Below are 92,517 nucleotides of genomic sequence, written 5' to 3'. Positions count from 1 at the left end.
AACAACGGCATCAACTCCAACTACAACGGCGGCTTCTCGTTCGCCAGCCCGCAAACCAACGTCGCGCCCGTGACGCAAGTCGATGCATCGACGCACACGAACGTCGATCTGACCAACATCACGAAGTCGCTCGACGCGGTCGGCAGCGTGCTCGGCGGTGTGAAGCTCTAAGCCCTCGCACAAACATTCAGGTCATCCGGAGAGACATCATGTTGAAGATCGACAACCTCGCAGTCAGCAAAGAACTCGGCCGTAAAGAAATGCGCGCCATCGTCGGCGGTGCGAGCATCTTCCAGAACAACGGCATCAACGCCAACTCGATCACAGGCTTCGCATTCGCGAGCCCGCAAATCAACGTGGCGCCCGTGACGCAGGTCGATGCATCGCAGTACACCAATGTCGATCTGACGAACATCACGAAGTCGCTCGACGCCATCGGCAGCCTGCTGCACGGCGTGAAGGCGTGAAGACCTGAAGCAGCATCGCCGACAGGAGAAGGAACAATCACGCTTCCTTCTCCTCTCTCAACGCTTCGCGCGCATTACCTCGACGCCGACATCATTTGCAGCGCCACCAAATTCGAAACGTAGCGTCCCGCCTTGCCGTCGTTCGGAATCACGAGCCGGGCAACGCCGCGCCGTTCATCGAGTAAGCGACCATATCGGGCTGATTGCCGAAGGCCGGGCGAAAGACAATGCGTGTTAGCGACTAGCGCGCTATTGGTCAGTCGGAATGAAGGGCTTCGGTCCGCGCGCCGATTTCGCGCCACGGTTATGATCGGTTCCACCTTTCGTCCGAGCGTGAAGCCATGAGCACTCTTCCCTATCGCAGCGCCCTCATCATCGGTGCCGGGCCCGGCATCAGCGGCTCTCTCACCCGACGTTTGCGCGCCGAGAACATTCCGGTCGTTATCGCCGCGCGTAATGTCGAAAAGCTGGCGACGCTCGTCGATGAAACCGGCGCGATCGCGCTACCCGTCGATGCATCCGATGCCGGCGAAATGGAAACGCTCTTCGCCCAGACCGACGCGCGCATCGGCGCACCGGAAATCGTCATCTACAACGCGAGCGGACGCGTGCGCGGACCCATCGCCGAACTCGATGCGGCCGAGGTCGCGCAGGCTGTCGCCGTTTCAGCGCTCGGCGCGTTCCACGCCGTGCAGCAGGCGGCGCGGCGCATGATTCCCGCGGCCAAGGGCGCGATCCTGCTGACCGGCGCGACCGCGGGCGTCAAGGGCTTCGCGCTGTCCGCGCCCTTCGCGATGGGCAAGTTCGCGTTGCGCGGCTTGGCGCAGAGCGCCGCGCGCGAACTGGCCCCGAAGGGCATTCACGTCGCGCATTTCGTCATCGATGGCGGGGTGCGCGCCGAACATCGTGCCGATCCGCTCGACGCGCCGGACAGCACGCTCGATCCCGACGCCATCGCGCAAACCTATGTCGATGTGTTGCGCCAGCATCGCAGCGCGTGGACGTGGGAAATGGAGTTGCGGCCGTGGGTGGAGAAGTTCTGAAGCGGCACGCGTTCGCGGCGAACTTGCCGATTCGCTCGGCCATCGACGGAAACGGTTGAGTATTCCCGTTCGACCCATGCCGACGTCCGACGCGCTCGCATGGCGCGAATGACCCCAAAACTGTCATTTACGACAATAGCCGGAACGCTCCGACTTGCCTAAAGTCACCGACATTCGATCACCCTTCGCAATCGGAGCCGACATGAGCCGTCCGACCCACGCAGCACTCGACCGCCCGATCTGGGCCGCGCTGACCACGAGACAGGCGCATCTCGGCCAGGGCGACGCGCTCGCGCGGCGTTTTCATCCCGATGTCGCGCCGTTCGCGGCTATCGCGCCAGACGCGCCGGATGCGTGGCGCGCGCTGCACGCGCTCCTGCGGCCCGGCGAGCACGTCGCCATGCTGTCGGCCGATGCGCTCGCGGGCATCGACATCTTGCAGGCGAACCGCGTCGGCAACATCGATCAGATGATCGCGCCGCAACGCTTCACGCAAAGCATCGACGACAGCGACGTGATCGCCCTCGGCGAAGCCGATGTCGACGACATGCTCGCGCTCGTGCAACGAACGAAGCCCGGCCCGTTCGGAAAACGCACGCGCGAGACGGGCCGCTACATCGGGATTCGCGAGCGGGGCGAACTCATCGCGATGGCGGGCGAGCGCATGGCCATCGACGGGTATGTCGAGATCAGCGCCGTGTGTGTCGACGAACGCTTTCGCGGACGCGGTCTCGCCGGCCGCCTCATGAACATCCTGCGCAAGGAAATCGGGCAGCGCGGCGAAACGCCGTTCCTGCACGTGTTCAGTCACAACGAAGGCGCCATCGCCCTGTACGAACGGCTTGGTTTCGAGCCGCGCCACACCTTCGCGCTCATGCAGATCAGTCACGCAGAGCCCGGAAACGGGCACGCGTGACGCCGCGCCAGCCGGGTGCCTGCATTCCAGCGCAATGTCGAAATTCTTCTATCCGCGCGCGTTGGCTTTCGATGGAATACGGGACAGTCACGCGTTCCCGCAGCAACCCGCTTCTCTCTCACATGGGTACCATCATGTTCAATCGCGCAACCAGCACCGTTGAAAACGTCGATCCGGAACTCTGGGCGGCCATCACGGACGAAAACCGGCGTCAGGAAGATCACATCGAGCTGATCGCGTCGGAGAACTACACCAGCCCGGCCGTGATGGCCGCGCAGGGCTCGCAACTCACCAACAAGTACGCGGAAGGCTATCCCGGCAAGCGTTACTACGGCGGTTGCGAATATGTGGACGTGGTGGAACAGCTCGCGATCGATCGCGTGAAGCAGCTTTTCGGCGCGCAAGCCGCGAACGTGCAGCCGAACTCCGGTTCGCAGGCGAACCAAGGCGTGTTCTTCGCGATGCTCAAGCCCGGCGACACGATCATGGGCATGAGCCTTGCCGAAGGCGGCCACCTCACGCACGGCTCGCCCGTCAACATGTCGGGCAAGTGGTTCAACGTCGTGAGCTATGGTCTCAACGAAGCCGAGGACATCGACTACGAAGCGGCCGAACGACTCGCGAACGAGCACAAGCCGAAGCTCATCGTCGCGGGTGCGTCGGCGTTCGCGTTGAAGATCGACTTCGAGCGTCTTGCGAAGATCGCAAAGAACGTTGGCGCCTATCTGATGGTCGACATGGCGCACTATGCCGGCCTGATCGCGGCGGGCGTGTATCCGAATCCCGTGCCTCACGCGGATTTCGTCACCACGACGACGCACAAGAGCCTGCGCGGCCCGCGCGGCGGCGTCATCCTGATGAAGTCGGAATACGAGAAGCAGATCAACTCCGCGATCTTCCCGGGCATTCAGGGCGGACCGCCCATGCACGTGATCGCCGCGAAGGCCGTCGCGTTCAAGGAAGCGCTCTCGCCGGAGTTCAAGGAATATCAGCAGCGCGTGGCCGACAACGCGCGCGTGCTGGCTGAAACGCTGGTCAAGCGCGGCCTGCGCATCGTGTCGGGCCGCACCGAAAGCCACGTGATGCTCGTCGACTTGCGCGCGAAGAAAATCACCGGCAAGGCCGCGGAAGCCGCGCTCGGCGCCGCGCATATCACGGTGAACAAGAACGCCATTCCGAACGATCCCGAGAAGCCGTTCGTCACGAGCGGCGTGCGTCTCGGCTCGCCCGCGATGACCACGCGCGGCTTCGGCACGAAGGAAGCGGAGATCGTCGGCAACCTGATCGCCGATGTGCTCGAAAGCCCGGAAGACGCGGGCAACCTCGAACGCGTTCGTCAGCAGGTCGCGGAACTGACGAAGCGCTTTCCCGTGTACGGTTGATCTGAACCGGCCGTAGCCGTCATCGGCGGGCTCCGCTGTCCTCGGGCAGCGGAGCCCGCTTTCCCTTGACATCGCTATCCAGCTTATTGGAAACTACATCCACTATGCTAGATAACGTCAAGCACGCTTCCGAGCAAACGACCGAGAGCGACATCAACGAACGCATCGCCGGTCGCGTGCGCGAGTTGCGTGCCGCGCGCGGCTACACGCTCGACACGCTCGCGGCGCGCTGCGGCGTGAGCCGCTCCATGATCTCGATGATCGAGCGCGGTGCGGCCAGCCCGACGGCCGTCGTGCTCGACAAGCTCGCGGCGGGGCTCGGCGTGTCGCTCGCGAGTCTCTTCGGTGGCGAGCCGGAAGGCGCGCCGGCGCAACCGCTCGCGCGGCGCGGCCAGCAATTGAAATGGCGCGATCCCGAATCCGGCTATACGCGCCGAAACCTGTCTCCCGCGTGCTGGCCGTCGCCGTTTCAACTGGTCGAAGTGGTCTTTCCGGCCGGCGCGCGCGTCGCCTATGAAACGGGCGGACGCGAATCGAACCTGCACCAGCATGTCTGGGTGATGAGAGGACGCATCGACATCGTGATCGGCGACGAGCTTCACGCGCTCCAGCAAGGCGACTGCCTCGCGATGCGGCTGGACCGGCCGCTCATCTTCAGCAACCCGGCTTCGAAAGCGGCGCGCTACATTCTCGCCATCGGCGACGCGCCCGCGACCTGATTCATCTTCAGCCTGAACGGATACCGAATGAACACCACCGAACCGCGCGACTCCGTGCGCCTCATCGACTGCAACGAGGCCGAGCACGCGCCGGCCATCCTCGACATTCTGAACGAAGCCATCGTCAACTCGACCGCGCTGTACGACTACGTGCCGCGCCCCGCGCAAGCCATGGCGACGTGGTTCGCGGCGAAACGCGCGGGCGGCTTTCCGGTCGTCGGCGCAGTCGATGCCTCGGGAAAGCTGATGGGTTTCGCGAGCTGGGGCACGTTCCGCGCGTTTCCCGCATACAAGTACACGGTGGAGCACAGCGTCTACGTGCATCGCGATTGCCGCGGACTCGGCCTCGGCGAGCTTCTGCTGCGCGAACTGATCCGGCGCGCGCGGCAAGCGCAAGTGCATGTGCTCGTCGGTTGCGTCGACGCGACGAACGCGGGCAGCATCCGCCTGCATACGCGGCTGGGCTTCACGCACTCGGGCACGATCAGCGAAGCCGGGTTCAAGTTCGGCCGCTGGCTGGACGCGGCGTTCTATCAGCTCAAGCTCGAAACGCCCACGGCGCCGGTGGACGGCTGACGCATAACATGGAGTAATGGAACGCGGAAAATAAAGCGCGTTGACGGTGTTTTTGAGCGATCCAATTCTGCGCTCATCCTCAACGCACTCTTTGCGCGCCATGAACTCCATCGACAGAATTTTTGCTCCCGCCCTCGATCTCGACGATCGCCTCGCCGACGCCGCCACGTGGGAACACGGCGGCAAGCTCTGGCCGAGCGGCGTGCAAGAGACGCTGACGTGTTGCCGCGTCGTGGACGAGACGCACGACATCAAAAGCTTCGAATTCCGCACCGCAGACGGCTTGCCCGTGCGGTTCGAGCCGGGTCAGTTCATCACCGTGTCTTCGGACGTGCAGGGACGACCGGTCGAGCGGTGCTACACCATCTCCTCCGCGCCGACGCGCCCGTTTCTGCTGTCCATCACGGTCAAGCGCGTTCCGCGCGGAACGATGTCGAACTGGCTGCACGACAACATGAAGCCCGGCAGCCAGCTGCGCGCATACGGACCTTCCGGCGCTTTCACGCCGACTGTCGCGCCCGCGACGAAATCGCTGTACCTGTCCGCTGGCTCCGGCGTCACGCCGCTCATGTCGATGACGCGCGCGAGCATCGACCTCGGGCTGGATCGCGACATCGTTTTCATCCATAGCGCGCGCACGCCGGCCGATATCGTGTTCCGCGAGGAACTGGCGCTATTCGCGAAGCTCTCGCCGCGTCTGCGCGTGTTTTTCGTGTGCGAGGGCATCGGCGACGACACGCAGTGGCCCGGTCCGGTCGGACGTCTCAGCCTGCAATTGCTGTCGCGATGGGCGCCCGATTATCTGGAGCGCGAAGTCTTCACCTGCGGCCCGGCCGGATACATGAGCGCGGTGCGAACGCTGCTTCGGGAAGGCGGTCATGATCCGGCGCGCTACCATCAGGAAAGCTTCGACATCGGCGCGGGCGTCGCGCCCGAGCCCGCGCCGCAAGAAGCCGGCGCTGCCGAGGAAACCTTCACGGTCAAGCTCTCGCGCTCGTCGAAGTCATTCACGATGAACGCGTCGCAGACCGTGCTGTCGGCGGCGAAGAAAGCGGGCGTCGCGGTGCCGTCGTCGTGCAGCCAGGGCATTTGCGGAACGTGCAAGACCAGAGTGCTGGAAGGCACCGTCGACATGAAACACAACGGCGGCATTCGCGACAGGGAAGTCCAGAAGGGATTGCGCCTGTTGTGCTGCAGCCGTCCGACTTCGGACCTCGTACTGGAACTGTGAGGAGGCGCGCAAATGGCAAGCGAGCAGTTCATCGATGCAGCCGGCGTGAACGAATCGGAAAGCCACGCGCGGACGCTGCGCGACGTGAGGACATATCGGCTCGCGCGCGTGCTGGAGCAATTGAAGCAGCACGAATGTCCCGCGATCCTGCTGTACGACCCGGTCAATATCCGCTACGCGACGGACACGTCGAACATGCAGATCTGGACCGCGCGCAATCCGTCGCGCTACATCATGGTGTTCTCCGATGGCCGCATCGTCGCGTGGGAGTTTCATCGTTGCGAACACGTGTGGGACGGGATCGAACTGAGCGTCGACATGCGAAGCGCGGTGAGCTGGATTTACTTCAACGCGGGCAACGAGGCCGAGGCCCGCGCCGAAGTGTGGGCGAGCGAAATCGTCGATGTGTTCCGCGCCCACGCGCGCGGCGAGCGCAGGCTCGCGGTGGACCGGCTCGATCCGATCGGCGCGGCGCTGCTCGTGAAAAGCGGTCTCACGCTGCTCGACGGTCAGGCGATGATGGAAGACGCCCGCGCGATCAAATCGGCGGGCGAGCTCGTGCTGATCGGCGAATCGCTGCGCGCGTGCGAGATGGGCATCGAACGCATGCGTCGCGAGCTTCGTCCCGGCATGACCGAGCAGGAGCTATGGGCGCATCTTCACTTCGAGAATATTCGTCACGGCGGCGAGTGGATCGAGACGCGGCTGCTCGCGTCCGGCGAGCGCACCAATCCGTGGATGCACGAGTGTTCGTCGCGCGTGCTGCAAAAGGGCGAACTGCTTGCCTTCGACACCGACATGGTCGGCCCGCACGGTTATTGCTCTGACATCTCGCGCACATGGACCGTGGGCGACACGCGCCCGTCAGACGAACAGCGCAAGTTATACGAACTGGCCTATTCGCAAGTGCATTTCAACATGGACGTACTGCGTCCGGGCATGACGTTTCGCGAGTTCTCCGAGAAAGCCTGGACGATTCCCAAGCCGTATCTGAAGAACCGTTATAGCTGCGTGGCGCATGGCATCGGCATGGTCGATGAATATCCGGCCATCGCGCATGAGGTCGATTGGGACAGCGCGGGTTATGACGGCCGATTCGAAACCGGCATGACGCTGTGCGTGGAAAGTTATATCGGCGCGGAAGGCGGAAGTCAGGGCGTGAAGCTGGAACAGCAAGTGGTGCTCACGGAGCACGGCTGCGTGCCGCTCACGACATGCAGCTTCGAGACCGAATGGTTGTGATAAGGATCGCTTAATGAATCATCGTCCCGAGAATGTGACGGCTTTCATTGCCATTGCCGAGAAGCTGTTTCAAGCGGAGAAGCTGCCGGAAGCGGGCCGGCAAGTCGCCGCGCGCGTGTTCGAACGGCTGCGCACGCCATCCGACGACGGCGCGCGGCATCGCACGCGTTATCCCGCTTGCGAGTGGCTCGACGCGACGCTCGCGCCTTTCATCGACGACGACACCAGCTTCGGCGCCGCCGCGCGCGCGATCAAGGCGCTGGAACCCGATCTCGGATGGTCGCGCCGTTCGTCGGGCGTGAACGGCAGCGACGGCTACATCGAAGCGCACGTGCACGGCATGATCTGCGGTCCCGGCGGCGCGGAGAGCCGCTATGACGTGCAACTCGGCTTCTCGCTGATGTTGCCGCACACTCGCTATCCGGATCACAGCCATCCGCCCGAGGAGGCCTACGTGCTCTTCACGCCGGGGGCATTCCGGCAAAACGGCGGCGAATGGCGCGATCCGGGCATCGGCGGCGGCATTCATAACGTTCGAAACAATCCGCACGCGATGCGATCCGGCGACGTGCCGTTTCTGGCGATCTGGTGCTTGCTGACGAGGGAAGGCGACTAGCTCGCGCCTGACCGCATTTCGATGCGAATGCCGCGCCGCGCACGCCTGACTCATCGCGCCGCACTGGATGCCATGTGCGCGCCGTTCTGCCTGCGCCGGTAACTCGTATCACGCGACGCGAGCCAGTAATAAACCGGCGACGTCAGCAGCAACCCGACGATCCACGACAGATCCGCGCCGTCGAGATACTTCGGCACCGGGCCTGCGTACATCGGCGTGTTCATGAACGGAATCTGCACCGCGATGCCGATTGCATAAGCAATCAACGCTTGCGGATTGAAGCGCCCATAAATGCCGCCGTCCACCTGAAAGATCGACTGGATGTCGTACTTGCCTTTGTGAATCACATAGAAGTCGATGAGATTGATCGCGGTCCACGGCACCAGCACGACGAGCAATGCGAGCACGAGATCGACGAGATTCGCGACGAAGTTCGTCGATGCGCCGATCGCGCCATAGCAGCACGCGACGAGAATCACGACCGACAGCACCGCGCGCGCCTTCGCCGTCGGAATCCAGCGATACGCGAACGTCTGCAACGACGTGATCACCGCGAGCACCGCGCCGTACAAATTCAACGCGTTGTGGCTGATCACGCTCAAGAGGAACAGCACGAGCATTGGCAGGCCGAGCGGGCCGGTGGCGAGCTTCACGGCGTCCATCGCGTCGGCGCCGGGCGGCACCGCCAGCACCGCGACCGCGCCGAACGCGAAGGCGAGCGTGGAGCCGATCGTGCAGCCGAGATACGTGGCCCAGAACGTCGACGAGACGCACACACTCGCCGGCAAGTAACGCGAATAGTCGGACACGTAGGGCGCAAACGCGATTTGCCACAGCGCCGAGAGCGACACCGTCGCGAGCCAGCCGGCGAAGTTGAAGCCGCCGCGCGTGAGGAAATCGTCCGTCGAAACATGCGTGAGGATGTACCCGAAGCCCACGCAAATGCCGATGCCGAGCACCCACGTTCCGATCCGGTTCAGGATATGAATGAACCTGTATCCGATGATGCCGATCAAGCCCGACCCCACCGCGCCGATCACGATGCCCACCGGCACCGACACCGATGCCTCGACCCCATGCAGCGATTTCCCCGCGAGCACGATATTCGACGCGAAGAAGCCCACGTACATCACGCCCGCGATAACGGTCACGAGCAGCGCGCCCCACGAGCCGAACTGCGCGCGGCTCTGGATCATCTGCGGGATGCCCATTTGCGGTCCTTGCGCGGAGTGCAGCGCCATCAGCACGCCGCCGACCGCCTGCCCGACGATGATCGCGACGATGCCCCACAGCAGATTCAGATGAAAGATCTGCACGCCGAGCGCACCCGTCACGATGGGCAGCGGCGCGATGTTGCCGCCGAACCATAACGTGAACAGGTCGCGCACTTTGCCGTGACGATCCTCGGGCGGCACGTAGCCGATGGTGTGCTTCTCGATCAAGGGAGAAGCGTTTCGTTGCGCAGTGGTCAAGGTCGTCTCCGGTTTGTGCGCGGCAAAGCGATGCCCTGACGCGCGATGCGTCGGGCTCGCCTGCGGCGTTTGAGAAATCAGGCTGTTGTCGAGAGATGGTCCGCGAGGCGTATGAGCATCGCGTCGCAATCGTGGAGTTGTTCGAGCGTCACGAATTCGTCGGGCTTGTGTCCCTGATCCATGCTGCCGGGTCCGCATACGACAGTCGGGATGCCCGCCTGGTCGAAGAGTCCGCCTTCCGTGCCGAAAGCCACCGTGCCGAATTCCGACGATCCACTCAGGAGCGCGACGAGACGCGCCGCAACGCTCTCGGGCGATGTCGCGAGTCCCGGATATGCGGAGAGCGGTTCGAGGCGAATGTCGGTATCGGATTTCACGGCGCGCATCTTCGGCAGCAGTTCGGCTTGCGCGTATGTGTGCAGATCGTCGGCGACCGTGTTCGCGTCGAAGCCCGGAAGCGCGCGCACTTCGAAATCGAACTCGCATTCCGCCGGCACGATATTGAGCGCGCGCCCGCCTTTGATGACACCTGTTTGTACGGTCGAATAAGGCGGATCGAAACGCGCGTCGCGATGCTCGGGCTGCGCCAGTCGTTCGCCGATCTCGTCAAGACGATTGATGAGACGCGCAGCATATTGAATAGCGTTCACGCCATACGGCGCATACGCGGAATGGCAAGGCGCGCCCCTCACCCGACAGCGCATCGCGAGCTTGCCCTTGTGACCGAGCACCGGCTGCAACGACGTCGGCTCGCCTATCAGACACAGCACGGGCTTGTGTGCGCGCTTCTCAAGTTCCGCGAGCATCGGCCGCACGCCGAGGCATCCGACTTCCTCGTCGTATGAGAACGCCAGATGCACGGGCAATCTCAGTTCGCGCTTCAGCAACAACGGCACCGCCGCCAGCACCGACGCGAGAAAGCCCTTCATGTCGGCGGTGCCGCGGCCATACAACCGGCCATCCTTTTCAGTAAGACGAAAGGGATCGACGGTCCACGGCTGGCCATCGACTGGCACGACATCGGTATGACCCGACAGCACGACGCCGCCACGATCGCGCGGCCCGATCGTCGCGAACAGATTCGCCTTCGTGCGCTCCGCGTTGTAGAACAGCTCGCTTTCGACGTCGAATTGCGCGAGGTAATCGCGAATGAACTCGATCAGCGCGAGATTCGAATCGCGGCTGACTGTCGCGAAACCGATCAGGCGTTCGAGCAGATCGCGGCTCGTCATGTCACTCATCGCCCGGCACTCCGTAGCTCGGCGCGGCGGTCGGGTTCAAGGCGCGGGTCACGTAGTCCTGCATCTGCGGTCTGTATGCCTGCCAGAGAAGATCGAGTTTGCCGATAGGATTTTCATCGGCCCAGTCGACCCGCAAATCGACGAGCGGCCAGCTCTGTTCGCCCGCGATCTTGAGCGCCGCCGAATGCACCGGCCCCGCTTCGCCGCCCGCCGCGATCGCCGCGTGCATCGCTGCAAGAAGGCGATCCGCAAGCTGGCCCGGCGCGTTCTCGAAGGCGGGAATCATCGCTTCGATCACGTGCGCGCCCGCAAGCATGTTGCCCCCCGCGACGCATTGCCTGCCCGCCACCGCGTGATACGTGCCGAGCGCCTCTTTGCCGCTGAAGAATGCCGTGCGGCCTTGCGCATCGATCACCGTCACCTGCCGATACTCGCTCCATTCGTTCGCGCCCAATGCGCGATCGAGCGCGGCCGTGGGATCAAGCCGCGCGTTTTCCATGTGATCGAGAATCTGCGGACCGAGCGCGGGCAGCGTGATGTTTTGCGTCGCGACCACGCCGACGCCCGCGCGCACCCACGGACAGCGCGCGCCCACCGCGATGCTCGATGAACTGATCGCGATGCCGAGCTGGCCCGTCTCTTCACATCGTCCGACGATAGAGAAAGTCATTTGCAGTCCTTTAGATCTTTCATGCCTGAGGCGGTGTCCATCCCTCGGGGATGACGGCAATCACATCGATCTCCATCAGCCATTCGGGTTGACCGAGCGCGACGACCGTCAAGCCCGTCGAAATCGGAAACACGCCCTTCAGCCATTTGCCGACTTCGCGATACACCGGCTCGCGAAAGCGCACATCGGTGAGATAGGTCGTCGTCTTGACGACGTGCGAGAGATCGCTGCCCGCCTCTTCGAGCAACTGCTTCACGTTCTTCATGGCCTGCTCCGCCTGCGCGCGCGCATCGCCGAGACCGACGAGATTGCCGTCGAAATCCGTGCCGATCTGACCGCGTACATAAACGGTATTGCCCGCGCGCACGGCCTGACAAAGGTCGTTATCGAGCGTCTGATTCGGGTACGTATCCTTCGTGTTGAACATGCGGATACGGGTATGCGTAGGTTGACTCATCGAATGCACCTTGATGCTGGATAGGTTTGAAATCAGTTAATGCCCATCTCGCTGAGCTTATGGACGCGCGATTCGTCGGGCGCGCTCTCGCCGCCTTCGACACGCTTCTCTTCCACATGACGTTGTGGCTCGTCGTAGTACGCGAGGTATTTGCGCTGCGTGACGATGTGATCGGCGACATGTTTCGCGTCGTGCCACACGCCCCAGATGAACGCCGAGCCGCGGCGCGAGAGCCACGGCAAGCCGAGAAAATAAATGCCCGGCTCTTTCGCGACGCCGCGCTGATGCTTCGGCTTGCCCTTTTCGTCGAATGCATCGACCTGTAGCCAGGTGAAATCGACGGCATAACCTGTCGCCCAGACGATCGACGTGACGCCCGCCTTCGCGAGATCGAGTTCCAGAAGCGGATGCGTCATGCATTCCGGATCGGCCGGAATGATGCGCGCTTGCGGCTCTTCGGGAAGATCGAGGCCGTTGCGTTGCGCGTAGGCGTCGGCTGCGTCGAGTAATGACAAATAGTTCTCGTCGCCGCGCCGGATGTTATCCGCGAGATCGGCCTCGAACGTGACGACGGTATCGTCGAATGCTTTCGTCAGACCGACGAGCGTGATGCCCTGATGCGCGAGACGCCTGAAGTCCACCGTATGGCCGCCGCGCGCGCCGCTCACCGCGATGGTCACGTGCTCGCGGCCAGGCTTCATCACTTCCGCATCCCATTCGCCGAGCACGCCGAGCCACCAGCAGAAATCGCGGCCGCGATAGCCGCGCGGCGGACGATCGTGCGCGCCGACCGACAGATACACGCGACGGCCCGCGCGCTGCAATTCATCGGCGATCTGCACGCCCGACGATCCCGCGCCGACGACAAGCACGCCGCCTTCGGGCAATTGCTGCGGATTGCGATAGTCGGCGGAATGGATCTGCGTGAGATGCGCGGAAGTCGGTGCGATCGGCGGAATCACGGGACGCTGAAACGGTCCCGTCGCGACCACGACGCGATTCGCTTCGATGGTTCCTTCAGAGGTATCGACGGAAAAGCCGGGCCGTCCCGCATTGCGCACGACTTTCTTGACTTCGACGCCGGTGCGGATGGGCGCATCGAATTTTTTCGCGTATTCGACGAAGTATTGCGCGACCTGTTCCTTCGCCGCGAAGCCATTGGGGTCGAAATCCGCGAACTCCAGATTAGGAAAACGATCGTGCCAGGCGGGGCCGTTGGCGACGAGCGAATCCCATCGGCACGTGCGCCAGCGCTCGGCAATACGATCGCGTTCCAGCACGAGATGCGGCACGCCCAGCTTGCTCAGATGTTCGCTCATCGCGACGCCAGCCTGGCCGGCGCCGACTACGAGCGTGTCGATAGACGTTGTTTCCACTGTCATGGCTATGTCCTTCTGAAAGGCCGTTATATCCGTGATGTATTCGTGAAAATCTACGCGCCTCGATCCAATCCGAAAAATATATTTAAAAAATGCACAGCATCGGATTTGGCTATGCAATGATTTTTGAGCACTTCACAATGCCGCCGATCGAAGCCCGACTTCTGGAAATGTTATCGATGGAAACCCATCCCTTGCGCTATTCGCTGCGGCAGTTGCGCTATTTCGTGGTCGCCGCGGAAGCCTTGTCCTTTACCGGCGCCGCGAAGAAACTGCACATCTCGCAGCCGTCGATATCGACCGCGCTCGCCGATCTCGAAGCGTCGTTCGGCGTGCAACTGTTCATCCGGCATCACGCGAGCGGGCTATCGCTCACGCAGGCGGGCCGCGATCTGCTCGGGCAAGCGCGCAATCTTCTGAAGATCGCCGAAGAATTGCAGATGGCCGCGAAGGAAATGGATGGCGGCATGACCGGATCCATCGCGCTCGGCTGCCTCGTGTCGCTCGCGCCGCCGTTGATGCCGGGCCTCATCAGCCGCTTCACAGCCGGGCACGCGGGCATTTCGTTTCGCACGGTCGAGGCGCATCAGGACGGCTTGTTGCGCGGCCTGCATGACGGCTCGCTCGATATCGCCCTCACTTATAGCCTGGACCTGACCGAAGACATCGCGTTCACGCCGCTGCTTTCGTTGCCGCCTTATGTGATCTTGCCGAAGACGCATCGGCTTGCGAGGGCGCGCAAAGTGGCGCTCGCCGATTTGCAGTCGGAGCCTTATGTGATGCTGGACTTGCCGCATAGCCGCGAGTATTTCGCCGCGCTCTTCGACGCGGTCGGCAGCCGCCCGGTGCCCGCGTTCCGCTCATCGCAACCGGAAGTCGTGCGCGGCATGGTGGCCAACGGTCTCGGCTATAGCATCCTCAATTTTCCGCTCAAGTCGAATCGCACGGTGGACGGCGAAGACTTCGTGATTAAGCGCTTCAAGGATAACGTCAACGCGACGACGCTGGGCATCGCGCAATCGCGCACGATGCGTCCGCGCCAGGTAGTGCATCGCTTCGCGTCGTTCTGCGAAAACTATATCCGGCGCCTGCATATCGACACATGATGCGCGTGTCGCCTAATGCGAAGGTTATTCGCGCTGCATAGAGAAAAGCTTTGCTTTGTATCCGAAAACAATATTTTGGCTAGCAATTTGGCTTGATAGATTGATGTCCATGTCGAGCGCAACGCGGGCGAAACCCGCGGCAACGCGCTCTCACGCGGAAGAATCAAGGAGCGACTCATGGCCAGTCCGGCAAGCACGATCGCGGTGCAAACGCTCGTCGACCAGTTGCGGTCGAATTGCGAACGACCATTCAGCGATGCGCGCGCCATGCCGCCCGGTGTCTATACGTCGCCCGACTTCCTGTCTCTCGAAGAGCGCGAGATCTTCACGCGCGAATGGCAATGCGTCGGCCGCGCAAGCGTGTTGAAGGAACCCGGCGATTATCTGACGGCGCAGATCGGCGCGCAGCCGATCGTCGTATTGCGCGACGAGCACATGCAGCTCAAGGCAATGTCGAATGTGTGCCTGCATCGCATGTCGGTGCTGCTCGAAGGACGCGGCAACAAGCGTCGTATCGTATGTCCGTATCACGCGTGGAGTTATGGGCTCGACGGCGAATTGAAGGGCGCGCCGCTCATGGACCGGCAATCAGGGTTCTGCAAGGAAAGTTATAAGCTGCCCGCCGTGCGCTGCGAAGAATGGCAAGGCTGGATCTATGTGACGCTCAATGAAAACGCGGCGCCCGTCGAAAAGCAGCTTGCCGAACTGGGCGAACTTATCGGCGCGTACGGCATGACGGACTACACCGAGACTTTCTATGAAGAGCACGTGTGGGATACGAACTGGAAGATTCTCGCCGAGAACTTCATGGAAAGTTATCACCTGCCGATGCTGCACCGCGCAACGGTAGGGCCGCATTCTAAGCTAGAAGAAATGGAATGCCCGCCGGGTTATCCCGCGTTCAATTATCACTGGATCACGAAGGAAGCGAGCTTGCCCATAGGCAATGCGCATCCGGACAACACGCGTTTGTCGGGTCACTGGCGCAAGACGACCGCGCTGCTCGCTATCTATCCGACGCATCTCGTCACACTCACGCCCGGCTACTTCTGGTATCTCGTGTTGCAGCCGCGCGGCGTCGGGCAAGTGCATATCCGCTTCGGCGGCGGTCTCGCGCCTGAATTCATCGCCGATCCTGAAGCGAACGCGCATATGTCGGCATTGAAAAAACTGCTCGACGAAGTGAACGCGGAAGACAAGCGCGGTGTGGAAGCGGTGTTTCGCGGCGTGCACGCGCCGCTTGCGAAGCCCGGCAATCTGAGCCATCTCGAACGGCCCAATTTCGACTTCGCGCGCTATATCGCGGCGAAAGTCGCACAGCACTGAAAGACAGGACGCGATCACGATGTCAGAACCCTCCTTCATCTCCTTCTCGGGCGTGAGCAAATCGTATGACGGCGCGCACTACGTCGTGGAGGACCTGAACCTCGACGTGCGCAAGGGAGAGTTTCTTTCGCTGCTCGGGCCGTCGGGCTCGGGCAAGACGACCACGCTCATGATGCTCGCGGGCTTCGAAACGCCGACGCAAGGCGAGATCCGTCTCGATGGCAGGCGGCTCGACGACAAGCCGCCGCATCAGCGCGACATCGGCATGGTGTTTCAGAACTACGCGCTCTTTCCGCATCTGACGATTGCCGAGAACGTCGCGTTTCCGCTTTCTGTGCGGCGCGTGAGCCGCGCCGAGCAGAAGACGCGCGTGAAGCGCGCGCTGGAGATGATCGAGTTGCCGCATCTCGCGAACCGGCGTCCCTCGCAACTTTCCGGCGGCCAGCAACAGCGCGTCGCACTTGCGCGCGCACTCGTGTTCGAGCCGAGCGTCGTGCTGATGGACGAACCGCTCGGCGCACTCGACAAACGTCTGCGCGAAACGATGCAATACGAAATCATGCGCCTGCATCGCGAACTTTCGCTGACGATCGTTTATGTGACGCACGATCAGGCCGAAGCGCTCACGATGTCGGACCGCGTCGCCGTCTTTTCCGATGGCCGCATTCAGCAGGCCGCGACGCCGACCGAGCTTTACGAGAACGCGCAGAACGCATTCGTCGCGAACTTCGTCGGCGAGAACAACGGGCTCACGGGGCGTGTAGTTAGTGCGAACGACGAATGGGCGACGCTCGCGCTATCGGACGGCAGCGTGATTCGCGGACGCTGCGAGCACGGCCTGCGCGCCGGCGACGAAGCGATGCTCGCGCTGCGCCCCGAACGCGCGCACATTCCGGGCGCGCAAGACATGCAGCCCGACGAGCACAGCAACGTCGTGCGCGCCCGCGTCGATGAACTCGTGTATTGCGGCGATCATCATCGCGTGCATCTGAAGCTCGGCTCGCGCGATAGCCTCGTCGTCAAAGTGCCCAACACCCAGCGTCATGCACTGCCCGGCGCGGGCAGCACGATAGATATCGCATGGCGTCACGACGACTGCAAGATTCTCGCGATGATGGCGCCGAAGAACGCGCCCGCGATTTCCCCGACCACACCGCCCTCACCTTCTCTCATCTCGACCGCACCCGCAGGAGCCAACTGAAATGCGCACTCATATCAAATCACAATGCGCCGCACTCGCTGTATTTGCGTTTGCAACTATCTCGACACAGGCGGCGGAGACGTTGTCCGTCGTGACGTTCGGCGGCGCGTTTGAAGCCGCCGCGAAGAAAGCCTGGTTCGAACCGTTCACGCAGGCGACGGGCGTGAATTTCTCGACCGAATCGTACGACGGCGGCCTGGCCAAGCTCTCCGCGATGGAGCAGGCGAAGAACACGACGTGGGATCTGATCGACCTGGAAACCAACGACGCGATCACCGCCTGCGATGAAGGGCTGCTGCAGAAGTTCGACAAGAAAACGATCGGCAAGACGAGCGATTTCATCCCCGGCTCGATCAGCGATTGCGCGGTCGCGAGCATGGTGTGGTCCACGGTTTATGCCTACGACGCGAGCAAGCTGAAGACCGCGCCCGCCACCGTCAACGACTTCTTCGACCTGCAGAAATTCCCCGGCAAGCGCGGCCTGCGCAAGTCGCCGAAGGTATCGATGGAATGGGCGCTCATCGCCGACGGCGTCGATCCGAAAGATGTGTACAAGGTGCTCGGCACGCCCGCCGGCGTCGATCGCGCGTTCAAGAAACTCGACACGATCAAGAAGAACATCGTGTGGTGGGAATCGGGCGCGCAGGCGCCGCAGTTGCTCGCCGATGGCGCGGTCGTGATGGTGCAGGCCTACAACGGCCGTATCGACGACGCCGCGAAGAAGGACAACAAGCCCTTCAAGGCCGTGTGGGACGCGCAAGTCTACGACTTCGAGTGGTGGGCCATTCCCACAGGCGCGAAGCACGCCGATACGGCCGCGAAGTTCATCGTGTCGCAAGCGCAGCCGAAGGCGTCCGCGGATCTCTCGAAGTACATCGCGTATGCGCCGCCGCGCAAGGACGCGGTTGCGCTCGTCGATAAGCAGCGTCTCGCCGACATGCCGACCGCGCCGGATAACTTCAAGCGCGCCGTGCAGATCAACGCGAACTTCTGGGCCGACAATGCGGATCAGATCAACAAGCGCTTTCAGGTGTGGCTGACGCAATAACGCTCGTCAAGGACCAGAGGACCAGAGGAACGACATGCCTGCATCGATCCCCGCGCACGCCGCCGGTTCTCCGACGAGAGCCGATGGCCGCGCCTCGTATCAAAGAGCGCGCCGCCGCGCATCGGTGCAGGCGTTGTTGCTTGCATTGCCGCTGATCGTGTTTTTACTGTCGACGTTCATCGCGCCGATCGCGCTGCTGCTCGCGCGCAGTGTCGAGAACAAGGAAGTGCCGGACAGCATGCCGGCGCTCACACGCGCGCTCAATGCGTGGGACGGTCGCGGCGTGCCCGATGAACCTATGTTCGCGCTGCTCGCCGCCGGCCTCAAGGACGCGCAGCAGAGCGGACAACTCGGCACCGTCGCGCGCAGACTCAACTTCGCGCAACCCGAGTTTCGCAGTCTGCTGATGCGCACCGCGCGCAGCGTGCGCGACGAGACGCCGCCCGCGTGGAAACCCGCGTTGATCGAGATGGATGAACGCTGGAATTCGCCGGAAATCTGGCGTCTATTGAAACGCGCGGCCATGTCGCCGACGCCCGACTATCTGCTCGCCGCCGTCGACGCGCAAGTGACGCCGCAAGGCAACGTCGCATTCTTGCCGGATAACTCGTCGGTGTACGGCCGGGCTTTTTTGCGCACGATATCGATCAGCGCATCCGTCACGCTGCTGTGCCTCGTGCTCGGTTATCCGGTCGCTTGGCTGCTCGCCAATCTGCCGGCGCGAAGCAGCAACCGCCTGATGCTCTTCGTGATCGTGCCGTTCTGGACGTCGCTGCTCGTGCGCACGACCGCGTGGTACGTGCTGCTGCAACCGGGCGGCGTCATCAACGGTCTGTTGATGGGACTCGGGCTCGCGACGCATCCCGTGCCGCTCATTTTCAATCGCACGGGCGTGTTGATCGGCATGACGCACGTGCTCCTGCCGTACATGATTCTCGCGATCTATTCGGTAATGAAAGGCGTGTCGCCCGTCTACCTACGCGCGGCGCAATCGCTCGGCGCGCATCCGTTCACCGCGTTCGTGCGCGTGTATATACCGCAGACGCTGCCGGGCGTCGGCGCAGGCTGCTTTCTCGTCTTCGTGCTCGCGCTCGGCTACTACATCACGCCCGCGTTGCTCGGCGGCGCGGGCGATGAAATGATCAGCCAGCTCATCGCGCTGCAGACGAACACGCAGCTCAACTGGGGACTCGCGGGCGCGCTCTCGGCGTACCTCGTGATCTTCACCGCGATCTTCTATTTTCTGTTCAACCGCATCGTCGGCATCGACCGGTTGCGCTTCGGTTAAGGAGCATTTCTTCCATGACGGAACAACGCAACAAGGTGCTGACCGAACGCATCGCATCGCGATGGGTGCGCGTGCATACCGCGCTCGTGCTGTTCTTTCTCGTCGCGCCGATTCTCGCGATCATCCCGCTCTCGTTCAATTCCGGCTCGTATTTCTCGTACCCGTTGCAGGGTTTTTCGCTGCGCTGGTACGAGCAGGCGCTCACGAGCCCCGACTGGCAGCGCTCGCTCCTGAACAGCATCGGTATCGGCGCGGCGTCGACGTTGATCGCCACGTGTCTCGGCACGCTCGCGGCGCTCGGCCTCTCACGCTCGCAGTTTCCGCTACGCTCGGTGATCATGCCGGTCATCATCTCGCCGATGATCGTGCCGATCGTCGTTGTCGCGGCTGGCTTCTATCTGATCTTCGCGCCGCTCGGTCTCGTGAACTCGTATCCCGGCGTGATTCTCGCGCACGCGGCGCTCGGCACGCCCTTCGTCGTGATCACCGTGACGGCTTCGCTGCTGTCGTTCGATCAAAGTCTTCTGCGCGCCGCATCCGGTCTCGGCGCAAAACCGTGGACGGCGTTCCGGCGCGTGACCTTGCCGCTCATCACGCCCGCTGTGGCCACGGGCAGCGTGTTCGCGTTCGCGACCTCGTTCGATGAAGTTATCGTGATTCTCTTCATCGGCGGGCCGGATCAGCGCACGGTGCCGCGTCAGATGTGGAGCGGTATCCGCGATTCGATCGATCCGTCGATTCTCGCGGTCGCGACGATGCTGATCGTGTTCGCCGTGCTCCTCTTCGCGAGCATCAACTGGTTGCGCGGGCGGGCGGCTGCTGCCAGCCGCGCCCTCGTCTGATCGTGATACTTACGCGATCGCTTCGGCGTGACGGCGCGGCAGCATCCGGTCGAATTCGCGTTTGACGATGCCGTAGCACTCGCATGCGCGCTCTTCCAGTCCGGCGCGATCCAGGATCTTGATGCAGCCGCGGCTGTGATGAATCAGGCCCGCGTCGTGCAGCTTGCCGGCCGCTTCCGTCACACCTTCGCGGCGCACGCCCAGCATGTCGGCGATCATCTGCTGCGTCACGCGCAGTTGATCCGACGGCGTGCGGTCCGTTTGAATCAGCAGCCAGCGGCACAGTTGCTTCGACAGCGAATGATGACGATTGCATGCGGCCGTCTGCGCGACTTGCGTGAGCAGGGCTTGCATGTACAGCAACATCACGCGGCGCAGGAAGTCGGAGCGGCCGAAGCGCTCACGCAACGCACCCGCGCTCATGCGATAGGCAAAGCCCGCGCATTGCACTTGCACACGGGTCGGCATGGTGTCGCCGCCCGTCAGCACGGGAACGCCCGACATCCCTTCACGTCCAACCGCCGCGACTTCGACGGAGCCGCCGTCTTCCATCGTATGCAGCAGCGAGATGATCGCCGTGGTCGGGAAATACACGTGATGAATGCGTTGCCCGGAATCGCACAGCAGTTGTTCCGTGCGCAACTGGACGAGTTCGAGATGAGGTGCGATGGTCTGCCATTCCTGCGGCGGGAGCGCGCCCAACAGATGATTGCCGTGCAGGTCGGATTGAAGAGTCAACATTTTTCTTAGTCTCGTACGTTCGCGCTTCGCGCTTTCGATTTTTTCTGGCTCGCAACAGAATTCGTGCAGGCATCTGACGGCGTGCATCGAATCTGTTGCGACCAGCCCCGTAGTACGAAACCGCCGCTAGTACTTGTGTTTGATGTCGCGGCGGCTTCGTGCTTGGTCATACATTAGCGAGAGGTGTGCCAGCGAACGCCAATCCTTATACCAACAGGACTTTGCGCGATTCCCCACGCAACGCGCGGCGAACGTGCGCTCAAGTACGAAGAAAATTGATTCAAACGTGAACAGCGACCTTCATACGGATCGCGCGCGGATGCGGGATGACGCCAAACGTTTTCTTCTGGGGAATGTCTTGTCGGGCCGAGATCGGACGACGCATTCATCGGCCAGAACCAATGCTGTCGGGGGTCGGAAAGCCTTGTCGTAGCAGAAACAGGCCGTGCGTCAAAAACGTTGCAAAGGTGGTTAACGGCTGCGGACGCCGCTTTTGAAGTCCGATTGCCGAGATCGGCGGAAGCCTTATGCGGCGGGGGTCCGCTGGTTTTGTCGAGGCCGCGCGCCCGAAGCGCGCATAACCCAAAGCCGTTTCGAGACGCAACGAAAAACGTTGCATTGCCTAAACGGAAACGAAATTCGTCTTCTGCAAACACTTCAAAACAACGTTGCATGAATGTGACTCATGCAACGTTGAACAACCTTCGTTTGTGCGCAAGCATCGCTCGCGGCACCATGCGTGACATACCCACTTTGAACCGCATGGAGCGAAAAGATGAGCGACGTCATGGAGACCACCGCAAAGACCGCCGAGCAGGACATCGACCTCAAGGGCCGCGTGTCGATCTATCAGCCGGAGCAGGAAGGCCTGATCTTTCCCGAACTGCCGACGTTTGCGAGCCACGCCGAACATCGCCAGTATCTGAAGGAGCGCCTCGTCGCCGCATGCCGCGCATTTGCGTTGCAGGGCTTCGACTACGGTTTCGCGGGCCACCTCACCGTGCGCGACCCGGAGCATCCGTCGCGCTACTGGACCAACCCGATGGCCGTGCACTTCGCGCAGGTGAAGGTCTCGAACCTGATCTGCGCGGATCATCAGGGCAATGTGGTGGAAGGCACATACGCGCTCAATCGCGCGGGCTTCGTGCTGCACGCCGCCGTGCATGAGCAGCATCAGGACATCGTCGCGATGTGCCACGCACATACCGTGTACGGCACCGCGTTCGCGGCGCTGGGCAAGCCGCTTATTCCGATGTCGCAGGACGCGTGCGCGTTCTTCGAAGACCACGTCGTGATCGGCGATGAAGCCGGCAAGGTCGCCGTCGAAGTGAAGGGCGGCAACAAGGTCGCGAATGCCTTCAGCGGCGTGAAGGCCGCGATTCACCAGAACCACGGCCTGCTCACGGCGAGCCGTCACAGCATCGATTCGGCGGCGTTCTGGTTCATCGCGCTCGAGCGCTGCTGCCAGCAACAGTTGATGATCGAAGCGACGGGCATCACGCCGAAGCTCGTGTCCGAAGACCGCGCGCGCTACAGCCGCGAGCACGTGGGCAGCGACTATATCGGCTGGCTGCACTTCCAGACGATCTGGAACGATCTCGTGGCCACGCAGCCCGACATGTTCGAGTGATCCTTTCTATTTATCTTGCAGCACCTCGCCTTCGCAGAAAGGCGAGGCTATTCCATTTATAAGATTCGGAGACTTTCCCATGACTACGTCGAGACCAGCGTTCCCGGCGTCGCCCGAGTTTCGAAGCGCGGATACTTCTGAAGCCGCGCTCTATGCAAAAGTGACTTGGCGCCTCATTCCCCTGCTGTTCCTGTGCTATGTCGCGGCGTATCTGGACCGCGTGAACGTCGGCTTCGCCAAGTTGCAGATGCTGAAGGATCTCGGCTTCAGCGAAACCGTGTACGGGCTGGGCGCGGGCATCTTCTTTATCGGGTACTTTCTTTTCGAGGTGCCGAGCAACATCATCCTGCACAAGGTCGGCGCGCGGCTCTGGATCGCGCGCGTGATGATCACCTGGGCGATCATTTCCGCCGCGATGATGTTCGTGCAGACGCCCACGACGTTCTACGTCCTGCGCTTTCTGCTCGGTCTCGCCGAAGCGGGCTTGTTTCCCGGCGTCATTCTGTATCTGACGTACTGGTATCCGTCGGCGCGGCGCGGCAAGATCATCGCGCTCTTCATGACGGGCATTCCGATTTCGGGCGTGATCGGCGGCCCGTTGTCGGGCTGGATTCTTCACGCGATGAGCGGTGTGCATGGCTTCGCGGGCTGGCAATGGCTCTTCATGCTCGAAGCGATTCCGTCGCTCGTGCTGGGCTTCGTCATCATCTTCATGCTCGACAAGGGCATCGAGCAGGCGAAGTGGCTCACCGATGCCGAGAAGACGATTCTCCACGCCAACGTCGCGGCCGATGCGCACGGCGTCGAGTCGCACTCGTTCAAGGACGGCTTCACGAACCCGATGGTCTGGGCGCTGTCCGTGATCTATCTGTTCTTCATCATGGGCTTGTACGGCGTGGGCTTCTGGCTGCCGACGCTCATCAAGGGCTCGGGCGTGAAGGACCCGCTGACGATCGGCTTCCTCACCACGCTGCCGTATGCGGCTGCAGCGATCTCGATGATCCTCGTCGGACGCAGCTCGGATGCGCGCCGCGAGCGCCGCTGGCACGTCGCGGTGCCGGGTCTGATCGGCACGGTGGGCTGGATCATCGCGGTGATGGCGGGCAGCGGCAACGTCACGCTCGCGATGATCGGCCTCACCATTGCAACGATGGGCGTCATGACCACGCTGTGTCAGTTCTGGTGCCTGCCGACCGCGATTCTCGCCGGCGCGGCTGCGGCGACGGGCGTGGCGGTGGTGAATTCGTTCGGCAATCTGGCGGGCTTCGTGAGTCCGTATGTGATCGGCTGGATCATCGACAAGACGCATTCGACGGATCTCGGCGTGTATGCGCTCGCGGCGTGTCTCACGATCGGGGGATTGCTGGTGTTGTTGATGCCGAAGCGGCTGGTGAATCGGTGATTGGTTTGGCCGCCGTCGCCGACGAGTGACGCAACAAGCGATTTTTTTGAGGAAAGCCTCGCGGATGAACGCGGGGCTTTCGACGTGAATGCGCGGTCGGCGAACGTTGTGAGGTTGAACGCTCCGAGCGATTTCGGTGGCAATGCGGGTTGAATGTAGCGGGCGTCGTTGCGGTTGACGCCGGTCTGTATCACCGCGATCGTGATGCCCTGCCTGCACGTCGACGAGGAGGTTGTGCGTTGAATCGGTTCCCGCGCTGACTACAGGATTCGGTCGTGCCTTTCGACCTGAGCCCACAGCGCGGATCGAAGAAGAATCGACGATGACGCGAGATCGGTCGATTTGGTCGGCTGCGTGGAATCGCGCAAGAAGTGAATTGTGCCACTGCCGCGCCCCCCTCACGAGGTAGGAGGTCCCAACGCAGGCCCGTTCGTAAAACAACGAGAATGCCAGTGTGCACCGCAGGATTGGCGAGCGGCTTCGCCGTAGCTTCGGAAGGGCAGCAACCGTTCGGTGAGTGCCCATCGTTCATCATCGAGTGTCGACTTGGCCATGTCGTTCTCGTCGTCGAAATAAATGTACGCGCGGCCGTTCGTCGACGCCTCCATTTTTGAGATACATCCGCAAAGGCGAGGTTGCCTCCCGCTAGGATTAGCAGTCCTGTTAAAACGCGGAGGCCATGTGTCGTTTCCAGAATGGGGATATTCCTATAACGCACTCTACGTGCCATTGATGGAAGGCTGGCATTGCGCACTGATGCCCGCCCGCGAGGTGCAGGAGGTCGACCGCTCCTGGCTCTTGCCGTTCGAGGAGCGCAAGCAGAAGAGGAAGGAACAAAAAGAGCGGATCGAGCAAGACCGGCAGGACTTCGACCGGCTCTTCAGAGTACGGATTGACCGGCGGAGCGCACGCTCGCATTCCGACTTTCGCGCGTACGTCGATTTCATCGTCCGTATGCTACGGGTTTCGAGTTGGGACATGCCAGTTGATGGCGATGGCGTAGCTGGCGTTCTACGCCGCGCGGCCCGCGAGGGCCAGCTTGTTCCGGTGATCGCGCGCAATTGGCATGGCGGCCAGCGCGTTTTCAGACATTACGCGCCGCAGCGGTGGCCGACCACGGGCGGCGGTGCGCAAGCAACAAGCGAAGTTCTCACTTGGCGCGAATTCGCGGCACTCAGGAAGGCCAATGGCGAGACGGGTTTTGGCGTTCATCTACTGGATTCCGATGTCAGGGCCGTGAGCAATCTCGCGTCCGGCGCGAGCGGTGCTGGCGGCAGCGGCTTCGACTGGATGAGCGTGATTGAAGCGGCGGGAGGAGCGCTCGCCGGGACGGTGCTTGGGGGCGCCGACGCCAGCAGCAATTCGACGCTCAGGAACTTCGAAAATTCCGGCAACGCCGGGTCGTTGCTTGGCGACGCGCAGCCGTTCGAGTACGAACCCGACATGGTCGGTGAGGACACGTTCGATCTTGCGGGACTACCCTTCGACGGTGATCCGGGTTGGATTGAATCCGGTCCTAAGCAGAAGAAGCAGTGGCGAATGTATGGTGCCGATGGGACACCGGTAGTAGACATTGATTTTGACGATCATCATGGGCAACCAAATCCTCACGCGCACAATTGGGAAGGAAAAGGGGGCGACCACGGCTGGCCTGTTTCCATCTTTCCACGATAAGGCAATATATGAATGAGATTTCCAACCGGCTTTCCGCATATGGTCACTTCCATGACTGGTATCTGGAAACGATTGTTGTTCGGGGCATGATCAACCGTAGAATTCCGGACACGCTTGTTCTTGGGTTATTCGATTACGAACGCGAAGTGAGGCTCACATTCAACGGCGTCACCCGTCTCGGGATTGAATCGGGTGGCGCGCTGAACATCGTAAATGCGATTGAGATAGTCGACCCAGATAGCCAGGCGTTCCAGCAAGCTCAGAGTCTTCTAGCCAAGTCAGCGCACGACAAAAGAAGAGGGATTCACACGGCCTACCTTTATTCAACGGTCGGCGCAGAGATTGCAATCGAGTTCGACTCATTGACTATTGAGTCTGAGGGTTAGCGCAAATTGCTTAATCCCTGCAACGAAGCTCGCGGATTAGACGCGCGGCGGCATGAATGTCGAGGTTTCGCAAAATCTGCTCCACGGAAGACCTGTCGTATTCTGTACATCCCGGCACGATTCTTCGGGAAAATCCGGTTCTATCCGCTCAAAAGCCACTCCAGCAGAACCCACCACCCTTTTTTGTATCATGACGGACCCTCTCCCCCAACCCGTCAAGGACCATCACCATGACCGCCGCAACGCAATTCGATCAGGTTTCCGTCATCAAGCGCGCCAACGTCTACTTCGACGGCAAGTGCGTGTCGCACACCGTTCTCTTCGCCGACGGCACGAAGAAGACGCTCGGCGTGATCCTGCCGGGCACGCTCAACTTCGGCACCGACGCGCCCGAGCTCATGGAAGTGCAAGCGGGCCAGTGCCGCATCCGCCTCGACGGAAGCGACGAATGGAAAACCTACGGCGCGGGCGAGTCGTTCTCGGTGCCGGGCAAGAGCCGCTTCGATATCGACGTGACACAAACGCTCGACTACGTCTGCAGCTATCTCTAACGTCCCCTATGCGGAAAGCTTGCGCATCTCGGCGATAAGATCCGCCTTTCCTTCGAATCCGATGCCGGGCAGATCCGGCATCGTGATATGGCCGTTCTCGACCTTCACGCCATCCGGAAAGCCGCCATACGGCTGAAACAGATCCGGATACGATTCGTTTCCGCCAAGCCCGAGCCCCGCCGCGATATTCAACGACATCTGATGCCCTCCGTGCGGAATGCAGCGGCTAGCCGACCAGCCGTGCTGACGCAGCATGTCGAGCGTGCGCAGATATTCGACGAGTCCATAGCTCAGCGCGCAATCGAACTGTAGCCAATCGCGATCGGCGCGCATGCCGCCGTAGCGGATCAGATTGCGCGCGTCCTGCATCGAGAACAGGTTCTCGCCGGTGGCCATCGGCTTGTCGTAGTAATTGCGCAAGATTGCCTGCAACTCGAAGTCGAGCGGATCGCCCGCTTCCTCGTACCAGAAAAGATCGTATTGCGAGAGCGCCTTCGCATAGCGAATCGCGGTATCGAGATCGAAGCGGCCATTCGCATCGACCGCGAGCTTCTGGCCGTCGCCGAGCACGCTCAGAATCGAATCGATACGGCGCAGGTCTTCATCGAGCGACGCGCCGCCAATCTTCTTCTTCACCACCGTATAGCCGCGATCGAGATAGCCGCGCATCTCGTCTTTCAGCTTTTCGTGATCCTGTCCCGGATAGTAATAGCCGCCCGCCGCATACACGAACACCTTGCGATTCGGTTCGCCGTTACCGTAGCGATCGGCGAGTAACTGGAACAGCGGCTTGCCCGCGATTTTGGCGACCGCGTCCCACACGGCCATGTCGATCGTGCCGATCGCGACCGAACGTTCGCCATGTCCGCCCGGCTTTTCGTTAGTGAACATCGCCGCCCAGATCTTGTGCGGATCGAGGTTGTCGCCGTTTTCGTCGATAAGCGTATCGGGTTGCGCTTCGAGCACGCGCGGGATGAAGCGCTCGCGCATCAGCGTGCCTTGTCCGTATCGGCCATTCGAATTGAAGCCGTAGCCGACGACCGGCTTGCCGTCGCGGATGACGTCCGTCACCACGGCGACGAGGCTGATCGTCATCTTGCTGAAGTCGATATAAGCATTGCGGATGGGCGAGCTGATCGGAACGGTCTTCTCGCGGATTTCAACGATTCTCATGGCTTCGGTTCCTTTGTGTTGGCAAGGCTAGGATAGCCGCGCGAGGGAGCGTTAGAATTCACTGAATTTCATTTCATATTTCACTTAACGTGAATACCGACGCTTCCTCGGACTTCGACTTTTTCATTCTGCTCGCGAAGCTGAAAAGTCTTTCGGGCGCGGCGCGCGCGCTCGATCTCACGCCGCCGGCCGCGACCAAACGGCTCGGGCTCATCGAGCAGAGGCTCGGTGCGCGGCTCGTCAATCGCACGACGCGCAGCGTGAGTCTCACGCCCGAAGGCGAAACGTACTTGCGATACGCGCTCCAGATTTCGGGCCAGGTGCGTGAGATGGAGGAAGCGATATCCGGCGCGCGCACCGATCCGAAGGGTTTGCTGCGCGTGAACGCGACGCTCGGGTTCGGCCGCACGACCATCGCGCCGCTCGTGTCGGAGTTTGCGAAGCGCTTTCCCGCCGTCGAAGTCCAGTTCGAAGTGACGGACCGTCCGGTCGATCTCGTCGAAGGCGCGTTCGATCTCGCGATCCGTTTCGGCGAATTGCCCGACAGCCGGTTGAGCGCGCGACGCATCATGAGCAACCGGCGGTTTCTGTGCGCGTCGCCGAAATATCTGGAACGCTTCGGCACGCCCGAAAAAATCGAGGATCTCGCGCGGCATCGCTGCATCATTCATCGGCAGAACGACGACGCGCATGGCGTCTGGAAGTACATGCGCGGCGACAGCATCGAGGCGCTGAAGGTGAAAGGCATGCTGTCGAGCAACGACGGCGATATCGTGCTGCGCTGGGCGCTCGACGGCCACGGCATCCTGATCCGCTCGGAATGGGACCTCGCGAAATATGTGCAGAGCGGGCGGCTGCGGCTCGTGCTGCCGGAGACCGTGCTGCCGTCAGCGGATCTGTTTGTCTACTATCCGGGTCAGAGGAATTAGACGGCGCGGGCGCGCGCGTTCATCGATTTTCTGATCGATCGTTTCAAGGCTCCGTTCGTGCCGGTGGAGACGGGCGTGAAACGGGCATGAAACGGGCGGGACGAAAACAATGAGAGCCGAAAGAGACCGGATCGATGCGGCTCAGGCCCAACGCGCAACACTCATTTTGTCCAATTTTTTACGCTGTCCACGTTTCGTGTACACTGCACAAACCTGGACAATCAACCCGCCAATGCCACCCGCCGATCCGCACATCGAGCAAGTCGTCGAAGCAGCCGCAGCCGCCTTCAGCGACGCGACGGGCCTCGCCGCGCGTAACGTCAAACCGCCCGCGCGCGGCGGCTACGACGCAGCCATCGAATTCCGCATCGGCGGCGCGCGCTTCAAGCGTCCCGTCATCGTGCGGGAAAACATCGACCGGTTCGGCGCGTTGTCCGCGTTCAGCGCATCGGTCACGCACGACGGCCGCGCGAAACCCACGCTCGTCACCACGCATCTTTCCGCCGACATGATCCGCGCATGCCGCGATCTGGGCGTCGACGCGCTCGATCTCGCCGGCAACGCGAGTCTCATCGAAGGCGCTAGCGTCGTGATCGTGTCGGGCCGTCCGCGCGCCGCCCACAGCAAGGCGCGACGCGCCCCAACCTGGACGAAATCGACACTGCGCGTCACGCTCGCGCTGCTTATCACGCCCGCGCTACTGGAGCGCGGCTATCGCGAGATCGCGCAAAACGCGGGCGTCAGCCACGGCACGGTGCAGAACGCCGTGCGCGCGCTCATCGATCATCGCGACGTGTTCGAGCGGCCCGACGGCCGCGGCCTGCAATTCGCCGACAAGGAACGGCTCATCGACGAATGGGTCACGCTGTATCCGCGGCAATTGCGCGAATCGCTGCTGCTCGCGCGTTATCGCGCGGAGTCGAGCGACTGGTGGCGCGACGTGCCCGATCTGCCGGGCCGATGCCAGTTCGGCGGCGAGCCCGCAGCGGCGATCCTCACGCAATATCTGAAGCCCGCGACGGTCACGGTGTATTGCGCCGATGCCGTGCCGCGCGAGTGGATCAAAGAGGCGCGGCTGCGGCCCGACCCCGCCGGAAACGTCGAATTCCTGCGCGCGCCCATCGCGCTCGCGCCCGTCGATGGCCTTGCGCCGAACGTCGTCGCTCCGCTCATCGTCTATGCCGATCTCGTCGCGAGCGGCGATCCGCGCAATCTCGAAACCGCAAGGATGCTGCGTGAACGCTACCTCGCCGCTTGAACTGCTGCCGCATCGTCCGCTTGCCGGAATCTTTTCCGCGATGCTGCGCGAAGTCGTCGCCGCGTCGCACGCAACGAACATCGCGTGGTTCATCGGCGGCGCGAGCGCGCGCGACATCCTGCTCACGCACGTCCACGATATTCAGGCGACGCGCGCAACCGCCGACGTCGATATCGGTATCTCGATTCAAAGCTGGACCGGACATGAAGCGCTGCGGCGCGCGCTCGTCGCATCGGGTCATTTCACGGCGCCGAAAGGCTCGGCGCATCGGCTGAATTACAGCGCGCCGCCAACCAGCGAGCGCACGTGGCTCGATATCGTGCCCTTCGGCGGCGTGCAGGACGCGCACGGCGAAATCGCGTGGCCGCCGGACGGATCGGTGCGCATGAACGTCGCGGGTTTCAGGCAGGCGCTCGATGCGGCGCTCGACGTGCGTATCGCGCAAGATCTCGTCGTGCCGGTCGCATCGCTGCCCGCGCAGGCAATGCTCAAGATCGTCGCGTGGCAGGACCGGCACGCAGCCGACCGCAAGGACGCGATCGACCTGCTTTTTCTGATGGCGCACTATGCGCAGGCCGGCAATCTCGACCGCCTCTATTCCGATGCCTTCGATCTCGTCGAGCGCCACGGCCACGATCCGGATATCGCGGGCGCGGCGCTGCTCGGCCGCGACGCGGCGGCCATCGCAACCGGCGGCGATCTCCGCGCGCAGATTCTCGCGATCCTGCGCCCGGACGATCCCGCGCCGCCGCTTCTCACGCACATGCTCGGCGCGCGCATGCCGGTCTTCGAAGCGGATACGTCGGAGCGCGTCGCCGCGTTGTTCCACGCATTTCGCGAGGCGTTTTAGGCACTCATCCGTTTCGAAACAGATAGCTGTACGCGTTGAGCGCGGGCACGCCGCCGAGATGCGCGTAGAGCACCTTCGAGCCTTCGGGGAATTCGCCGTTGCGCACCATCTGGATCATGCCGTCCATCGACTTGCCTTCGTAGACGGGGTCGGTCAACACGCCTTCGAGCCGCGCGCAAAGACGAATTGCATCGAGCGTGCCCTGGTTCGGCAGGCCGTACTCGGGGCCGCCGAAACGCGTATCGAGAATCACGTCCTCGCGCGTGATGTCCTGGCCGAGGTCGACGAGTTCCGCCGTGTGCTTCGCGATGCGCAGGATCTGCTCGTGCGTCTGCTCCGGTTTCGCCGATGCATCGATGCCGATCACGCGCCGCGCGCGCCCGTCCGCCGCGAAGCCGACGACCATGCCCGCCTGCGTGCTGCCCGTCACCGAGCACACGACGACGTAATCGAACCGGAAGCCGAGTTCCGCTTCCTGCGCGCGCACTTCCTCCGCGAAGCCGACGAAGCCGAGACCGCCCAGCGGATGTTCCGAGCAGCCCGCCGGAACCGGAAACGGCTTGCCGCCCGCCGCGCGCACGCTTTCCATCGCGTCCTGCCAGCTTTTGCGGATGCCGATATCGAAGCCATCGGCGACGAGGCGCACGTCCGCGCCCATGATTCGCGACATCTCGATATTGCCGACGCGGTCGTAGACGGCATCCGAGTAATTGACCCAGTTTTCCTGCACGAGCACGCACTTCATGCCGAGATGTGCCGCGACCGCCGCGACCTGGCGTGTCTGGTTCGACTGCACGCCGCCGATCGACACGAGCGTGTCGCAGCCTTCGGCGAGCGCCTCGGGGATCAGATATTCGAGCTTGCGCGTCTTGTTGCCGCCGAACGCGAGGCCGCTGTTGCAGTCCTCGCGCTTCGCATACAACTCGACCTTGCCGCCGAGATGCGCGGAAAGGCGCTTGAGCGGCTGGATGGGCGTCGGTCCGAAAGTGAGCGGATAACGGGGAAAACGTTGCAGGTTCATGGTCGGCATCCTCGTGATGGTGGGACTGCATGAACAGAATCGTAGAGATTCCCGTCGTCGGCCGGGTTGCGAAAAAAAGGCGTTGGGCCTAACGTTTCTTGATGCGGCATCCAACCCACCGACTTTTATTTCGCACAGAAGCCCGTTGAAGCAATGAAAAAATCCACGCCCGCTCCAAACCCGCATCCGCCAAGCGTCCAGACCGATCGCGTCGATCGCGCGATTCTGCGTCAGTTGCAGCGCGACGCGTCGATCTCGAACGTCGCGCTCGCGGAGAAGGTCAATCTCAGTCCGCCCGCGTGCCTGCGGCGCGTCGAGCGGCTGCGTGAAGCGGGCCTGATCCGCGCGACCGTCGCGCTGCTCGATCCGAAAGCGCTCGATGCCGGCATGCTCGTCTTGATCGGCGTGATCCTCGACCGCTCGACGCCCGATTCCTTCGACGCGTTCGAAAAAGCCGCGCAGAAAGTGCCCGGCTGCATGGAATGCCACGTCGTGACGGGCGAATTCGATTTCTTCATGCTGATCCGCACGCGCGACAGCGAAAGCTTCAACCGGCTCCACGCCGAGAAGCTGCTTTATCTGCCCGGTGTGCGGCAGATCCGCACTTTCGTCGTGCTGCGCGAGGTTCTATCGACGACGGCGTTTCCGATCGGCGAATCGGCGGGAACCCGGGCGACGTAGCGTCAAACACACTTTTGCGAAAGACCTGCTGAAAAATTACGCTACGATTCAGGGTTTTCCATGTTTGGGCATCCCGTTTCGTTGTGACCGTCTCTGATTTCAAAGCCCTGGCCAAGGCGATTCTGGCTCGCCTCGCGTCGCGGCTGCGTCCGCATTTGCGTGCGCGCACGTGGCTCTTGTTGCCGGCGCTCTTCGTCGTCTACGTGCTGCTGCTAATTCCGTTCACGCCCGGCATCCGCGATATTCGCCGCGCCAAGGTCGATCAGCCCGCGCAGATTTATTCCGCCGACGGCAAGCTGCTCGCCGAGTTCAAGCCGACGCATCGCGAATGGGTGAGCCTCAAGCAGATCTCGCCGCAGGTGATCGACGCGCTCATCGCGACGGAAGACCGGCGTTTCTATCAGCATCACGGCATCGACTTCAGGCGCACGGCGGGCGCGGCGCTGCATACGTTCTCGGGCGACCGGCAAGGCGGCTCGACGCTCACGCAGCAGCTCGCGCGCAATCTGTATCCCGAGGAAATCGGCCGCTCGCAGACGCTCACGCGCAAGCTGAAGGAAGCGATCACCGCCTTCAAGATCGAAGCGCTCTATTCGAAAGACGAGATTCTCGAAACCTATCTGAACACGGTGCCGTTTCTGTACAACGCGTACGGCATCGAAATGGCCGCGCGCACCTACTTCGACAAATCCGCCGGCCAGCTCGACGTGCTCGACAGCGCAACGCTCATCGGCATGTTGAAGGGCAACAGTTACTACAACCCGGTGATCAATCCGGAGCGCGCGCTCGACCGGCGCAACATCGTGCTCGGGCAGATGGTGAAGTTCGGCCACTTGCCGGCGGCGAAGCTCGACGCGCTGAAGAAGCGTCCGCTGCGCATCGACTTCGAGCGGCAGACGGAAGAGCCCGGCCGCGCGCCGCATTTCGCGCAGCAGTTGCGCAAGTGGCTGATCGGCTGGGCGGACGATAACGACTACAACATTTATTCCGATGGTCTCGTGGTGCGCACGACCATCGACTCGCGCTTGCAGTCGATGGCGACGAACGCGCTCGCGCTGCAGGGCAATCAATTGCAATCGATCGCCAACGCGGCGTGGGGCGGCCGCGCGGGCTGCGCGAATGCGAACGCGGATCTCGCGCATGCGTTCGTCCGCGAGACGGATCAATATCGCGCGCTGCGCACGAGCGGCGCGAGCGACGCGGACGCCATCAAGAAACTCGGCTCGGACCGCGCGTTCATGCAGGCGCTGTGCGAGAACAAGACGCGCGTGCAGGCCGCGTTCGTAGCGCTCGATCCACGCAACGGCCAGATCAAGGCGTGGGTCGGCAGCCGCGACTTCACGCAGGACCCGTTCGATCACGTCGCGCAGGCGCGTCGCCAGCCCGGCTCGACCTTCAAGCCTTTCGTCTATGGCGCGGCCTTCGAGCGGGGCGCGAAACCGAGCGACACGTTCATCGATCAAGCCGTCGAAATTCCTGTGCGCGGCGCCGAAACCTGGCGTCCGACCGACGAATCGCCGCCCTCGGGCCGCCCCGTGAGCCTGCGCGACGGCATCGCGTATTCGAAGAACCGCATCACCGCGCAATTGATGGAACAGGTCGGGCCGGGACGCGTCGCGCGGCTCGCACGCGACATGGGCGTGCGCGACAGTCACCTCGACGTGGTGCCGTCGCTCGCGCTCGGCACGAGCCCGGTCACGCTCAAGGAGATGGTGTCGGCATACGGCACGATCGCGAACGACGGTAGTTATATAGAGCCGCTGCTCGTCACGCGCATCGAGAACAAGGACGGCGAAGTGCTCGCGCAGTTCGAGAGCGCGCCCGAGCGCGCGCTGTCCGTCGATGCGACGCGCAAGCTCGTCGACGTGATGCGCGACGTGATCGACCGCGGCACCGGCTCGGCGATCCGCACGCGCTTCGGCATCCGCGCGGACGTGGCCGGCAAGACCGGCACGACGCAGGACAACGCGGACGGCTGGTTCATCCTGATGCATCCGCAACTCGTGGCGGGCGCGTGGGTCGGCTTCAACGACAGCCGCGTGACGCTGCGCAGCGACTATTGGGGACAAGGCGCGCACAGTGCGCTGCCGATCGTCGGCGACTTCATGCAGCGCTCGCTGCGTTCGCATCTGATCGATGCCCGCGCGCGCTTCGACACGCAGGAAACGCCGGGCATGTGGCGCACGATGATCGCGCGCGTCGAGACCTGGTTCGACGAGACGTTCTCGAAAGCGCCCAAGCCGGGCAAGCCGAAAACCGCGCAGACGGCGGCGCAGCATCCGGCGCGCGCGAAGCGCCCGCCTTCGGAGCCGGTCGCCGAAGTGACCGAAGACCCGCCGCAACCGCCGGTATTCACGACGATGCCGCCGATCCTGCCGCCGCCGGCCGCAAGCGCAAGCGACGCGGCCACGGCGAGGACGCCCGCCTCCGACGTGTCGCAGTAATGTCCATGACACCCGCGTACGCGCGCGGGTGTCATGCCAGACCGTTAGTTGCATATATCGGATCTAAAGCCGCCTTTCCTCCGATATGCGCGCGCGCGCACAGAGCACGCATTCAAACGATGATCCGATTCACCAAGGCGAAGCCAGACGGAATCAGGACTTCGCCGCACAACGGCGCGCTGTGGCCACACGCGCCGGTCAAACCGAGCGGAAACCGGACTTTTTTGGATTTCCCCGTACCCCATACGACCTTCGCGCGATGCGAAAACGTCCACTCATTCCCGGCTGGTTTCGGAGAACAAGTTGAACAAGCGATTTCCTCGCCTCAAGCGAGCCCTCGTGGCCACCATGCTCGCCTTGCCGCTTACGTCGTCCAGCATCGCGCAGAACATCAGCGCGACCTTGCCGTGGACAGGAACCTGGAGCGCTGCGCCGATGATCACCGGCGACGGCGGCTTCAATAATCAGACAATCCGGCAGATCGTGCATACGAGCATCGGCGGAACGGCCGTCGGCGTGCAGTTCTCGAATCTGTACGGCAACGATCCGCTCGTGATCGGCGACGTGCGCGTCGCGCTGCGCGCGGCCGGCCAGCGCACCGTGCCCGGCAGCGACCGAGCCGTCACGTTCTCCGGACAGTCCTTCACCACGATCCCGCCGGGCCGCGCGATGATGAGCGACCCGATCGCGTTTCAGGTGCCCGCGCTCACGGATATCGTGGTCAGCGCCTATCTTCCGCAACAGACGCCGATGGAAACGACCGGTCACGCGGAAGGCCTGCAGGACGTGTACATCGCGCCCGGCGACGTGAGCGCCGATGCGGAATTCACGGGCGGCGTGGTCAACGCGCTCGGCGCGCAGGCGTACTACTTCCTCACCGACGTCGTCGTGCAGAACGCCAGCGCGACGGGCGCGGTGGTCGCGTTCGGCGCGTCGATCACGGACGGCCTCGCTTCGTCGCCGAACACGAACGGCCGCTGGCCCAACCTGCTCGCCGCCCGGCTCCAGCAGGCCGGCATGACCGTCGGCGTGCTGAATCAGGGCATCTCCGGCAACGACTTCTTCACGAACGACTCGGGCGAAGCGGGTCTCACGCGCTTCCAGCGCGACGTGCTCGACCAGTACAACGTGAAGTGGGTCATCATTTCCGATGACGCGGTCAACAACCTGATCGGCGGCGCGCCACCGACAGCCGCGCGCCTGAACGGCGCGTTCACTCAACTGACGCAGAGCGCGCATGCGGCGGGCGTGCGCGTGATCTGCTCGACGCTCACGCCGTTCGAGGGCGTGTCGTCGTGGACGGCGGACATCGAGGCGACGCGCGAAGCGGTGAACGCGTTCGTCGCCACGCCCGACAGCGGCTGCGACGCTGTGCTCGATCAGGCCGCCGCGCTCGGCGATCCGGCCAATCCTCCCGCCATGCTCGGCGCGTACGACAGCGGCGATCGTCTGCATCCGAACCAGGCGGGGCTGCAAGCCATCGCCAATTCCGTAAATCTCGGCTGGCTCAAATAGGCGCCGCGAGAAAGCGAAAAAACGCCATGCGGGAAAAACTTCCCGCATGGCGTTCTCATTTCGTCGCCGATTACGACTTGACGATCGTCGGGTTCGTGACGTTGATTCGCGGACCCGAGTTGTCCCACTGCTCGACGATCAGCGGGTACTTCCACTTCGGATTCGAGCTGCTGATCTGGCCGTTCACGACGTAGCCATCGAGCGACAGACCCTGAACCGCGAACGAACCACCCTGGCTCGTCGTGTCGACGTGGTTGGTGATCGCGATCGTGACCGTCTTGCTGATCGGACCCGGCAGCGAGCCGAACCACACGTTGATGCCGCCGCCCTTGCAGTTCGCCGTCGTCGGGCTGTTGATCGTGATGCTCTTGAACACGGCCGAGTTGTCGTTCGGTTCGAAATCGAGACCGCACGCCGGCGCCGTGCCGTTGATGTTCTGCCACACCGGGCTGTTGAACGTGATCGTGTCGCCCGAGATGATCGACACACCCTGACGGCGGCAGCCGTCCGCCTTGTGGTTGTCCACCACGAGGTTGTACGTCGGCGTGTTCTTCTTCGACTGGCTATCGTTGATGTAGATGCCGTCGCCCCACGTGTTGATCGTGGTCGGCGCGATCAGGTGCACGTTCTGGGCGCCGATGATCGAGAAGCCCATGCCGTGCTCGCCGCCCGAAGCCGAGTTCAGTTCCTTGCTGCCGTCCAGATACGCGTTCTCGACGATGACGTTGCTCACGTCTTCGATGAGCATCATCTGGTAGATGTCGGCGTTGTGCGGGAGCAGCTTGATCGAAGCGCCCGACGCAAAGCGGATGTGCGTGTTCGTGCGCAGCTTGAGACCGGTCGTGTCGATGCGGACCTGGCCCGAGATCATCAGAATCTGGCCAACGGTACCGTCGATGGCGGCTTGCAGCGCGGCGCGGTCGTTGGTCGAGCCGTCGGCCTTCACGCCGAACGTCGAAGCAGCGATGGTGCCGGCGGTGCTGGTGCTCGCGGCGTTCGTCGAGCTGGCCGCAGCGGGCGCGCTGGCGGTCGTCGTGGCGCTCGCCGACGAAGCCGAGCTTGCGGGCGTGGCCGAGGACGCGCCGCCGTTGTTGCGCTTTCTCCAGCGATCGGCGACCGAATCAGGGGCCGCACTGTCGCTGCCGCCGCCGCATGCGGCGAGCACGAACGCACCGCTGCCCGCGATGAGCGAGGTCAGCAGCTTGCGACGGGTTGCGATACGGTTGTCGACGACGGAGTTGTCTGCCTGGGTGTCTGCCTGAGTGTTGTTCGAAAACATTGTTTTTCCAGTTTGGTCGTGCGTTGTCGACGGGCGGACCCGTTCATGCGACATCGGCCGCACGCATCGTTTCTTTATGGGCATGAGATAACCAACGCAAAATAAGCAGGCGCAAACGATTGCGCCGCTCAGCGCTCGACAGCCGCACACGGCGACTCCGAAAGGCATCTCGGCGAAAAACAGGACGACTTCGGGACTGGACGAACCAGAGATGGAAGAACCAGATAATCCGGCAGAACCATTCACCCCGCGCTCGATTGGCCCGCAAACGGGCTGATGAAGCGCTGAAGTCTCGACGGCAGTAATTACCGTCTTTTTTAAATCCTACAGATTGTTACGGGGCGTTTCTACCCGGCACTTGTTACGAAATGTACGCTTGTAACTTATTATTTTGTATTTCCCGCGCTTTATTGCGGAGCGTTTCCCGTTTTAATCGCCGGCGAGTGAATTAATCTGCACAACTTTTAATGTTAATACCGTAGATGAATAACACCACTTTAAACCGCATTACACAGGATAGTTAATATTCCTCTGAAGATTCGATTTTAACGATACGAACGTTCACGCACCAAAAGTATGAAGAACCTTCGCGGGAGGCCCGGCAAGGCTTGCCCGGACGCCTTTCGTATGCTGAAACGATCGACAGTCGGCGTATTAATTCGCTTTATTGACCGATCGTTCTTCCGACGATTAGGAAGTCTCCCACTAAATTCCGATCAAGGCACGCCCACAGGCACGTACATTACAGTACGTAAAGCAGGGTTTTTACCATTTCCACTGACTAACCCGATTTTGTAAGTGCCGCCCTGGAATTTTTTTTATTCAAAAGACGAAAGACCCTACGGTGGATACCCCTATCGGGTTTATACGGAAAGAGCCCCAATCCGGCGCTCACGCCCATGCAGGCAAGGGTCCGGTGGATAATCTAATCATCTGATTTAATATAATCGGTTATTAATCTGATCATATATGCGGAAGTGCGAATCTTTCCAGCACGCGTGTCGGTCATATGTTCCGTTCCGCACTGAGCGCTTACAGCAAAAGCGTTAGCCTGAGGCTATTACAAGAAATTACCCAGACAAACAGACGCGCCGTGCGATGAAAACTTTCGATCTGATCAAGAGCGACCTCTATCGCTACACCGGCGAGTACAGCCTCATGGTCCTTCTGGAGCAACTCGTGCTGAACGAAGGGTTCAATTACATGTTCTGGCTGCGGCTGGCGAGCGCCGCATCGTCACGGCCCGTGCGCCTTGTGCTCAATCACGTTGTGCGCCTGAAGCAGCGCCGCTTCGGTTTCGTGATCAGTCCGCGCACGAGGATCGGGCCGGGCTTCTATATCAGTCATATCGGCACGATCGCGGTGAATCCGACGGCGGTCATCGGCGCGAACTGCAACATCTCGCAGGGCGTGACCATCGGGTCGAATCACGGCAAGGCGGCGACGATCGGCGACAACGTGTATATCGGGCCGAATGTCTGCATCATCGAAGACGTGACTATCGGCGACAACGTGACGATCGGCGCGGGCAGCGTCGTGACGAAGGACATTCCGCCGAACGTCACGGTAGCCGGCTGCCCGGCACGAATCCTGACCGACGACGCCGCGCCCGAGCGGGCGGCGCGCTACATCATGCGTCCGTGGCCGGCAGGCGCGGCATGAACCACGCCCGTCAAGCGTTCTCCCGCGGCAACGCTCGCCGGCATCCGCGCTGCCGGGTGCCTTAGCGAACAGTCGCGCCGCCCGTTTTCCTGCACGCTCTCCTCTCTCACGCGAAAGCCGCGGGCCTTCGCGCGATTCGATCGCCTGGCGATTTCGTCCTGACGTCGGGCCACGCGACGAAAGGCTCCCACGCAGGAGGAGAACAGTGCTGAGCGCAGCAGTGCAATCGGTGAGACGACGTCTCGGCGGCGTGCATCAGGATCACAAGAGAATCGCAAGAAGCGCGGTCGTCCTGCTGATATTCGTGATCGCCGGGAAGTGCATCGGCGCATCGAAGGAAATGGCGATCGCGTACCGCTACGGGATCAGCGGCACCGTCGACGCCTATCAGTTCGCGCTCACGCTCGTCACCTGGCTGCCGACGATGCTCACGAACGTGCTCGCCGTGCTGCTCGTTCCCGCGCTCGTCTCGCTCAAGGAAGACAAGTCGCAGCGCAACGGTTTTCTCGGCGAGCTGGAAGGCGTGGGCCTCGCGCTCGGCCTCGCGTCGTCGCTCCTGCTCTGGCTTTTCTGGCCCTATCTCGCCGATGTCATCGCGGGCAGTCTCGCCGAATCCACCCGCGACATGTGCCGCGCGATGATCATCGGCATGATGCCGGTCGGCTTGCTGACCTTCACGATCTGCATTTCGTCGGCGCGGCTGCAGGCTTCGGGCAAGCACATCAACACCTTGCTCGAATGCGTGCCGGCCATCGGTCTCTTGGTCTTCGTGCTCGCTTCGAGCAATCGCGAATCGATCTTCCCGCTCGTCATGGGCACGTCGCTCGGCTTCGTGGTGCAGGCCGCGTGGCTGCGCGTGCTCGCGAGACGCGCCGACAAGATGCCCGTCCTGCCGCGCGTCTCGATGCGCGCGAAGCAGTGGCCGTCGACGATCCGCTCGATGGGCATGCTCACGATCGGCGCGGTCGTCGCTAGCCTGTGGCTTCCCATCGATCAGTATTTCATGGCGCAGCAAGGCGACGGCGCCATCGCGACGCTCGGCTACGCGAACCGGCTGCTCTCGCTCGTGCTCAGCATGGGCGCGCTCGCGATCACGCGCGCGACCTTGCCGATTCTCGCGGAGATTCTGCATCGCGGCGATCACGCGCGCGCGCGCAGCACCGCGCTGAAATGGTCGGGCATCATGACGACGCTCGGTCTCACCGGCAGCCTCTTCGCGTATGCGCTCGCGCCGTATGTGGTGAAGCTGCTGTTCCAGAAAGGCGCGTTCACGGCCGACGACACCCTTGCCGTCACCACGCTCTTCCGCTACGGGCTGCTGCAGGTGCCGTTCTACTTCGGCATGTGCGTGCTCGTGCAGTTGTTCGCGAGCGAGACGCGCTATCGGGCAATCTCCGTCATCTCGGTGATCGGCTTCGCCACCAAGATCGTCGGCAACGTCGTTCTTGTTCGCTTCTACGGTGCACAGGGCGTGCTGCTCGCCACCGGCATTGGCGCGATGGCCGTGCTCGCGTGCTACATCTTCTGGACGCGTTTCGCGCCGCCTTTCACCGGCAACGGACCGCAAGCCGATACGAGCGCGCCCGAATAAAACACGGCCTCCCGCAAGGAGGCCGTGACTTCAACTCTGCTCGAAGACGTGCCGGAACATCGGCACGAGGAAGCGATTGCCGTATTCGCTCATGTGGTGGAAGTCGGAGTAGAGCGGCCGGCCGTCGTGCGAACCCATGCATTTTCCGTCCGGGCACAGGAAGGGGCGCGGGTCTAGCAGATGGATGCCGCATTGGTCGTGGGCCTGCCGCATCGCCTGCAACAACGCGCCATTGCGTTCGACGTAGTCCGACATGGTGATCGACAGATCGGGCGCCTTCGGGTCCCTCATCTTCTCGCGCGCGAGCGTCAGCGGAACGTTGAAATCGAACTCGGGAATCGGCTCGACGAGATAGACGGGGCGAATCTTCGAGATGCGGCACACGGTCGAGAGCAAGTGCTCGCGATACAGCTCGGTCGAGAACGGCGCGGCGCTCTGCGTCGGCTGCTCCGGATTGACGAACGAGAAATCGTCCATCGTCGGTCCCGACCAGTACTGCGACCAATGATTCGCGATGATCACCGGCGTCCGCGCGTTCGGATCGCGGCTCAGGATATCGATGTACTTGCGGTCCTGATCGAAGCAGTCGCCGTTGCCGCGACGAATGCCGTAAATCGTCGGGCAACCTTCGATCGTGATGAGCAGGACATCGTCCGGCTTGCCGTTGGGCACGGCATCGGCGACCGCTTCGGCAATCGCTTCCGCGTGACTGTCGCCGAGCACCACGACGCGGCTCTCCTTCTGCCGGTTCGCGACATCGCACGGATCGATCATCATGTGGCACTTGGTGCGATGCGGATTCGTGTCGTAGGTCTCGCTATCGGCGACGAACACCGAACGGTCGAAGCGGTTCGGCACGCCCTGGCTCGCATAAATGCTGCCGCCGCCGATCGCGAGCAGCAGCGTGAACGCGAGGATCGAACGCAGCGTGATGAAACGCGGGAACGCGAGCGCCTCGTCGCGGCCCGACGGCTTCCTGGTCTTCGACTCGACGAGCGCATACGACAGATACCCCATCGCGAAGCCGCCCGCGATGGCGGCCACGCGCCACGGCAGCGAGCCTTCCTTGTCGAAGTACGTGAGCGCGACGACGAACGGCCAGTGCCAGAGATAGACCGAATACGAGATCTTGCCGACGAACTGCGCGAGCGGATTGCCCGTGAACATCGAATGCTTGCGTCCCGCGAGGATCACGAGCGCCGTGCCGAGCACCGGCACGAGCGCGAGATAGCCGGGCCATTCATTGTTCTCGTTGAACGCGAACGCGCCGTACACGATCATCGCGAGACCGATAAGCTCCAGCGTCCGGCGCACGGGCCTGCCCGCCTTCAACGGAAACAGGTACACGAGACCGCCCGCGAGCATTTCCCATGCGCGTGTCGGCAGCAGGAAGAACGCGGCTGTCGGCCATTTCGTCGGATCGGAGAGATAGACGCACACCGCGAACGACGCGAGCGCGCCGCCTGCCAATGCGATCACCGTCCCGCGTTGCCCGAAGAGCTTGCGCACCAGCAGAATGCCGAGCGGATACAGCAGATAGAACTGCCACTCGACCGAAAGCGACCACGTGTGCAACAGCCACTTCAGGTGCGAGCGCGTATCGAAGTAACCCGCTTCGCGCCAGTAGACGATATTCGAGAAGAAGCCGAGGCTCGATCCCGCCGCCTTGCCGAACGCGCGAAACTCGGAAGGCAGAAATACGAGCCAGCCGAACACGCCGAGCGCGAAGCATAGAAACGCGAGCGCCGGAATGATGCGCCGCGCGCGATCGCCATAGAATTCGAGCACCGAGAACCGGTCCTTCGAAAGGCGCCTGAAGATGATGCTCGTCATCAGGTAGCCGGAGATCACGAAGAACACATCGACGCCGAGAAAGCCGCCCTTGAAGCCGGGCACACCGAAGTGGAAAAGGACGACCGCGAGAACCGCGAACGCGCGCAGGCCGTTGATGTCGTTACGAAAGTTCATCGCGCTTCCCTCATTATTTTTGTGCCGCGCACGCGCGGGCGCGCCGCGATGGCCGGAGCCATTGCGTCGCGCCCGCGGTGCGGGCCTTTTCTAGCGTCTTGTTGCTTCTGATTACATCGTCAAACGAACAACCCGAACTCCATCTCCGCAAGCCGGCTCTCTTCGGATTGCGCCGCCCGCGCGACTTCCGCCATGGTCGCGGGCTGCATGCCGTAGGTCTCTCTCAGATGCACGTGATGCTTGAGCACCGCTTCGAGGACCGCGAGATTTTCGGCGAGATTCGCGCCGAAGTTATGCGGATGCCACCACAAGTGAAACGAACGCCCCGTGCGCGCGGCCGACGTCATCGACTGCTTGATCCGATGGATGCGCAGCCATTCCAGCGCGCGTTTGTTGCGCGCGTAGGGACGCAGAAAGCGGCTGGAGCGCACGTCGATGAGACCGCGCGACGGGCGCGGATCGAACGCGTGATCGCCTGAGAGATTGATGTACGCATCGGCGAGACGCGCGGCACGACGCAGCGCGGCTTCATCGGCGCGCGAGGTTTCGCGATACATCCAGTTGCGCTCGGTGCCACGGTACGCGACGAGCCCCTGCTCCGCGCACACCGGCAGATACGCGTTGTTCACCTGATTGCGCGGAAACACGATGCTCGCGGGCGGATCGGCGAGACGCCGGATCGACGCGACGGATGCTTCCATATCGGCGGCGAACTGCGCCTTGGTCTGCCCCGCTTCGAGCGCGTAGTAATGGCAGAACGTATGACTCGCAAGCTCGCTGCCTTCGGTATCGACGATCCGGCGCGCAAGCGACAGACCATAGTGATACGGATCGCTCTTTTCGTTGTCGCCGATCGAATCGAGATAACCGTTCGCATACGGGCTCAGCTTCGCATCGGCATAGGTCGGCCGGACGTCGGGCAGATTCGCGAGCAGCTCCTTCTTGTTATCGAAGAGCAGCATGCCGACCGTCGCCCACGTCGCCTTCACGCGATACTTCGTGAACATCGCGAGCATGGCCGGAATCGCCTCGCGCACGCCGAGGATGTTCTTTCCGTATGTGGCGATCGTGCGGTGGTCGCGCACGCCCCACATCAATTCGAAATCGAGCGAGATCAGGAAGTAGGACATCGTCGTCAGGGCATCAGGAAGTAGTGGTAGACGCCTTCGAAATAACTCTTCGTGGCATCGGCGGCGACGGCCACGAACACGCCGAAGGTAATGACGAGCACCATCGCGTTCTTGAACTTGATCTCGGGCGCGAGGAAAGGCAGAAGCAAGGGCACGCAGTACCATACGCGGCCCTTTGCGAACGGAAACACGAAGAACGCGACGACGAGATACACGAACAGCCCGACATGCATGATCGACAGCTTCGTGATCGCGCCCTCGCGTTGCGTATCCTGCGCACGCCACGTCGAATAGAGCACCATGATCGACGCCATCGTGTAGAACAGCAGCAGCGACAACAGCTTGATCGTGAAGTTCTCCTGATAACCGGAGTATTCGTCGATACGCCGGCCGCCGTAATTCGCGAACAGGAACTTCGCGGCGGACGCGAGCACGATCGCCACCGTGCTGACCGCGACGAGCGCCCGCGTTTTCTTTTGCGCGCCGCCGAAGAAGCCGGCGGTCATGAGAAACGCCGTCGGCACCGCGAAGGTCGTGTGCACGAAGCTCGCGAGTCCCATGCCGAGCGTCGGACGGTTGAAGCGCAAGGCGAACAGCATCGCGATCGCGAGCCCGAAGCCCTGACGGATCTGAAACAGGCCGACCGTGGCGAGCGCATACGGAATCACGAGCCACAGGATCAGACCGACTAGCGGCCGGCGCGTTTGCAGCAGCGAATACATCACGACGAGGTTGAGCAGCACGACCGTCGTGCGGATGCCGCCTTCGGGCGTCACCCCGAACGCATTGAGGAGAATGACCCACGAACGCCAGCCCAGCTCCTCGGTGATGAGGCTGATGGCGAAGCCTATGTCCGACTCGCGGTTCTGATAGAACTGCACGAGCCAGTGCCAGTCCGTCGAGCGGAAGTACTGGATGTACGCTTCCTGGTCGAAGATCAGCCCGACGCTGCGTTCGCGGAACGCGACGATCGAAAGCGCGGTGGCCGCGAGCACGAGAAATGCCCAGCCCGATGGCGTCAGGAAGTACGCGAATCCGGTCATCCGCCGGACGGGTGCGCTCTGTTGCGCCGTGTCGTTCATGGTCGTCGCTTGCATCGTATTGGCCATTTTTCCGCTTTAGTTATTGTGTGTGGGCGCGGCTTTCATCGCACGAGCCTCAGGTTGGTGACGATGATTTTCGGTCCCGCCTTGTCGTAATCGAGGCTCTCGACCGTCGAGAGCCGCGGGCGGACCCACGTCGGCGAATGACTCGCGATCTGTCCGGACACCTTGCGCCCTTTCAGCTTGAGCGCCGACACGGCGAATGCGGCATCGGTCGCGCCTTCGTCGCGATGATTCACGATGCCGATATCGACATGCTTGGGCATCGGCCCGACGATCTCCTCCAGCCAGACGATGATTCCGTACCGGCAGTTGCGCGTCGTCGGATTCACGATACGGATGTTCTCCAGAATGTCGGCGTTGCTGTTCGGCTCCGCGTCCAGCCCCGCTTCCGGCTGCGTACCGCCGATGTTCTCCCACAGCGGATTTTCGAACACGATGTTGCGTCCGCTGATAATCGACACGCCCTGCCGCCGGCAACGGTCCGCATGATGATTCACCACGCGAATGCCGCTGCTGTACTTGTAGTCCACGTTGTAGCTATTCGCGATGTAAATGCCGTCGCCCCAGCAGCCGACCGTCTTCGGCGAGACGAGCGTCACCTCCGTGCTTCCGGCGATCGAAAAGCCCATGCCGTGACCGTTTTCACGCAGCGCCGGCTTGGCGGCGTTCAGCTCCTTGCTGCCGTCGAGCACCGCGTTTTCGACGAGCACGTTGTTCACGTCCCAGATGCGAAACATCGAATAGAACGACGTGTCGTGCGGCAGCAGCTTGATCGACGCGCCCGGCGCGAAGCGCACATGGCTGTCGCGTCGCAGGTCGAGCCCTTTCTCGTCGATACGGCACTTGCCCGTGATGAGCAGGGTCGAGTCGACGGACCCATCGATGGCCCGCTGCAACGCGACGCGGTCGTTGGTCTTGCCGTCGCCCTTCACGCCGAATGATTTGTCCGTGACGACATCGCGCATCTGCGCCGCGCGCGCGCCGAGGTTCATCGCGCCCGCGCTACCGGCGACGGCGCCCATCAGCAGCGAGCGGATCACGTGTCGCCGGTCGACCATTACGCTTTCTCTCCCGTGATCGTGCGCCGATACGCCGGGCTTTTGCCTTCGTCGCCGCGCGTGCGAGCGCCGAGTTGCGCGAAGATCGCGTCCCACTGGCGCAAGATCGCCGGCGACGAATAACGCTGCCGCACCGAATCCGACGCCTTGCGACCGAGTTCGGCGCGCAGCGCTTCGTCCGACATCACGCGCCGCAGCGCATCGATCAGCGCGGCCTTGTCGCCGGCCGGCACGAGCAGACCGTCTTGGCCGTCGCGCGTGAGTTCACGCGGACCGCTCTTGCAGTCGAACGCGACGGTCGCGAGCCCGAGCGCCATGCCTTCGAGCATCGCCATCGGCAAGCCTTCGTAGCGCGACGACAGCACGAACGCATCCGAGCGCGCCATCTCTTCCCACGGCGTTGTCGTCTTGCCGGGCATCAGCACGCGCTCGCCCATTTTCAGTTGCGCGACCTGCGCTTCGAGCACCGCGCGCTCCGGACCTTCGCCCCAGATCCACAAGTCCCAGTCGGCAAACTCGGGCGCGAGCGTCGCGAAGACATCGATAAGCATATCGAACTGTTTTTGCGTGTTGAGACGCCCGACCGCGACGAGCCGCTTGCGCGCGCTTTTCTCGACGGTTTCAGGCTGCAACAACAACAACTCGTCCGGCAGCGGATTGGGCACCACCTCGATGCGCTTCACGCGCGGCACCATCTTCCTGAACGACGCCTCCATGCTGTCCGTGAGCAGCGTAAGCAGATCCGCGCTCGGATAGACGAAGCGGCACATCTGACTCATGAGCCGCGAACGGCCGTCGGCGGATGGGTCGATGTGCTCGCACGCGATCACCGGAATGCCGAGGCCGCGCGTCGCGAGAATCGTCGTGATGTTCACGTTCGAGAGAAACGACACGACCACGTCCGGCGCGCTCTCGCGAATCAGCGCACGCAGCGCGCGAAACCGCGCGGGATATTGAAGCATGCGCGCGCCGGCCTTCACGCGATCGGCGAGAAAGACGCAGCGCACGTTCGGCGCAAGCGGATAGAAGCACGCGCCACGGCCGCTGTACGTAATTACGAGCGTCACGGTATCGCCGCGTTGCGCCCACGCATTGACGAGCGAAGCCGCGACGCGCTCGGCGCCGCCGCTTCCCATCGAACTGACCACGAGCATGATGTTCATCGGTCGTGGCTCCTCATCGTCCGGCGACGGGAACGCGCAGGCTCGCGCCGCGCGGAACCTTCACGCCGGACTCTTCGAACACTTCCTGCCACAGCGCGATGGTCTTCGGCAGCGCGAACGTCTCGTTGACCGAGCTCGCGCGCAGCGCCATGCGGTGACGTTCGGCGTCGTCCCTCATTAGCGTTTCGAGCGACTTCGCGAGCGCGCTTGCATCGCCGACCGGGTTCACGAGCAAGCCGTTCGTGCCATGCGTGACGATCACGCGCGGCCCGGAATCGCAGTCGTAGCTCACCGCCGCGCAGCCGCTCGCCATCGCTTCGACGAGCGTCATCGAGAAGCCTTCGAAGTGCGAGCTGAGCACGTAGAGATCCGCGCGTTCGTACCAGTCGGCCACGTTGCCGGCGCGTCCCGGCAGAAAGACGCGGCCGCGCAGCTTCGCCTCGTCGACGCGGCGTTCGAGGCTCGCGCGCGCGAGACCTTCGCCGACGATCACGAGATCCCATTGCGGCAACGCGCCGGCGATCTTCCTGAACGCATCGATAAGGCTGTCGAAGCCTTTCTCGGGCGACAGCCGTCCGACCGCGAGCAGCAGGCGGCGCTCGTCGCGCACGACGCTCTTCGGCTCGATCACCGGGTTCGTTCTCGCGATGGGCAGCGTGAACGGCGGCGGAATCACCTTGACGTCGGTGCAACGGCAATGCGTTTCGATCCACTCGCGGGTTTCGTCGGTGAGCGCGACGACCTTGTCGGCGAAGCGATAGGTCAAGAGCCGCAGACGTTCCCAGAACGGCGTGAGCGGCGCCCTCGGCGGATGCGTATGCTCGCTCGCGATGATCTTGTACGGCAGGCCGATGCCCGCGAGCACGGCGAGCACGTTCGCAGTCGCCATGACGCCCAGCGCGACCGTCGGTTTGGTCTCGCGCAGCACCTTGCGAAAAGCGAGCACGCGCTTCACGTTCGACATCAGCGTGCGCACCAGTCCGCCGCCTTCGACGCCGCCCGCGAGACCCAGTTCGATGCGCTTCACGCCCGGATGGAACGGATAGACGTCGCCTTCACCGGCGGTCAGCGTGACGACGGTCACTTCCCAGCCGAGCGCCGCCCACTCGTTCGCGAGATTGGCGGTGACGCGCTCCGCGCCGCCGCCGTGCATCGAGTAGATGAAAACGACTATTTTCATGCGGGCCTCGTCGCCATTTCGGCTTCGACCGGCACGCGGCGCTGCGAAAGGAAGCGGATGTACCACGGCATCGCGATCGCGAGGCCGTCGGCAAGAGGAATCGCGTTCGCGTAGCCGAGCAGTTGCGCGGCCTTGTCGACGTTCGCCTGCGAGTGACGCACGTCGCCGGCGCGAAACGGCGCATACACGGCGCTGCCTTCGTTGACCACGCCGTTCTCGGCGAGCATGCGCTTCAGGCCGTCATAGAGCTGATTGAGCGTCGTGCGATCGCCGACCGCGACGTTGTAGACCTGGTTGCGCGCTTGCGGCTCGGAAAGCGCCGCGAGGATGTTCATCTGCACCACGTTGTCGATGAAGCAGAAATCGCGGCTCGTCTCGCCGTCGCCGTTGATCGTGACCTGCTCGTCGTCGATGAGCGCGGCCGTCCACTTCGGGATCACGGCGGCATACGCGCCGTCCGGGTCCTGGCGCTTGCCGAAGACGTTGAAGTAGCGCAGGCCGATCGCGTTCAGCCCATACGTGCGCGCGAAAACCGATGCGTACAGCTCGTTGGCGTACTTCGTCACCGCATACGGCGAAAGCGGCTGGCCGATGCGATCCTCGACTTTCGGCAGACCCGGATGATCGCCGTAGGTCGAACTCGACGCCGCGTAGGTGAAGCTCGCAACCTTCGCGTCGCGCGCGGCGACGAGCATGTTCAGAAAGCCGCTGATGTTGACTTCGTGCGTCGTGATCGGGTCGTTCACCGAGCGCGGCACCGAGCCGAGCGCCGCTTCGTGCAGCACGTGCGCAGCGCCCTTCACTGCGGCGCGGCAATCGTCGAGATTGCGGATATCGCCTTCGACGAAGCGAAAGCGCGCCCATTGCGCGGGCGTCACGACCGAGCGCACTTCGTCGAGATTGCGCCGATGGCCCGTCGCGAAGTTGTCGAGTCCGACGACTTCCTGATCGAGCTTCAAAAGCGCTTCGAGCAGATTCGAGCCGATGAATCCGGCGACGCCGGTAATCAGCCACTTCTGCGGATCGCGCGTCAGTTGTTGACGGATCGATTCGTAACGATCAGACATGAAAGTCTCCAAATTTGCCGACGGGCGCGGCGTGTTCGCGGCGCTCGTCTTCGATCGCGATCGAGGGAACCAGCTCGCGATACACGGCGAGCGTCTTCTCGATGACGATGCGTTCGTCGAAATTCTTCAGCGCCTTCTCGCGCGCGGCGAGACCCAGCTTTCTCGCAAGCGCGCGGTCGTCGTCGAGCTGGCGGATCGCATCGGCGAGCGCGCGAGCGTCGCGCACCGGCACTTGCAAACCATCCACGCCCGACTCGCTGACCACTTCGCGGCAGCCCGGCGCGTCCGTCGTGATGAGCGGCAGCGCGCAGCCCGCGGCTTCGATCAGCGCTTTCGGCAGTCCCTCGCGATAACTCGGCAGCACCATCACATCCACTTCCGTGAAGAGCTTCGGCATGTCGCTCACGTGACCGAGCCATTCGACGAGCCCTTCCTTCACCCAGCCCTGCACCATCGCCGTGCTCACCGACGCCGGATTGCCGTCATCGGGCGAACCCGCGAGAAGAAAGCGCACGGTGCGGTTCTCGCGCCGCAGCATGCGCGCCGCCTCCACGTATTCCTCGATGCCCTTGTCCCACACGAGCCGAGCCGCCAGCAGGATACGCAGCGGCTTGCCCGCATCGTCCGGCGATTCCTCGCGCACCTTGAAGCGCGTCAGATCGACGCCCGATCCCTTGACGAGACGAATCGCCTGCTTCTCGACGATGCGCGCGGCTTCGAACAGCTTGATGTCGTCCGGATTCTGCAGGACGAGAATGCTGTCGCGGCCGTTCAGCGCCGAGCGCATCACCGTACGCACGACCGGCTTCAGGATACGCGCCTTCAGGTCGCGGCTCGTGAAGACGTAGCCCATGCCCGCGACCGCGTTCACGCGCGCCGGAACGCCTGCAAGCTTGCTGGCGAACGAACCGTACACCGCGCTCTTGATCGTGAAGCCATGCACGAGCTGCGGCTTTTCGCGCTGGAAAAAGCGCGCGAGCCACAGCACGAGCGCCAGCTCGCGAAGCGGATTAAGGCTGCGCCGGTTCATCGGCACGGCATGCCAGCGAAAGCCCAGATCGCGCAACTTCGGGCCGTATTCGCCGTCGGGTGACAACAGAATGACCTCGAAACCGGCATCGCGCAGTTTGCGAGCGAACGAAAGGCGAAAGTTATATAGATACCAATCGGTGTTGGCGTACAGAACTACCTTGGGCATCTTCATTGCGAACTCCGAAGCTCCGGTTGACATCGCCGCGGGCAACTCCCGAAAGACGGGAGCCGAACCGCGGCGATGTTGTGCGACGGCCTGCATCGGTCGATCCCGATGCCACCGAACCTCAGAGACGCATGTCGCTCGCGTCGGCCGGCAGAACGTACTTGAGGTCGCACAGCACGTGTCGCGCCTTGCCGTAGGCGTGAATGCCTTCCGCGCCTTCATCGGCGAACTGGCGATGCGCCACGGCGAGCACGACCGCGTCGTAGACGCCCTTGGCCGGCTGATCGATCGGATCGATGCCGTACTCGTGATGTGCCTCTTCCTTCGACACCCACGGGTCGTACACGTCCACCTGGACGCCGTATTCCTTGAGGTCCGCGATGATGTCGACCACGCGCGTGTTGCGCAGATCCGGGCAGTTCTCCTTGAAGGTGAGGCCCATGATCAGTACGCGCGCGCCGGAAATGGCGATGTCGCGCTTGGTCATCGTCTTCACGAGTTGCGAGACGACGTAGTTGCCCATGCTGTCGTTCAGACGCCGCCCGGCGAGGATGATCTCCGGGTGATAGCCGATCGCCTGCGCCTTGTGCGTCAGGTAATACGGGTCCACGCCGATGCAGTGGCCGCCGACCAGGCCCGGGCGGAACGGAATGAAGTTCCACTTCGTACCGGCCGCGAGGAGCACCGATTCAGTGTCGATGTTCATCTTGTTGAAGATGATCGACAGTTCGTTGATCAGCGCAATGTTCACGTCGCGCTGCGTGTTCTCGATTACCTTGGCCGCCTCGGCGACGCGGATGCTGCTCGCCTTGTGCGTGCCCGCCGTGATGATCTCGCGATACAGAGCGTCGACGAAATCGGCCACTTCGGGCGTCGATCCGGACGTGACCTTCTTGATGTCCGGCAGACGGTGCGTCTTGTCGCCCGGGTTGATGCGCTCGGGGCTGTAGCCCACGAAGAAGTCCTCGTTGAACTTCAGGCCCGACATCTTTTCGAGCACCGGCACGCACTCTTCCTCGGTCGCGCCGGGATAAACCGTCGATTCATAGATGACGACGTCGCCCTTCTTCAGCACGCTGCCGATGGTCGTCGACGCGCCGATAAGCGGCGAAAGGTCCGGACGCTTGTAGTGATCGATCGGCGTCGGCACGGTCGCAATGAAGACGGTGCAGTCGCGCAGGTCCTCGACCTCGGCGCTGTACTGCATGAAGGTCGCGGAGGCCAACTCGGCATCGTTCACTTCGAGCGTGGCATCGCGCCCTTCGCGCAGCGCGTTGATGCGCGCGCGATTGATATCGAAGCCCACGACGGGATGGCGTTTGCCGAATTCGACGGCGAGCGGCAGACCGACATAGCCCAGACCAACGATGCCGAGTTTCAACTCTTGCGGCGAGAACATATTCACTTCTCCTCGTTATACAAATCAGGTCGTTTGTTTAGTACTGCTTCTTGATCCGTGGTCCAGCAGGAGCGAATGCCGGATGAGTGAGTCTCTAGTCTTCCTTGTCGGCCTTGTAGGCAGCGTAGGCGTAGCCGCCGTACTGGCGCGCCTGGGCGTAGTTGCCGTAGTGCACCTTGAAGCCGTTGAGCAGCACGCCGGTGACGCTTGCGCCCGACTGTTCAAGCCGCTTCACGGACTCCGAGATTTCCCCGGAACGCGTATCCCCATAACGCGCAACCAGGAAGATCGAACCCGCGACGGGCGCCATGATCGCCGTGTCCGACACCGCCAGAATGGCCGGCGCGTCGAGCAGCACGATGTCGTATTCCTCCGACGCACGGGTCACCGATTGCCTGAACGCATCCGACAGAAGCAGTTCGGCCGGGTCCGGCGGATAGAAGCCGCACTGGACAAAGTCGAGGTTGTTCAGCACCGAGCGATGCACGGTCTCTTCGAGCGTGGTGGAACCGTTCACGACATCCACGAGACCCTTGCCGCGCGGCATGCCGAAGTACTGGTTCAGGTGGCCGCGGCGCAGGTCGCAGTCGATGAGCAGCACGCGCTTGCCGCCGGCGGCGAGCAGCGTCGCCAGGTTCGCCGAAACGAACGACTTGCCGATGCCGGGCAGCGGACCCGCCAGCATCACGACGTTGTTCGGCGCATCCATCAACGCGTACTGCAGGGACGAGCGCATCATGCGCAGTCCTTCCACGGCTGGATCAGTCGGGTAACGCGATGCGAGCGCGAGATGTTCCGGCTTCTTGTCGGCGATGCGCTTCGCAAGCTCCTTCTGGCGCTCGCTGTCCGGAATCGTCGCGAATACCGAAAGACCCGTCTTCGATTCCAGTTCCTTCGGATCGAGCACGCCCTTGAACAGGAAGTCGCGAGCGAAAGCCATCACGATGCCGATGAACAGGCCGATACCCGCCGCGATCACGAGCACCAGCGCCTTGACCGGCTTGACGGGACGCTCGGGCACTTCGGCATGGTCGAGCAGTTCCACCGTCGGCGTGCGGCCGGCCTTGATGAGCCGCATCGTTTCGATATTGTTGCGCAGGGCCGAATAGACGTCGGTGCTCATGCGCACGTCGCGTTGCAGGCGAAGCGCGCCCTGCTCGGCCTGCGGCATCGCCTTGACGCGCGCCGCGAGGTCGCTGATGTACTTCTCGGTTGCCGCGATCTGCTGGTCGATCACCACCACACTCGGATGACTGGGCGAGAAGTGGACGGCCAGGTCGGCACGGCGGCGCTTCAGGTCGAGCAACTGCGCGTCCGCCTGCGAAGCCTGCTGCATGACGATGCGGCCTTCTTCATCCGGATTGAACAGCGTGCGGCTGTTGCGATACGCGTTGTAGTTGTCTTCAGCCGACTCCATCTGCCGCTTGGCGTCGGGAAGCTGCGTTTCAAGATATTCGAGCGACTTCTCGGCGTTGATCCCGCGACGATCGGCATTCTGCTTCACGTACATGCGCGACAGTTCGTTGATCGTTGCCGCCACGAGCACCGGGTCCTTGCCTTCCAGCGACGTGCTGATCACGCCCGACTTGTTTCCCTGCTCCGCGATCGCCAGCGAATTCTGCAGACGATCGATGGCGGACACGCGCGAGTTACGCGTCAAATCGAATTCGACGCCCTTTTCGCCGTGGATGAAACCCACGAGCAGCGAGATCGGGCCGGCTTCGGTGTCGAAGCGCTGCACGGTGCCGGTCTGACCGCCGACGCCCGTCTCGACGCCCGGGCCGCGCACCTGATACTGGCCGTTGCCGAGATAGCGCAGCGTGTATTCCTTGCCTTCGTACTTTTTCGGCACGTCGAACGCCGAGACGTCGATCGATTCGGCGCCCCATGCGTAACCGCCGCGGCCGAAGAGACCGGGGGTCGACGTTTCGTCGGTGGTGCGCGCGATCATGCCGCCGATCAGCGGGAAGCGATGCGGCGCAGCCTGGATGTACAGCTTGAGCGCGTCGACCACGGGGCCGAGCACGAACTTGGAGCCGATGACCTGGATTTCGCCCTCGGCCGTCGCGCGCTGATCGAACAACGTGGCCGCGGTCCTTACCATGTCGCGCGGGTCGGCCGGCTGGGCGCTGGTCGAGTCGTCGACCCTGACAAGCATGCCGGCCTGGTAAATCGGAGCCGAGAAGAACGCGTACACCACCCCGATGCTGAAGACGACCGCCACGGTCGCCGCGATCATCTTCCAGTGACGGCCCAGCGTTTCGAGAATCGACTTGAACTCGATCTCTTTCTCGCTCTCGGCCATTACGGCTGACGCCTGATTTTTAACTTTCATAGAACGTCTCGCGACAGGCTCTTATGGGACCGGCGCGCGGCATGCGCACCGGATACGGATCGAAACACTTGCTGGCACCCAAAAGGGCGCAAACATCATTTCCTTATTCTTGAATTCAGGCCTGCATTCAGGGCCGTTAAAATCCCGCCCCGGCATTGCAGTCGTATTGAAACACACGACTCAAAAAAAGAGAAATTCCAACAGACGATTTTTGTTGTTTATCGAACCCTTCAATGCGACCGAGTGTTCTCTTCCCCACTTTTAAGAATTTATTGAGTATGCGGGCCATTTGAGCAAATGGAAATTATCACAGCGCGCCTTGTTGTATGCGCGGCAGCGCACATATAATCGCTGTTAATCGAATTGCGAATTTTATGAAGAAAGCCGGTTTAGTCGGCGTTCGATTTCCGGACATTTTTTCGCTACCGGCGCGGCTTCTTCAAGCCTATGCTGTCGTTAGCGACGGCCCGCAGCCCCTTCTGGCGCGGCAAAACGTACCGACCCTCCAAAAAAAACGCGCGCGAAAGTGGGCTTGCGCACCGACAACGCTTGATTTTTAAAAAACCCCGTTATTAAGGCCTTTATATGAAATCGGTGGTTTTACGCGATTTTAAAATAGTGTTTGTATGAATAATCGGGGGAAGTCCCGATATAATCTCAATAGGCTCGGTTTCACACATTAAAACGCCATAAAGGCGTGGACAATGACAGGGGTTGTACCTACCATAGGCTTTCGGGTTTTGATATTCGAAAAGAGATGCGCCCTCTTCGTGAGTGAGAAAAATGTTAAACCTTGCGCTTGGCTTCATCAGTTCTTTCTGCATGACGCTACTTATAGTTCGATTCGCGGGGCGCTTCGGGGCGTTCTCCCTGGATCATGATTTGAATGGGGTTCAAAAGAATCATTCTCATCCGGTGCCCAGGATCGGCGGCATCGCATTAATGGTCGCCGCGTGCGTGACCTTTCCCATCGCAGCGATCTTCGGCGGCAATCCGCGCGACGAGTCGCTTTTGCTGCTGCTTTGCGCAGTTCCGGCATTCGGCAGCGGCGTGATCGAGGATCTGACCAAGCGCGTAAGCGTGCGGGCGCGGCTTTTGTGCGCGATGCTGGCGGCGCTCCTGGGCGCGTTCGTGCTCAACGGCGTGGTCGGCCGCGTGGACCTGCCGCTCGTCGACCCGATTCTCTCCGTCACGCCCATCGCGATCGGCCTCACCGTGCTCGCGGTCGCCGGGCTCACCAACGCGGTCAATATCATCGACGGTTTCAACGGACTCGCCGCCGTCGTGGCAATTCTGATCTTCGGTTCGATCGGTTATGTCGCGCATGAAGTCGGCGATTTGCTCGTGATGAGTACCGCGCTCACGATGATCGGCGCGATCGGCGGCTTCGCGATCTGGAACTATCCGGCCGCGTCGATTTTCCTCGGTGACGGCGGTGCGTATTTCATCGGCTTCACGATCGCCGAGTTGCTCGTGCTGCTGGTCGCGCGGCATCCGAACGTCTGCGCGTGGTATGCGATGGTCGTCGCGATTTATCCGCTCTTCGAAACGCTCTTCTCGATCTACCGTCGCAGGATCGTGCGTGGACGTCCGGTCGGCGCGCCCGACGGCATCCATCTGCATACGCTCATCTTCAAGCGCATCGTGCGCAAAGGCACGGACCCGCGTCAGCGTCAGCGCAGAAACGCGCGCACGTCGCCGTATCTGTGGGTGCTGAGCATGATCGGCATCGTGCCGGCGTCGCTCTTCTGGCACAACCCGGTCGTGCTCGCGGTGACGGCGGTCGTGTTCGCGGTGGCATACGTCTGGCTGTACACGGCGATCGTCCGGTTCAAGACCCCGCGCTGGCTCGTCGGCAGCCAGAGGCGCAGCGTCGTTGCCAGCGCAGTCCCGGAACAGACGCATCATAAGTGATCCTTATTGACTTGTGATGGCGGCGGTAAAGAAGGCCTTGGTCGAATCGACCAAGGCCTTCTTTCTTCTGGATGCGCCGTGAAGCGCTCCTTTTTCGAGGTCTAAAGCGCGCGCCGCGACCGCGATGAACCGCGCATAAGAAAAAGGCCTTGGTCCTTTCAGACCAAGGCCTTTCTGATTCGATGTCGTCGAGAGCGGCGCGTTCGCACCGCCCGGCGATATCAGCTTGCGATGCCCGCGAGATCCGCCGTGCGGGACGTGAAGAGCGGGATCGACGAAGCTTGCTGGTGCTCCAGCCACTGCTGGAACATCAGCACGTTCCACAGCTGGCGATGCCAGTTCTGCTCGCCCGACAGATGCTGTTGCCACTTCGCGCGGACCATGGCCGCGTCGAAGAAGCCCTCGCGACGCAGCCGCGACGCATCGAGCAATGCCTCCGCCCAGTCGCGCAGTTCGCCGCGCAGCCAGTGCGTGATCGGTACGCCGAAGCCCTGCTTGGGCCGCTCGATCATCGCGCGCGGCACATGGCGATAAAGCACCTGACGCAGCGCCCATTTCGTTTGCCCGTCGCGCACTTTCATCGATTGCGGCAAGCGCCATGCAAACTCCACGACGCGATGATCGAGGAACGGAACGCGCGTTTCGAGCGAGACGCCCATCGCGGCGCGATCGACTTTCGTCAGGATGTCGTCCGGCAGATAAGTGATCATGTCGAGCGCCATCATGCGCTGCACGTCGTCGAGACCGGTGAAGGCCGGCGCATTGCCGGTCATCAGCGTGGGCGGTTGATAGCCGCCGATCACGAGCGCGGCCGGGTCGTTCCATTGCGACATGAGATGCAGATACACCTCATCGCGCGACTGGCACGACAGCAGCTCCGCGCCCTTGTGCAGCTTGTCGCCAACTTTCACGCCGCGTAGCGACGACGGCAGGATCGGCTCCATCAGGCCCGCCATGCTGTTCCAGCGCTTTGGCGAAATTCCGACGATGCCCGACGCCGCCAGCTTGCGCAACGAGGCCGGCAACACCGTCATCTTGTCCCACATGTCCGGCGCGGTCCGATACCGCTGATAGCCGCAAAAGAGCTCGTCGCCCGCATCGCCGGACAGCGAGACCGTCACGTGCTGCCGCGCGAGTTGCGAGACGAGGAACGTCGGCACCTGCGACGAATCGGCGAACGGCTCGTCGTAAAGCTCGGGCAGGCGCGGGATCACGTCGAGCGCCTGGCGCGCCGTCACGTACATCTCGGTATGTTCCGTGCCGAGATGCGCCGAGACCGCCTTCGCTAACTTGGCCTCGTCGAAGTCGCTTTCATTGAAGCCGATGGTGAAGGTCTTGACCGGACGCGACGACTGCTTCTGCATCAACGCGACGATCGTCGACGAGTCCACGCCACCCGACAGAAACGCGCCGAGCGGCACGTCGGAAAGCATCTGCTGGCGGATGGCGTCCGAGAGCAGATGCTCCAGTTCGTCGACGGCATCTTCGGCGCTGCCCGCGAAACCGCGTGCTGCTCCGTTGACCGCCGCGTCCACACCGGACCAGTACGACCAGACACGCGGCTCGCGCCGTTCGAGCGACACCGTGAGCATCTTGCCCGGTTCGAGCTTGCGGATGCCTTCGAAAATCGAATACGGCGCAGGCACGCAGCCGTGACGGATCTGCAGCGTCAATGCACCGCGATCGACATTGTTGTCGAACGCAGGATGTTCGCGCAGCCCCTTGAGCTCGGAGCCGAACAGGAACGCGGCTTCCTCGCCCTGCCCCTGCCAGCCATAGTAGAGCGGCTTTTCACCGAGCCGGTCGCGAGCGAGCGTGAGCTGGCATTCCTGCCGGTCCCACACGGCGAACGCGAACATGCCGACCGCGCGCTCGATCGTGGCCTGAATGCCCCACGCATCGAAGCCCGCGATCAGCGTTTCGGTGTCGGAACTGCCGCGCCAGACGGGCGCGCGTTGCGTGTCGTCGAGTTCGTCGCGCAGGTCGAGGTGGTTGTAGATCTCGCCATTGAAGACGATGACGTAACGCTCGCTTCCCGAGGCCATCGGCTGATGTCCCGCCGCCGAGAGATCCAGGATCGCGAGCCGGCGATGACCGAGCGCGACGCCGCGCAGATCATCCGTCCAGTCGCCCGCGTCGTCGGGTCCGCGATAGGCGATGGCGAGCGCCATCTTTCGCACCGTTGTCTTCGAGTCGCCCGCGCCGAAGCCGCGTCCACCCAGAAAGCCGACGATACCGCACATATTCGTTCTCCTTACGATGCAGCCATAGGCCACGCTTATGCGATGCTCATTTTTCTTCGACGAGCCGCAGGTAGATATCTTCGAAACGCTCGCGCGCGCGCATCATCGTGAATTCGGCGTGGATGCGCGCTTTCGCCATCTGACCGAGACGGATACGCTCGTCGGGTTTCATGTCGACGACGCGGGCGAGTCCCGCCGCGAGCGCGTCGCTGTTTTCCTTCTCGACGACCACGCCCGTGTTGGCGACGAGCATGGCCGCATCGCCCACGTCGGTGACGATGCACGGCAGCGCCATCGCCATTGCTTCGCCGACCACGTTGGGGAATCCTTCCGTGCGCGACGACAGGCAGAACACGTCCATCGCCGACAGACACGCGGGCACGTCGCGCCGCTCGCCGAGCAGCACGAAGCGCGACGCGAATCCCGTCTGCGCGATCCAGTCGGCGAGTTCGCGATTGCTCGCGTCGAGATCGCGGCCGACCAACATGAAGCGCACGTCGGGATGGCGCGCGGCCAGCATGCCCGCCGCGCGCACGAAATTCTGGTGATCCTTCACCGGATGAAAGCGCCCGAGAATGCCCACGACGACCGTGCGTTCGTCGAATCCGCATTGCTCGCGAATCGCGCTACGTTGCTCGGGCGTGGCGCAAAGGCGCGCGACGTCGAAGCCGTTCGGCACGACCATCATGCGGCTTGCGTCATAGCCGACCGATACATGCGCCCGGCGCGATGCCTCGGCCGCGCACACGATCGTCTGCGGCACGTAGTACGACAGCCACGCGCAGATTTTGCGCAGCAGCACGGTCACGCGCGAGCCACCGGATTTGACGTCGGTGGTGCGCACGCCCCAGACGATGCGCTTGTGCGCCGCGATCCGTCCGGCGAGGCCGCCGAGAAAGTCGGCGTGATACATCCAGGTCTGGATGATGTCGGGGCGCACTTCGCGGATCAGTTTCACGAGTCGCCATAGCGCGCGCGGAAAACCGAGGGGAGATTTCATGCCGAGGCTATGCACGTCGATGCCGCGCGCGGCGAGTTCCTCGCCGACCTTGCCGGTCGTCGTCAGCGAACAGACGACGTGACGAAATCGCGGATCTTCGATGTGCGACTCGATGAGGCGCTGAAGCATGCGTTCAGCGCCGTCCGCATTGAGCGCAACGATGACATGGAGAAGCTTCATGGTCCCGGCTGCCGTTTTTTTACGATGGGCCCGTCCCCAGGCAACCGAGGCGCGCGTCGCTGGCGGAACTGCTTATGCTGACGGGTGTGTTTTATGACGATGGGCCGCCTCGCCGGAGCGCGCGTGCAACGCGTCACCCGATGCGGCGGCCCAGTCCCCGGTGAGTCACCAATGTAAGCCGGCGCGATGGCACGCTCTGTGCGACGCGCCACACGCCGGTGGTCTTGCCCGCGCGGCCGGCCGCGTCAGGCGCGCCTCATCGCGCCGCGCCACGGATTCCATTTGCGAAGCTGCGTCTTGAGATCGATGACCGTGATCCCGCCGACCGCGTTCCACGTATGCAACCCCTGATGGCCGCGCGGCGGCGTGCGTACCGACACCGTGCGCTCCGTGTAAGTCGTGGTCGTGAGTTCGGTGATCTCGCGGAACGTCAGCGCCGCGCCGTATTCGCGCTCGCAGTTCTGCGCGGGGCGAATCAGGCGGTTCTGCCCGTCCTTGAAGAGGTTGCCCGCCATGCGCGCGAGGCGGCAATCCGACACGACCGGATTCATCGGATGCGCGGTCCATTCGCCGAACGGACTGTCGGAATAGAAAATCGACAGTTCGTCCCAGTTCGATCCGCCGTCCTCCGTCATGCTCGTGAACATCCACCACGTTTTGCCATCGTGATGGAGCGTCGTATCGGCCGCGACGACATCGCGCATGATCACCTTGTGCAGCACCCAGTCGGTCGGGAACGCGGCCGCCCGGTACATCTCGATCGTGCGGTTGCCGCAGGTTTCCGGAATCATGAAGACGTCGCCTTCATGCTCGAAGAGAAACGGGTACGACAGGTGATAGCTCTTGTCGAGCACGACGCGCGGCGTCTCTTGCCACCTCTGCGTGACCGGATCGAACGCGATATGGCTGATCGTGCCGCGATTCGTGTTGTAGGGCAGGCTTTCGAAGAACAGGTGATAGTCGCCGTTCTTGCCGCGCCACAGGAACGGGTCCGCATGGAACTCCGACGTCATGCCGGGCAGCGTCACCCAGTTGCGGCTTTCGTCGCCGTCGGCGCTGCTCTCGACGCGCGGCTCGGCCGGCGTATCGGCGCGTCGGTAGGCCAATACCCAGTGTCCGCGTTGCACCAGCAGCTTGAGCGGCTGATTCAACACCTTGCGGCCGAGATGCCGCAGGGCAAAGAGTGCGGACGTGAACGCCGACAAATGCGCGGGCTGCGCCTTCGGCTTGACGAGCGGCAGATCGCGCACGGACGCGGCGGCATCGAGACGCTTGCGCGCTCGCTCGACCAGAACGGCGACGCGCTGCAGACTCGTCTGAAGCGACTTCAGGAAGAACAGCTTCTCCGGTATCGCGACATACGACTCGGCGAGCAGTCGCATTTCGCCGGAATCGGGTGACTTCCACACGACCTGGATATGCGGCGTTCGGCACTGGAGCAGCGCTTTCCACAGCGCTTCGATGTTCTCGTAGCCGTCGTACAGAACGATGATCGGGGCACGCGAATGAACGCCGCCTTGCGGTGCCGCATCGGAGTCGCCGTAGAGCCGCTTCTCGATGCGCGTCCAGCCCTCGAGCACGGAAGGATATGCGGGTTGCGCCATTTTCTTTTCCCTCAGACAGCAGCGGATTCGCCAGTCGATAGAATTGAAATCTTTAGCTAAGCGCTTAACTGTCTGTATATGTAGTTGTATTCCGGCGCTTTCGAAATGATGGACATACATTTCGTGATGATGCCGGCGAAGAAAGACTAGAGTCTGGGGAAGGTGCTTGCGGTGCGCTATCGCACACAGTTGCGACAGCTAAATAATGCGAGGGATTTTGAACGGCTGTGCTGAAAATGACGCGCCGCGAGATGCGCGGGGCGCCCGGCGCGAGCGCTCCGCCTGACCGGCGGCAGACCTAACTTGTTGGCAGATCAGGTAATTTTGTCGCGGATCAGGGCTCGTCACGGCGCACCGCGACTTCGCGGCGACGATACCACGTAGGCCGCTTGTGACCCGGCCGGCTCATTTCATCTGCCTTATGCTTCGAAGAAGGCGAAAAGATAATTTCGAATACGGCCAGCAATGCCAGACCGATTATTGCGAAAAAAACAATTGCGCCTATAACACCGCCTACAGACATGCTTCCTCCGCGCTCGTACGCGTTGAATCAAGCATTTGATAAAACCCGCTGCTGAAAGTTTTGGCCGAATGATGTTTGATTTATTACCGATTATATCACATCGCAAATCGACCGATTTCTGGCGCGCTGGACCTTTAGCAGGATTTTCGGACGGATGCCCCGCGCGCGAATCCCTGAACAAAAGGGTGAAAGCGCATCTGTTCCGCGGACCGGTTGCAACGGCAGTGCTGTCGCTGCTGCGCGGCTGGCGGGCGGGCGACGGCCGACGCGGGCGGGCGGGCGCGGGGCCGCGTCGTTTCGCTGCCGGGCGGAGCTTGCCGCGATTTAATCGGAAATCGATGCAGAGCGTATTAATCGCGCAGACCGGTTTTCGAAAGACCGCATTGCATCATTCGAATGCCTGCGTCCATATTCCTTGTCTATTTGACCGACGATTTATCGATCATTTCGACTAAGAAAACTCTTTCACGCAATCCGTTCTTTCTCGGCGGGTTTGTCGGGCGTTGTCAAGAGAATGTCCGCTACCGCCAACAAGGAAAGGCTCACTACGGCCACAAAACCCACGGTTCCGGCGAACATGCTGACGAGCTTCATGGTTTCCTCCGCCAAGCAAAGGGCGAATGCCTCCGTTGCTCAAGGTTGCGGTGGGCTCTCGACGATCCACGTCGGAGCCCCCGCAACCGTCCCAGCGTTAGCATAGGCGTAACTTCGCCGAAAAAGTATTCATTTCGCGGCGAAATATACGTCTTCGCGATTTGCGCAGACGAAAAAAATGCATCGGCGAGACGAAAATGCGGCCCGATTCAGCGCCCGCGTCTGCCGACGCCGGCCGTCACGTGCGCATCGGCGTCGCTGGGTTTCCATCCCTGTCGCACGGACTCCCGGCTGAAAACCATAGCGCGTGACAGAATCGCCCGCGTACCCGGCGTCGCGCTGACGTGCGCGAGCTGGGACGTCTCCACCCACAGCAACTCGTGGAATCGGCCTCCGGCTTTCGGTCGCAGATGCACCTCATCCGGTATCGCAATGCGAAAAACATGATGCAGATGATGCGCCGACGTCTGCTGAAACAGAAACGCCGCAGCGCTCGCCTCCACGCCGGTGTCTTCGTGCAGCGCTCGGATCGCTGCAACAATCGTCAGTTCGTCCATTGCCACCGCTCCGCCCGGCAGCAACCACGGTCCGCCACGCTCGCGGACCAGCAGCACTGACTGGTGACGAACCAGCAGCACAGTTGCTCGTTCTCTCATCCCCGTCTCCGTGTTGCACCCCAATTCGTTATCGGATTGATTGTGCGATTCGACGCGCGGCGTGCCATTTTGATTTCACCGTCTCGTCGAAATTTAGCTTGAACTGGCGTGCGTTTTCGATCTTCACAGGCTTCGTTGCGTTTCGCAACGCACGATGTCGTACGTATGTGCGCTGCACGACGAGGCGCAACCCGTATTTGCAAGACTGTTGGGAGCGGGCTCTGGCGACGGAGTTCCGCCGACGCGGCGGATGGCGAGGGAAAAAGGCGGCGCGGGCAATGTGACCGGTCCGCGATACCATAGGCCGGCCGTGCGACGACATGACAAGACGAATCGCCATTAAGAGGACGACAAGAGCGTGATAGAGCGTGACGATGCGAGCGGAGAACTTCGCCGGAACAACACAGCCCATTCCCGATCCGATGCATCCGCCGCGCACGGGTCGATCGTTCATGAAACCGGTCGCAGACAGGCGCTTCTGCTAGCAATGGCGCTGTCGCTCGGCAGCGCCATCGCGCTCGGGCTCGCGCGCTTTTCCTACGCGCTCCTTCTTCCGCCGATGCGGCTCGACCTCGCGTGGAACTTCGCCCAGGCCGGCGCGATGAATACGGCCAACGCGTTCGGCTATCTGCTCGGCGCGCTTGCGTTCTCACGATTGTCGATGCGAGTCGCGTCGCGCACGTTGTTCGTCGCCGGCTGCGCGCTCACTGCCCTCTTGATGGCGGCGAGCGGCGCTACGATCGATACCGACGCCCTGCTCGCCTTGCGCGTCGCGACGGGTATCGGCAGCGCGCTCGTCTTCGTGAGCGGCGGCGTGCTGGCGGCGCGACTCGCCTCGATGTCGCCGCGCGACGCCGGCCTCGTGATCGGCCTCTACTACGGCGGCACGGGCTGGGGAATCGTGATCTCCTCGATACTCGTCCCGCTGACGGTGCTGCCCGTCGCGCACGGCTGGCGTGTCGCGTGGTTCGCGCTCGCCGCGGGTTGCGCCGCGTGCTCGGGCGCCGCGATCTGGGCCGCACGGCGAATCGAATCCGCGCAGCCGCTTTCGTCGGCGCGTCGCGGGGCGGATCTCGCATCCGGCGCGCCGGTGCCACGGCGGCGTTTCGCGCTCGCGCTCGCCGGATACGCATGCTTCGGCATCGGCTATATCGGCTACATGACGTTCATCGTCGCGCTGCTTCGCAACGCGGGCATGAGCGCAGCGGTGGTGATCGGCTTCTATATTCTGCTGGGCGTGGCGACGGTTGTGTCGGCGCGGATGTGGTCGGGGCTTCTCGATCGCATGCGCGGCGGTCAGGCGCTCGCGATCCTCAACGGCCTGCTCGCCGTGGCGACGCTCATTCCCGCGATGCTCGCGCATCCGTTGGCGGCGTTCGTGTCGGGCACGCTGTTCGGTGCGACGTTTTTGTCGGCGGTGGCATCGACGACGGCCTTCGTGCGGCACAATCTGCCCGCAAGCCAGTGGCCGAGAGGAATCAATGCTTTCACGATCGTGTTCGCGCTGGGGCAGATCGTCGGACCGGTTGTGATCGGACGGGTGTCGGATAGCGCCGGGCTGACTCGCGGGCTCGTTTATTCGGCGCTCGTGCTGGCGGCGGGCGCGTTGCTCGCGGGCTGCCAGAAGCCTTTGAAAAAGGTTTCGGAGCTGACGTGAAGATGATTCGGACTTCGAACGAATTCGCGGCGCTTCGCGAGAATCAGATCCGGCTGCCCGCGCGCGCCTTCTTCAACTTCGCGTAGACATGCGAACAGAAGGCGTCGGCGACCACGCGATTGACGGTCAGAATGTTCTCGGCGCTCAGGCTCTCGCGTGAAAGGCCCTGCTTTTCGATGAGACGCTGCGGAATCAGCTGGCTCACGAACGAGTGGCACAACTCCTTGCGCGCCGGGTCATCGACCGATTCGAAGTACTCGCGGCCAGAGCGGATTTCCTCGCTCATCTTGGCCTTGGCCGTGTCGTTCTGAGCTTGAATGCTGGCTTCGAGATGCGCCTGCGCGGTATCGCGCGAGCGCCGTTCCTTCTTGTCGTCTTCGAGTTGCTTCGCCTTGATCGACGCCATTTTCCGGTCCGCTTCGCCGATGCGGTAATTTCCCTCAAGCGCCTTGAAGAGATAGCCGCGCGGGCTGACCGTCACCTTGCCTTCGTTCAGCTTGTATCGCGTGTACTCGATGGCCTGCTCCAGCCGCTCGTCCGTCCACACGTCGCGACGCTTCGCGAGGCGCTCGAAGTCGGGGGTATCGAAAGCGAATTCGTTATGCAGAAGCAAATACATCGAATCCTGAATGCCGGCGCGCGCGGCATCGGCGCCCTGCTTCTTCGTGAAGCGGAAGCGGATTTTCAGCTTGTCCGCCGGAACGCGATCGGCATTGGGCTCCCAGTTGACATCGAAATCGGAGACTTCGTTGAGCTGGTCGATGGCGGGTTCGAGGAACCGTTTCTTGAATTCCTTCACTTCCTTGCGCGATTCGCCGACTTTTCCCGGCCATTCGAGCACGTCTTCGAACGCGAACCACTCCGTCACGCCGTGACCTTCGCACGGGATGAGGCGGTCGTAGATCGCGCGGGCGAGCGAAAGCGAAAAGGCCGTCGATGCGCGCAGGCTCAGCCAATGCGCCTTGTACGGACTGATCAGATATTTGATGACCCGTCCCGCCAGCAGGACGCAAACGACGTTGCGCTCGATGTAGCAGTCGCCCAGAAGACTGATGGTGCCCCACGAGTCCTTTTCTGTGAGCTCCTCGATCGACGGCGCCGTCATGATTTCGACGCGCGCCCGGGCCGCGGCTCGCATCTGCGCGATGAGGTGACTGTGGTTGCGGCTGTCGTAACGCATCAGCCACTTGAAGTAGTTGACGTCGGCCGTGAAGGTGTAGACCTTGTCGTCGATGAGCTCTTCAGGCGCCTTCGTCGCGACGATGAAGTACGCCGCATCGAGCACGCGCCGCGCGGCAATGCCCAGGCCACCGACGCGGGTGAAAATGTTGTTGCGCAGGAAACCGATGTCCCTCGTCGACTCGCAGATCGCCGATCCCTGTCCGGACATGTCTTCGTAAATGTCCAGCGCCAACTGCTGCGGCGTGACAGTGAGGTCTTGGTTTTCCATGCTTCCGATTCGCCTTCGATCCCGGGCACTTTATCAGGCGAGCAAGGGGTGTCAACACAAAAACCACCCCTGCTTTTTCTCCGGTTGTCCGCACAAAAATCGCCCCAGTTGCGGCGGCCGTTCACAATTTCCACCCCGGCACCCACAATTTTCGCCCGCTGCCGCCCAATTTACGCGCTGCGCAGCACAAAAACCGCCCCGCTCTTCACAAAAAGCGTCCCTATCCACAGGGTTGTGCTCTGATTTTTAAAGGAAAAGCAGACCGCTGTTTGTTGGTGGGTGGGTCTAGGTTTACAAAAAAGACAAAACCAACTGAGCTGCGGTTTACTCGTGCATCTCGCATTCGATGCGCTAAGTCATTGAATTTACGTGGGAATACGTACGGCGCGAGGGCGGCACAAAAACCGCCGCGGGGGTGGTTTTTGTGCGCAAACCGTGGTGATTTTATTACGAGGGCAATCGGCAGAGATTCGAGAGAGCGAACCGTGAGTCGTTTATTCGGGAGGATATCGAAAACGTATAAAAATCAATGGATTGCGGTTTTCCATATGGCCGAACGGTTAAATCGCCGTGCAATACAACCTTGTTTACGCGTATTCGTGTATTCTGCGCTTCAACGTCAATACTCGGAGAAAGCGCAGAATGGCAAACGTAGGCACCCTACCGATGGAAGACCGGAAGGTTACGCTTCGCGAAGTCGCGGAGTTTGCGGATAACCTCGAACCCTTTTCGGACAACCTCCGGGAGCAGATCCTCGCCCCTCGCCCGCGCAAGCTCGCGCCTTTCTATACGATTAGTGAACTGGCGGAGATGTGCAATCTGACTCGGCAGCAGATTCAATATCTGGTGACAAAAGGGGAAGGCGGACTACCTACGGGAACACTCAACGGCAGCGGCCGCAGCCGGACCTTCACTCTGCCCGAAGTTCGGCTCTGGGTGAAGATGGCTTCCGATATCTATCAGACCCGTCTCGACGACAACGACGGGACGTTCAGAGGCAAGGTCCTGACGACGGCCCAATTAAAGGGCGGCTCCGCGAAGACCACCACGACTGTTTGCCTGGCCCAGGCCTTGACGCTTCTCGGCCGCAAGGTACTGCTCGTCGACCTCGATCCCCAAGCTTCGGCCTCGGAGTTGTGCGGACTCTATGCCGAGAAAGAAATCTCGGGCGACGACACCGTGCTGCCCTATATCTACGACCAGAACGTGGAAGGCGGTCTCGGGGCGAACGTGATGTCGACGTACTGGGATGGCCTCGACATCATCCCCGGCCACACATTCTTATATGGAGCGGAGTTTTTGCTGCCCGCTCGCCAGAAGACGATTCAGGGTTATCGATTCTGGGCGGTATTGCGCGAGGGCCTCGAACCGTTGCGGTCGCAGTACGACTACATCTTGATCGATACGTCGCCGTCGCTGTCGTATATGAATCTGAACGCGCTACTCGCCGCCGACGCGCTCGTAATGCCGATGATTCCCGAGAATCTCGACTTCATCAGTTCACTCGCGTTCTGGCGTCTGTTCTCCGATGTCGCGGAAGACTTCCTCCCCTACGAGGAAGACAAAGTGTACGACTTCATCTCCATCCTGCTGTCGAAGGTGGATTACGGCAAAACGTCGTCGGCACCGGTGGTGCGTCAATGGGCGCAAAGTGCGTATGGGCGCTGGCTCGATCCGTTCGAGATTCCAGCGAGCTCGGTGATGAGTGGGGGCGCGCTTTCGTTCTCAACCGCTCTCGATGTCGTCAGCACGCATTCGATCGCGAAATCGCTTCAGCGGGTGCGACAGCCCATGATGCAATATTCCAAGTGGCTGGATGATATGTTCGTCAAATCGTGGAAGGAGTCGGCATGAGTAACATCCGAGAACAACTCATGGCCAAGACGGCCAACCTGCCGAAGCCTGCGGATTTCAAAGGGGAAAACAAAAAGGACAAGACGAGCCGCGGTCCGCAAACAATGCCGGGCATCACGAGTGCGTTGGCCGCCGCTCAACTACGGATTCAGGAACTTGAAACTCGGGGCGTCGAGACCGAGATTCCCGTCGATGCGATCGTGCCGAATCCGTGGCAGCCGCGCCGTCAATTCAATGAAGCGAAGCTCTCGGAATTGGCGCGCTCGATTGGTGAGGTGGGGCTGCTCCAGGCGGTGACGGTTCGACGTGTCGGGGAATCGTTTCAACTAGTGGCGGGTGAGCGGCGCTTGCGCGCGCATAAGCTGATCAATAAGCCGACCGTTCGCGCCGTCGTGATCGATTGTACGGATCAGGACATGGCGGCGTTGGCGCTGATGGAAAACGTCACACGCGACGATCTGTCCGATTATGAAATCGCCATTGCGATCCGTCGCGCCGAAGCGGAGTTTCCTAATCGAACGCGGCTTGCCGAGGCGATGGGCATTACGCGTAGCGATCTCTATCGATTTCTCGCCTACGATGCGCTTCCGGACTTCGTGAAGCGAGACCTGGATTTGAATCCCTCGGTGCTTGGGGCATCGTCGGCTCAGGATATCGCCAATGCACTGAAAAAGACTGGCGAGCATGGACTCAAGGCGCTTCACGAATTGTGGCCGCAGGTTCTCTCGGGCGATCTGGTTCAGACCAAAGTTGCAGCGAGTTTGAGCGCGCAGGCGAGCCGGGGAGAATCGGCAACGGACGCTGGGGGCCGGAGCATCCTTAAAATTTTCGCGGGGAAGGTGCAGGCGGGGAGTATTACGAAGGACGTTAAAGGACTCACGTTCAAGTTCAAGGCGGGGGTCATGACGGAGGAGCAGGAGAGCCAGCTCAGGGAACATATAGGAAAGATGTTCTCGATTCGGTCTGAGTGATCTGTTTGAAACCCGCTTCGGCGGTTTTTTTTGTGGCCAACGGGTTGAGATTAATGTCGCGATGGGTTCGAATAGCTGTTGGGCTTGTATGAAGTGTCCGAATTCGGACACTGCGGCGCACCTGAATCAATACGCGGTCTGGTGTCCGAATTCGGACACTTTGAGTGCGGCCACTTTGATCATCCCCACGTGCGGGCTCCGAGTGCCGAATAAATGCCGCCGAGAAAATCCGCTTGTCCTCGCTCGGGATGCGAGCGATCCGGTTCAAGCTAGTTTACGAAATTGGTACGCCGTCGCGACGCCGCAGGTTCATCCAACTCCACGCGGCGACTCTGCTTCTTCTGAATAGACCACCGATGGCTCCTTAGCCAGCGGAAGCAGCCGCGCACGTTCTCCGCTCGATCGACCAGTCTTCGCAAGTGTCCGAATTCGGACACTCGAACCTGAGCCCCTGCCGACCCGACTGCGGAAGAACCGGCGGACGGAATGACGGGATGCTCGCGCTGATCGTCGCGCTTGGCATGAATTCCTTTTTCTACGGACTCGCGGGACTAGCTGGCGTGCATGTACAACGCGCAGGAAGCCGATGAAAACACCGCGCCGCGGTTTTATCGCATCGTGCGCGCTTGCCACCGGCGCTCAGTTCCCGATGCCCCACGTCGGTCCGATCAACGGAGACGCGCCCAACGCGTTCGCCACGTGACGCAATCCCGAGCATGCAGCGGGTCGCGGTGATCACGGGCATCCCGCGCGTGCCAGTGAAAAGCTCAACGAGCTCAGCGACGTGGTAAGCCTCAATTGCCCGGTCGAGAAAAAGGGCCCGCGCGACAGAGCCTTGCTTGTTGAAAACGCAGCGAGTGCGGCCGGCACTTCGCTGCGAACGTCATGCCGCATAAAGGCAGGCGACACGGACGGCGCCTCGGCAAAATGAAGCGCCGTGTTCAGCGGAGCGCCCCCAGCGATGATTCCAGCAATTCAATGATTGGCCCGTCGACTGCGTGCCGTAGCGCGAGGGAGGTCCGATCAAACCGCGAAGCGGCGGACGGCGAAGATCGATGCTCAATGCAGATGGGCTACTCATTGCGAGCAGCACCGATGCAAGGTCACAGGGTCGGTATTGCGCGTAAGTCTCCTCGCCGAGGAACCCCCATGAGAGGGCACGGCGCCGCGACTCGCGTTAGCTCCCGGCCGATGAAACCCCGTGGACGAGCACGGCGTCGCCCCTCGCGTTAAGTCATTGGCCGACGAAACGCGAGAGAAGAGCACGCTGTCGCGACAGATCGAATTGCCAATAGGCTGAGTTGAACCCACCGCCGTGAACGAGCGCTTCCGGCAGCTTTCGAGTCAGCGTCTAGGCGCGTCACCTTGAAAAACCACGTGAAGAGGAAATTCGCAGCGGCATTGAAGCCTCTGACGCCGCCGGTGCATCGTTTAAACGTTCGCAATACGCATCGGTGATAGAAATCGCCGATCAGCCCGCCGTGAAACAATTCACGTCGAAATTAAATCGTAAAAAATCCAGTTAAATCAGCGGCTTAAAGAGAGAATCCGAATTTGTTTCACGGAAAGTGGCATATCGAACGGCGCGATCGAGCCGTATGGTGCCACGCGCCCGGGATCGATGACTTCGGATGCGCGTGCGCGCTGCCAACTGTATCGAACGATACATATCCCGTGTCCTACATCTAGCGGAGAGACGGTCCTCCGCATCCAGCCTAGCGTTACAAAAAGATACGTTATATCATCTCATCCGCAATGCAGAGACCACCCGAAAGCACCCATCAACCGTTCGACGTAAGCAACGTTATAACATCACATACAAGAACGTGATAACTTCCAAACCTACCGCCACCGCCCCGCGCGCCTCCAAACTCTTTCCCTGGACCGCGCTTCTGATCACCACCCTGGCGCGAGCCCAATCGCAGGCGATCGACGACACACCGATCCCGCCGATCTTCGTCACCGCGAACCCGCTCGGCTCCAGTACGTTGGTATCCCCGACCAGCGCGCTAAGCGGAAACGCTCTCACGCTACGCCGCGCCGACTCCATCGGGGAAACGCTCAACGGATTACCCGGCGTCTCCACGACGACCTACGGGCCGATGGTCGGAAGACCGATCATCCGCGGCATGGATGGCGACCGGATCCGCATGTTGCAAAACGGCGTCGCGGCATACGACGCATCGTCGCTGTCGTACGACCACGCCGTGCCGCAAGACGCGTTGTCGGTGGAACGCGTGGAAATCGTGCGCGGACCGGCCGCATTGCTGTACGGCGGCAACGCGATCGGCGGGGTGGTGAACACGATCGACAACCGGATTCCGCGCGAGTCAATCGAAGGCGTCTCGGGACAAGTCGATGCCAGCTACGGCGGCGCCAACGATGCCCGCGCCGGCGCGGCGCAAGTCGAAGGCGGAAACGGCCGATTCGCGTTTCACGTCGATGCCTTCGATCGCGACACGAGCAATGAGCGCATTCCCGGCTTCGCGCATTCCGATCGTCAACGCGCGCTCGACGGCCCCGACGTTGCGCAGCCCTATGGCCGCATCCCGAACAGCGATGGCCGCTGGCATGGCGGCGCCGTCGGATCGTCCTACACATGGGCGGACGGTTACGCGGGCGTCAGCTACAACGGTTACGACGCGAACTATGGCTCCGTCGCCGAGGACGACGTGCGCCTGCGCATGCATCAGGACCACATCGCGGCGGCGTCGGAGATACGCAATCTGCAGGGACCGTTCACCCAGTTGAAGTTCGACTTCGCATACACCGACTACGAGCACAGAGAAATCGACGACGGCGAAACCGGCACGACCTTCCGCAATCATGGGTACGAGGCGCGGGTCGAGGCGCGGCACAGGAAGATCGGCCCGCTCGACGGCGCGATCGGCGTGCAACTCAGCCAGAACACGTTCTCGGCACTCGGCGACGAAGCGCTCGTGCCGACATCGCAGACGACCAACGCGGCGCTTTTTGGTCTGGAAGAGTGGTCGGTCACGGATGCGCTGAAGCTGAGTATCGGCGCACGCTACGAACACGTGAACATCGACCCGACGTCGGGCGGCAACGAAAAATTCGCCGGTTCGCCGAAGCGCGATTTCAACGCGGGCAGCATCTCGGCCGGCGCGCTGTTCAAGTTGAACTCGGCGTGGAGTTTGGTCGGCAATGTCGCCTACACGGAGCGCGCGCCGACGTATTACGAGCTTTATTCGAACGGCCCGCACGATGCGACCGGCCAGTATCTGATCGGCAATCCGGACGCGCAGAAAGAAAAAGCGATCTCGACCGATTTGTCGTTTCGCTTCGCGAACGGCCCGAACAAAGCGAGCGCAGGCGTCTTCTATAGCCGCTTTCGCAATTACCTGACGGAGTTCAACACCGGCCGACTTGTCAACGATGACGATGAACCCGTCCCGCCCGGCACCGACGACGCGCTCAACGAAGCCGTCTACCGCGGCGTGCGCGCGGAGTTTTACGGCGTCGAGCTGGACGGAACGTGGCGCGTCTTCGCCAAGGGCGCGCAGCGTCTCGATGTCGAGTTCGTCGCGGACTACACGCACGCGCGCAATATGGATACCGGCGAGGCGCTGCCGCGCATCTCACCGCTGCGCGCGACGCTCGCGCTCGACTACGCGTATGGGCCCTACGGCGCGAGAACCGAGCTGGTTCACGCGTGGGCGCAGAATCGCGTGCCGGAAAACGACCTGCCGACCGGCAGCTACACCACGCTCGGCGTCATCCTGACGTACAAGTTCCGCATCGGCTCGACGAACTGGCTCGCCTATTTACGCGGCCAGAACCTGACCAATCAGGAAGTGCGTTACGCAAGCTCGGTCGTGCGGGATATTGCGCCCGAAGGCGGCCGCAGCGTGATGATCGGCTTGCGTACCGCCTTCTGACGACGAACGCTGAGCGTCAGAGCGGCGCCGACTTGCGCGTGTGCATCGGCTGATACGGCTCGCCGGCCTTGAAGCGTTCGAGCCGCTCGCTCGCAACCGACAAGGCCGCGAGCGACGCGCGCCGCAACTGATGATCGTAAAGCGACACGATCGCGGCGAGCCGTTCGAAGTCATCGGGCGCGAGTGTCCACGAACCGGACTCGCGGCCGGCATCGAACACGGCGGCCATCGACTGATCCGCGCGAAGCAGTTCCTCGTGCGAGAAGTCGCCGTGTCCCGCTTCGGCGAGAAACTTGGTGAGATACATCGCCTCGGTGATGTGCTGCGCCGGCGCGATGTCCGGCGAGCCCGAGCGCAATGCCGTCAACGAGATATGCGCCGCGAGCGCAAGCTCGTCCGCCACCGCGCGCGGAATGGGAAGCAGCTGCGCCTTGCTGAGCCGGGCGCGCGTCGCCCGGGGCGAGCGCTGGAAAGGAAGAGTGCGTGACATGCGAGGATCGATGGTTGACCTATTCAGGTTAACGTTCATCGATCGCCGAATCTGAAGGGTGCCGCGCACGTTCCTGTTGAAAATGCTCGACGAACGCGATCGCGCGCTCGCACTGATCGGCATCCAGCGTGTGGATACTGCACGGGTCCTGCTCGACGCCGATCGCCTGCGCGAGCCACTTCATCCCCTTGGAGCGCGCCTCGAATACATTGCAGCCGTCGCGCCGGACCTTGGCCTGCACGAGCGGTTCGAGCACCGCATGCAGTTTTACCTTCAGATCGCGCAGTTGGGCATCGGCGAGACGGCCGAGCGGAACGTTGCGCGTGCTGCGCGGAAAGATGCCGATCCACGCCTGACAATCAGCGCACATCCAGAGCGGACCGTGGTCTTCGCGATACGGATAGGCTTCGTCGCCGGCGCGCGCCAGTGTCGCGGGCGCGCCGCAGTAATCGCAGTCTGGATGAGGCAGAGGTTTGACAGGTCGGCCGACACGCATCGAAAAAAACTCCCGGACGGGGAAGTCAATATATCAAAACCGCTGGTCTCTTTCGAAAAGGCCTTCGCGTGAAAGCTCGATGCATGGCGCGATGTCGCAGCCCGCTTAAGCAAGCGCGTTCGCGAAGTGCCTGCCACGCGCGTCGGCAAAGGAAACCGCCGATCGGGAATTTACTTTTCCGATCGGCGGTATACGGTAGGAGTGCGTGCTACCAGCCACGCGCTTTCGGAGCTTACGGGCTCCAAGCTGCACGTTCGATCAACAGCCCGGAAGGCGCGCCTTCCAGCGCCCGCGACCCGGTTCCCGCATGCGTGCTCGCAAGCTCGTCGCAGGCTTGCAGTCTTCAATCGTTTCCTTGACTCAAGAGGTGGTGACAATGAGAGCAACTCTTCTATTGGCCGCAACGGTCGCCGGCGTCTTCGCGATGAGCGCCGTCGCGCAAACGCAGGACATGCAGATGACGCCCGCTCAAAGCAGCAACGCGCAGCAAAATACGCAAGACAGCGGCACGGCAACGAACGATTCCAGCTATGGCGGAGCGATGTCGACGAGCAAGTCCGGCAGCGCATCGCGCGATGTCGGCACCATGAGCACGATGCAACTCTGCACGCCGGGCCTGAGCTGCAATATCTATCGCGGTCAATGACGATGTGCCGAATGCGCCGCGGACGCCTTCGACGCCTTAGACGATTGCGCTTCCTCTTCCAGCCGCTCGCCCTCCATTTCGCAGTCCCCCAATGGCGGGACTGACTCCCTCCCGATGCGTGGTTTTTTCAGACGATCGTTCGGTCGATAGTAGAGGCCATCAAAAGACGGCCGCTTATCGGTCACGCGTGGCGATGTTCCCACGCGACAAGCTCTTTTCCGCGACAAGCGCAGCGCTCACGCTGAGCGGCGAGTTCGAATCGCCGGCGCACGCGGATCTCCAGGCTTCTCATTCGGCGAGGCCACGTTCGTTCTCTATGCATAAGCACATCTGGATAGCCGCCGCCGCGCGGCCAGTGAGGAGGTACCCGAAATGAGATCCCATCAGATAAAGCGCGCGATGTTCATCGCAATCGGCATGCTGGCGTGCGGCATCGGTGCCGCCGCGAACGGCGCGGACGTTGCCGATGCACGTCCCATCGCCGTCGACGGCGGTCCGCTTGCGTTCACGGTTCAAACGCCGTCGGGCGGAACGTCGCGCCTGATCTATGCCGAGGACGACGGCTGGCGTCTCGACGATCGCGACGCGCGTCTAAAGCCCACGGAAGCGCGCATCACGCCGGCCTCTGCGGAGCCGCAAAAAGAGGCGTCCGGCGGCGAGCGGCCGATGACCGTTTTCATCGACGGTCCGACGGGCTTCACCTATGTCTGGATGCGCGATCAGGGATGGAAGTACATCGGCCGGCTTGCAGGGCGCACTCGTTGAGTCGCGCCTCGGGGAAATCTCGTGACACGACGCCCGCGCCGGTACTTGATCGCGGGAACGATCGGCGTTTCGCTGGCCGCGTGCTCTCAAGCGGCCCCCGCAGCCGACGCCTCGCTTATCGATGCATGGCGCGCAGTGCGCGTGGCCGACTGCGCGCGCTGTCATGGCAGGGACCACGAAGGACTCGCCGCGCCATCGATCGTCGGCTTTGCGCGCACGCAGAGCCGTGAGCGCTTCATCGCCGCGGTTCTCGACGGCGATCCGCCGCGGGGCATGCCTGCCTATCGCGGGAATGCGCTGATCGAGAATCAGATCGACGCGATTTATCGCTACTTTGCAGCACGCGCCGACGGCAGTATCGCGGCCGGCGCGATGCCAGGGCGCGAATCAGATGAAGCACCTAAACTTAAATAGCGCGCTGTCACCCAACGCGCGAACGGAGGTTGATCGTGAACTCCACTCAATCAGTCAGCGATGGCACCGGCTGGACCGACAAGCTCGACGACGCGGCCACGCTCGCGATGCTCGTCACGGCGATCGGGGCGCAGCAGACGAAGCTCGCCGCGAGCAGGCACACGGGCCTGAACGGGCAGGTCGACCGCGCGCAACATCAGAAATCATTGCTCGGCGCTTTCGGAATACTTCGGATTACAGATGATATTCCGGAAGCCGCGCGATTCGGCCCATTCGCGAAGCGCCCGGCAACCTATCGCGTCGCGTGCCGCATCTCCAGCGGCCAACCGTGCGCGCAGGCCGACACCGCGTCCGACGTTCGCGGCATCGCGCTCAAGTTTTTCACGGAGGAGGGCGCCGAAACCGACTTGCTGATGACGAACGAAGGCGGGCGCTCGCACGCGCGCGATGCGGCCCAGTTCATGGCGGTCGCCGACATCATCGTCGCGTTGCTTGCCGAAGGAACGGTCAGCGGGATCGCGCAGGGCTTGCGCGAGATGATGATGGCGAGACTCGGGCCCGTCGAGGGCGCGCGCATTCTGGCGATACTTTTCAAGGAAACCCGCTTGCATCACGTCGATAGCGTGGCGACGGAGCACTACTGGGGATCGGTCGTGCAACTCGGGCAGGCGGCGATCAAGTACTCGCTGCATCCGCATCCTTCGACGCCCAGCGGAACCAACGCCGAGCGTCACGGCGACAACTATCTGCGCGCGGATATCCGCAATCGTGTGGAGCAAGGCCCGGTCAAGTGGCAACTCGGCGTGCAATTCTTCGTCGATGAAGAAACGACGCCCGTCAACGATGCATCGGTTGCATGGAAGTCGGACGTGGTGACGATCGGCGAGCTCGAAATCGATGCGCCGCCCTCCGTCGACGACGAAGCGCACATCGACCGGCTCGCGTTCAATCCGGCCAACGGCTTCGCGCCGCTCGGGATCACGCATGCGCGCCAGCATGTGTATGCCGCGAGCGCCGCGAATCGCGAGGCACGCGGCGTGTTGTCGAGCAACGAAGCCCGCGCGTTGCTGGAAGCGCGCTAGCCGCGCCCTAGTTCGACTGCGCAGGATTGCACGTCGCGCGACGTTTTTCTCCGATAATAGTGCCCATTCAGAAACGGGCATTCGCGCCCGGGCGCTGTACGAATATCGGAGCCCGCCATGCATCTTGCCGGCATGATCCTTCCGATCTTTGCCATCATCCTGACCGGATGGGTGGCGCGCGTGTCGGGCTACATGCCGCACGCGCTCGCGCCGTCGCTGATGCGCTTCGCCTACTACGTCGCGATGCCCGCGCTCGTCTTCCTGACCATTGCCGACGAGTCGCTTCGCTCGCTGCTCGAATGGCGCTTTCTCGGCGCGTTCGGCGGCGGCTCGATGATCTGCTTCGCCGCCGTGTTGCTCGTCGCGCGAAGCGCGCGCGGCGCAAGTCTCGCGTCGGCTGCGATGCTCGCCGCCGCCGTCGCGATGACCAATACCGGCTTCGTCGCGCTGCCGATTCTAAAGACGCTTTATGGCAAGCCCGGCGTGCTCGCGGCGGCGGTCGCCACCGTGTTCGTCGGCGCGATCATGTTTCCCGTGCTCGTCGTGTTGATCGAGATCGGCCGGATGGATGCGTCGCGCAAGATCGACGTGGCGGCGCTCATTCGCCAGATTGCGACCAACCCCGTGATTCTCGCGACGATTTGCGGCCTGCTGTGGTCCGTCGCCGGATTGACGTTGCCGGCGCCCGTCGCGTCGTTTCTCACCATACTCGGCGAAGCGCTGACGCCATGCGCGCTCTTCGCGATCGGCCTCGACCTGACGCTCGACGAGTTGCGCGGACGCGTGAGTCTCTACGCGCTGCTGACCGTGCTCAAGCTCGCGATCGTGCCGCTCGTCGTGTACGCGCTGTGCCTCGCGGTGGGACTCGATCGCACCGCGACCATCGCTGCGGTCGTCTGCGCCGCCGTGCCGACCGCGAAGAGCGCTTACGTGCTCGCGTCAGAGTACGACGTCGAGAAAGGCGTGGTCGGCGCCGTGATCTCGATGAGCACGCTCTTTTCGATCGTCACGTTGCTCGCGTGGCTATACGTGCTGTAGCTTCGATCACACATCGCCGAGTTCTTCATCGACGTTGCGCTCTTCGTCGTCGGGTGGCGAAATGCCGAGCGCCTTGTCCCATTGCGGCTCGCTCAGATAGCGCTCGCGAAGAAAGTCGACGAACGCTTTCACCTTCGTCGTCGAACGATGCGAGGTCGGATATACCGCGGACAGCCACAACGGCGGCGCCGCGTAGTCGGGCAGCACGCGCACGAGACGGCGTTCGAGCAGATCGCTCGCGGCGACCATCGTCGGCAGATAGACGACGCCCGCGCCCGCGCGCGCGAATTCGAGCAGCAGATGCACGCTATTGGTTTTCAGCACGGCATTGAGCGCGATTTCATAACACTCGTTGCCCTTCATGAGCGGCCAGTTATCGCCCCACGGATAGTGCGCATAGCGCGCGAAGTCGTGGCGCAGCAGATCGAGCGGCGTCTCGATGGCGGGCTCTTCCTTGAGATACGCGGGCGTCGCGCACAATACGCCGCGCACGGGAAAAAGCTTGCGCTCGACGAGCAGATTCGACGCGGGCGGATAGATCTGCAGCGCGAGATCGAAGCCTTCCTGCACGGGATCGATCACGCGATCGTTCACCGTCACGACAAACTCGATTCGCGGATGCGCCTCGCGAAACGCGATCAGCGCCTGCGAGAAGTGCCCGAGTGCGAAACCGGGAAGCACATGAACATTGAGCGTGCCGCAGAGCGATTGCGTTTCGGGAATCGCGCGCCCCGACAACTCGTTCACCTTCGATACGAGCAGCAGGCAATCCTGATAGTAGGACTCGCCGACTTCCGAAAGACGCACGGCGCGCGTCGAGCGATGAAACAGCGCGACGCCGAAGTGTTCTTCCAGTTGCTTCACACGCGATGTGACGACCGATTTCGCCACGCCGAGTTGCCGCGCCGCGCTCGCGAAACTTTGCGCTTCGGCTGCGCGAACGAAGGCCTCCATCGACATGAAGAGGTCCATGCTTTTCTCCTGTATGCGCCCGTTCGCGTCCGCTAAACCGCGGCCTTCCGGTAGCGCAGCGGCGTCGTGCCGAGCCGTTCGGAAAAGAGCGCCGTCATGTGTTGCTGCGACGAGAATCCGCACGCGGCGGCGATATCGACGAGCGGCGCATCGTCCGAACGCAGCATGCGCGCGGCAGCGCCGATACGCTTCTCCAGCACATAGCGATAAAGCGAATAACCGGTGCGCGCCTTCACGCCATCGAAGACGGCGCGCACGGGCAGATCAAGTTCGGCGGCAATATCGGCGCAGGAAAGGCTTTGCTCGATGTTCTCCGCGACATACGCTTCGAGCGTCGCGAAACCGGCGTCTGTCAGCGCGGATTTACGCTCGCGCGCGGCGCGTTCGAGATGGCGCGTCGTTTCGATCCACGCGAGCGTCGCGACACATTGCATCTCCCAGGCATCGACCTTGCTCGATTCGTCATGCGCCTTCTGACGCGCATAGCGCACGAGATGGCGGATCGAATCGGCGTCGAGATTGCTGCGGCTGCCCGCGCGACGCAACGGTTCCGCGTTGCGATCGGCGATGCGGTTTACGAACGCATCCGCATATCGAAACGCGATGAAACCGTGCCGCACGTCATGCGCATCGATGCGCATGCTGCCGCCGCGCGGGTGATACGCCGCCGTTTCCGCGCGAAACGTGAAGGGCGCGGCGGGGCCGTCGTCGTAGCGCGTGTCGGACACGATCGTGCCGAGCAGCAGGCAGATCATGTCGGAGGAATTGCTCAGTTCCAGCGAATAAGGGCGCGGCCCGGAGATGCAGTATTCGAGTCCGGGAACGCCCGCGACCGCGCTGAAACGGTCGATGCGGGCGGGCGCGGCGGTGGCGCTCATGATCGTGTCTCCATTTTCTTCGCGGCTCGACACCGGTCCATCGGACGCCGCTGTTCACGCGAGTATAGATGCGAGCGCGAGGCGCTTGCACGCGCGATGGGTCGCCGTTCGCGAACGCCGCGTGCGCGCTTCGCGCCCCGGTGTTAACCCCAATCCGCTGGTGATTCGCCCGGATTCTGTAATCCGTAAAACCTGAAAGACCCGCGCGCCGCGCCTTCCGTAACGTTCGCTCATACGACACGAACGACCGGAGACGACGATGCAAACGCGGCACCCGAAATCAACGATACGACGACGTCACGCATGCGCGCTCGCCATGCTCGGCGCGACCTGCTCGATGACGCCCGCAGCCGATGCGTTCGCCTCGGGCATTCCCTTCGCGACCGACCGTCCGCAAACCTGGCAGTTCAGCAGCGACTTCGAAGGCACCTACGACTCCTTCGGCCAGAACATCGAATGGAATCACGATAGCCGCGCATTCGATTCGCATGGCGATCAGGTCGCGGGTCCGGGCACGAACACGTTCGTCGGGTTATCGACGTTCATTCACTACTGGAAAGTGCCGTCGCTGCCGCACGTCGGCTTCAACGCGAGCATCACGCTGCCCGCGATCCGCACGCAGGGCTCGCAATTTTCGGCGAGCGGCATCGGCGATCCGCTCGTCGGCGGGCTGGTCTGGTACAACCCCGCGCCCGCGACGACGCTCGGTTTTCAGGCTTACGTGCAAGTGCCGATCGGACAGAACGCGGTATCGACGAATACGTGGTCCTTCTGGCCGTCCGTGTTCTATGACGACTGGTACGGACACCTGAACGTCGATCTGCTGCTCGGCGGGATTCTGCGCGGGCGCACGCTGCGCTCGGGCCAGGACGACCTGAGCCCGGGCAACACGTTCCATCTCAACCTGCGTGTCGGCTATAGCATCTCGCCGCCCGACAGCCCCTTCGCGATTCCCTTCGTCGGCCTCGATTACCAGACGAGCGGCGGCACGTTCAATCAGACCGCTTCGATACCGGTCTCGAACAGCGCGAGCCGCGAAACGACCGTGGGACTCGGCGTGCTGTTCCAGTTCAAGCCGAACAGCCTGCCGTTCCTGCACCAGAAGATGTACGACCAGCTTTCGATCCAGTACCAGCACTCGATTTCGGGGCGCAACACCACGCTCACCAACGGGATTCTCGTGCAGGCGTGGCACTACTGGTGAGCACATTCAAACGATGGAGACGAACATGAGTGAGACGAACAAGCTTCCCGCCGCGTCGCGGCGCACCTTCATCAAAGCGGCAGGCGCCGGCACGGCCGCCGCCGCGTTCGGCGCGGTGTCGCTCACGGCGCGCGCGGCGAGCGACATCAAATTCGACGCGGAGTACGACGTCGTCGTGTGCGGCGGCGGTGGCGGCGGTTTGCCGTGCGCGTTGTTCTCGCGCTGGCTGGGCAATCGCGTCGCGATCCTGGAAAAGGCGGGCAGCGTCGGCGGCACGGCCGCGAAGGCCGCGTTCTGGTACTGGGTGCCGAACAACGAGCCGATGCGCCGCGCGGGCATCGCCGATCCGAAGCCCGATTACATGCGCTATGTCGCGCGTCTGTCGCGGCCCGAGCAATACGATCCGTCGCTGCCGAAGCTCGGTCTGTCGGACTGGGAGTACGAGATGTGCGAGGCGATCTACGACAGCGCATCGCCGGCGGCGGAACTGCTCGCGAACAAGGGCGCGTTGCCGTATCGGCATGAAGGCGCGGTGCCGGATTACTGGGCCGAGCTTCCCGAAGACAAGGCGCCGCGCGGCCGCGTGCTGTTTCCGAAGGACGGCTTGCCGAGCATGTCCGACGGCGGGCGCGTCGCGATCCGCACCATGAGCGCGGCGGCGAGGCGCGACGGCATCGACATAAAGACGGGTTATCGCGTGCAGAAAGTGCTCGTCGATGAAACGGGCGCGGTGATCGGCGTCGAATCGCTGACGGAAGAGGGCACGCTCTTTCGCGTACGCGCGAAAAAGGCGGTGATCTTCGCGACCGGCGGCTTCACGCACGATCCTGAACTGCGCAAGAACTTCCTGCACGGCGCGGTGTATGGCGGCTGCGCGGCGCCGACCAATGAAGGCGACTTCGTGCGCATTTCCAGCGCGCTCGACGTGCAGTTGCGCAACATGAACTATTCGTGGATGGCGCCGATCTCGCTCGACAAGGCCATCGCGAAGGACGGTTCGCTATCCGGCATCTTCACGCCGACCGGCGATTCGATGCTGTACGTGAACAAGTACGGCAAGCGCGTCGTCAACGAGAAGCTCGCCTACAACGAAGTCTGCGCGACATTCTCCGAATGGGACGGCGCGAAGGGCGAGTATCCGAATCTCACGCTCGTTTCAATCTGGGATCAGCAGGCGCAGGACCATTGCGCAAGCGATGACTACGGCAGCCTCATCGTGCCGAAAGGTTCGAACGACCGGCACGTGCTGCGCGGCAACACGCTCGCGGAACTGGCGAGCGCGATCCGCGAGCGCATGGCGAAGTACAAGAGCGCGCTCGGCGGCGCCGATCTCTCCGACGATTTCGTGCGCAACCTCGACGCGACGATCAGGCGCTTCAACGGCTTCGCGAAGACGGGCGTGGACCAGGATTTTCATCGTGGCGAGCGCATCGTCGAGAAGCTTTTCAACGGGCCTGTATCGAAGAAAGCGGATCAGAAGAACGAGACGATGTATCCGCTCGCGGCGAAAGGGCCGTATTACGCGGCGCTCATCGTCGCGGGCAATCTCGATACCAAGGGCGGACCGAAAACCAACTCGCACGCGCAAGTACTCGATACGCGCGGCGAGCCGATCAAAGGCTTGTACGGCGTCGGAAATTGCGTCGCGTCGGCGTCCGCGCGCGCTTACTGGGCGGGCGGCGGCACGCTCGGGCCAATCATCGCGTTTGCCTATCGTGCGGCGCAATCCGCCAATGGAGCCCAATCATGATTCGGATAGCTAATCTATTCGCGGTTCTTGCGCTTGCGAGCACCGCCGTCCATGCGCAACAAGATCCGATCGCTATCGGCAAGAAGCTCACGACCAACAACTCCGCCGTGTGCCACACCTTCGGCAAGGGAGAACCGAACGGGCAAGGGCCCAATCTCTTCGGCATCGTCGGCAAGCCGATGGCATCGGAGGCGGGCTTCAAGTATTCGGCGGGCATGAAGGCGGCTGCGGCGGGCAAGGTCTGGGACGAGAAGCTGCTCGATGCGTGGCTCACCGACACGCAATCCGTCGCGCCCGGCAACGCAATGACTTATTTCGAAGGCGATGAAGCACGGCGGCAAAAGATCATCGCGTATCTGCGCACGCTGCATTGAACCCCACATCAGGAGACGAGAGCATGAACCCCATCACCATGACCGACGAACAGCGCAAGATCATTGCGCTCGAATATCTGCGCAGGCTCGATCGGGGCGCAGCATTTTTCGATCTCTTCGACGACAACGCCGAAGTCTATTTCCCCAAATGGGGTATCGCGACAGGACGCGCGGCGTTCGAAAAGCTCTTCGCGGATCTCGGCTCGATCGTCGCGAAGTTCAAGCACGATCTCGCGTATCTGAACGTGATCCAGCAGGGCGATACGGTGGTCGTCGAAGGCACGAGTTACGGCACGACCAAGAGCGGCGTGGACTGGCGCGCAGGCGTCACGCACGCGGGCCGCTGGACCGATGTCTTCGAAATTCGCGACTTCAAGATTCAGCGCTGCTTCATCTATCTCGATCCGGACTACGAAGGCGCGGACACGCAGCGCTATCCGTGGCTCGCGGACGAACGCGCGCAGAAGTAAGTACTTTCCCTAGGGTCGCGATCGAGCACGCATCGTTCGGCAAACGCGAACCTCGATTCATTGCCTCGCGCCCCTCGCAGCCCTAATCTTGATTCCAGAGCGACACCGCGAACGTGAACGCAGACATGGAGACAGACATGCAACAGACCCAGTTCGGAAGCCTCGATAACCATCGCAAAGGCACCATCGAAATCATCAAGGGACAAGCCTCGCATTACGTGATGTCTAACGTGTTCGAAGTGGCGAGCCATTCCGCGCCCTATGAAAAAGTTATCGTCGGCAAGAACCTCAAGTACGTGATCGAAACGCTGCGCGCCGAAGGCGTGTCGCCGTGGTTCACGGCATCGCACGATGAATTCGTGGTCGCGCTCGATGGCGAGATCGACGTGCACTTCATCAAGCCTTCCGATGGCGCGCTGGTGAGCACCGAGATCGAAGGCACGGTGAAACTCGAAGGCGAACCCTCGGGCCAGAAGATGGGCTTCGTGCGCTTGCGTCGCGGTCATCAGGCGCTGCTGCCGGCGGGCGCTGCGTATCGCTTCGAAGCGCGAAAGACCGGCGTGCTGCTCGTGCAGACGATCGCCGGCGCCGAATCGGTCGAGAAGTGGGCCGACATCTGCATTCAATGAATCCCGCGAACTCTCATCTTTCGGAGCACACCATCATGGATCAAACCGTTTTTTTGCAGAGCGTCGTCGCGACCGACCCCGATGCGGCCACGGGCTATCGCACCTTCAGGCTCGGCGATTTCGAATTCAGCCGCGACGCGTATTTCGTCACCGTGAAGTGGCCGGCGCAAGGACAGACGCGCTCGCATCAGATGCACGCCGACGACTTCCTGCGCGCGATGATGCGCGACGTTGCGTGGGGCTTCTTCTACGGCTGGGTCAACTTCGACGAAGTGATCGGCACGCGCAATCACTACGGCAAGGTCGACATGTATGCCGGCGCGTATAACGCGAGCCTTCGCGAGGCGGGCGTCGATTACACGCAGCAATTTGAAACGCCGATCATCATGGCGACCTTCAAGGCGATTCTGAAGGACTGGGTCAACGAAGGCTTCGATCCGTTCGCGGCGCCCGAGGAAACCGGCTCGGCGTTCGGCGCGAAGCACGGCGACAACATCGCGGCGATCGACCGCACGCGCATCGCGACGAAGCGCATGCCGGGGCTCGAAGGCGATTCGCCACTGCGCGACGACTTCCCGGTGAATCGCCAGTTCGCGGATGTATCGCAGGACGAGCCGGAGATTCATGTCGAGCCCGGATTCGAAGGCCAGTTGCACGCGTTCAGTCTTTTCAAGTATCTGTCGCGCTCGGACGTGACGTGGAATCCGTCGGTGACATCCGTGTGCAAGCAAAGCCTCTTTTGCCCGACGACCGAGGAATTCGTGCTGCCGGTCTTTCACGGCAACGATCGCGTCGAGTGGTTCCTGCAACTGTCGGATCAGATCATCTGGGATGTGGCCGACAAGGACACCGGCGATCCGCGCGCGCGCATCACGATGAACGCCGGCGATATCGCCGCGATGCCCGCCGACATTCGTCACAAGGGTTATTCGCAGAAGCGCTCGATGCTGCTCGTGTGGGAGAACGCGACGCCCGATCTCCCCAAGCGCTACGAAAGCGGCGAGTTGCCGCCGTATCCGGTCGCGTTCTAAGTCCGTCACGTTCTTACGCTTCACGATGACGCCCTTAAAAAGGCGTCGCGAGGAATGTTTCGTCTTCAATCTTCGACACGAGCAAGACATGCAAACGCAACTCTTCATCGACGGCCGCTTCGTGCCCGCCCTTTCCGGCGAAACGCTCGCGACCCTGAACCCGCACGACAACAGCGAGATCGCGCAAGTCTCGATGGCCGGCCGCGAGGACGTCGACCGCGCGGTGCAAGCCGCGAAAAAGGCATTCCCGGCGTGGAGCGCGATGGCGGCGGCGGATCGCGGACGCCTGCTTCTGAAACTCGCCGATGCGATCGAAGCGAACGCCGACGAACTCGCGCGTCTCGAATCGATGGACACGGGCCACCCGATCCGCGACACGCGCAATCTCGACGTGCCACGCACGGCCGCGACGTTCCGCTATTTCGGCGGCATGGCCGACAAGTTCGAAGGCTCGGTGATTCCGGTCGAAGCGGGCTTTCTCAACTATCTGACGCGCGAACCGGTCGGCATCGTCGGGCAAGTCGTGCCGTGGAATTTCCCGCTGATGTTCACGAGCTGGAAGATGGCGCCCGCGCTCGCGGCGGGCAATTGCGTCGTGATGAAGCCCGCCGAACTCACGCCCTTGTCGAGCCTCGCGATTGCCGCGCTGATGGCCGAGGTCGGCTTTCCCGCGGGCGTCGTGAACGTGCTGCCGGGTCTCGGCCACGTCGCGGGTCAATACATCGCGGAGCATCCGGAGATCGGCAAGGTGGCGTTCACCGGATCGACGGCTGTCGGCCGCAAGATCGTGCAGGCGTCGAGCGGCAATCTGAAGAAAGTGCAACTCGAACTCGGCGGCAAGGGCGCGAACGTCGTGTTCGCCGACGCCGATCTCGACGCCGTCGTGCAAGGCTCTGCGTTCGGCATCTTTCATAACCAGGGGCAGGCGTGCATTGCGGCGTCGCGTTTGATCGTGCACGAATCCATTGCCGACGATCTGCTCGAACGCTTCACGTCGCTCGCGCGCTCAATCCGTATCGGCGATCCGCTCGATCCTTCGACGGAGATGGGACCGCTCACGTCGCAGATGCATCGCGATCGCGTGCTCTCATATGTCGATGTCGCGCGCGAGCAGGGCGGGCGCGTGCTTGCGGGCGGCAAAGCGCCGGACGCCGCCGCGCTCGCGAAGGGCTGCTATGTCGAGCCGACCATCGTGCAGGCGAAGCCGACGGATCGCGTCGCGCAGGAAGAAGTGTTCGGGCCGTTCGTCGCCGTCAGCACATTTAGTTCGGATGACGAAGGACTCGCCATTGCCAACGGCACCGAATACGGCCTCGGCGCGGGCCTCTGGACGCGCGATCTGCAACGCGCGCATCTCTTCGCGCGGCGACTGAAGAGCGGCATGGTGTGGATCAACTGCTACAAGCGCGTGAGTCCGGGATCGCCATTCGGCGGCGTCGGCGCAAGCGGGTATGGACGCGAGATGGGCTTCGAAGTGATGCGCGAATATACTCAGGCGAAGTCGGTGTGGGTGAATGTCGACGCCAATATTCCGCCTTACTATCCGCGCTGAGCGCACTCGAAATCATGCAATCGTTCGTTTATCAGGGCATGCCGTCGCGCGTGGTGTTCGGTGCGGGAAGCATCGAACATCTCGAACGCGAGATCGAACTTCTGGGCGCGCAGCGCGCGCTCATTCTCTCGACGCCGCCGCAGCGCGACCAGGCCGAAGCGCTTGCCGAGCGCATCGGACATCGCGCGGCGGGCGTGTTCGCCGAAGCGGTGATGCATGTGCCCGTCGAAACGGCGCGTGAGGCGCGCGAGTATGCACGGCGTATCGGCGCGGACTGCGCGATCGCCATCGGCGGCGGCTCGACCACGGGACTCGGCAAGGCGATCGCGTTGACATCGTCGCTGCCGATACTCGCCGTGCCGACCACCTACGCGGGTTCGGAGATGACGCCGATCTACGGCCTCACCGAAGCGGGCCTGAAGAAGACCGGCCGCGACATGCGCGTGCTGCCCAAGACGGTGATCTACGATCCGCAACTCACGGTCTCGCTGCCCGCGTCGCTTTCGGTGACGAGCGGCATCAACGCGATTGCGCACGCGGCCGAAGGGCTGTATGCGCAAGACGCGAATCCCGTCGTGAGCCTGATGGCCGAAGAAGGCATTCGCGCGCTGGCGCAGGGCATCGGCAAGGTCGTCGCGAAGCCCGACGATCTCGATGCGCGCGGCGATTGTCTGTACGGCGCGTGGCTGTGCGGCGCCGTGCTCGGAAGCGTCGGCATGTCGCTGCATCACAAGCTGTGTCATACGCTCGGTGGCACGTTCAATCTGCCGCATGCGGAAACGCATACCATTGTGCTGCCGCACGCGCTGGCCTATAACCGCGATGCCGCGCCCGACGCGATGAAGCGCATCGCGCGTGCATTAGGCTTGAACGACGCCGCCGAAGGCGCATTCGAACTCGCGCGCGTGAATGGGGCGCCGACCGCGCTCAAGGACATCGGTATGAAAGGGAGCGATATCGACATCGCCGTCGATATCGCGTTGAAGAGCCCGTACTGGAATCCGCGTCCGGTCGAACGCGCGCCGCTGCGCGCATTGATCGAAGCGGCCTACGAAGGACGACGACCATGAACGAGTCACTTACGCAATCCGTCACCGATTCCTTCGGCCATTGCGCCGATGCGCGCACGAAGGAAATCGTCATCGCGCTCGTGCGTCACCTGCATGCGTTCGCGCGCGAGGTGAATCTCACGCACGACGAATGGCGACGCGGCATCGAGTTCCTCACCGCGACCGGCAAGAAGTGCGACGGCATCCGCCAGGAGTTCATTTTGCTGTCGGATACGCTGGGGCTTTCGATCGTGCTCGACGACATCAACCAGCATCACGACGACGCCGCGACCGAGAGCAGCCTGCTCGGCCCGTTCTATCGCGATGGCGTGAAGGAATCGGCGTTCGGCGCGAACATCGCGCAGAGCGATGGCGAGCCGGTGTTCTTTCATGGCACGGTCAACGACGTGAACGGCAAGCCCGTCGCCGATGCGCTCGTCGAAGTCTGGCAAACCGCGCCGAACGGCATGTACGAAGGCCAGGACCCGGATCAGCCGGAAGGCAATCTGCGCGGGCGCTTTCGCACCGGCGCGGACGGCGCGTACGCGTTCCATTCGATCAAGCCGACGAGCTATCCGATTCCAACCGACGGTCCCGTCGGCCAGATGCTCGTCGCGACGGGCCGTCATCCGATGCGTCCCGCGCACATTCACTTCCGCATCGACGCGCCCGGCTACGAGTCGCTGACGACCGCGCTCTATTCATCCGACGATCCCTACGTGCGCTCCGATGCGGTGTTCGGTGTGAAGCGCTCGCTCGTGATCGAGTATGTGGCGGGCAGGGAAGGCTACGACGCCGCGCGCGATTTCGTGCTGATCCCGCGGGGGCGAGCGTGACTGACCCGGCGTCGAACGATATCTGCGCGCTTCACGAAGTGCCCGATGGCGGCGGCCTCGAAGCCGCGCCGACGGTGCTCGTGCTGCGACGCGGCGGCGATGCGTGGGCGTATCGCAACGTCTGCCCGCACTTCTCGATTCCGCTCAACTACGAGCCCGGCGCGTTCTGGACCTACGAAGGCGGACTGCTGATGTGCGCCCATCACAGCGCGATGTTTCGCTTCGAAGACGGCGTGTGCGTCGATGGACCGTGTCTCGGCGCGAGCCTCAGGCGCATTCCCATCCGCATCGACAATGGCCGTGTGGTGATCGAAGACGCAAGCATCACATAGGATTCGCGGCGACGAAGTTCTTGAACGCGGCATAGGCGGGCTTCTGCGTATGGCCGTCGTTCTTCAGCAAGCCATACGCGCCTCCGCCTTGCAGGTTCGACGGATCGTCGTAAAGCTCGTAGCTCTGGATCGATTCGATATCGTAGGTCGATGCGAGCGCCACGAACTGCGCCATCATCTGGTTGCCGGCCAGATACGCCGCGATCTGCTGGTCGGTGCCGTAGTTCGGGCGCACGCCGAACTCGTTGATCCAGATCGGCTTGCCGAGCGCCTTTAGCGCCGCGAGCACGTTATGACAACCCGTGCCGCCGCAGGCGTGGGTGATGTCGTTCTGATCCGAATACCAGTGCCACGCCGTGATGTCCCAGTCGACGGCCGGATGCCCGAGACTGCCGTCCGGCTCCATGCCGGCCGCGAGCATCTGCGCGAAGCCATAGTGCAGCCACGTGCCGCCGCCCATGATGATCTTTCCCGCCGTATCGACGGACTTGATGCCCGCGATCATCCCGCGAATGACGCCGCGCAGAATTCTGAACTTCGTGAGGTCGTATTGCGACGGATACACGCCATCGACATTGCCGAGCAGCAGCGCGCTTTCCATCTCGTTCGTGACCTCGTAGTACGGATAGCGGCGCGAACTCGCCGTCTGTTGGCCGAGAGCGAAGCCAGCGTTGTAGCCGTCGGTTTCGTTGATGAACGTGTCGATGGCCATGAGGATCACGGGATACACGGTCACGCCGCCGGTCGCCATGATGTCGGCGACGCCCGCGAGCTTGTTCGCGGTGCCCTGGCTATAGACCTCGTTGCGATACAGCTTCGCGCCGAGATCCTGCAATTGCGAAAGCTGCAGCGCGGGGCTGGAGATATCGTAAGCGCCGCCCTCGTTGTTGTGGCCGTTCACGCCATAGAAGAGCCGCGCGGACTGCTGCGGCGGCGTGATGCTGCCGTTGCCGCCGGTGCTATTCGGGCTGGACGCCGGAGCAGGCGCGCTGGCGGCGGGCGAGGACGCGCCGCTCGCCGGGGTGCTGTCCGTCGTGCTATCGGCGTTGGACGACGGCGTCGTCGAGGGCACGTTCGCAGTGCCGATGGCAGGCGGGCTCGTCGTGAGCTTCGTCGTTCCCGTGCCCGAGGCCGGCAGATCCGATCCCGCGATGCTCACGGAAGACGCGGACGCGCTGCCGCTCTGCGTGGCGTTCGTTGATGAAGCGCTGTTGTCGCCGCCACCGCCACCGCATGCGGCAAGCAGCACGCTTGCCGCAACCGCGAGCGTAACGGCCTTGAATCGAATGAAGCGGAAAGCCGGATCACCGGCAGAAGCGAAGTTCGTCATTGTCAATGCGCACTACTAAATGGCCAACATCCATGTCCACGAAGTAGGCACACGTTCCACGAGTCGTCCGGACGAACGCGGACGGACCGATGACGGACCTTGATTCCGCGTGGGACGCAGGAACGGTGGAATGCTTGTCGATTAACCCCGGTGAGCCGTCCGGAAAAGGGCGCTGCCGGAAGCGGGAGGGGAAGAGAAGACCGCGTCGAAGCCGGTCTCAATAGGGTTTACGGCGGGGATGAACGGGACTTGAACGAATTTCGTCTGAAGCAAACGTTTCGACGCGACCGATCGGGAATTGTTACCCCGCGAGCGGCCGGTCGTGTTCGAGCGCCGCCCCGCCGAGGATCGACGTGGCGTCGGCGCGTGCGTTGTCGAGCTGCACGACGCTCGCCTGACGCGCCGCGAGCGCGTCGCGGTTCACGATAGCGGTGAAGATCGCCTTGTGTCGCGGCAGCGACAGCGCGTGCGTGTTCGGATGACGGCTCGTGAGCTTGATCGATTCGGTGAGCGCGAGCGAGAGCATGTTGCCGATATACGCGAGCATGTCGTTATGCGTCGCCGCCATGATCGAGCGATGAAATTCGAGGTCCGGATCGAGCAGAGCGGCGGCGTCTTGCGCGCCTTCCATGCGTTCATACGCGGCGCCGATGCGCGCGATGTCGTCATCCGTGGCGGTGATGGCCGCGAGCGCGGCGGCGGCGGGCTCGATGATCTGGCGCACCGTCATCAACGCGCGGAAGAACTCGCCTTCGGGAAGATGGCTGATCGTCCACACGAGCACGTCGGGGTCGAGCATGTGCCATTCGTCGCGCGCGCGCACGACGCTGCCCACGCGCGGCTTCGATACGACGAGCCCCTTCGCGACGAGCACGCGCGTCGCCTCGCGCAGCACCGGCCGGCTCACGCCATAGCTTTCGCAGAGCGTGGGCTCGGCGGGCAGACGCTCGCCCGGCGCAATGCCGCCGCTCACGATCTGCATACCGAGCTCCTGCACGATGCGTCCGTGCATGCTCTTGCGTTGCCTGGGGTTGCGGTAATCCATGACGCGCGGCTCGAACGGCGGCTATTGAGCGGTCGTCGCGCGCATCGCCCGATATTCCCGCCGCACGATATCCATCAACTCCGCGACTGACGTATTCGCGCTCTTCTGCTCGTAGGTCACGCGGCCGCGCTGCATCAACATGATGCGATCCGCGATGTCGAGCGTCTGCGCGTAGTTGTGCATGATCATGATGATCGAGAGACCGCCTTTTTCCTTCAGGCGCATCACGAGATCGATGATGAGCGCGGCCTCGCGCGCGCCCATCGCGGCGAGCGGCTCGTCGAGCAGCAGGATCTTCGCGTTCGAATGCACCGCGCGCGCGACCGCGATCGCCTGACGCTGACCGCCCGACAAACGCTCCACCGGCAGATCGACGGAAGGCACGTGCACGCCGATATCTTCGAGACATTGCGCCGCGCGCTCGCGCATCTGCTTGTGATCGACGAGCCTGAACGGACCGCGCCGCACGATCTCCCGATTGAGAAACATGTTGTGGTAGATCGACAGCGAATTCGCGAGCGCGAGATCCTGATACACGCATTCGATGCCGAGCGAGCGCGCATGATCGACGGACTTGAGCAGCGTTTCCGCGCCGTGCACGTGCAGCGTGCCGCTCGTTTGCTGATGAAACCCCGTGAGGATTTTCACGAGCGTCGATTTGCCCGCGCCGTTGTCGCCGAGAATGCCGAGAATCTCGCCCTGGCCGAGCGTGAGCGACACGCCGTCGAGCGCGGTGACTGCGCCGAAACGCTTGACGAGATTGTCGCCGCGCAGCGCGAGGTTGGCGTGATCGGCGTGCGCTGCGGGAGCCGTTTGCGGTTCTGCCATCACCGTGCTCCCTTGCGGCGAATCCGTCCGACGTGGATGTTGAAGATCATCGCGGCGAGAATCGCGCCCCCGAGAATGATGTTGAACGTGAACGCGTTGATGCCGATGAGCGTGAAGCCGTCGCTCAGAATGCCGAGCACCGCCGCAC

81 protein-coding genes and 4 pseudogenes are annotated in these 92,517 nt (G+C 62.4%); 51 read left to right on the top strand and 34 right to left on the bottom strand.

All coding sequences use genetic code 11. The annotated features are described in order from the left end of the window. Positions 1-209 precede the first annotated feature (209 nt). The 9 genes from AWB82_RS19895 to AWB82_RS19855 all read left to right on the top strand — a co-directional run bounded on the left by AWB82_RS19895 (position 210) and on the right by AWB82_RS19855 (position 8,192). Positions 210-467 (top strand): hypothetical protein, encoded by a 258-nt coding sequence (locus tag AWB82_RS19895; protein WP_086970222.1) that lies wholly within the window; start codon positions 210-212, stop codon positions 465-467. A 341-nt stretch (positions 468-808) separates the two neighbouring features. Further along, positions 809-1,510 (top strand): SDR family NAD(P)-dependent oxidoreductase, encoded by a 702-nt coding sequence (locus tag AWB82_RS19890; protein WP_086970221.1) that lies wholly within the window; start codon positions 809-811, stop codon positions 1,508-1,510. Between the two features lie 202 nt (positions 1,511-1,712). Then, complete coding sequence (locus AWB82_RS19885; protein WP_086970219.1) at positions 1,713-2,426, top strand: GNAT family N-acetyltransferase; 714 nt, start codon at positions 1,713-1,715, stop codon at positions 2,424-2,426. A gap of 134 nt (positions 2,427-2,560) precedes the next feature. Beyond that, positions 2,561-3,808: a serine hydroxymethyltransferase gene (gene glyA, locus AWB82_RS19880; protein WP_086970235.1), complete on the top strand. Its 1,248-nt coding sequence runs from the start codon at positions 2,561-2,563 to the stop codon at positions 3,806-3,808. 104 nt (positions 3,809-3,912) lie between these two features. Further along, positions 3,913-4,527: a helix-turn-helix domain-containing protein gene (locus AWB82_RS19875; protein ID WP_086970217.1), complete on the top strand. Its 615-nt coding sequence runs from the start codon at positions 3,913-3,915 to the stop codon at positions 4,525-4,527. 27 nt (positions 4,528-4,554) lie between these two features. Further along, positions 4,555-5,103 carry a GNAT family N-acetyltransferase gene (locus AWB82_RS19870; RefSeq protein ID WP_086970215.1) on the top strand — a complete coding sequence of 183 codons (549 nt, stop codon included), beginning with the start codon at positions 4,555-4,557 and terminating at the stop codon, positions 5,101-5,103. 100 nt (positions 5,104-5,203) lie between these two features. Beyond that, positions 5,204-6,334, top strand: a complete 1,131-nt coding sequence (locus AWB82_RS19865; protein WP_086970213.1) for a hybrid-cluster NAD(P)-dependent oxidoreductase — start codon at positions 5,204-5,206, stop codon at positions 6,332-6,334. A 12-nt stretch (positions 6,335-6,346) separates the two neighbouring features. Beyond that, the gene (locus AWB82_RS19860; RefSeq protein WP_086970211.1) at positions 6,347-7,576 is read left to right on the top strand and encodes a M24 family metallopeptidase; all 1,230 of its coding nucleotides are present in this window, start codon (positions 6,347-6,349) and stop codon (positions 7,574-7,576) included. A gap of 13 nt (positions 7,577-7,589) precedes the next feature. Next, positions 7,590-8,192 (top strand): dimethylsulfoniopropionate lyase, encoded by a 603-nt coding sequence (locus tag AWB82_RS19855; RefSeq protein WP_086970209.1) that lies wholly within the window; start codon positions 7,590-7,592, stop codon positions 8,190-8,192. 50 nt (positions 8,193-8,242) lie between these two features. Here the strand turns inward: AWB82_RS19855 and AWB82_RS19850 are convergent, their stop codons facing one another. The 5 genes from AWB82_RS19850 to AWB82_RS19830 all read right to left on the bottom strand — a co-directional run bounded on the left by AWB82_RS19850 (position 8,243) and on the right by AWB82_RS19830 (position 13,414). Further along, the gene (locus tag AWB82_RS19850; protein WP_086970207.1) at positions 8,243-9,664 is read right to left on the bottom strand and encodes a purine-cytosine permease family protein; all 1,422 of its coding nucleotides are present in this window, start codon (positions 9,662-9,664) and stop codon (positions 8,243-8,245) included. A 77-nt stretch (positions 9,665-9,741) separates the two neighbouring features. Next, positions 9,742-10,905 (bottom strand): acetylornithine deacetylase, encoded by a 1,164-nt coding sequence (gene argE / locus AWB82_RS19845; protein WP_086970205.1) that lies wholly within the window; start codon positions 10,903-10,905, stop codon positions 9,742-9,744. Next, a complete protein-coding gene (locus tag AWB82_RS19840; protein ID WP_086970203.1) occupies positions 10,898-11,575 on the bottom strand; it encodes a DUF1028 domain-containing protein in 678 nt (225 codons plus the stop codon). Before AWB82_RS19840 ends, argE begins: the two co-directional genes overlap by 8 nt. Positions 11,576-11,594: 19 nt before the next feature. Beyond that, positions 11,595-12,032 carry a RidA family protein gene (locus AWB82_RS19835; protein WP_086970201.1) on the bottom strand — a complete coding sequence of 146 codons (438 nt, stop codon included), beginning with the start codon at positions 12,030-12,032 and terminating at the stop codon, positions 11,595-11,597. Between the two features lie 32 nt (positions 12,033-12,064). Then, positions 12,065-13,414, bottom strand: a complete 1,350-nt coding sequence (locus AWB82_RS19830) for a flavin-containing monooxygenase (RefSeq protein WP_086970199.1) — start codon at positions 13,412-13,414, stop codon at positions 12,065-12,067. A 176-nt stretch (positions 13,415-13,590) separates the two neighbouring features. Between AWB82_RS19830 and AWB82_RS19825 the strand changes: the two genes are divergently transcribed. The 6 genes from AWB82_RS19825 (at position 13,591) to AWB82_RS19800 (ending at position 20,222) form a co-directional block, all read left to right on the top strand. Next, positions 13,591-14,517: a LysR family transcriptional regulator gene (locus tag AWB82_RS19825; RefSeq protein ID WP_086970233.1), complete on the top strand. Its 927-nt coding sequence runs from the start codon at positions 13,591-13,593 to the stop codon at positions 14,515-14,517. Positions 14,518-14,694: 177 nt separating this feature from the next. After that, a complete protein-coding gene (locus AWB82_RS19820; RefSeq protein ID WP_086970197.1) occupies positions 14,695-15,843 on the top strand; it encodes an aromatic ring-hydroxylating oxygenase subunit alpha in 1,149 nt (382 codons plus the stop codon). 19 nt (positions 15,844-15,862) lie between these two features. Further along, a complete protein-coding gene (locus tag AWB82_RS19815; RefSeq protein ID WP_086970195.1) occupies positions 15,863-17,044 on the top strand; it encodes an ABC transporter ATP-binding protein in 1,182 nt (393 codons plus the stop codon). A 1-nt stretch (position 17,045) separates the two neighbouring features. Continuing rightward, the gene (locus tag AWB82_RS19810) at positions 17,046-18,092 is read left to right on the top strand and encodes an ABC transporter substrate-binding protein (RefSeq protein ID WP_086970193.1); all 1,047 of its coding nucleotides are present in this window, start codon (positions 17,046-17,048) and stop codon (positions 18,090-18,092) included. A gap of 34 nt (positions 18,093-18,126) precedes the next feature. Next, positions 18,127-19,380, top strand: a complete 1,254-nt coding sequence (locus tag AWB82_RS19805) for an ABC transporter permease (protein ID WP_086970191.1) — start codon at positions 18,127-18,129, stop codon at positions 19,378-19,380. A 14-nt stretch (positions 19,381-19,394) separates the two neighbouring features. Next, the gene (locus tag AWB82_RS19800; RefSeq protein ID WP_086970189.1) at positions 19,395-20,222 is read left to right on the top strand and encodes an ABC transporter permease; all 828 of its coding nucleotides are present in this window, start codon (positions 19,395-19,397) and stop codon (positions 20,220-20,222) included. A gap of 9 nt (positions 20,223-20,231) precedes the next feature. Here AWB82_RS19800 and AWB82_RS19795 read toward each other — a convergent pair whose 3' ends face one another. Then, positions 20,232-20,963 carry a Crp/Fnr family transcriptional regulator gene (locus AWB82_RS19795; protein ID WP_086970187.1) on the bottom strand — a complete coding sequence of 244 codons (732 nt, stop codon included), beginning with the start codon at positions 20,961-20,963 and terminating at the stop codon, positions 20,232-20,234. Positions 20,964-21,738: 775 nt separating this feature from the next. Between AWB82_RS19795 and AWB82_RS19790 the strand changes: the two genes are divergently transcribed. Together AWB82_RS19790 and AWB82_RS19785 are read left to right on the top strand one after the other, a co-directional pair. After that, complete coding sequence (locus AWB82_RS19790; protein ID WP_086970186.1) at positions 21,739-22,593, top strand: class II aldolase/adducin family protein; 855 nt, start codon at positions 21,739-21,741, stop codon at positions 22,591-22,593. A 79-nt stretch (positions 22,594-22,672) separates the two neighbouring features. Further along, the gene (locus AWB82_RS19785; RefSeq protein ID WP_086970184.1) at positions 22,673-23,995 is read left to right on the top strand and encodes an MFS transporter; all 1,323 of its coding nucleotides are present in this window, start codon (positions 22,673-22,675) and stop codon (positions 23,993-23,995) included. A 27-nt stretch (positions 23,996-24,022) separates the two neighbouring features. Here AWB82_RS19785 and AWB82_RS39190 read toward each other — a convergent pair. Beyond that, a pseudogene (locus AWB82_RS39190) lies at positions 24,023-24,549 on the bottom strand (IS5/IS1182 family transposase); the annotation flags it as partial. A gap of 127 nt (positions 24,550-24,676) precedes the next feature. Between AWB82_RS39190 and AWB82_RS19775 the strand changes: the two are divergent. The 3 genes from AWB82_RS19775 to ppnP all read left to right on the top strand — a co-directional run bounded on the left by AWB82_RS19775 (position 24,677) and on the right by ppnP (position 26,606). Continuing rightward, on the top strand, positions 24,677-25,669 hold the full coding sequence (locus tag AWB82_RS19775; protein WP_143756783.1) for a hypothetical protein: 993 nt from the start codon (positions 24,677-24,679) through the stop codon (positions 25,667-25,669). Between the two features lie 8 nt (positions 25,670-25,677). After that, the gene (locus AWB82_RS19770) at positions 25,678-26,055 is read left to right on the top strand and encodes a hypothetical protein (RefSeq protein ID WP_086970180.1); all 378 of its coding nucleotides are present in this window, start codon (positions 25,678-25,680) and stop codon (positions 26,053-26,055) included. Between the two features lie 230 nt (positions 26,056-26,285). Continuing rightward, positions 26,286-26,606: a pyrimidine/purine nucleoside phosphorylase gene (gene ppnP / locus AWB82_RS19765; RefSeq protein WP_086970179.1), complete on the top strand. Its 321-nt coding sequence runs from the start codon at positions 26,286-26,288 to the stop codon at positions 26,604-26,606. A gap of 6 nt (positions 26,607-26,612) precedes the next feature. Here the strand turns inward: ppnP and AWB82_RS19760 are convergent, their stop codons facing one another. After that, positions 26,613-27,779 (bottom strand): mandelate racemase/muconate lactonizing enzyme family protein, encoded by a 1,167-nt coding sequence (locus AWB82_RS19760; protein ID WP_086970177.1) that lies wholly within the window; start codon positions 27,777-27,779, stop codon positions 26,613-26,615. 89 nt (positions 27,780-27,868) lie between these two features. Here AWB82_RS19760 and AWB82_RS19755 point away from each other — a divergent pair. The 3 genes and pseudogenes from AWB82_RS19755 to AWB82_RS19745 all read left to right on the top strand — a co-directional run bounded on the left by AWB82_RS19755 (position 27,869) and on the right by AWB82_RS19745 (position 30,816). Then, positions 27,869-28,798: pseudogene (locus AWB82_RS19755) on the top strand (LysR family transcriptional regulator). Between the two features lie 142 nt (positions 28,799-28,940). Further along, positions 28,941-29,966: a type IV toxin-antitoxin system AbiEi family antitoxin gene (locus tag AWB82_RS19750; RefSeq protein WP_086970175.1), complete on the top strand. Its 1,026-nt coding sequence runs from the start codon at positions 28,941-28,943 to the stop codon at positions 29,964-29,966. After that, on the top strand, positions 29,944-30,816 hold the full coding sequence (locus tag AWB82_RS19745; RefSeq protein WP_086970173.1) for a nucleotidyl transferase AbiEii/AbiGii toxin family protein: 873 nt from the start codon (positions 29,944-29,946) through the stop codon (positions 30,814-30,816). Before AWB82_RS19750 ends, AWB82_RS19745 begins: the two co-directional genes overlap by 23 nt. A 4-nt stretch (positions 30,817-30,820) precedes the next feature. Here AWB82_RS19745 and AWB82_RS19740 read toward each other — a convergent pair whose 3' ends face one another. Next, a complete protein-coding gene (locus tag AWB82_RS19740) occupies positions 30,821-31,837 on the bottom strand; it encodes a 1-aminocyclopropane-1-carboxylate deaminase (protein WP_086970171.1) in 1,017 nt (338 codons plus the stop codon). Between the two features lie 153 nt (positions 31,838-31,990). On the opposite strand from AWB82_RS19740, the gene AWB82_RS19735 reads away from it, so the two are divergent. From AWB82_RS19735 to AWB82_RS19725, 3 genes are all read left to right on the top strand, one after another. Further along, the gene (locus tag AWB82_RS19735) at positions 31,991-32,518 is read left to right on the top strand and encodes an Lrp/AsnC family transcriptional regulator (RefSeq protein WP_086970169.1); all 528 of its coding nucleotides are present in this window, start codon (positions 31,991-31,993) and stop codon (positions 32,516-32,518) included. A gap of 83 nt (positions 32,519-32,601) precedes the next feature. After that, positions 32,602-34,962 (top strand): penicillin-binding protein 1A, encoded by a 2,361-nt coding sequence (locus AWB82_RS19730; RefSeq protein ID WP_086970167.1) that lies wholly within the window; start codon positions 32,602-32,604, stop codon positions 34,960-34,962. Between the two features lie 348 nt (positions 34,963-35,310). Beyond that, positions 35,311-36,477 (top strand): GDSL-type esterase/lipase family protein, encoded by a 1,167-nt coding sequence (locus AWB82_RS19725; protein ID WP_235023368.1) that lies wholly within the window; start codon positions 35,311-35,313, stop codon positions 36,475-36,477. A gap of 70 nt (positions 36,478-36,547) precedes the next feature. On the opposite strand, the gene AWB82_RS19720 is transcribed toward AWB82_RS19725, so the two are convergent. Beyond that, a complete protein-coding gene (locus tag AWB82_RS19720; RefSeq protein ID WP_086970163.1) occupies positions 36,548-37,756 on the bottom strand; it encodes a glycoside hydrolase family protein in 1,209 nt (402 codons plus the stop codon). A 1,098-nt stretch (positions 37,757-38,854) separates the two neighbouring features. Here AWB82_RS19720 and AWB82_RS19715 point away from each other — a divergent pair. Together AWB82_RS19715 and murJ are read left to right on the top strand one after the other, a co-directional pair. Continuing rightward, complete coding sequence (locus AWB82_RS19715; protein ID WP_086970161.1) at positions 38,855-39,418, top strand: serine O-acetyltransferase; 564 nt, start codon at positions 38,855-38,857, stop codon at positions 39,416-39,418. Positions 39,419-39,623: 205 nt separating this feature from the next. Then, positions 39,624-41,009 (top strand): murein biosynthesis integral membrane protein MurJ, encoded by a 1,386-nt coding sequence (gene murJ / locus AWB82_RS19710; RefSeq protein ID WP_086970159.1) that lies wholly within the window; start codon positions 39,624-39,626, stop codon positions 41,007-41,009. A gap of 30 nt (positions 41,010-41,039) precedes the next feature. Here the strand turns inward: murJ and AWB82_RS19705 are convergent, their stop codons facing one another. The 10 genes from AWB82_RS19705 to AWB82_RS19660 form a co-directional block, all read right to left on the bottom strand. Further along, positions 41,040-42,977, bottom strand: coding sequence for an acyltransferase family protein (locus AWB82_RS19705; protein ID WP_086970157.1), 1,938 nt, complete (start codon positions 42,975-42,977; stop codon positions 41,040-41,042). A 119-nt stretch (positions 42,978-43,096) separates the two neighbouring features. Continuing rightward, complete coding sequence (locus AWB82_RS19700; protein ID WP_086970155.1) at positions 43,097-44,107, bottom strand: polysaccharide deacetylase family protein; 1,011 nt, start codon at positions 44,105-44,107, stop codon at positions 43,097-43,099. A gap of 5 nt (positions 44,108-44,112) precedes the next feature. Then, positions 44,113-45,204: a hypothetical protein gene (locus AWB82_RS19695; protein ID WP_235023366.1), complete on the bottom strand. Its 1,092-nt coding sequence runs from the start codon at positions 45,202-45,204 to the stop codon at positions 44,113-44,115. Positions 45,205-45,251: 47 nt separating this feature from the next. Beyond that, on the bottom strand, positions 45,252-46,271 hold the full coding sequence (locus tag AWB82_RS19690; protein ID WP_086970153.1) for a hypothetical protein: 1,020 nt from the start codon (positions 46,269-46,271) through the stop codon (positions 45,252-45,254). Continuing rightward, a complete protein-coding gene (locus tag AWB82_RS19685; RefSeq protein ID WP_086970151.1) occupies positions 46,271-47,434 on the bottom strand; it encodes a glycosyltransferase family 4 protein in 1,164 nt (387 codons plus the stop codon). The genes AWB82_RS19690 and AWB82_RS19685 overlap by 1 nt, the downstream gene beginning before the upstream one ends. Positions 47,435-47,447: 13 nt before the next feature. Continuing rightward, positions 47,448-48,614: a glycosyltransferase family 4 protein gene (locus AWB82_RS19680; protein ID WP_086970149.1), complete on the bottom strand. Its 1,167-nt coding sequence runs from the start codon at positions 48,612-48,614 to the stop codon at positions 47,448-47,450. Further along, positions 48,611-49,681 carry an SDR family oxidoreductase gene (locus tag AWB82_RS19675; protein ID WP_086970147.1) on the bottom strand — a complete coding sequence of 357 codons (1,071 nt, stop codon included), beginning with the start codon at positions 49,679-49,681 and terminating at the stop codon, positions 48,611-48,613. Before AWB82_RS19675 ends, AWB82_RS19680 begins: the two co-directional genes overlap by 4 nt. Further along, on the bottom strand, positions 49,674-50,885 hold the full coding sequence (locus tag AWB82_RS19670; RefSeq protein WP_086970145.1) for a glycosyltransferase family 4 protein: 1,212 nt from the start codon (positions 50,883-50,885) through the stop codon (positions 49,674-49,676). The genes AWB82_RS19675 and AWB82_RS19670 overlap by 8 nt, the downstream gene beginning before the upstream one ends. A 115-nt stretch (positions 50,886-51,000) precedes the next feature. Beyond that, complete coding sequence (gene tviB, locus AWB82_RS19665) at positions 51,001-52,278, bottom strand: Vi polysaccharide biosynthesis UDP-N-acetylglucosamine C-6 dehydrogenase TviB (RefSeq protein ID WP_086970143.1); 1,278 nt, start codon at positions 52,276-52,278, stop codon at positions 51,001-51,003. A 94-nt stretch (positions 52,279-52,372) separates the two neighbouring features. Next, positions 52,373-54,613, bottom strand: a complete 2,241-nt coding sequence (locus AWB82_RS19660) for a polysaccharide biosynthesis tyrosine autokinase (protein WP_086970141.1) — start codon at positions 54,611-54,613, stop codon at positions 52,373-52,375. 783 nt (positions 54,614-55,396) lie between these two features. On the opposite strand from AWB82_RS19660, the gene AWB82_RS19655 reads away from it, so the two are divergent. Next, positions 55,397-56,527 (top strand): MraY family glycosyltransferase, encoded by a 1,131-nt coding sequence (locus AWB82_RS19655; RefSeq protein ID WP_086970139.1) that lies wholly within the window; start codon positions 55,397-55,399, stop codon positions 56,525-56,527. Positions 56,528-56,748: 221 nt separating this feature from the next. Here the strand turns inward: AWB82_RS19655 and asnB are convergent, their stop codons facing one another. The 3 genes from asnB to AWB82_RS19640 all read right to left on the bottom strand — a co-directional run bounded on the left by asnB (position 56,749) and on the right by AWB82_RS19640 (position 61,554). Then, positions 56,749-58,770 carry an asparagine synthase (glutamine-hydrolyzing) gene (gene asnB / locus AWB82_RS19650; protein ID WP_086970137.1) on the bottom strand — a complete coding sequence of 674 codons (2,022 nt, stop codon included), beginning with the start codon at positions 58,768-58,770 and terminating at the stop codon, positions 56,749-56,751. 46 nt (positions 58,771-58,816) lie between these two features. Then, positions 58,817-59,950: a glycosyltransferase family 4 protein gene (locus AWB82_RS19645; RefSeq protein ID WP_086970135.1), complete on the bottom strand. Its 1,134-nt coding sequence runs from the start codon at positions 59,948-59,950 to the stop codon at positions 58,817-58,819. A 245-nt stretch (positions 59,951-60,195) separates the two neighbouring features. Further along, on the bottom strand, positions 60,196-61,554 hold the full coding sequence (locus AWB82_RS19640) for a glucosamine inositolphosphorylceramide transferase family protein (RefSeq protein WP_086970133.1): 1,359 nt from the start codon (positions 61,552-61,554) through the stop codon (positions 60,196-60,198). Positions 61,555-62,145: 591 nt separating this feature from the next. On the opposite strand from AWB82_RS19640, the gene AWB82_RS37175 reads away from it, so the two are divergent. Next, positions 62,146-62,532, top strand: a complete 387-nt coding sequence (locus tag AWB82_RS37175) for a hypothetical protein (protein WP_159462603.1) — start codon at positions 62,146-62,148, stop codon at positions 62,530-62,532. A 10-nt stretch (positions 62,533-62,542) separates the two neighbouring features. Here the strand turns inward: AWB82_RS37175 and AWB82_RS38850 are convergent, their stop codons facing one another. Together AWB82_RS38850 and AWB82_RS19635 are read right to left on the bottom strand one after the other, a co-directional pair. Next, positions 62,543-62,671 carry a hypothetical protein gene (locus AWB82_RS38850; protein ID WP_268811033.1) on the bottom strand — a complete coding sequence of 43 codons (129 nt, stop codon included), beginning with the start codon at positions 62,669-62,671 and terminating at the stop codon, positions 62,543-62,545. A gap of 209 nt (positions 62,672-62,880) precedes the next feature. Then, positions 62,881-63,327 (bottom strand): NUDIX domain-containing protein, encoded by a 447-nt coding sequence (locus AWB82_RS19635; protein ID WP_086970131.1) that lies wholly within the window; start codon positions 63,325-63,327, stop codon positions 62,881-62,883. A gap of 487 nt (positions 63,328-63,814) precedes the next feature. Between AWB82_RS19635 and AWB82_RS19630 the strand changes: the two genes are divergently transcribed. Beyond that, a complete protein-coding gene (locus AWB82_RS19630; RefSeq protein ID WP_096031446.1) occupies positions 63,815-64,984 on the top strand; it encodes a YbfB/YjiJ family MFS transporter in 1,170 nt (389 codons plus the stop codon). Between the two features lie 43 nt (positions 64,985-65,027). Here AWB82_RS19630 and AWB82_RS19625 read toward each other — a convergent pair whose 3' ends face one another. Continuing rightward, positions 65,028-66,434 (bottom strand): replication initiation protein, encoded by a 1,407-nt coding sequence (locus AWB82_RS19625; protein ID WP_086970129.1) that lies wholly within the window; start codon positions 66,432-66,434, stop codon positions 65,028-65,030. Positions 66,435-67,076: 642 nt separating this feature from the next. Here AWB82_RS19625 and AWB82_RS19620 point away from each other — a divergent pair. The 4 genes and pseudogenes from AWB82_RS19620 to AWB82_RS19610 all read left to right on the top strand — a co-directional run bounded on the left by AWB82_RS19620 (position 67,077) and on the right by AWB82_RS19610 (position 73,158). After that, positions 67,077-68,288, top strand: coding sequence for a ParA family protein (locus tag AWB82_RS19620; RefSeq protein WP_086970127.1), 1,212 nt, complete (start codon positions 67,077-67,079; stop codon positions 68,286-68,288). Beyond that, the gene (locus tag AWB82_RS19615; protein WP_086970125.1) at positions 68,285-69,259 is read left to right on the top strand and encodes a ParB/RepB/Spo0J family partition protein; all 975 of its coding nucleotides are present in this window, start codon (positions 68,285-68,287) and stop codon (positions 69,257-69,259) included. The genes AWB82_RS19620 and AWB82_RS19615 overlap by 4 nt, the downstream gene beginning before the upstream one ends. A 467-nt stretch (positions 69,260-69,726) precedes the next feature. Continuing rightward, a pseudogene (locus tag AWB82_RS39185) lies at positions 69,727-69,959 on the top strand (protease HtpX); the annotation flags it as partial. 1,192 nt (positions 69,960-71,151) lie between these two features. After that, on the top strand, positions 71,152-73,158 hold the full coding sequence (locus tag AWB82_RS19610) for a TonB-dependent receptor (RefSeq protein WP_235023367.1): 2,007 nt from the start codon (positions 71,152-71,154) through the stop codon (positions 73,156-73,158). A gap of 16 nt (positions 73,159-73,174) precedes the next feature. Here AWB82_RS19610 and AWB82_RS19605 read toward each other — a convergent pair whose 3' ends face one another. Then, positions 73,175-73,648 carry a hypothetical protein gene (locus AWB82_RS19605; protein ID WP_086970124.1) on the bottom strand — a complete coding sequence of 158 codons (474 nt, stop codon included), beginning with the start codon at positions 73,646-73,648 and terminating at the stop codon, positions 73,175-73,177. A 28-nt stretch (positions 73,649-73,676) separates the two neighbouring features. Then, positions 73,677-74,144, bottom strand: coding sequence for a zinc-finger-containing protein (locus AWB82_RS19600; protein WP_086970122.1), 468 nt, complete (start codon positions 74,142-74,144; stop codon positions 73,677-73,679). 376 nt (positions 74,145-74,520) lie between these two features. Here AWB82_RS19600 and AWB82_RS19595 point away from each other — a divergent pair, with 376 nt between their 5' ends. The 5 genes from AWB82_RS19595 (at position 74,521) to AWB82_RS19575 (ending at position 78,089) form a co-directional block, all read left to right on the top strand. After that, positions 74,521-74,790, top strand: a complete 270-nt coding sequence (locus tag AWB82_RS19595; RefSeq protein WP_235023365.1) for a hypothetical protein — start codon at positions 74,521-74,523, stop codon at positions 74,788-74,790. Between the two features lie 372 nt (positions 74,791-75,162). Beyond that, on the top strand, positions 75,163-75,555 hold the full coding sequence (locus AWB82_RS19590; RefSeq protein ID WP_086970119.1) for a hypothetical protein: 393 nt from the start codon (positions 75,163-75,165) through the stop codon (positions 75,553-75,555). A 141-nt stretch (positions 75,556-75,696) separates the two neighbouring features. Then, a complete protein-coding gene (locus AWB82_RS19585) occupies positions 75,697-75,969 on the top strand; it encodes a c-type cytochrome (RefSeq protein ID WP_235023364.1) in 273 nt (90 codons plus the stop codon). A gap of 35 nt (positions 75,970-76,004) precedes the next feature. Then, complete coding sequence (locus tag AWB82_RS19580) at positions 76,005-77,051, top strand: catalase (protein ID WP_235023363.1); 1,047 nt, start codon at positions 76,005-76,007, stop codon at positions 77,049-77,051. Positions 77,052-77,168: 117 nt separating this feature from the next. Further along, on the top strand, positions 77,169-78,089 hold the full coding sequence (locus AWB82_RS19575; protein WP_086970114.1) for an AEC family transporter: 921 nt from the start codon (positions 77,169-77,171) through the stop codon (positions 78,087-78,089). A 6-nt stretch (positions 78,090-78,095) separates the two neighbouring features. Here AWB82_RS19575 and AWB82_RS19570 read toward each other — a convergent pair whose 3' ends face one another. Beyond that, positions 78,096-79,061, bottom strand: a complete 966-nt coding sequence (locus AWB82_RS19570; RefSeq protein ID WP_008346131.1) for a LysR family transcriptional regulator — start codon at positions 79,059-79,061, stop codon at positions 78,096-78,098. Between the two features lie 32 nt (positions 79,062-79,093). Continuing rightward, positions 79,094-79,939: a helix-turn-helix domain-containing protein gene (locus AWB82_RS19565; protein WP_086970112.1), complete on the bottom strand. Its 846-nt coding sequence runs from the start codon at positions 79,937-79,939 to the stop codon at positions 79,094-79,096. A gap of 259 nt (positions 79,940-80,198) precedes the next feature. Between AWB82_RS19565 and AWB82_RS19560 the strand changes: the two genes are divergently transcribed. From AWB82_RS19560 to AWB82_RS19515, 10 genes are all read left to right on the top strand, one after another. Further along, entirely contained in the window at positions 80,199-81,143 is a 945-nt protein-coding gene (locus AWB82_RS19560; RefSeq protein WP_235023362.1) for a transporter, read from the top strand. 25 nt (positions 81,144-81,168) lie between these two features. Continuing rightward, entirely contained in the window at positions 81,169-82,893 is a 1,725-nt protein-coding gene (locus AWB82_RS19555; RefSeq protein ID WP_086970109.1) for an FAD-dependent oxidoreductase, read from the top strand. Beyond that, the gene (locus AWB82_RS19550) at positions 82,890-83,267 is read left to right on the top strand and encodes a c-type cytochrome (RefSeq protein ID WP_086970107.1); all 378 of its coding nucleotides are present in this window, start codon (positions 82,890-82,892) and stop codon (positions 83,265-83,267) included. Before AWB82_RS19555 ends, AWB82_RS19550 begins: the two co-directional genes overlap by 4 nt. 23 nt (positions 83,268-83,290) lie before the next feature. Further along, complete coding sequence (locus AWB82_RS19545) at positions 83,291-83,737, top strand: nuclear transport factor 2 family protein (protein ID WP_086970105.1); 447 nt, start codon at positions 83,291-83,293, stop codon at positions 83,735-83,737. Positions 83,738-83,874: 137 nt separating this feature from the next. Beyond that, complete coding sequence (locus AWB82_RS19540) at positions 83,875-84,366, top strand: cupin domain-containing protein (protein WP_086970103.1); 492 nt, start codon at positions 83,875-83,877, stop codon at positions 84,364-84,366. Positions 84,367-84,401: 35 nt separating this feature from the next. Continuing rightward, on the top strand, positions 84,402-85,397 hold the full coding sequence (locus tag AWB82_RS19535) for a hydroxyquinol 1,2-dioxygenase (protein ID WP_086970226.1): 996 nt from the start codon (positions 84,402-84,404) through the stop codon (positions 85,395-85,397). Positions 85,398-85,485: 88 nt separating this feature from the next. Beyond that, on the top strand, positions 85,486-86,949 hold the full coding sequence (locus tag AWB82_RS19530) for an aldehyde dehydrogenase family protein (protein WP_086970101.1): 1,464 nt from the start codon (positions 85,486-85,488) through the stop codon (positions 86,947-86,949). A 14-nt stretch (positions 86,950-86,963) separates the two neighbouring features. Continuing rightward, positions 86,964-88,019: a maleylacetate reductase gene (locus tag AWB82_RS19525; RefSeq protein WP_086970099.1), complete on the top strand. Its 1,056-nt coding sequence runs from the start codon at positions 86,964-86,966 to the stop codon at positions 88,017-88,019. After that, positions 88,016-88,834, top strand: a complete 819-nt coding sequence (locus AWB82_RS19520; protein ID WP_086970097.1) for an intradiol ring-cleavage dioxygenase — start codon at positions 88,016-88,018, stop codon at positions 88,832-88,834. Before AWB82_RS19525 ends, AWB82_RS19520 begins: the two co-directional genes overlap by 4 nt. Continuing rightward, positions 88,831-89,166 (top strand): Rieske (2Fe-2S) protein, encoded by a 336-nt coding sequence (locus AWB82_RS19515; RefSeq protein WP_235023361.1) that lies wholly within the window; start codon positions 88,831-88,833, stop codon positions 89,164-89,166. The genes AWB82_RS19520 and AWB82_RS19515 overlap by 4 nt, the downstream gene beginning before the upstream one ends. Here AWB82_RS19515 and AWB82_RS19510 read toward each other — a convergent pair. Further along, the gene (locus tag AWB82_RS19510; RefSeq protein WP_235023360.1) at positions 89,159-90,325 is read right to left on the bottom strand and encodes a glycoside hydrolase family protein; all 1,167 of its coding nucleotides are present in this window, start codon (positions 90,323-90,325) and stop codon (positions 89,159-89,161) included. The genes AWB82_RS19515 and AWB82_RS19510 overlap by 8 nt on opposite strands. Between AWB82_RS19510 and AWB82_RS37165 the strand changes: the two genes are divergently transcribed. Further along, on the top strand, positions 90,318-90,515 hold the full coding sequence (locus AWB82_RS37165) for a hypothetical protein (protein ID WP_143756779.1): 198 nt from the start codon (positions 90,318-90,320) through the stop codon (positions 90,513-90,515). The two genes, AWB82_RS19510 and AWB82_RS37165, sit on opposite strands and share 8 nt — an antisense overlap. A 282-nt stretch (positions 90,516-90,797) precedes the next feature. On the opposite strand, the gene AWB82_RS19500 is transcribed toward AWB82_RS37165, so the two are convergent. The 3 genes and pseudogenes from AWB82_RS19500 to AWB82_RS36790 form a co-directional block, all read right to left on the bottom strand. After that, on the bottom strand, positions 90,798-91,541 hold the full coding sequence (locus AWB82_RS19500) for a FadR/GntR family transcriptional regulator (protein WP_086970091.1): 744 nt from the start codon (positions 91,539-91,541) through the stop codon (positions 90,798-90,800). Between the two features lie 21 nt (positions 91,542-91,562). Next, positions 91,563-92,369, bottom strand: a complete 807-nt coding sequence (locus AWB82_RS19495; protein WP_086970090.1) for an ATP-binding cassette domain-containing protein — start codon at positions 92,367-92,369, stop codon at positions 91,563-91,565. Next, a pseudogene (locus AWB82_RS36790) lies at positions 92,369-92,517 on the bottom strand (ABC transporter permease); the annotation flags it as partial. The pseudogene AWB82_RS36790 and the gene AWB82_RS19495, both read right to left, overlap by 1 nt.

It is taken from the genome of Caballeronia glebae (assembly GCF_001545035.1).
GTDB classification, from domain to species: domain Bacteria; phylum Pseudomonadota; class Gammaproteobacteria; order Burkholderiales; family Burkholderiaceae; genus Caballeronia; species Caballeronia glebae.
The sequence above is the reverse complement of the archived record's forward strand: the minus strand, read 5'-3'. Positions and strand labels throughout refer to the sequence as shown.

Excerpts from the sequence above, each read along its gene's own strand:
- AWB82_RS19520 (WP_086970097.1), top strand. The coding sequence starts at position 88,016 with ATGAACGAGTCACTTACGCAATCCGTCACCGATTCCTTCGGCCATTGC.
- AWB82_RS19840 (WP_086970203.1), bottom strand. The coding sequence starts at position 11,575 with ATGACTTTCTCTATCGTCGGACGATGTGAAGAGACGGGCCAGCTCGGC.
- AWB82_RS19575 (WP_086970114.1), top strand. The coding sequence starts at position 77,169 with ATGCATCTTGCCGGCATGATCCTTCCGATCTTTGCCATCATCCTGACC.
- AWB82_RS19740 (WP_086970171.1), bottom strand. The coding sequence starts at position 31,837 with ATGAACCTGCAACGTTTTCCCCGTTATCCGCTCACTTTCGGACCGACG.
- AWB82_RS19500 (WP_086970091.1), bottom strand. The coding sequence starts at position 91,541 with ATGGATTACCGCAACCCCAGGCAACGCAAGAGCATGCACGGACGCATC.
- AWB82_RS19810 (WP_086970193.1), top strand. The coding sequence starts at position 17,046 with ATGCGCACTCATATCAAATCACAATGCGCCGCACTCGCTGTATTTGCG.
- AWB82_RS19735 (WP_086970169.1), top strand. The coding sequence starts at position 31,991 with ATGAAAAAATCCACGCCCGCTCCAAACCCGCATCCGCCAAGCGTCCAG.
- AWB82_RS19875 (WP_086970217.1), top strand. The coding sequence starts at position 3,913 with ATGCTAGATAACGTCAAGCACGCTTCCGAGCAAACGACCGAGAGCGAC.
- ppnP (WP_086970179.1), top strand. The coding sequence starts at position 26,286 with ATGACCGCCGCAACGCAATTCGATCAGGTTTCCGTCATCAAGCGCGCC.
- AWB82_RS19815 (WP_086970195.1), top strand. The coding sequence starts at position 15,863 with ATGTCAGAACCCTCCTTCATCTCCTTCTCGGGCGTGAGCAAATCGTAT.
- AWB82_RS19790 (WP_086970186.1), top strand. The coding sequence starts at position 21,739 with ATGAGCGACGTCATGGAGACCACCGCAAAGACCGCCGAGCAGGACATC.
- AWB82_RS19705 (WP_086970157.1), bottom strand. The coding sequence starts at position 42,977 with ATGAACTTTCGTAACGACATCAACGGCCTGCGCGCGTTCGCGGTTCTC.
- AWB82_RS19620 (WP_086970127.1), top strand. The coding sequence starts at position 67,077 with ATGGCAAACGTAGGCACCCTACCGATGGAAGACCGGAAGGTTACGCTT.
- AWB82_RS19590 (WP_086970119.1), top strand. The coding sequence starts at position 75,163 with ATGAGATCCCATCAGATAAAGCGCGCGATGTTCATCGCAATCGGCATG.
- AWB82_RS19685 (WP_086970151.1), bottom strand. The coding sequence starts at position 47,434 with ATGAACATCATGCTCGTGGTCAGTTCGATGGGAAGCGGCGGCGCCGAG.
- AWB82_RS19570 (WP_008346131.1), bottom strand. The coding sequence starts at position 79,061 with ATGGACCTCTTCATGTCGATGGAGGCCTTCGTTCGCGCAGCCGAAGCG.
- AWB82_RS19545 (WP_086970105.1), top strand. The coding sequence starts at position 83,291 with ATGAACCCCATCACCATGACCGACGAACAGCGCAAGATCATTGCGCTC.
- AWB82_RS19860 (WP_086970211.1), top strand. The coding sequence starts at position 6,347 with ATGGCAAGCGAGCAGTTCATCGATGCAGCCGGCGTGAACGAATCGGAA.
- AWB82_RS19660 (WP_086970141.1), bottom strand. The coding sequence starts at position 54,613 with ATGAAAGTTAAAAATCAGGCGTCAGCCGTAATGGCCGAGAGCGAGAAA.
- AWB82_RS19675 (WP_086970147.1), bottom strand. The coding sequence starts at position 49,681 with ATGTCTGATCGTTACGAATCGATCCGTCAACAACTGACGCGCGATCCG.
- AWB82_RS19695 (WP_235023366.1), bottom strand. The coding sequence starts at position 45,204 with ATGCAAGCGACGACCATGAACGACACGGCGCAACAGAGCGCACCCGTC.
- AWB82_RS19555 (WP_086970109.1), top strand. The coding sequence starts at position 81,169 with ATGAGTGAGACGAACAAGCTTCCCGCCGCGTCGCGGCGCACCTTCATC.
- AWB82_RS19820 (WP_086970197.1), top strand. The coding sequence starts at position 14,695 with ATGGCCAGTCCGGCAAGCACGATCGCGGTGCAAACGCTCGTCGACCAG.
- glyA (WP_086970235.1), top strand. The coding sequence starts at position 2,561 with ATGTTCAATCGCGCAACCAGCACCGTTGAAAACGTCGATCCGGAACTC.
- argE (WP_086970205.1), bottom strand. The coding sequence starts at position 10,905 with ATGAGTGACATGACGAGCCGCGATCTGCTCGAACGCCTGATCGGTTTC.
- AWB82_RS37165 (WP_143756779.1), top strand. The coding sequence starts at position 90,318 with ATGCTCACGGAAGACGCGGACGCGCTGCCGCTCTGCGTGGCGTTCGTT.
- AWB82_RS19830 (WP_086970199.1), bottom strand. The coding sequence starts at position 13,414 with ATGACAGTGGAAACAACGTCTATCGACACGCTCGTAGTCGGCGCCGGC.
- tviB (WP_086970143.1), bottom strand. The coding sequence starts at position 52,278 with ATGTTCTCGCCGCAAGAGTTGAAACTCGGCATCGTTGGTCTGGGCTAT.
- AWB82_RS19895 (WP_086970222.1), top strand. The coding sequence starts at position 210 with ATGTTGAAGATCGACAACCTCGCAGTCAGCAAAGAACTCGGCCGTAAA.
- AWB82_RS19725 (WP_235023368.1), top strand. The coding sequence starts at position 35,311 with ATGCTCGCCTTGCCGCTTACGTCGTCCAGCATCGCGCAGAACATCAGC.
- AWB82_RS19535 (WP_086970226.1), top strand. The coding sequence starts at position 84,402 with ATGGATCAAACCGTTTTTTTGCAGAGCGTCGTCGCGACCGACCCCGAT.
- AWB82_RS19835 (WP_086970201.1), bottom strand. The coding sequence starts at position 12,032 with ATGAGTCAACCTACGCATACCCGTATCCGCATGTTCAACACGAAGGAT.
- AWB82_RS19890 (WP_086970221.1), top strand. The coding sequence starts at position 809 with ATGAGCACTCTTCCCTATCGCAGCGCCCTCATCATCGGTGCCGGGCCC.
- AWB82_RS19630 (WP_096031446.1), top strand. The coding sequence starts at position 63,815 with ATGGCGCTGTCGCTCGGCAGCGCCATCGCGCTCGGGCTCGCGCGCTTT.
- AWB82_RS19785 (WP_086970184.1), top strand. The coding sequence starts at position 22,673 with ATGACTACGTCGAGACCAGCGTTCCCGGCGTCGCCCGAGTTTCGAAGC.
- AWB82_RS19870 (WP_086970215.1), top strand. The coding sequence starts at position 4,555 with ATGAACACCACCGAACCGCGCGACTCCGTGCGCCTCATCGACTGCAAC.
- AWB82_RS19600 (WP_086970122.1), bottom strand. The coding sequence starts at position 74,144 with ATGCGTGTCGGCCGACCTGTCAAACCTCTGCCTCATCCAGACTGCGAT.
- AWB82_RS19795 (WP_086970187.1), bottom strand. The coding sequence starts at position 20,963 with ATGTTGACTCTTCAATCCGACCTGCACGGCAATCATCTGTTGGGCGCG.
- AWB82_RS19800 (WP_086970189.1), top strand. The coding sequence starts at position 19,395 with ATGACGGAACAACGCAACAAGGTGCTGACCGAACGCATCGCATCGCGA.
- asnB (WP_086970137.1), bottom strand. The coding sequence starts at position 58,770 with ATGTGCGGTATCGTCGGCTTTCTGGGTGGACGCGGCTTCGGCGCGGGC.
- AWB82_RS19700 (WP_086970155.1), bottom strand. The coding sequence starts at position 44,107 with ATGTCCTACTTCCTGATCTCGCTCGATTTCGAATTGATGTGGGGCGTG.
- AWB82_RS19715 (WP_086970161.1), top strand. The coding sequence starts at position 38,855 with ATGAAAACTTTCGATCTGATCAAGAGCGACCTCTATCGCTACACCGGC.
- AWB82_RS19690 (WP_086970153.1), bottom strand. The coding sequence starts at position 46,271 with ATGGTCGACCGGCGACACGTGATCCGCTCGCTGCTGATGGGCGCCGTC.
- AWB82_RS19540 (WP_086970103.1), top strand. The coding sequence starts at position 83,875 with ATGCAACAGACCCAGTTCGGAAGCCTCGATAACCATCGCAAAGGCACC.
- AWB82_RS19750 (WP_086970175.1), top strand. The coding sequence starts at position 28,941 with ATGCCACCCGCCGATCCGCACATCGAGCAAGTCGTCGAAGCAGCCGCA.
- AWB82_RS19680 (WP_086970149.1), bottom strand. The coding sequence starts at position 48,614 with ATGAAAATAGTCGTTTTCATCTACTCGATGCACGGCGGCGGCGCGGAG.
- AWB82_RS19595 (WP_235023365.1), top strand. The coding sequence starts at position 74,521 with ATGAGAGCAACTCTTCTATTGGCCGCAACGGTCGCCGGCGTCTTCGCG.
- AWB82_RS19615 (WP_086970125.1), top strand. The coding sequence starts at position 68,285 with ATGAGTAACATCCGAGAACAACTCATGGCCAAGACGGCCAACCTGCCG.
- AWB82_RS19720 (WP_086970163.1), bottom strand. The coding sequence starts at position 37,756 with ATGTTTTCGAACAACACTCAGGCAGACACCCAGGCAGACAACTCCGTC.
- AWB82_RS19805 (WP_086970191.1), top strand. The coding sequence starts at position 18,127 with ATGCCTGCATCGATCCCCGCGCACGCCGCCGGTTCTCCGACGAGAGCC.
- AWB82_RS19655 (WP_086970139.1), top strand. The coding sequence starts at position 55,397 with ATGTTAAACCTTGCGCTTGGCTTCATCAGTTCTTTCTGCATGACGCTA.
- AWB82_RS38850 (WP_268811033.1), bottom strand. The coding sequence starts at position 62,671 with ATGAAGCTCGTCAGCATGTTCGCCGGAACCGTGGGTTTTGTGGCCGTA.
- AWB82_RS19550 (WP_086970107.1), top strand. The coding sequence starts at position 82,890 with ATGATTCGGATAGCTAATCTATTCGCGGTTCTTGCGCTTGCGAGCACC.
- AWB82_RS19885 (WP_086970219.1), top strand. The coding sequence starts at position 1,713 with ATGAGCCGTCCGACCCACGCAGCACTCGACCGCCCGATCTGGGCCGCG.
- AWB82_RS19640 (WP_086970133.1), bottom strand. The coding sequence starts at position 61,554 with ATGGCGCAACCCGCATATCCTTCCGTGCTCGAGGGCTGGACGCGCATC.
- AWB82_RS19625 (WP_086970129.1), bottom strand. The coding sequence starts at position 66,434 with ATGGAAAACCAAGACCTCACTGTCACGCCGCAGCAGTTGGCGCTGGAC.
- AWB82_RS19770 (WP_086970180.1), top strand. The coding sequence starts at position 25,678 with ATGAATGAGATTTCCAACCGGCTTTCCGCATATGGTCACTTCCATGAC.
- AWB82_RS19530 (WP_086970101.1), top strand. The coding sequence starts at position 85,486 with ATGCAAACGCAACTCTTCATCGACGGCCGCTTCGTGCCCGCCCTTTCC.
- AWB82_RS19605 (WP_086970124.1), bottom strand. The coding sequence starts at position 73,648 with ATGTCACGCACTCTTCCTTTCCAGCGCTCGCCCCGGGCGACGCGCGCC.
- AWB82_RS19645 (WP_086970135.1), bottom strand. The coding sequence starts at position 59,950 with ATGAAGCTTCTCCATGTCATCGTTGCGCTCAATGCGGACGGCGCTGAA.
- AWB82_RS37175 (WP_159462603.1), top strand. The coding sequence starts at position 62,146 with ATGATGTTTGATTTATTACCGATTATATCACATCGCAAATCGACCGAT.
- AWB82_RS19670 (WP_086970145.1), bottom strand. The coding sequence starts at position 50,885 with ATGAAGATGCCCAAGGTAGTTCTGTACGCCAACACCGATTGGTATCTA.
- AWB82_RS19560 (WP_235023362.1), top strand. The coding sequence starts at position 80,199 with ATGCAAACGCGGCACCCGAAATCAACGATACGACGACGTCACGCATGC.
- AWB82_RS19825 (WP_086970233.1), top strand. The coding sequence starts at position 13,591 with ATGGAAACCCATCCCTTGCGCTATTCGCTGCGGCAGTTGCGCTATTTC.
- AWB82_RS19525 (WP_086970099.1), top strand. The coding sequence starts at position 86,964 with ATGCAATCGTTCGTTTATCAGGGCATGCCGTCGCGCGTGGTGTTCGGT.
- AWB82_RS19855 (WP_086970209.1), top strand. The coding sequence starts at position 7,590 with ATGAATCATCGTCCCGAGAATGTGACGGCTTTCATTGCCATTGCCGAG.
- AWB82_RS19565 (WP_086970112.1), bottom strand. The coding sequence starts at position 79,939 with ATGAGCGCCACCGCCGCGCCCGCCCGCATCGACCGTTTCAGCGCGGTC.
- AWB82_RS19865 (WP_086970213.1), top strand. The coding sequence starts at position 5,204 with ATGAACTCCATCGACAGAATTTTTGCTCCCGCCCTCGATCTCGACGAT.
- AWB82_RS19760 (WP_086970177.1), bottom strand. The coding sequence starts at position 27,779 with ATGAGAATCGTTGAAATCCGCGAGAAGACCGTTCCGATCAGCTCGCCC.
- AWB82_RS19495 (WP_086970090.1), bottom strand. The coding sequence starts at position 92,369 with ATGGCAGAACCGCAAACGGCTCCCGCAGCGCACGCCGATCACGCCAAC.
- AWB82_RS19635 (WP_086970131.1), bottom strand. The coding sequence starts at position 63,327 with ATGAGAGAACGAGCAACTGTGCTGCTGGTTCGTCACCAGTCAGTGCTG.